The following is a 113225-nucleotide window of genomic DNA, read 5'->3' as shown; positions in this document are numbered from 1 at the left end:
CAGCCTCGCTGAGCGCCCCGTGCGCACGCCTCGCAGCCCCTGTGGTCTCGGCGTGGGGTGTGGAAGGTGTGCGCGCCCAGCCTTGCCGTTCCGCTCCGCTGCGTCGGGCTCGCCATCGGCCGAGCCGCTGCGCTGAGCCTTTCGGCACACACCCTTCGCACTCCGCGCAGGCGCTACGCCTCTGTGCGGAGTGTGCGGGCTATGTGTCGCTGATCTGCGGTGTCTGCACTACCGAGCCGTGGTTGCCGTGTTGAGCTCGGCCTAGCCTCGAACCGAGCTATTTCGCGCTGGTGTCGCGCGCCGCCTCGCTGGGCGTACCCCGGATGCGCAGGCCGTTCACAATCCTCACAGACGATCTAGTCTCTGTGAGGCGTATGGAAGGTCTGCGCACTCGACCTTGCTGCGCCGCTCAGCGCTGGTGCGCTCGCCATTCGGGCCGAGCCGCTGTGCTGGGCCTCATCCTGGTGGCGCGGAGCGTCCGCACGCCTCGTAGGTGTTGCGCGGAGAGTGCGGGCCAGGTGGCGCCCGGGGTGCGGAACAGTGTTGGGGCGCAGATGGTTTCATGTCGGCATGACGACGATTGGATTGATCGGTAGCGGGCATGTCGGCGGCACTGTCGCGCGATTGGCGGTGGACGCTGGGCTGGACGTGGTGCTGAGCAACTCGCGGGGGCCGGAGACGCTGGCGGACCTGGTGGCCGAACTCGGGCCGCGGGCGCGGGCGGCCACCGCGGCGGATGCGGCCGCGGCGGGCGACATCGTGATGGTCACGATGCCGTTGAAGAACTACCGGGAGGTGCCGGTGGAGCCGTTGGCGGGCAAGGTCGTGATCGACACCAACAACTACGCCCCGGCCCGCGACGGCAATATCCCCGAACTCGATGCGGGCGAGGCGACCTCGAGCGAACTCCTGCAAAAGCATCTGCCGACGTCCAAGGTGGTCAAGGCGTTCAACAACATCTTGTTCGCGCACCTGGGCGCGCTGGCCCGCCCGGCCGGTTCCGGCGACCGCTCCGCCCTGCCGATCGCGGGCGACGACGCCGAGGCGAAAGCCGCTGTCGCGCAACTGCTCGACGCGCTCGGCTACGACACCGTCGACCCCGGTCCGTTGCGTGAAAGCTGGCGCTCGGAAGTGAACACCCCGGTGTACGGCACCCCTTACGCTGCGGGCACCCCTTTCTGGGAACACGACCCCGCGCCCGCCCCGGTAGAGACGATCCGCACGGCCCTCGCTGCCGCCCAGCGCTGACAGAGTCGTCGTTCCAACCGTGTGTCGGCTCGTGCCAATTGCGCGCAGAGCCGCCTGGCTGAGTGCGCCTTTCGATACGCAGCCCTTTCACACGCCTCGCAGACGCTGTGGCCTCTGCGAGGCGAACAGAAGGTTTGCGAAGCTTCCGCTTGCCGCGCAGAACGAAATCGCTGATGGCGCCGTGACGCTCGGCAGATCCGGGCGGTGGCGGGCTCAGGTGATGATGAGAAGTTCGGTGGGGGAGGCGATTTCGGTGCGCAGTCCGGCCTTCTCCGCGACCCGGGCCACGGCGCGGATGTCGGCCGGTTCGGCGCGGGTGAGGACGAGCGCGCGGGCCAGCAGGCCCTTGTGGTGCTTGTTGAAATGACTCACCACGGTGCGGGTGCCGTCGGGGTGCTCGGTGAGCACGTTGGCGGTGATGGCGCCGGGGACGCGGCCGAGTTGCTGGTAGGTGCCCGAGCGCAGATCGACGACGAGGTCGCCCGCGGCCTCGGCCAGCAGGGCCTCGGGCAGGACGTCGCGCCAGACCGCCGAGAGGGTGGGCAGACCCGGCAGCTTGGAGCCGCCGGAGAGCCGGTAGGCGGGGATCGGGTCGCCCGCGCGCACCGCGCCGAACAGCGCGGAGCCGATGCCGAGCCGCGCGTACGCCTTGGCGCGCTGCGCCTTGGTGAACGACTTCGCGTCGAGCGCGTCGTAGAGGACGCCGGTGTAGCGCTCCAGCGCGGGGCGGGTCGGGGCCGTGCGCAGCGCCGCGTTCCTGGCGATCTCGGCGTCGGCGCCCTTGCCGAGCCCGAGCGCCGCGCGGGAGGCGTCCGCATCGGCGGCCAGCCGCCCCAGTTCGGTCGCCAGCTTGTGCCGCACCGGCGTGAGCTGCGGCATCGCGAGTGCGTCCAGGTCGAGGGGCAGACCAGCGCCGCCGTCGGACTTGGTTTCGGAGGGAGGGAGCAGCACCAGCACGAAGCGATACCGTACCGGCGCGAGCCGGTCAGGGCCGGAGGCGGTAGCGCAGCGTGACCATGTAGGCCCCCGGCTCGTGCAGAGTTGGGCACCGCGCGAGCCGGTCAGGGCCGGAGGCGGTAGCGCAGCGTGACCATGTAGGCCCCCGGCTCGTGCAGAGTTGGGCACCGCGCGAGCCGGTCAGGGCCGGAGGCGGTGGCGTGGAGTGATCTTGGCCCTGCTCCGCCGCAGGCCGAAATGGATAACGCGTTGCGGACGCCTCGTGGCCGGCGACTACGCTGTGCACCCGTGATCACCCGCCTCTCCCACCTCTTCCTGCGTACCCTGCGCGACGACCCCGCCGACGCCGAGGTGCCCAGTCACAAACTGCTCGTGCGCGCCGGATACGTCCGCCGCGTCGCCCCCGGCGTGTACTCGTGGCTGCCGCTGGGTCTGAAGGTGCTGCGCAAGATCGAGGACGTCGTCCGGGAAGAGATGAACGCCATCGGCGCGCAGGAGATCTCGCTACCCGCGCTGCTGCCGCGCGACCCGTACGAGACCACCAACCGGTGGACCGAATACGGCGACGGCCTGTTCCGGCTGCAGGACCGCAAGGGCGCTGACTACCTGCTCGGCCCCACCCACGAGGAGTTGTTCGCGCTCACCGTGAAGGGCGAGTACAACTCGTACAAGGATCTGCCGGTCACGCTGTACCAGATCCAGACCAAGTACCGCGACGAGGAGCGGCCGCGCGCAGGCATCCTGCGCGGGCGCGAGTTCGTCATGAAGGACTCCTACTCCTTCGACCTCGACGAGGACGGCCTGAAGAACAGCTACAGCGCCCATCGCGAGGCCTATCAGCGCATCTTCGACCGGCTCGGTGTGCAGTACGTGATCGTGGCGGCCACCTCGGGCGCGATGGGCGGCAGCGCCTCGGAGGAGTTCCTGGCCGACAGCCCGGTCGGTGAGGACACCTACGTGATCTGCCGCGAGTCCGGCTACGCGGCCAACGTGGAGGCCGTGGTCACGCCCGCTCCCGAAGCGCAGCCGATCGAGGGCAAGCCCGCGGCCGTCGTGCACGAGACGCCGGGCACCCCCACCATCGCCACGCTGGTGGACTGGGCCAACGCCGCGGGCATCGGCGAGCAGTACGGCAGGCCGGTCACCGCGGCCGACACCCTGAAGAACGTGATGGTCAAGCTGCGCCTCCCGGACGGCAAGACCGAGATCGTCGGCATCGGCATCCCCGGCGACCGCGAGGTCGACGACAAGCGCCTCGGCGCGTCGGTCGAGCCCGCCGAGGTCGAGTTGATCACCGAGGCCGACTTCGCCGCCAACCCGTTCCTGGTGAAGGGCTACATCGGGCCGAAGGCGTTGCAGGAGAACGGCATCCGCTACCTGGTCGACCCCAGGGTGGTCGCGGGTACCTCGTGGATCACCGGCGCGGACAGCGAGGGCAAGCACGTGGTCGGCCTGATGGCGGGCCGCGACTTCACCCCGGACGGCACCGTCGAGGCCGCTGAAGTCCGCGACGGCGACCCCTCGCCCGACGGGCGCGGCACGCTGGTGTCGGCGCGTGGCATCGAGATCGGGCACATCTTCCAGCTCGGCTACAAGTACACCGACGCCTTCGAGGTCGATGTGCTCGGCGAGAACGGCAAGCCGGTGCGGTTGATCATGGGCTCCTACGGCGTCGGCGTGTCCCGCATGGTCGCGGTGGTCGCCGAACAGCAGCACGACGAGAAGGGCCTGCGCTGGCCCGCGGAGATCGCGCCGTTCGACGTGCACGTGGTCATCGCCAACAAGGACGAGGCGGCCCGCGCGGGCGCCGAGGACGTGGTGTCCGGTCTGCACACCCAGGGGCTGGACGTGCTCTTCGACGATCGCACCGCTTCGCCGGGCGTGAAGTTCAAGGACGCCGAACTCCTCGGCATGCCTTGGGTTCTCGTCATCGGGCGCGGCTGGGCCGAGGGCAAGGTGGAGTTGCGTAACCGCTTCACCGGCGAGGCCGAGGAGATTCCGGCCGCCTCCGCCGTCGAAACGGTGGTCGCGAAGATTCGCGGCTGATCCGCTCCGAGATTCTCGTTCGCCGCCCCGGTCCCGCACAGGGACCGGGGCGGCGGCCGTTTTCGACCGAGACCGTCGAGGGCGCACGGCGACGCGCGCTCCAACGCTTGGCGCATGTCGAGTGGGCGTCCGCGCGCTGCTCTCGTCGACTCGGTATCCGGGCTCCGATGCCTTGCGCGTGAGAAGGTGGGGCAGTCACTTTCTCCTTACGCTTCCGTAGGCTGAATTTGCTGATCGCAGAACCGGCAGACCCGCCACACGCTGCTGTTACCCGCTGGTAAGTTAACCGCCATGACAAGCACCGAGGCGTTGTTGTTCAACCCGGCCACCTACGATCCGCAGCACTTCGACGCGGAGACCCGGCGGTTGCTGAAGGCCACCATCGAGTGGTTCGAGAGCCGCGGCAAGCGGCAACTGCTAGCCGACGACCAGAGCGCCGTGTTCACCGCCGACTTCCTCGAGTTCGTCGCGAAGGAGAAGCTCTTCGCGACGTTCCTGACCCCCGCGGCCTACGCCGACGGCGATTCGAACCGCCGCTGGGACGCCGCGCGCAACGCCGCGCTCTCGGAGATCTTCGGCTTCTACGGCCTGGCCTACTGGTACGCCGAGCAGGTGACCATCCTCGGCCTCGGGCCGATCTGGCAGAGCGACAACGAGGCGGCCAAGCGCCGCGCGGCCGCCGACCTAGCCGACGGGCAGGTGATGGCCTTCGGTCTGTCCGAGCAGTCGCACGGCGCCGACATCTACAACACCGACATGGTGCTCACGCCGACCGAGCCGGGCAGCGCCGACGCCGAGGCCGGAATCCTGTTCCGCGCCAACGGCGTCAAGTACTACATCGGCAACGGCAACGTGGCCAGCATGGTCTCGGTGTTCTCCCGCCGCGGCGACATCGAGGGTGCGGACGGCTACATCTGGTTCGCCGCGGACAGCCGCCACGAGAACTATCACCTCATCGACAACGTCGTGGCCGAGCAGATGTACGTGAGCACGTTCCGGCTGGAGAACTACCCGGTGCGCGCCGAGGACATCCTGCACACCGGGCCCGAGGCGTTCTCCGCGGCGCTGAACACCGTCAACGTCGGCAAGTTCAACCTCTGCCACGGCGGCATCGGCATGGTGGAGCACTCCTTCTACGAGGCCATCACGCACGCCAACAACCGCGTCCTCTACGGCAAGCACGTCACCGACTTCCCGCATGTGCGCGGCAATTTCGTGGACGCCTACTCCCGCATCGTCGCGATGAAGCTGTTCAGCGACCGGGCCGTCGACTACTTCCGCACCGCGAGCCTGGACGACCGGCGCTACCTGCTGTTCAACCCGATGACCAAGTCGAAGGTCACCTCCGAGGGCGAGGTGGTCATGACCCTGCTGCTGGATGTGCTCGCGGCCAAGGGATTCGAGAAGAACACCTACTTCAACGAGGTGCAGCGCCTGATCAACACCCTGCCCCGGCTCGAGGGCACGGTGCACGTGAACGTCGGCCAGATCCTCAAGTTCCTGCCCAACTACCTGTTCAACGCCAAGGACTACCCCGAGGTCGGCACCCGCCTGGACGCGGCCGACGACGAGTTCTTCTGGCGGCAGGGCCCGGCCCGCGGCGCGGGCCGGGTGCAGTTCGCGGACTGGAACCCGGTGTACGAGAAGCACTCCGACGTCGCGAACGTGGCGCGCTTCTACGAGCAGGCCAAGGCGCTGCGTGAGCTGCTCGCCACCGCGGCTCCCGACGAGGCACAGCAGCAGGACCTGGACTTCATGCTCACCATCGGCCACCTCTTCTCGCTGGTGGTGTACGGCCAGCTGATCCTGGAGCAGGCCGCGATCACGGGTCTGGACCGCGACGTGCTCGACCAGATCTTCGACTTCCAGATCCGCGACTTCAACACGCACGCCACCACGCTGTACGGCAAGGCGTCGGCTACCTCGGCGCAGCGTGAGTGGGCCGTGGCTGCGCTGCGCACCCCGAGCGTGGACCGGGAACGCTTCGACCGGGTGTGGGCGCAGGTGGCGTCCTACGACGGCGCGTACGAGATGCGTCCCTGAGTGAGCCGGGTACGGCCGAGTTCGTCTCGGCCGTACCCGATTTCGGCCGCGTCGCACCGGTCCGGATCTGTCCGCCCGAGGCGCTCGGCGCGGATGTGTGCGGCGCGAGGCTCGACGGTGCACGAGGCTTGCCGGGATTGCGTTGCGGCGGGTGACTTACCGAGCGTGGCGCTACTCGCCGGGGTCGGCGTTCGGCGTGGAACCTGTCGAGAGCGCCGCTCGGCTCATGGCTTGCCGGGGAAAGCGGCGGTCGGCGGGGTCGCGCCGAGGATCGCCTGCCAGGCGGCCGCGCGCAGCGCGCATTCGGTCAGCCCGTCGATTCCGGTCCGGCGCGCCTCCCCGGATTCGCCGTGCTCGACCACCGCGCGCCAGGCGACGGCGGTGTCGTTCTCGACGGTGACGGCCAGCCGGGCGGCGGCCACGGGATCGTCCACCGGGAACGGGATGGTGTACGCGGGTTCGGGCGGCGGCGCGGTCGTCCCCGCCGCACGGAGCGCGTCGACGGTGGTGTCGCGGCGGGCTCGGTGCGCGGCGGTGTTCTCGGCGATGAGGCGGTCGCGGTCGGGCGAGGCGAAGGCCGCGATCACACCGTAGGCATAGACCGCGGCGTATTCGGCGGCGAGCGCGCCGAGCAGGGCCTGGCGTTCGGCGTCGGTCATGCCAGCAGCACCCCCGCGTGGACGGCGCAGGCCGCGCTGATCGAGGCGAGCAGACCCGCGCGGTAGGCGGACTGCGTCACGGCGAGATCGGCCGCGGACTTGCGCGAGCGGGCGAGCTGCTCGCGCAACTGGTCGACGCTCGGCGGCGAGATCGGTGGCACGGCCGTACCTGTCGCCTCGGGGCCGGTCGTGCTCGCGGCGAACGGTGCGGCCAGGTCTTTGGTCTTGCGGGCCGGGGTGGTCCCGTCGCCGTAGACGCCGACCACGCGGGCGATTTCCGCGCGCAACGCGTCCGCGTGCGCGGTGCGTTCGATCGCGATCGTGCTCAACGCGGTCTGCCGCTGCGGGGCGAGCGCGATCGCCGCGGTGGCCGCGGCGGCGTCGGTGCGGGCCATGACCTCTTGTGCGGCAAGCGGATCGGGCTCGTGTACGGGCTCGTCCGCGCAGCCCGCGGCGGCGCCGAGCGCGAGTGCGCCGACCGTGCCGCCGCCCGCGAGCCGCAACGCGGTGCGGCGGTCGACCAGCGGGACACGGTGCGCGACGGTGTCCTGGGAGGTGTGCCGGTCGACCCGGCTGCCGAAGGTGCGCCCGGCTCGTGGCGGGGCGGGGAGGCGGAGGGGCACGGCACTATCGTGCCAGACCGGTCCGACCGCTCCGACCATCCCGAGGGCGGCCCGCGCGACCCGCTGCGCGCGCCGGGGACCCGGGACGCTTGCCGCGGGCCGATGGTCCTTTACACTCTCGTGGCGCGTTACGCTAGACCTTCGGTACAGAAAATTCCGACCGCGTCACAACTGAACCAGGAGCCGCCCCACATGCCGATGCCGACCGAGGAAAGGGTGAGCCAGCTCGTTGCTGGACTCGTCGAACGCCGGGGATTCGACCTCGAGGGCGTCGATATCTCGACGGCAGCCGGGCACGCGGACGCGCAAGCCAAAGTCAAGGTCACCGTCGACAGCGACGGTACCGCCGACCTCGACACCATCGCCACCCTCAGTTCGGACCTCTCGCTGCTGCTCGACGACGCGGGCGATTTCGGTGAGACGCCCTACCTGCTCGAAGTGTCGACGCCCGGCATCGACCGCCCCCTCACCGCCGACCGGCACTGGCGCCGCGCGCAGGGCCGCAAGGTGCGCGTCACGCTGAGACCGGGGGCCGAGCCACCGGAACCGGGCGGCTCGGCGCGGTTCGAGGCGCGGGTGGGCGCGCTGGGGCAGGATTCGGTGGCGCTGGTGTTCGGCGGCAAGCGCAATCCGCACCGGGTGCACGTGCCGCTGGCCGATATCGCCGACGCCGTCGTCCAGGTCGAGTTCTCCCCGCCCGGCGCGCGGGAGCTGGAGCTGGCGGGCGGAGTGGCGCCAGGTCGGCCGAGGCCAGGGCACGACGACGATGCCCTCGCGGTCGACGATGCCGCAGATGTCCGAGGAAACACCGAAGCATTACCTGTAACAGCGTCCGATTCGACCGAAGGGATCGTGGAATGAACATCGAAATCGAAGCCCTGCGCGCGATCGTGGCCGACAAGGGGATCTCGATCGAGACGGTGATCTCCGCGATCGAGTCGGCGCTGCTGACCGCGTATCGGCACACCGAGGGCCACCAGCCCAACGCGCGTATCGACATCAACCAGAAGACCGGCGTGGTGCGGGTGATGGCCCGCGAACTCGACGCCGACGGCAACGTGATCTCCGAATGGGACGACACCCCAGAGGGTTTCGGCCGGATCGCGGCGACCACCGCGCGCCAGGTGGTGCTGCAGCGGTTGCGCGACGCGGAGAACGAGAAGTCCTTCGGCGAGTTCTCCACCCACGAGGGCGACATCGTCGGCGGCGTGGTGCAGCGCGACGCGCGCGCCAACGCCCGCGGCACGGTGGTGGTCCGCATCGGCAGCGAACTGCACGGCACCGAGGGCCTGATCCCGCCCGCCGAGCAGGTGCCCGGCGAGACCTACGAACACGGCGACCGCATCAAGTGCTACGTGGTCGGTGTCTCCCGCGGCCCGCGCGGACCGCAGATCACCTTGTCGCGCACCCACCCGAACCTGGTGCGCCGATTGTTCGCGCTGGAGGTCCCCGAGATCGCCGACGGCTCGGTCGAGATCGTCGCGGTGGCTCGCGAGGCCGGGCACCGCTCCAAGATCGCGGTGCGCTCCACCGTGCCCGGCGTCAACGCCAAGGGCGCGTGTATCGGCCCGATGGGTCAGCGTGTGCGCAATGTGATGAGCGAACTGGCGGGCGAGAAGATCGACATCATCGATTACGCCGAGGATCCGGCCGCCTTCGTCGGCAACGCGCTGTCGCCGTCGAAAGTGGTTTCCGTCACTATCGTGGACGCCGACGCGCGCGCGGCCCGGGTCGTCGTGCCCGATTTCCAGCTCTCGCTCGCGATCGGCAAGGAGGGGCAGAATGCCCGCCTGGCCGCGCGTCTGACCGGGTGGCGCATCGATATCCGCAGCGACGCGGCCCCCGACGTGGGCGGTGGCGTGCGGACGGAGGCGCATCGCAGTTGAGCGGAGCTCACACCGCGAACAGGGAATCCCGCCCCGGGGATGACATGTTGGTAACTTCCGCGGGGGAGGGGTTCGGCGTTCGGGGCCGGGCAGCGGTACAGTGGTCCAAGGTTCAGCACGAGCCTTCGGCACCTTCGCCCGAACGCACCACCGAGCAACACCCCGCGCCCGCGCGGCGATCGGTTCCGGTGCGTACGTGTATCGGATGCCGGAAGCGCGAGTTGGCCGTCGATCTGTTGCGGATCGTGGCACAAGATCGGGACGCCGGAGACGGATCCCGTATCGTCGTGATCGTTCCCGATCCGCGGCGCAGACTTCCCGGGAGGGGTGCCTGGTTGCACCCCCTTTCGTCTTGTCTGAGCACTGCAGAACGGCGCCGAGCATTCGGCAGAGCACTACGAGTGTCCGGACATCTGGATATCTCAGCCCTGGAGCATTACCTCGAGAACAGGCACGAGCACTCATGAGCACACCGTGAAGTACCAACGATGAACGTCCATCGGAGATAACCCGAGGTCGTGCGGGCCGCCGTCCCCTGAAACGGTGGCACTGCTCGACCTCTCAGTGAGGAGAGCAGTGGCAGGCAAGGCCCGCGTGCACGAGTTGGCAAAAGAACTCGGTGTCACGAGTAAAGAACTACTCGCAACGCTCAAGGAGCAGGGCGAGTTCGTGAAGTCGGCGTCCTCGACGGTGGAAGCGCCCGTCGCGCGTCGGCTGCGAGAGTCGTTGGCGGCGAAGTCCGCGCCGGCGGCAGACTCCAAGTCCGGGGCTCGCCCCGGGCCCGCTTCGTCGGCTCGACCGGCCGCGAAGCCCGCCGCGGGCGGTCCGCGCCCCGGCCCACGTACCCCGGCTCCGGCGCAGGCCGCCGCGTCGTCCCCGGCCGCTTCCCCGGCCGCCGCGGCGCCCAGCCCGGCCACCGCCCGTCCCGGTGACGGTGTGCGCCCCGGTCCGGCCGTGAAGCCCGGCCCCGCGACGCCCGCGCAGGAATCGGCGCCCGCCGCCAAGGCCGCGCCCGCGCCCGCGCCGTCCGGTCCGCGCCCCACTCCAGGTGGTCCGCGTCCCGGCCAGCAGCAGCGCCCCGGCGCGTCCGCGCAGGGTGGTCCGCGTCCCGGTGGTCCGAAGCCCGGTCCGAAGACCCCGCGTGTCGGTAACAACCCCTACTCGTCGACGCCCGCGCCCGAGCGCGCCCCGCGTCCGGCCCCCGGTCACGGTCCGCGTCCCGGCCCGACCCCGGGTGGTCCGCGTCCCGGCCCGCAGGGTGGCCCGCGTCCGGGTCCGGCCCAGGGTGGCCCGCGTCCCGGTCCGGCTCAGGGTGGTCCGCGTCCTGGTCCCGGTCAGGGTGGTCCGCGTCCGGCAGCCGCTCAGGGTGGCGGCCCCCGTCCGGGTGGTCCGCGTCCGAGCCCCGGCTCGATGCCGCCGCGTCCGAATCCCGGTGCCATGCCGCAGCGTTCGGCGCGTCCGGGTCCGGGCGGCGCCGGTGCCGGTCGTCCCGGTCGTCCGGGTGGCGGCGCCGGTGGCGCCGGTCGTCCGGGCGGCGGTGGCGGCGGCTACCGCGGCGGCGGTGGCGGCGGTACCGGTGCACCCGGTGCGGGCGCAGGCGCTCCCGCGGCCGGTGGTTTCCGTGGTCGCCCCGGTGGTGGCGGCGGCGGTCGTCCCGGCGGTCCCGGTGGCCGTGGCGGTGCGGCAGGCGCGTTCGGTCGTCCCGGTGGCGCGCCGCGTCGTGGCCGTAAGTCGAAGCGGGCGAAGCGCGCCGAGTACGAGAGCATGCAGGCGCCCGCCGTCGGCGGCGTGCGGCTGCCGCGCGGCAACGGCGAGATCATCCGGCTCGCCCGCGGCGCGTCGCTGTCGGACTTCGCGGAGAAGATCGACGCGAACCCGGCCGCCTTGGTCCAGGCGCTGTTCAACCTCGGCGAGATGGTCACCGCGACCCAGTCGGTGAACGACGAGACCCTCGAGCTGCTCGGCAGCGAGATGAACTACGTCGTGCACGTGGTCAGCCCCGAGGACGAGGACCGCGAGCTGCTGGAGAGCTTCGACCTCACCTACGGCGAGGACGAGGGCGACGAGACGGACCTGCAGGTCCGCCCGCCGGTGGTGACCGTCATGGGTCACGTCGACCACGGTAAGACCCGACTGCTGGACACGATCCGCAAGGCCAACGTCCGTGAGGGCGAAGCGGGCGGTATCACCCAGCACATCGGCGCCTACCAGGTGATGACCCACCTCGGCGACGACGACCGCCTGATCACCTTCATCGACACCCCGGGTCACGAGGCGTTCACCGCCATGCGTGCCCGCGGTGCGAAGGCCACCGACATCGCGATCCTGGTGGTCGCCGCCGACGACGGCGTCATGCCGCAGACGGTGGAGGCGATCAACCACGCGCAGGCGGCCGACGTGCCGATCGTCGTGGCGGTCAACAAGATCGACAAGGAAGGCGCGAACCCGGAGAAGATCCGGCAGCAGCTGACCGAGTACAACCTGGTGGCCGAGGAGTACGGCGGCGACACGATGTTCGTCGACATCTCCGCCAAGCAGGGCACCAACATCGAGGCACTGCTCGAGGCGGTCCTGCTCACCGCGGACGCCGCCCTCGACCTGCGCGCCAACCCGGACATGGACGCCCAGGGTGTCGCCATCGAGGCGCACCTCGACCGCGGCCGCGGCCCGGTGGCGACCGTGCTGATCCAGCGCGGCACGCTGCGCGTCGGCGACTCGATCGTGGCGGGCGACGCCTACGGTCGCGTGCGCCGGATGGTCGACGAGCACGGCGACGACGTCGATGCGGCGCTGCCGTCGCGGCCCGTCCAGGTCGTCGGCTTCACGTCGGTGCCGGGCGCGGGTGACAACCTGCTCGTCGTCGACGAGGACCGCATCGCTCGCCAGATCGCCGACCGTCGCAATGCGCGCAAGCGCAACGCGCTGGCCGCGCGCAGCCGCAAGCGCATCAGCCTGGAAGATCTGGATGCCGCGCTGAAGGAGACTTCGGAGCTGAACCTGATCCTCAAGGGCGACAACTCCGGTACCGTCGAGGCCCTCGAAGAGGCCCTCATGGGTATCGAGGTCGGCGACGAGGTGCGCCTGCGGGTCATCGACCGCGGTGTCGGTGGCGTCACCGAGACCAACGTCAACCTGGCCTCGGCGTCGAACGCGATCATCATCGGGTTCAACGTGCGCGCCGAGGGCAAGGCGACCGAGCTGGCCAACCGCGAAGGCGTGGACATCCGGTACTACTCGGTGATCTACCAGGCCATCGACGAGATCGAGAAGGCCCTCAAGGGCATGCTCAAGCCGATCTACGAAGAGGTCGAGCTGGGTCGCGCCGAGATCAGGGCCATCTTCCGCTCGTCGAAGGTCGGCAACATCGCGGGCTGCATGGTCACCTCCGGGTCGGTCAAGCGTAATGCCAAGGCGCGTCTGCTCCGCGACAACGTGGTGATCGCCGAGACCGTGACGATCTCCTCGCTGAAGCGCGAGAAGGACGACGCGACCGAGGTCCGCGAGGGCTTCGAATGCGGTATGACGCTGACCTACTCCGATATCAAGGAGGGCGACGTCATCGAGGCGTACGAGCTGCGCGAGAAGCCGCGCGACTGATCGGTCCGAACTAGCGAACACCGCACCTGTGTCCGAGGCCCCGCCCGTACGGCGGGGCGCCGGGCGCGAGGTGCGGTGTTCGGTTCGGCCTTCGACACTGGAAGGTGTGTGGGTGTACCTAGGTGCACTGGAATTCGACATCCTGCTCGGCGACGTGCATTCGTTGAAGGAGAAGCGGTCGGTCATCCGGCCGGTAATCGCCGAGCTGCAACGCTTCGGTGTGAGCGCGGCCGAGGGCGGGGAACACGATCGGTACCGGCGCTCGTTGCTGGGGGTGGCCATGGTCAGCGCCGGCATGGATCACCTGACCGAAGTGCTCGACAAATGTGAAAGGCACGTCGCGGCGCGTCCGGAGCTACAGTTGCTGGCAGTACGCCGCCGGATCTTCGGGCCCGAGGACTAGGGCCGCGACGCCAACCGAATACTGACAACAGTGAGGAGGAAACGGCCATGGTGGATCAAGCCAGGGCACGCCGACTCGCGAAGCGGATTTCCTCGATCGTGGCGACCGCGATCGAATACGAGGTGAAGGATCCGCGGCTGCGTTTCGTGACGATCACCGACGCGAAGGTCACCGGTGATCTGCGCGAGGCCACGGTGTACTACACGGTGATGGGTGAAACCCTCGACGCCGAGCCGGATTACGCGTCCGCGGCCTCCGGTCTGCAGAAGGCCACGGGGGTGCTGCGTTCCAAGGTGGGGGCGGGGACAGGGGTGAAGTTCACGCCGACGCTGGCCTTCGTACTGGACAAGGTGCCCGACGCCGCGCGTGAGATGGAGGAGTTGCTCGCCCGCGCCAGGGCCGCCGACGACGCGGTGGCCAAGACGGCCGCCAACGCCACCCACGCGGGCGACTCAGACCCGTACAAGGTCGAGCGCGACAGCGCCGAGTGACGCGCGGGCGCGGATGACGACGAGCGGTAACGCGGCCGAGCTCGACGCGGCCGTCGCGGCACTGACGGCCGCCGGATCGGTCACCATCCTGTGTCACGTGCAACCCGACGCCGACACCATCGGCAGCGGCCTGGCACTGGCACTCGTGCTGCATCGGCGCGGCATCCCGGTGTGGGTTTCGTTCGCCGAGCCGGCCGAACTGCCTGCCTCCATGCGCTCGCTACCCGGGATCGAGCATCTGGTCGCGCCCGCGGAGGTGCCGCGCGAGGTGGACCTGCTCGTAGCGGTGGACTGCGGCAGCGCGGGTCGGCTCGGCGCGCTGGCCGACCGATTGTCCGGCGCCGCGACGACTCTGGTGGTCGACCATCACCGCTCGAACACCAGCTTCGGCGCGATCAACGTGGTCGACCCCGGCGCCGAGTCCACGACCAGCCTGATCGCCCGGCTGCTCGACGCCTGGGGCGTTCCGATCGATCCCGAGGTGGCGCACTGCCTGTACGCGGGCCTGGTCACCGACACCGGCTCGTTCCGCTGGGTGCAGCCGGGCACCCATCGACTGGCCGAACGGCTGCTGGCCACCGGGATCGACGGTGCGGAGATCGCGCGCACGTTGCTGGACACGCATCCGTTCGACTGGCTGCCGATGCTCTCGCGGGTCCTCGGCACCGCCCGGTTGGAGCCGGGGGCGCGCGGCGGCACCGGATTGGCGTATGTGTTCGTGCGCCGCGACGACGCGACGGGGGTGCGCTCGGAGGAGGTCGAGAGCGTCATCGATATCGTCCGCACCACGGCGGAGGCCGGGGTGGCTGCGGTGTTCAAGGAGTCGCGCACCGTCGACGGCCGCTGGACGGTGTCGCTGCGGTCGCGGGACTCCGGGCCCGGCGCGCGGGACGGCGTCGACGTCGCCGAGGTGGCGACCGCGCTCGGCGGTGGTGGCCATCGTTACGCGGCCGGGTACACCACCGACGGACGCCCGGAGGATGTGGTGCGGGCGCTGCTCGCCGCGCTGGGATAGCGGATGAGCAGACAGGATGTCGGCGACGCCGAGGAAGTCCGCGCGGATCCGGTCGGTAGCGGCGCCGATCCCGCTGAGGCCGGGCCGCGGCGCATACTCGGGCTCGCGCTGCCCACGCTGGGCGTCCTGGTCGCCGAACCGCTCTATCTGCTGTTCGATCTGGCGGTGGTCGGCAGGCTCGGCGCGCTGGCGCTGGCCGGACTTGCCGTCGGGGGATTGATTCTCGCGCAGGTGAGCACCCAGCTGACCTTTCTGTCCTACGGGACGACCGCTCGGGCGGCGCGCAGGCACGGCGCCGGTGACGAGCGTGGTGCGGTGGCCGAGGGCGTGCAGGCCACCTGGCTGGCGGTCCTGGTCGGTCTGCTGATCCTGATCACGGTGCAGGCGTTCGCCGTTCCGCTGACCGAGGCGATCGCGGGCGGCGGGGACATCGCCGCCGAGGCGCTGCCGTGGGTGCGGATCGCGCTGTTCGGCGTGCCGCTCATTCTGATCGCTATGGCGGGCAACGGGTGGTTGCGCGGTGTCCAGGAGACCCGCCGTCCGCTGCTGTATGTGGTTGCCGGTCTTGCGCTTTCTGCCGTCCTGTGTCCGATGCTCGTGCACGGACTGCTAGGCGCGCCGCCGCTGGGGCTGCCCGGCTCGGCGGTGGCGAACCTCGCCGGGCAGGCGGTGACGGCCGTGCTGTTTCTCGGCGCCCTGATGCGGGAACGGGTTTCGCTGGTTCCGCACTGGTCGGTGATGCGCGCCCAGTTGGTGCTCGGCCGCGACCTGATCCTGCGCAGCCTGGCTTTTCAAGCTTGCTTCGTATCGGCGGCGGCCGTGGCTTCGCGGTTCGGGGCGGCCTCCGTCGCGGCGCACCAGCTGGTCCTTCAGCTGTGGAATTTCCTTGCGCTGACCCTGGACTCGCTGGCCATCGCCGCGCAGACGCTGGTGGGTGCGGCGCTCGGCAGCGGCAACGCCGTGGGGGCGCGGCGGCTCGCGTGGCGCGTCACGCGGTGGTCGGAGGTCTTCGCGCTCGCGCTGTCCGCTGCGTTCGCGGCCGGGTACGCGGTCGTCCCGACGCTGTTCACCGACGACCCGGCCGTGCTTGATCGCACCCACGTGGCGTGGTGGTACTTCGTGGGGATCATTCCGGTCGCCGGTGTGGTCTTCGCGCTCGACGGCGTGCTGCTCGGCGCCGGTGACGCGGCGTTCCTGCGGACCGCTACGCTCGGCGCCGCGCTGGCCGGGTTCCTGCCCGCCATCTGGCTCTCGCTCGTCTTCGACTGGGGGCTCGCGGGCATCTGGTCCGGCTTGGTCGCGTTCATGGTGCTGCGCTTGGCGGCGGTCGTCTGGCGGACACTGTCGGGCCGCTGGGCGCAGGTGGGCGCGGAGATCCCGCGGGGGCGTGCCTGATCGACCGGGTGCGATAGTTCGATAACGATATTCATTCCTGGCAAGATGTGGGAATGCTCGAGCAGCTGACAGCGCGCCGCGCGCGAACCCGGGTGTCGTCGACCTACGTTCTCGCCGGATTGCTGGTGGCGGGCATCGCCTGGCAGGCGCAGCTGGCCTCGGCGATCGACGCGCGAGTGCGGCTACAGACCGCGCTGACGATGTTCGTCGGAGTTTTCGTGCAGGCCATCCCTTTTCTCGTGCTCGGGGTAGTTGTCAGCGGCGCGATCGCCGCGTTCGTCTCGCCCGCGCTGCTGCGGAAGGTCTTGCCCCGCAACGAGATCGCGGCGATCGGAGTCGGCGGGCTGGCGGGGGTCGCGCTGCCAGGGTGCGAATGCGGCGTGGTACCGGTGGCGCGCAGGCTGATCGATCAGGGCGCGCCGAGTTCGGCGGCGCTGGCCTTCCTGCTGTCGGCGCCCGCGATCAACCCGGTGGTGCTGGTCGCCACCGCGGTCGCGTTTCCCGGCGAGCCCGGGATGGTGGCGGCGCGGTTCGCGGGCTCATTGGCAACCGCGCTCGTGATGGGAATGCTGTGGTCGCGTTTCGGCAGCCCCGCCTGGATGCTGCCGCGCGGCGGGCCCGGCCACTGCGTAACCGGCCGCAGTCGGGCCGAGGTCTTCGCCGAGGCAGCCCGGCACGACCTGTTGCAAGCCGGCGCGTTCCTGGTGCTCGGCGCGGCCACCGCGGCGGCGTTGCACGTGCTCGTCCCGCCGCGATGGTTCGAGCAGCTGGCCACCCAGATGCTGCTGGCCGTCCTGGTGCTCGCGGTGCTGGCGGTGGTGCTCGCGCTGTGCTCGGAGGCCGACGCGTTCGTCGCGGCGAGTATGTCGACGCTGCCGCTGCTGCCGCGGCTGGTGTTCCTCGTTGTCGGGCCTGCCGTGGACGTCAAGCTGTTCGCGATGCAGGCCGGCGCGTTCGGGCGGCGGTTCGCGATGTGGTTCGCGCCGTCGACTTTCGTCGTCGCGATCGTCTGCGCGACGGTGGCGGGCTATGTCTTCCTCGGGGGTACGCGATGAGGCGGGAAACGCAGAATCTGCTCGTGCTGCTGATCGGAATCGCGGTGCTGCGCATCACTTTCGACGGCACTTACCTGCGCTACGTCAAACCGGGGCTCTTTCCGTTCCTGCTGGTCAGCGGGATCGGCATCGTCGCGCTCGGCACCGCGGCCATCATCGGCGACCTGTATCGCGGGTCGTCGCGCGGCAGCAACCATCGCCACGAGCACGAGCACGAGCACGGGCGTGTCCAGTGGTTGCTGCTCGCGCCGGTCGCCGTGCTCCTGCTGGTGGCGCCGCCCGCGCTCGGCGCGGGAGCCGCGGTGACCAGTTCGGCGATCCGCCCGCCGGATCCCGTTGTGGCGCAACCCGAGCTGATCGACTACCCGCCGCTGCCCGACGAGCCCGCTCCCATCGTCTCGATCAGCGAGGTGGTGAACCGCGCGACACTCGACGCCACGCGGTCGCTGGACGGCCGCGAGATCACCGTCAGCGGTTTCGTGCTGCGCCGCATGCGCGGCTACAGGATCGACCTGGCCCGCGTGGTCATCACCTGCTGTGTCGCGGACGCCCGCTACATCCGGTTGCACCTGACCGGTATCGAGGAGTCACTCGACGAGGACACCTGGCTGGAGGTGCGCGGCGTCGTCGAACAAGACAGCGCGCGCCGCGATCGCGACGGGACGCCGACGCTCGTGGTGCACGAATTCCGGCGGGTCGAACGACCCGATCACTCCTATGAGCGCGGTCGCTGACGCGGACTCAGGCCAAATTCACCGCGGCGTTCTCGGTCGCGCGGAAGCGGCGGACGACGACGCCCGCGGGACGCACCGACCGGCCCGCGACGGTGAGGCCGGGCTGTACCAGCGCCTCGACGGTGCGGTCGGCATCCGGGTCGGCGGTCGCGGTGACGTCGGCGGCCTCCATGGTGAGCGAGTCGAAAGGGTCGTCGGGTCGCGGCGTGACCAGCGCCGCGCCCCGGCCGGTGAGCAGCCGCTCGACGCGCGCGACGATGGCCTCGAACGCCGCTCGCTCCCTCGGGGTCTCGGCGGTGGCGGCGCAGGCGGCGGTGTCGCCGTGCAGCGCGAACAGCTCGACCACCAGCGGCAGATCGGCGCCCGCGCGGTCCTGGCGGGCGCGGGCCTTGGCCTCGTCGGCGAGGCGCTCGATGGTGGCGGCCTGGCGGGCGACGACCCGGGACAGGTCGTCGACGCGTTCGACGAGTTGGGCGAGCGATTCCGCGACTGGTTCCGTCATGATCGCACCATAGCCGGGGCGCGCGGCTATTGGATTGGGCGTCAGCCGGATTCGCCGAACGGTCGCTGCGCCGCTGTCGGACCCGGCTGATACCATCGCCTGCCATGGGGGTCTACGGCATCGACCTGGGCACAACGAACTCGGCGATCGCGCGGATCGACGCCGACGGTCGGCCCGAAGTAATGATCGGCATGAACGGGGAACCGACGGTTCCCTCCGTCGTGCTGTTCGCATCCGCCTTCGATCATCTGGTGGGCGAGGGCGCCCGGCGGCAGGCCCGGCTGGATCCCGAGCACGTGTGCTCGCTGGTGAAGCGCCGGATGGGCGACTCGGAGTGGCGTTTCGCGGCGCACGGCGAGACCTGGTCGGCGCCCGCCGTGTCGGCGCTGATCCTCAAGAGTCTCGCCGCCGACGCGGAATTCGGCGGCGGCGAACCGGTGCGGCGCGCCGTGATCACGGTGCCCGCGTACTTCGGCGACGAGGAGCGCCGCGCCACGATCCAGGCGGGCGCCTACGCGGGCTTCGACGTCGCCGGCGTGCTGTCCGAGCCGATCGCGGCGGCGTTCTCCTACGGGTTCGGCAGGCTCGACGGCGGCGTGGACATCGGCACATCCGGTGCGCGCGAGACCGTTCTCGTCTACGACCTCGGCGGCGGCACCTTCGACGCCACCGTCATCGAGCTGGCCGACCGGCGTATCTCCGTGCTCGCCGTGGAAGGCGACCATCAGCTGGGCGGCGCGGACTGGGACGAGCGGATCGCCCTGTACCTGTCCCAGCGGTTCTGCGCGGCCAACCCCGATGCCGAAGACCCGCTGGACGATTCGGCCGGTTCGCAGATGCTGGTGCTGGCCGCCGAGCGGGCCAAACGCGAACTCAGTGAACTGGAGAGCACCGAGGTGGTGGTCGCGCACGACGGAGCGCGCGCCGTCGTCACGCTGACCAGGGACGAACTCGAGTCGATGACGGCCTCGCTGATGCGCCGCACCCTCGATCTCACCAGGGACTGCCTCGCCGCGGCGGGCAAGCGCGGCGTGACGTCGATCGACCGGCTGCTGCTGGTGGGCGGCTCCTCCCGGATGCCGATGGTCGCACGCGAATTGACCAAGGAACTCGGCCTGATCGGCGAGCTGCGCGACCCTGACCTGTCGGTGGCGCGCGGTGCGGCGCTCTACGGCGAGAAGCTCGAGATGGAACGGTTGATCGTCGCCGACCTGGTCACCCGCGGCAGGCTGCGGGACGGCTCCGGACTGAACGAGGCGGCGTCCGCGGATCTGGACCAGTCGATCGCCCGGGTCGCGGAGTCGTTCGGCCAGCCGGTGAGCTTGGTGCGGCGGATGCTGGAGATCCAGGTCGACACCGTCGTATCGCGCGGATTCGGTGTGCTGGCGCTGGATTCGCACTACGGGCTGGCGGCCGCCTGGCTGGTGCACCGCAACCAGACGCTGCCGGTGCGGGTGCGCCGTTCGTTCGGCACCGTGCGCGAGGACCAGGACCAGATCGAGCTGACCATCGTGGAACAGCAGGGGCAGGCCGCCTCGGTGCGTCCCGAGGACACGAAAGTACTTGTGGAGGGCCGGATTCGCGGCATTCCCCCGGGCTATCCCGCGGGCAGCGAGGTGCGCGTCACCTTCGAGATGGGTTTCGACGGCGTGCTGCACGTGACCGCGCACCACGTCGACGCCGACATGCCGCTGACGTTGTCGGCGCAGACCGGAGCCACCCTGTCCCAGTCCGACGTCGCGCGGGAACTCGACCAGGTGCAGCGCTCCCGGCGCCGCGACAGCTGAGCCGCCGTGCACGCATTCGACCCCAACGACTACCGCAAGCGGGTGCTCGCCGCGGTCGAGCGCCGCGGCGGCATCGAGCATTCCGACCCGTTCGAGCTCTACGACATTCCGCTCGACGAAGCCGAGACCCTCGGCGACGCCGAGGTGTCCGCCCGGGTGGCCGAGGTGTGGGGCTTCTGGCAGCGCCAGCGTGACCATCCGAAGTACCGCGTGTTGGTCGGGCTGCTGGTGGAAAGCCACGACCGGCTGTCCTTCCTGCTGCTCGACGCGTCCGCGCGACGGGCCGAGGCGATCCGAATCCGGCAGGAGCGCGAACAGCGCGACGCGGAACGGTACGAGATGCTCGACGTCGCGATCTCCCGGCTGGTGCAGCGCCACGGCGGGGTGCCCGCCGCGAAAGTGCCGGGGCTGGAGGAGATCGGATCGATGGGCGGGCTCACCGCCGCCGAGGTCGCCACCCGCCTGCGCCGCCATCGGATCATCCAGAACGAGCAGCCGCCCGCCGCGCCCCAGGCCACCGGCGCACTCTCCGACCAGCGACGCACTCAGATCCGCGGGCTGCTCGCCGAATGGGCGCGGCTGGTGGACGGTCCGCCCGCGCCGACACTGCTCGGGCTGCTCGGGCTGGATCCGAGCCGCGCCACCCACACCGGCGAGATCCGGCTGCGCGCCGACGCGTTGCGCGCGCGGTCGCGCGAGCTGCCGCCGGGGCGGATGCGGGTGGTGCTCGACGAACTGCTGGTGCACGTGCAGGATCTGCTGGAGCCGGGCGGGCCGGTGGTGGCCGAGTACGTCGCCTCGATCGTCGAGGACGTCACCGCGGAACTGCGGCCCAAGGTGCGTGCGGCTGTGCTCATCGAGGACGAGCTGGTGGGGGAGGACTACGAGTTCCTGCTCGACGAGGCGATCGCCCTCGGTATGGACCCGCGCGACGCGAGTCGATTGCTCGAAGATCTCGCCGCCGAATTGGGTTCGCGCGCTGTGGGATCCGCGCGGCCCGCACCGCCGGCGCACACCCCCGCCCCGTCGACTCCGAGCCCGGCGCCGGCGCGACGGCTGTGGGAGGAGTCGCTGAAGGCCGCGCGGGCGGCGCTGCGCAACGGGCACCCGCAAGAGGCCGCGCGGTACATCGCCGAGGCCAGGGGACTGGACCCGCACAACGAGGGCACGACGCCCATCCGCTCGGTGTCCGACGACGTGGAACGGGTGCTCGCCGAGGCGGCGCGGCACTGGCGCGTCGCCCTCGCGGCGCGCGCGGCCACCCGCTATGTCGAGGCGCTCGAACATCTCCGCGAGCTGCGTCGCGTCGCCGCCGACGTGCCGCCGCCCACCGGGTCCACCACGGGCCTCGACGAACTGCTCGCCGAAGCCGAACGGGCCGTCGCCGAGGCCGACCGTTTGGTCGCCGCCGCGGCGGCGGGCCCGCCCGCCGAACGTTCGCGCACACTGCGCGCCGCCCAAGCCGCGTGCCTCGATCACCCCGGGGCGAGCGAGGCGCTGGCCGCCACCCCTCTCCCCGCCCCCGGGCGAGTGACGGCTACCCGCATGACGAACGGCTCGGTGCGAGTGACGTGGTCGCCCGCATCGGCCGACGATGTCGATTACCGCATCACCCGTCTCCAGCCGGACGGCTCGTGGCGTGTGGTCGGCCGCACCCGCGGCACCGAACTCGAAGACGGCGGAGCGCCGACCGGTGAAACCCCGGTCTACGCCGTCGCCGCCGCCACCTCCGGTCGCTACTCCGACACCGTGCGCTCCGACGCCCCTCCCGAACCCCGCGCCGACCGCACTGCTCAAACCGCGGCAAACTCTTCCGGTTCGGCACGGCCCGGCGCCGTCGGCTCGGGAGGTTCGACGAGCGAGCCCGGTGCGAGCTTCGACCCCGGCGGGGTTGGCGGTCCGACCGACCCCGCTACGAGAACCGAGCCCGGTCCGGTCGGCTCTGGTGCTTCGACCAGCGAGCCCGGTGGGAGCTCCGGCTTCGGCGCTGTCGGCGGTTCGACCGTCGAGCCCGCTGTGAATACCGAGCCCGGTCTTGTCGGTGGCTCCGGTGGTTCGACGCTCGAGCCGGGCGCAAGCGCCGAGCCCGGCGTGGTCGGTCAGCACAACTCGGCTACCCCGCCCACGCAGACGACGCAGCCGCACCCTGTCGTTGCGCAGGACCCTGGCGTGGTCGTACAGCCAAACTCAGCCGTCCCGCCCGTGCAGGGGACGCAGCCGGACCCCGTCGTTGCGCAGGGCCCCGGTGCGTTCACCGAGCCGGGCAGCGTCGCCCGGCCTGATCCGGCTGCTGTCCGGCCGGAGCGGGCCACGCCGCAAGCTGCCTCCCCGGTCGTACCGTACAACTCGGCCGTCCCGCCCGTGCAGGGGACGCAGCCGCACCCCGTCATTCCGCAGGGACCCGGCTCGGTCGCCGAGGCAGGCGGCGTCGCCCGGCCTGATCCGGCTGCTGCCCGGCCGGGGTGGGCCGCGCCGCAAGCTGCCTCCCCGGTCGCACAGGACGATCCGATGCCCAGCGGCATCCCCGTCGTCACCGGCCTAGCCGAACGCGCGGGTCTGCTGACCTTCGTATGGCCGACGGGAATCACCGAGGTGATGGTCGTAGCGTGCACCGATCGCCCACCGGCTACCCCGGACGAGCCGGAGGCGCGCGCGTGGAAGGTCACCAACACGCGGTACGAGATCGACGGTGGCGTCCGGGTACCGCCGGATCTCCCGCGCCCGTGCCACATCGGCGTGGCGTCGTGCCGCCGTGAACCCAACGGCACGCTCACCGTGGCCGCCGGTTTCGCGCCGAATGCCCGGATCCACTGGACGCACGCCTGACGCGACGTCGCCCGCCGGAATGCCGCGCCCGCCCGGCGTGTTCGGATCGGGGACGAATGGTGTCGATGGAGGCAGGCGGCCGGTGGTCGCCTCGGATGTGACAAGGTGGGTCTGGTGATACCCAAGTTGATGGCGGTGAGCGACGTACACGTCGGGCATCAGGGGAACCGGCCGATCGTGGAGCAGATCCAGCCGGACTCGCCGGAGGACTGGCTGATCGTGGCCGGCGACGTGGGCGAGAAGACCGAGGACATCCGGTGGGCGCTGGAACTGCTGCGCAGCCGGTTCGCGAAGGTGATCTGGGTGCCCGGCAATCACGAGCTGTGGACCACGGCGAAGGATCCCGTGCAGATGCACGGCGTCGCGCGCTACGACTATCTGGTGTCGATCTGCCGCGACCTGGACGTCGTCACGCCCGAGGATCCCTTCCCAGTGTGGCGCGGCCCGGGCAGCGAGGCGCACGGCGGCGCGGTGACGCTGGCCCCGATGTTCCTGCTCTACGACTACTCGTTCCTCCCGGAGGGCGCCACCACCAAGGCCGAGGGCCTGGCCATCGCGCGTGAGCGCAACGTGGTCGCCACCGATGAGTTCTTGCTCTCCTCGGAGCCGTATCTGACCAGAGACGCCTGGTGTCACGCCCGGGTACAGGTCACCAAGCGCAAGCTGGACGCGCTCCCGCCGGAGACGCCGCTGGTGTTGATCAACCACTTCCCGCTGGTGCGCCAGCCCACCGATGTGCTGTTCTACCCCGAGTTCGCGCTGTGGTGCGGCACCGATCTGACCGCCGACTGGCACACCAGCTACAACGTGGTGTGCTCGGTGTACGGGCACTTGCACATTCCGCGCACCTCCTACTACGACGGCGTGCGCTTCGAGGAGGTCTCGCTCGGCTATCCGCGCGAATGGCAGCGCCGCGGTCTGCCGGACAAGCTGCTGCGCCAGATCCTGCCCGCCCCGGAGTACCCGCCGGGCACGCTGAACAAGTGGGGCGGCCACTTCAAGGTCACCCCCGAGATGGAGGCGGCTGCGGCCGAGATGCGCAGCCGCGCCCAGCGCAGGCGCGGCGTCTGAACCGGCCACCGGCAGGCGCTCGGGGACGGAGTCCGTCGCCGACCTCGCGCATGGCTGGAGCCGATGCGGCGGTACGCCTCGACTAGGCTCGGAGCCGATGATCGAGAACATTCTGCCCAGTGATGTCGCCTCGGCCGAGCTGTTGGCGTACCCGGAGGATCTGAAGCCGCATCCGGCCGAAGAGCATCTCATCGCGAAGTCGGTGGAGAAGCGGCGGCGCGACTTCATCGGCGCCCGCCACTGCGCCCGGCTGGCCCTGGAGCAGCTCGGCGAGCCGCCGGTCGCGATCGGCAAGGGGGAGCGGGGAGCTCCGGTGTTCCCGCGCGGCATCGTGGGCAGCCTCACCCACTGCGACGGCTACCGCGCCGCGGCGCTGGCGCACAAGATGCGCTTCCGCTCGATCGGCATCGACGCCGAGCCGCACGGCGCGCTGCCGGACGGCGTGCTCGATTCGGTGAGCCTGCCCGCCGAACGGGACTGGTTGCACGACACCGATTCTCGACTACACCTGGATCGGCTGTTGTTCTGCGCCAAGGAAGCCACCTACAAGGCGTGGTTCCCGCTGACCACCCGCTGGCTCGGTTTCGAGGAGGCGCACATCACCTTCACCGTCGAGGAGAACGCCGACGGCACGGGCTCGGGCACCTTCCGCAGCCAGCTGCTGGTGCCGGGCCAGACCAACGACGGTGGGCTGCCGCTGACCTCGTTCGACGGACGCTGGCTGATCGCCGACGGGCTGATCCTGACCGCGATCGCGCACGCCTGATGACCGGACCGACCACCCAGGCGCAGCGCCCCGACGTGCTCGGCGGCCTGCTGATCGTCGACAAGGACGGCGGCTGGACCAGCCACGACGTGGTGGCCAAGTGCCGGAAGTTGTTGCGCACCAAGAAGGTCGGGCACGCGGGCACGCTCGACCCGATGGCGACCGGCGTGCTGGTGCTCGGCGTCGAACGGGCCACCAAGCTGCTCGGCCTGCTGACGCTGACCACGAAGGCGTACACCGCCACCATCCGGCTCGGCCAGTCCACCACCACCGACGACGCCGAGGGCGAGACCCTGGTGACCGCCTCCGCGCTGCACCTCGCCGACGCCGACATCGCCGCGCGGATCGCGGCCCTGACCGGCGACATCGACCAGGTGCCCGCCACCGTGAGCGCCATCAAGGTGAACGGCGAACGCGCCTACGCCCGCCACCGCGCGGGTGAGGACGTGCGGCTGGCCGCCCGGCCGGTCACCGTGTCCCGCTTCGACGTGCTGGCCCGGCGCGATGTTCCGGACGGTGAGTTCGTCGATCTCGATGTCGTGGTCGAATGCTCGTCCGGCACCTACGTGCGCGCGCTGGCCCGCGATCTGGGCGCCGCGCTGGAGGTCGGCGGCCACCTGACGGCGCTGCGCCGCACCAGGGTCGGCCCCTTCACGCTCGAACACGCCAGGACGCTGGACGAGCTCGCCGAGGACCCGACCTTGAACCTCGGCATCGACGAGGCGGTCCGAATCGCGTTCCCGCACCGCACGATCGACGACCGCGAAGCCGAATCCCTGCGCGACGGACGGTGGTTGGATCCGATCGGCATCGCGGGCGTGCACGCCGCGCTCACCGCCGATGGTACGGCCATCGCGTTGCTCGAGGAGAAGGGCAAGCGCTCCTCGCCGGTCTTCGTGATCCGCCCGCGCGGCCTGGTCGACTGACAGCGGGCGCGCCGGATCGCTTCGGTGACGCTACGCCCGAACGCGTATCGGCCCAGCGCTATTCGCCGCGCTGCCCGAGGATGGGCTCGAGCGCGCCGAGTAGCGCGCCGACGCTGATGTCGCGCACGTCGTTCCGGCTCATCGCGCGGTGCTCCAGCCAGTCGACGGTGAGGACGCGGACGAACGTCAACCAGCTCATCAGCACCGACGAGGCCGCGGCCCGTTCTGCCTCGCTCAGCCCCATCACGTTCAGCAGACGGCCGCGCAGTTCGTCCAATTCCCCGGAGATGATCGACTGGATGGTCGGGTCCCCGGCCAGCATCCGGTTCGCGGCGATGACAGTGCGTGCGTTGGCCTCGAAGTAGTCGAGGTGGGCGTCCAGCCCGGCCGCCAGCTGGTCGCGCAGCGGGGTCTCGGCGTCCAGTTCGGTCGCCACCAGCAGTCGATCCGCGGCCTGCTGGTAGACGGCCGCGAACAGGTCGCGCTTGCTGGGGAAGTGGCGGTACAGCAGGGCGCGGGACACGCCCGCCGCGGCGGCCACGTCCTCCATGAGCACGGTGTCGTAGGCGCGTGCGGCGAACAGCTCGGCGCCCGCCGCCACCAGTAGGCGGCGGCGTTCGTCGGGGGAGAGGCGGCGGCGGGTACTCATCACCGACGATATTAGTTGACGTGTGTCTACTAGCGGTCGTAGCATCCCTATTAGTAGACATATGTCTACTAAGGTGGCCGTGGATCGTGAAGCTTGATGCGCGGCAGAGGGATACCGTCCTGCTGAGGGAGAACGACCATGGCGAAACTGCTGAAGGTCCTGGCGCTGGTGATGGGCGTCGCCTGCGTGGCGATCGGCGTGTTCCACATCGCGCTCGGCATCGACTCGGTGCCGGGCATGGGCTCGTCCGGTGTCACGGCCGACAGTCAGAGCCGCTTCTTCGGGGCCGTCTTCGTCGGCTACGGCGTGGCGTGGATCTGGACCGCGCGCCGCACGCCCATTCCGGCGGTGGCCGTGCGCTGGCTGGCGGGGATCTTCCTGCTCGGCGCGTTCGGCCGGGTGCTGTCGCTCGCGGTGTACGGGTGGCCGCACTGGTTCCAGATCGTGCTCACCGTCATCGAATTCGTTCTCCCGCCGGTGTATTTCTGGTTGGCCGACGCCGACGAGAAGCGGGCGGCGGCCGTGGCTGTCCGATGACTCGGCCGAGCGTGCCCACGCCGATCTCGCGCACGTCGGTCCGGCGGAGCGACACCCGTCGCGATGGACCCCGGACGCCGGCAACGGAATCGGAGGCGAACCGTACAGTGGTCGTGGGTTCGTCGTCCGAAACCGTCGGCGGCCGTGGGAAGGCAGTGGGCATGAGTGAACATCCGGTCGATACGTTCGAGCTGTGGGACCGGGACGACGACGGGCTCGTCTCCGTGCAGGACATCACCGACGGCATCCGCGCGCTCGGGCTGGAGGTCGACGCCGATGCCGTAGAGCGGCTGGTCGCCGCGGCCGACACCGATGGCGACTTCCTGGTCTCCAAGGCCGAATTCGACGCGGCCTTGGTGACCGGACGCCTGGAGGTGACCGACGCCGACGCCGCCTTCCGCGTCTTCGATACCAACGGCGACGGGCGCATCTCGGTCGAGGAACTCGAATCCCTCATCCGGCACGTCGGCGCGGGCCGTATCGACGTCCCCGCCGCCGACCTGCTCGCCGCCGCCGACCGGGACGCCGACGGCTATCTCTCACCGGCCGAATTCCGCTCTCTGCTGGACGAACTCGCGCGCTGATCCGGGGCAGAGTCGGTCCCGGAACCGGATGAGCACGAGTCGTTGTCCATTCGTCACGCGCCGAACAGTCCTCGGACCAGTCCGGCCGCCTCGGCTGCCAGTCCGGGCGGGTTGGTGGCGATGAACATGGAGTCGGCCGCGAGATTGCCGAGCACATGCCAGCTCGGATCGGGCGTACCGCCGACCATCGCACGCCGAGTGCCCGGTTCGGCGCGCAGGCCACCCGCCGGATGCGGTTCGGCGGCGCCCGCCGCGAGCAGAGCGCCCACCAGCGGCTGGGTTTCCGAGGGCGTCGTGTAGGCGGGCGGGTTGACCGCGTTGAAGACGGTGTCCGCGGACCAGTTTCGCGCGTCGTACACGGTGAACCCGCCGCCGGACCGCGCCTCGATCTTGGTGACGCCCGCGCGCAACCGCAGCTGGCCGGAATCGAGCAGCCGCAGCACGATGCGCGCGTTGTGCGGGACCATCGGCGAGCTCAGGCTGTTGATGGTGCGGAAGTGTCCGGTGCGCAACATCTCTCGGTCCCGCTCGGCCAACAGCGGCCACGCGGTCGGGCCGACGACGCGGATGACCATGGCCAGCAGGCGCCGCCCGTGGTGCGGTGCGTCGACCGCGTCGAGCTGGCGGCGCAGGCGAATCACCGGATCCTCGGAGCCGGTGATCTCGGCGGCCAAGGTGTCGAAATCCTGTCCCAGTGCCGCGAGTTCGGTGCGCATGAGCGAAACCAAGTGGGAGAAGGGGAGTTCGCCGTGCTCTGCAGCCAGTTCCCGCACCGCCCCTGGCGTCAAGTGCACGGGGTCGAGGCGGACCGGACGCTGCTGGACGAAGGGGAGTTGCCCGCTGCGTGAGAGCAGCGTGATCGGCCCGGTGTGCCCGTTCGCCGCCAGGGTGACGGCGATGTCCACCGCGGTCAGACCGCTGCCGATGACGGCGAGATGGTGGTCCGCGGGGAGTCCGGCCACGGTGCGGGCGAGGGGATAGGGCTCGTTGACGTAGCCGGGTGTGCCGGTGAGCCCGTAGTGGTCACGCGGGCCGCCGCTGCCGACCGCGAGGACGGCCCGGTCCACCGGGACGTGATGGCCACTCGCGGTGTGCAGGACCGCCCGCTCGTCGCGGGAGAATCCGGTGACGGCCGAACGCACCACGCGGACAGGGCAGCCCGCGAGACCCAGTCGTGCGATCGCGTCGCGCGCGGTGTCTTCCAGGTACTCGCCGTAGACCGCGCGCGGGACGAGCGGTTGGCCCAGCCCTTCGTCGAGGTAGTCGGCCACCTCGCGATTCGCAAGCCAGCGCTGGTAGTGCCCGGGGTCGCCCGCGCGCACCGACATGATGGGCGGCGGCGCGTTCACCCGCACCGCGTCGAGGTCGGGCTGGTACGGGCGGCCCCGCCAGAGCGCGGGCGCGCCGTCGAACACGGTGACGCCGCTCGGCTTGTCGTCCGCGAGGGCCAGCGCGTCGAGCAGCGCGACGGCGGCCGCGCCCGCTCCGATGATTCCGATGTGCATGGGGCTCCTTCGGTTTCGTGTGTGCGGCACCCAGCGTCCCGGGGTTCGGCGGCGCGGAACATCCCGCGATCGAGGGGGTTCGCCACCGGCGACGCGCGATCGACGGGTCGAGTGTTCGCGGCCGAGGTCTCCGTGGGCCGGAATTTCACCGCGCGGCGGGCGCTTACCCCTCATATGTGGGATGGCGAGCGCGCGACAGGCGGCCGAGGATGACACGCATGACCGCAACGACCGCGTTAGACGCACTGCTCGCGAGCATCGCCGCCGCGCCCGACGCGCACGCGCTGTTCGCCGACGCGTCGGCCCGCCTGCGGCGCATCGCGCCGTTCGACGCCGCCGTGTGGGTGGCCACCGATCCGGTCAACGGGCTCACCACGGCGCCGGTGCGGGTGGAGAACCTGCACGAGGGCGGCTGCGGAACCTACTGGGAGTCGGAGCTTTTCGCCGAACACGTCAATCTGTTCCGCGATCTGGCGCTGGCGAAGGTCCCGGTGGCCGGGCTGCGGGAGGTGACAGGAGACCGGCCGACGCTGAGTCCGCTGTACCGCAGCTTCATGCGTCCGCGCGGGTTCGACGACGAGTTGCGCGCGGTGTTCCGGGTGGACGGGCAGCCGTGGGGACAGCTGAGCCTGTTCCGCGAGCGGGGCAGGCCGCCGTTCCGCGCCGAAGACATCGCCCTGGTCCAAGTTCTCTGCACGCCGATGGCGCAGCGATTGCGCGCCTTCGCGCTGCCCAGCGCGACACCGCCGTCCGCTCTCGCCGCCGCGCCCGGTCTGCTGCTGTTCGGCGCGGGCGGCGAACTGCTGTCCCTCAACGACGAGGCCCGCGAGCTGCTGGCCGAGATGCCGCCCGGCCCTGCCACGCAGACCCCGCTCGGCATCGATCTGCCGCTGCCGGTCTGGATCCTCAGCACCGCAGGCCGCGCCCGGCTCACCGGAGTCGCGTCGCGGATCCGGGTGCGCACCACCGCGGGGCGCTGGCTGGTGTGCCACGCGACCTGCCTGCGCGACGCCGAAGGGCGTTCGGGCACAACGGCTCTGGTGATCGAGCAGGCCAAGCCCGCCGAGGTGGCCGAGTTGATCGTCGCCGCCTACGAACTCACCTCTAGGGAACTCGAGGTGACCGAACTCGTCGCCCGCGGCCTGCCCACCGCCGATATCGCCGCGCGGCTGTTCCTCTCCCCGCACACGGTGCGCGACCATCTGAAGTCGGTCTTCGACAAGGTCGGCGTCACCAGCCGCGGCGAACTGGTCGCCAAACTCTTCACCGAGCATCGCGAACCCCTGACGGCCGCCGCCACGGTCCGCGTTCTCGATGCCGCGAGCTAGACCGACACAGCGGCGGCTACCAGACGATCACCCGCGCTCTGCGCCGCAGGGCGCGGCTGGCCGCCGAACACGACGCGCCGCGCGGGCCAGGCCGACCGGTGCGCGATGACGCCACGCCCGCGACCGATTGCGGTGTCGGGCGATTCGACCACGGCGCGATCGGTCGCGCGCGACGCGCCGCCCGAACCTCGGCGACGACGGCGTGGTTTCGCCGCCGCGTTCGTGCCCACGGAGGCTCGGCGCGGACCTCGTACGGCACGGTCCGGTCACAGGCGCGACGCACCGTCATAACACCCCGTACAGTCCTGTTGACCTGCGTTAACGCGCTTCCCGCTCGGTCGATACGTCGGTAAGAGTGGCTCGATCCGGAGGCTAGGGCGATGCGGGCGGTGGGAATCGTCGGGGTGGTGTGCGCGGTGTTCGCGCTCGTGGCGGGATGCGGCCGAGACGCCGACGTGGCGGATCGTCCGGCGGCGAGCGCCACGGTGAGCGTGAGCGCGACCACCGCGGGCCGTACACCCCAGATCGCCGAGGCGCCCGCCGCCCCCAACTCCCCGCAACCGCGCCCTGCGCCGCCGTCGCCCGCTCCCGCACCGCGACCGCCCGCTTCGCCCGTACACGGCACCGCCGTCATCGAGACCGTGACGCTCGGCGGCGTCGCGGTACCAGACGTCCCGGTCAGCGTGCGCCAGATGCGGCCGTGCGATACCGCGCAGCGCGATATTCCGTTGGGCGCCACCGAGATCGCGCACTGGGACGCGGTGACCGGTGACGACGGGCGGGCCGTCTTCGTGGTGCCGGTCGGTTGCTTCCGATTCCGGATGGACCCGCCGCCCGGCACCGACCCGGTGCCCGAGGGAATGCACACGCTGTTCGTCACCGAATCCGGTCAGGTCGTGACCGGCACGCTGCGCTTCAACGATCCGGCGCCCGCGGCCTGCGCCGCCGCGACCATCGTCGACGAGCTGGACGACGCGGGCGACCTCGCGGCCCACGCGGCGACGGTCGGCGAATGCGACGGAGCCTGGGCGGTCATCGCCTGGGACATCCCCGGCGACAGCCGGCGCATCGTCCACCGCGGTCCCGGCGGCTGGCACACCTACGTCGCCTTCCCGCACGACACCTGCTGGTCCACCGCCGCAGCCGACGGCGTCCCGAGTCGCCTCGAACCGTACTTCCACTCCTGCTGACGCACGCGGCAGGTGTAGCCCCTGCGAGGCGTCGAAATGGCTTGCGAGGCAGTAGGTCAGGCCGTGAGCCAGATGGCTTCGGCGGCGGGGCGGCCGAGATCGGTGGTGGCGGTGGCATCGCCGATGCGGATGGCGATGGTGCCCGCGAAGTCGCGGCGTTCGACGACGGCGATGGTGGTGTCCAGCGCGATGCCGACGGAGTCGAAGTAGCGCAGCATGTCCGGGTCGGAATCGGAGATGCGGGCGACGCGGCCGGACTGGCCCGCCTGGAAATCGCTGAGCTGGCGCGCGGGCGGCGTCGGCACCGCGCCGTCCACCGACGGGATGGGGTCGCCGTGCGGATCGCGGTCCGGGTAGCCGAGTTTGGCGTCGATGCGGGCCATGAGCAGTTCGGAGACCGCGTGCTCGAGCACCTCGGCCTCGTCGTGCACCTCGTCCCAGCCGTAACCGAGTTCGTTGACCAGGAAGGTCTCGATCAGCCGGTGCCTGCGCACCATCGCGACCGCGGCACGGCGGCCGTGCTCGGTGAGCGTGATCGAGCCGTACCTGGCGTGCTCGACCAGGCCCTGGTCGGCGAGCTTGCGCACGGCTTCGGAGACGGTGGAGGCCGAGACGCCGATGCGTTCGGCCAGCAGCTTGGTCGACACCTTCTCCTGCGACCACTCCTGGGCGGTCCAGATGACCTTCAGGTAGTCCTGGGCGACCGAGGTCAGCTCCGGCGCCAGGGTCGCGGTGCTGCCGCTCGGCTCGCCCGGCGCGGTGCTGTCGGTCAGCTCGCGGCGGGTGGCGATGTCTCGTTTACCAGGCACATACCCGAGCTTATGCACTTCGGTCCCGATTCACACAGTCGGACACCGGGATGCGTCGAACTCGTTCACCGCTCGTGTTCTCGCCGGTCGTGGCCCGGTCGCCCGCGGGCAATGTCCCGGACGGAACCGCAGGTCGGCGTGTGCCTGGACGAGCGCGGTCGTTCCGGCGCGGCGACCGCGAAAGCTGACGGCCCGCTCCGGACCGGGTCGGTTGTGTCCGCGATTTGCTCGGAGGAAGCTGAGAGAGTCGGGGCCGTCGGAAGCTGGTTCGGTGGGCCCACGTGCGATCCCCTCTCGTCACGAGCGTGGCGGCACTCGCCGCCGTGCTGAGCACGGGTGTGGTGCTCGCCGTGGACTGGAGCGATGCGGCCGTGCGCGATCCGGCGCGCACCCTGTTGCTCGGGCCGCGCGAGGCCTTCGCGGCGGCGCAGCATCCGGCGTGGCCCGCGTTCACGTCCGCCGAACTCGTGCTCTACCTCCTGGCCGGTGCGGCGTTCGTGGTGCCGGGACTGTGGATCTGGACCAGCGGCCGCTACGACCTGGCCGGTCCGCTGCTGGCCGTGGCGGGTCTGACGTGGCTGGCGGCGGGCGTGCGCCGCTCCAGCGACCCGCTGCTGTTCACCGCGGGCGCCCACCTATACCGACGAGGGCGTCGTCGTGGCCGCCACCATCCGGCGCGACTGCCCGGGGACGGCCGTGCTGCTGCTCTCGCAGTACATCGAGACCGACAGCGTGCTGGACCTCCTCCGCGACGGCGCGGACCACCTCGGCTATCTGCTGAAGGACCGGGTTTCCGACATCGACGACTTCGTGGCCGCGCTGCGCCGGGTCGCCTGCGGCGGATCGGCGATCGATCCCGACCTCGTCACCCGCCTCGTCGGCAGGCCGCATCGTGGCCACCGCCCGCTCGACGAACTCTCGCCGCGCGAACGAGAAGTCCTGCGGCTCATGGCCGAAGGACGCTCGAACCGGGCGATCGGCGCCGCGATGTTCCTGGGGGAGCGCACGGTCGAGGCGCACGTGCGCAGCATCTTCGTCAAGCTCGGCCTCCAGTCCGAACCCGACGACCACCGCCGCGTCCTCGCGGTGCTGACGTATCTGCGCGCCGAGTCCTGATCAGCGCACCCGCCCGGCGTCCAGTCGGGCCGTTGCCGTCCAGGAAGTGGACGACCTCTCACAGATGCCCGTCCGGGTCGGCGAAATAACCGGCGTAGATGCCCCATGCCGGGCCAGGAAGTCTTGAAGGAATCGGACATGTCCGCGTGACGGTGCGGCAGACGTTCTGTGACATCTGGTACGCCCGAATACTGTTCGCACCTCGACTTGCGTAGGCTGCGAACGTGCAGAGATGGCGATCCCTCGACGAGGTGCCCGCGGACTGGGGACGGTGCGTGCTCACGATCGGCGTGTTCGACGGAGTGCACCGCGGCCACGCGCAATTGATCAGCCGGGCCGTGAAGTCCGCGGCCGCGCGCGGCGTCCCCTCGGTGTTGATGACCTTCGACCCGCACCCCATGGAGGTGGTGCGGCCCGGATCGCACCCCGCGCAGCTGACCACGCTGACGCGGCGGGCGGAACTGGTCGAGGAACTGGGCGTCGACGTGTTCTGCGTGATGCCGTTCACCCACGAATTCATGAAGCTCACCCCCGGCCGCTACGTGCACGACCTGCTGGTCGAGCGGCTGCACGTGACCGAGGTCGTGGTCGGCGACAACTTCACCTTCGGCAAGAAGGCGGCGGGCACCGTCGAGACCATGCGCGAACTGGGCGAGCGCTTCGGCTTCGAGGTCGACGGCGTGACGCTGCTCGCTGAGCACGCGGTGACCTTCTCCTCCACCTACATCAGGGCCTGCGTGGACGCGGGCGACATGGCCGCGGCCGCCGAGGCGCTCGGCCGCCCGCATCGCGTCGAGGGCGTGGTCGTGCACGGCGACGGACGCGGCCGCGAACTCGGCTTCCCCACCGCCAACGTAGCGCCGCCCATGCACGCGGCGATCCCGGCCGACGGTGTGTACGCGGGCTGGTTCACGGTGCTCGGGCCCGGCCCCACGATCGGCACCGTCACGCCGGGCGAGCGGGCGATGGCCGCCATCTCGGTCGGCACCAACCCCACGTTCTCCGGCCGCGCCCGCACCGTCGAGGCGTACGTCATCGACGGTGACGCCGACCTCTACGGCCAGCACGTCGCGGTGGACTTCGTCGAGCATCTGCGCGGCATGCGCAAGTTCGACACCATGCACGACCTCATCGAGGCCATGGGCCGCGACGTCGAGAATTCGCGCAAGGTGCTCGCCGCCGCCGACGCGGGAGCTCGGTCGAGCACCGAGTCCTGAGCTCAGTCCTGATCCTCGCTCGGCACCGTCCAGCGGTAGATCTGACCGTCGCGCAGCTCGTAGGAGACGGGCGGCGCGCTGGTCGGGTTCGCGGCGATGTGGGCGAGCACCTTGGTGCGCCCGCGAATCGTGTCCGCGCCGTCGGTCCACCGCAGATACGGGTGCAGCAGCGGACGCAGGGACGCGTAGTCCCCGCGGGCCAAGGTGTCCAGCACGTCGCGTACGGCGGGATCCATGGCTCGATTGCAGCACGCCGATCCGGTGGCCGCACCGCGATTGGGTTCGCGCGATGCGCTCCGGTAAGGTGGATCCTCGGGTTTGCTGCGGTCCGCGGTGGCGCCCGACCCGGGAAACCGGAACCTTCGAACGCGGAACTGAGAAATAGGAGTGGATGCCTCGTGGCGCTGACCACCGAGCAGAAGTCGGCGATTCTCGCCGAGTACGGCCTGCACGAGAAGGACACCGGTTCGCCGGAAGCGCAGATCGCGCTGCTGTCCAAGCGGATCGCCGACATCACCGAGCACCTGAAGAAGCACAAGCACGACCACCACACCCGCCACGGCCTGATGGCGCTGATCGGTCGTCGCAAGCGCCTCTCGAAGTACCTGCAGGACAACGACATCGCGCGTTACCGCTCGCTGATCGAGCGCCTGGGCCTGCGCAGGTGATCTCCCGCCGCGCCGTCGGCGCGGCGAGTTCCGCGGCTTCCCGGCCCGGGATCCGACGATCTCGGGCCGGGGCCGCGAACGGTGATCGACGGCCTCGCACGAGGCGGTGAATCCGTCCGAACGGACGTGCGACACGCTGCCTGCCAGAGGCGGTCGTCATATCGCCAACGGCGAGACGTACAATCTCCCCGTTGGCTATTTGTGTATGAGGGGTGGACCGCATCCCGTCGTACGACAACATGGACAGCCGTATGCACCCGCCGCGTGGCGTCGGTCTTCGGTAGTGGCCTCCCGGCGCAGCGCCGGCGGGCTTCGATCGATGACCGCCTCCGCGTCGCCGTATCCAAGGGGATTTCGGCCGGGTGTGCGCGTCGCAGCCAGGAGGGTTGCCGCGCGTCCGTCTCCGGGTACGGCTGACGACAGCCGGATCGCGCCCACTGCGCGCTCGAGCCGGCGAGACGAGAGGTTGAGAGAAGAGAATGTCCGAAACAACTGAACGCAAGTCCTCGGCCGTAGAGGTCGAGCCGGGTGTGTTCGAGTCCGTCGCGCTGATCGACAACGGCTCCTTCGGCACCCGCACCGTACGTTTCGAAACCGGTCGGCTGGCCCGCCAGGCCGCCGGTTCGGTCGTCGCCTACCTGGACGACGAGACCATGCTGCTGTCGGCGACCACCGCGAGCAAGGCGCCGAAGGATCAGTTCGACTTCTTCCCGCTGACGGTCGACGTCGAAGAGCGCATGTACGCCGCGGGCCGCATTCCCGGCTCGTTCTTCCGCCGCGAGGGCCGCCCGTCCACCGACGCGATCCTGACCTGCCGCCTGATCGACCGTCCGCTGCGTCCGTCCTTCGTCGACGGCCTGCGCAACGAGATCCAGGTCGTGGTCACGGTCATGAGCCTGGACCCGAAGGATCTGTACGACGTCGTGGCGATCAACGCCGCGTCCGCGTCCACCCAGATCGCGGGCCTGCCGTTCTCCGGCCCGGTCGGCGGCGTGCGCGTCGCGCTGATCGAGGGCCAGTGGGTCGCGTTCCCGACCGTGGAGCAGCTCGAGAGCGCCGTGTTCGACATGGTGGTCGCGGGTCGCGTGGTCGAGTCCGGCGACGTCGCGATCATGATGGTCGAGGCCGAGGCCACCGACAAGGTCATTGCCCTGATCGAGGGCGGCGCGCAGGCGCCGACCGAGGCCGTGGTGGCCGAGGGCCTGGAGGCCGCCAAGCCGTTCATCGCCCGCCTGTGCCGCGCGCAGGCCGACCTCGCCGAGCTGTCCGCCAAGCCGACCGGCGAGTTCCCGCTGTTCCCGCCCTACGAGGCCGACGTGTTCGAGGCCGTGGAGGGCACCGCCAAGCGTGAGCTGAACGAGGCCCTGAGCATCGCCGACAAGCAGGAGCGCGAGGCGAAGATCGACGAGATCAAGCTCGACGTGCTCTCCCGCCTCGGCGACGACTTCGCGGGCCGCGAGAAGGAGCTGGGCGCCGCCTTCCGCTCGGTCACCAAGAAGCTGGTGCGTCAGCGCATCCTGACCGACGGCTTCCGCATCGACGGCCGCGGCCTGGCCGACATCCGCGCGCTGTCCGCCGAGGTCGCCGTGGTGCCGCGGGCGCATGGTTCGGCGCTGTTCGAGCGCGGCGAGACCCAGATCCTGGGCGTCACCACGCTGGACATGGTGAAGATGGCGCAGCAGGTCGACTCGCTCGGCCCGGAGACCTCCAAGCGCTACATGCACCACTACAACTTCCCGCCGTTCTCCACCGGTGAGACCGGTCGCGTCGGTTCGCCGAAGCGTCGCGAGATCGGCCACGGCGCGCTGGCCGAGCGGGCGCTGATCCCCGTGCTGCCCAGCCAGGAAGAGTTCCCGTACGCGATCCGTCAGGTCTCGGAGGCGTTGGGCTCCAACGGTTCCACCTCGATGGGCTCGGTGTGCGCCTCCACCCTGGCGCTGCTGAACGCCGGTGTGCCGCTGAAGGCCCCGGTCGCCGGTATCGCGATGGGTCTGGTCTCCGACACCGTCAAGAACGACAAGGGCGAAGACGAGGTCCGCTACGTCGCGCTGACCGACATCCTCGGCGCCGAGGATGCCTTCGGCGACATGGACTTCAAGGTCGCGGGCACCCGCGAGTTCGTCACCGCGCTGCAGCTCGACACCAAGCTGGACGGCATCCCCTCGCAGGTGCTGGCCGGCGCGCTGAGCCAGGCGCACGACGCCCGCACCACCATCCTGGACGTGATGGCCGAGGCCATCACCACCCCGGACGAGATGAGCCCGTACGCGCCGCGCGTCACCGCGATCAAGATCCCGGTCGACAAGATCGGCGAGGTGATCGGCCCCAAGGGCAAGGTCATCAACCAGATCACCGAGGACACCGGCGCCAACATCTCCATCGAGGACGACGGCACCGTGTTCGTCGGCGCGACCGACGGCCCGTCGGCGCAGGCCGCGATCGACGCGATCAACGCCATCGCCAACCCGCAGCTGCCGAAGGTCGGCGAGCGCTTCCTGGGCACGGTCGTCAAGACCACTGCCTTCGGCGCGTTCGTCTCGTTGCTGCCGGGTCGCGACGGTCTGGTGCACATCTCCAAGCTGGGCAACGGCAAGCGGGTCGCCAAGGTCGAGGACGTGGTGAACGTCGGCGACAAGCTGCGCGTGGAGATCGCCGACATCGACAACCGCGGCAAGATCTCGCTGATCCCGGTCGACGAGAGCGCCGAGGAGCCCGGCGACTCGGATGCCGTCGACGCCGGAACCGAGTAGTACTTGTCGGTGTGACGAAGAAGAAGACGGCAACCCCCCTGCTCCCGACCGGGCAGGGGGGTTCGTCACTACAGCGGCGGGTGGACGAGGCACGGATGGCGGATACCGGGGTGCGGCGCACCGTGCTACCCGGGGGGCTGCGGGTGGTCACCGAGCACGTGCCGGGCGTGCGCTCGGCTTCGATCGGCGTCTGGGTCGGCGTCGGCTCGCGCGACGAAGGGCGCACGGTGGCGGGCGCCGCGCACTTCCTGGAACACCTGCTGTTCAAGGCGACTCCGACCAGGAGCGCGCTGGACATCGCGCAGGCCATGGACGCCGTCGGCGGTGAACTGAACGCTTTCACCGCCAAGGAGCAGACCTGCTACTACGCGCACGTGCTCGACGAGGATCTGCCGCTGGCGGTCGATCTCGTCTCCGACGTCGTGCTCAACGGCCTGTGCCGCGCGGTGGACGTGGACGTCGAGCGTCAGGTGGTGCTCGAGGAGATCGCGATGCGCGACGACGACCCGGAGGATCTGGTCGGCGACGCGTTCCTCACCGCGCTCTTCGGCGACCACCCGATCGGACGACCGGTGATCGGTTCGGTGGAGTCCATCGAGGCCATGCAGACGGGTCAGCTGCGGAGCTTTCACGTGCGCAGGTACCGTCCGGACCGGATGGTCGTCGCGGTCGCGGGCAATGTCGAGCACGACCACACGGTGGAACTGGTGCACCGCGCGTTCGAAAGCCGCCTCGACCTGGCAGCCGAACCGGCGCCGCGCCGGGAGGGACGGTTCCGTCCGCACGGTGTCCCGGAATTGGAGTGGAACTACCGCGACAGCGAACAGGCCCACCTCGCCTTCGGCGTCCGCGCGTTCGGCCGCCACGAGGGCGATCGCCGGTGGCCGCTGTCGGTGCTCAACACCGTCGTCGGCGGTGGGCTGAGTTCTCGTCTGTTCCAACGGATCCGGGAGGAACGCGGCCTGGCGTACTCGGTGTACTCCAGCGTGGACACCTTCGCCGACACCGGCGCGTTCTCGGTGTACATCGGCTGCCAGCCCGAAAACCTCGGCAAGGTGGCCTCTTTGGCGCGCGGCGTACTGGAGGAGGTCGCCGAGCACGGCATCAGTGATGCCGAATGCGCTCGCGCGAAGGGCTCGCTGCGCGGCGGATTGGTGCTCGGCCTGGAGGATTCGGCTTCCCGGATGAACCGGATCGGTCGCAGCGAACTGAGCTACGGCAACCACCGCAGCGTCTCGGAGACGCTCGCGCGGATCGACGCGGTCACCACCGAGGAAGTCACCGCCATCGCTCGCACGCTGCTCGCCCGGCCGTTCGGTGCGGCGGTCGCCGGACCGTATCGCCGATCCCGCGATCTGCCCGTTGCGGTGCGCCGTCTCGTCGATCACTGAGCCGCGCGTACGTAAGTCGTTGTGCGGCTGAGTAGCGGTACTGGGATCGAGCGGGCCTGAGTGGCTGAGGAATTGGGGCGGCGAATCCTCGGTGGCGGGTCGACCGACCGAAGCTGCTGCGGCTGAGGTGGTCGACGCCGCGGAGGCCGTCGAGCCCCTGAACGATACGACGCCCGCGCGCCCCTCGGTCGACGTTTCGGCAGTGGTCCTCGGAATGTGGTGGGGCATTGCCGAGTTGGCGGCGAAGCGCTGCTGAGCGCGACGCTGCCCTGTCCGGTTGTCGATGTGCGTTCATCGAGGCCGACCGGGTAGCGTGCGGGCGACCGATCTGGCGAGGGGGAGTCGATGAGCACGGTATGGGAGGCGGTGGGGCGGGCGCGCGCCGCGCGGGATCTGGATCGGCTGCCCGAGGCGCGGCGCATTCTCGGCGAGGCGCTGTCGGCGGAGCCGTTCGATCCACTGTTGCTCACCGAACTGGCCGATATCGATTACCGGCTGGACGACCACGCCGCGGCGCTGCGCGGCGCGCGGGCCGCGATCGCCGCCGACCCGAACCGGGTCGACGCCTACCTGACTGCCGCCCTCGTCCTGCATCTGGAGGACGAACGAGACGAGGCGCTGCGGCTCGCCCGCGCCGCGCTGCGGATCGCGCCGTACAGCGTCAGCGCGCTGCTCACCCTCGCCCAGATCATCGCGGGCGGTCCGAAGACGGACGAGCTGCGCGCCGAGGCCCGCGCCGCGCTGCGAACCGCGTGCGAATACGCGCCGCACGACGCGGACGTCCTCGCCCACGCGGCCGAAAGTTACCGGAAGCTGGCCGATTCGGCCGAGGCGCGCCGCCATGTGGAGCGCGGGCTCGCCGAGAATCCGCTGCACGTCGAACTGCTGGAGATGCGCGCCCGGCTGGAGTTCGAAGATTTCTCCACCCGAGACAAGGCGGTGGCGACGCTGCGCGGACTGCTCGGCGCGAGCCCGGACCACGCGCCCGCACGGCGGCTCCTCGCCGAGATCATGTGGCGGGCGCTGTTGCGTCTGGCGGCATGGGTGTGGTTCTTCGCGGTCGCGGTCGTCGCGCTGTCGATGTGGGTCGGTCCCGGTGTGCTGCGGGTCGTGACCCCGGTGCTGTTCCTCGTCGTGTTCGCCGCGTGGATTCGAGTGTTCCGCTCCCTGCGCGGGCAGTTGCCGCCGCGCTATCTGCGCAAGCGGCTGCTGCGCCGCCCCGAAGCGCTGTTCGGACTGTGCGTGCTGGTGTTCGCGAGCCTGATCGCCGACCTCGGCGCGGTGGTTTTGCGCAGTTCGCTGGTCGGCGTCGGCTACGCGCTGCTGATCGTCGGGGTGTTCGGTGCGTGCCTGGCGCACCTGCTGCTCTTCGCGGCGTGGCTGCGCCGCTTCGGTGACGAGACCGACCGTGACGCCGCCGAGAGCTACGCGCTGCTGAGCGTCACCGCGGTGGTGTGCTTCGGACTCGTGGTGCTCGGCGTGCTCGGCGCACTGCGGTCGTGGTCGCGGGCGCCGGAAGCCTTTCCGGTGCTCGCCGCGGTGCTCGGCGTCGTCGTGGTGACGTTGCTGCTCGAACTGTTGCTCGTCTTCGCGGTGGGGCCGAGGTACTGGCGGCGGCCGGTCGCCTATTGCGCCGTGCTGCTGACGTTGCTCGCTCTGGCGGTGCTCGGAACCCGGTGGAGCTTTCTGCGGATGGCGGCCGAGACGTTCACCGGGCCGTCCTGATCACCGGGTGATGTCGACCGTCGCGTCCTCGTGCGCCCGGTTGGCGGCATCGACGACCACGTCGAGCAGTCCGGGGAGCGCGGCGTCGAGGTCTTGGGCGCGCAGCCGCTGACAGGTCTGTCCCTCGATGACGAGGCGCTCGATCACGCCCGCCTCGCGCAGGATCTTGAAGTGGTGGGTCGCGGTGGACTTGTTGATCACGTCGTAGAGCGCGCCGCAGCGCACGGCGGTCCCCGCGTTGCGGAGGCGGCGCACCATCTCCAGGCGCACCGGATCCTGAAGCGCGCCCAGCACCGCGGGCAAGGGTGCGATGGGCGGAGCGGCTTCGTTCGCGTCGGTCATGATCTACCTCACTAGGGGGTTTGATGATCATCGAACCGGTTGTATGGTCGATGGAGTTCGATCAATATCAAACTTACCTGATCGGGGTATCGATGGCAGCGACAACGGCAGTGGCCGCCGACGAAAGGACCACGCAACGCTGGGCCTACGCGCTGGTGCTGGTCGCCAGCGGCGTGGCGCTCGGCGTGTCGGGCGTGCCCGCGCCGCTGTACGGCATCTATGAAACGCAGTGGCACCTCTCGCCGCTCACCACCACCATCGTCTTCGCGGTGTACGCCATCGCTGCGCTGGGTGCGGTCCTGGTGTCCGGCCGCATCTCGGATGTGGTCGGCCGAAAGCCCGTGCTGCTCGGCGCATTCGCCACCATGATCGCGGGGTTGGTGGTGTTCGTGCTGGCCGACTCGGTCCCGATGCTGTTGCTGGCCAGGGCATTGCACGGCATGGCCGTCGGCTCCACCGTGGTGGCGGGCGCCGCCGCGCTGCTCGACCTGCGTCCGCACCGCGGCGCGCGCTCCGGACAGCTGAGCGGCGTCGCCTTCAATGTCGGTATGGCCGTGGCGATTCTGGGTTCGGCGCTGCTCGCGCAGTACGCGCCGCACCCCCTGCGCACGCCCTACGTCGTCATCACGGTGGTCTGCTTGGCGATCGCCGCGGGCGTGCTCGCCCTGCAGGAACCGCACAGCGCCCGGCAGGCGGGACGGATCCGCATCGCCAAACCGGCCGTGCCGCAGGAGATCCGAGCGGACTTCTGGTTCTCGGCGATCGGCGTGATGGCCGCCTGGTCGGTGCTCGGCGTGCTGCTCTCGCTGTATCCGTCGCTGGCCGCACAGCAGACCGGCATCCACAACCTGGTCTTCGGCGGTGCGGTCGTCGCCTCGACCGCCCTGTCCGGCGCCACCGCGCAGCTGTTCGCGACCGGCATCCCCGCGCGCAGGGCCGCCGTCCTCGGCGACACCGGCATGGCGCTGGCGCTGCTGCTCACGGTGCCCGCGCTGGCCACGCACAGCTGGATCGCGGTGCTCGGCGCCGGCGTCGCCCTCGGCGCCACCTTCGGCCTCGGCTTCGGCGGATCGCTACGCCACCTGTCGAATGTCGTCCCGCAGCACAAGCGCGGCGAGACGATGTCGGCGTACTACCTGCTCGCGTACTCGGCGATGGCGTTGCCGACGATCCTGGCGGGCTGGGCGGCTACGACCTGGGGGTTGGACACGGTGTTCCCGTGGTTCGTCGGGGTGGTGGCGGTGGCTTGCCTGGTGGCGGCTGGGTTGGGGGTTCGGGGGAGTCAGGCGGAAGCAGTCGAGGCGGTGGGTGTTTCGGATTAGGACCGAGGCTCCGAATCACTCCTCCACGGCGGTCTCGTGCACGGTCAACCAGCGATACCCGGAACTCGAATCCTCCAACACGGCTGACACCCGGCGCGAAGACGAGCCCTCATCGGAAAGGTGGCGCTCCAGAAATCGCACCACCACGAGCTCACCCTCGTGGTACAGCTCCGTCAGCTCGGCCACCTCGATCCGCAAGCCCGGCTCCGTATTTCGCGCTTCCCGCAACCCGGTCAGCAACTCGTCGCGGCCGAGCACCGTACCGCACATGGCTACCATCGAGAACCACTCGTGCTGCGCTTCGGCGAACCGCTCGAAGACCTCGAGCGGTGCGGCCGATCCCAGCCAAGCAGCGAGGTCGGCGTGCAGCGATTCGACCACACTCACGATGTCCTTCTCCTGTCCGGTCATCTCCGAATCATACGAATGAATTGCCTCGCAGCGTTTTCGCGCACCTCGCGGGCAACTACGAATGCCGCGCGGTGTAGCGAAGCTCTGCGAGGACGGAATCGGCCCCGGTAGTGGGGGCGCGGTGATCGGGTTACCATGCAGCTCATGCGATGGTGGGGGAAGTTGGGACGCCGGATGCACCGTGCGGCGTTGTTGCTCGCGGTGTTCGGTGCGGTGCTCGGTGGACTGGCCGTCGCGGGGTTGACCTGGTGGTTGTTGTGGTGGGGGCTCGGTGCGAAGGCCGAGACGCCGAATCAGGTGGAGCTCACCAAGATTGCGTTGTCGGTGTCGGCGGGCGTCGGTGGCGCGGTGGCATTGGTCGTGGCATACCGGCGGCAGCGCGACCTGGAGCGCGGCAGGTTCGCCGAGCTGTTCGGGGCGGCGGCGCGGCAACTCGGCGACGAGGATCCGGCCGTTCGGCTGGCCGGTGTCTACGCGATGGCCGGTGTGGCGGACGAGTTCTCGGCTCCGGTGCGGCGTCAGCAGTGCATCGATGTGCTGTGCGGATACCTGCGCCTGCCCTACGAACCGGACGACGGCGCCAACCACCTGATCTCGCGCGCCGAGACCGCCCAGGAATCGGGCCGCGAAATCGAGCGCGTCTATCGGATACGGCACAACGATCGCGAGGTGCGCGCCACCATCGTGCGCGTGATCGCCGAACACCTACGGCCGTACACCGAAGCGTCCTGGTCGCGTTGCGATTTCGATTTCACCGGCGCGGTGCTGGAGAACGCGGACTTCGAGGCGACCGAATTCGGCGGGCGCTGGACCACTTTCGCCAGAGCCAGGTTCGTCGGCGACCGTTTCGCCGACTTCAACCGGACCCGGTTCACCGGGCACCACGTGACCTTCCGCGACGCCGCCTTCGCCGTTCCGATCGTGAACTTCGAGAACACCGAATTCCGCACCGAGCGAACCACCTTCGACGGCGTGACCTTCGAGAGTCAGCGAACCTGCTTCGACGACGCGACCTTCGCGGGCGCGCGCACCGGGTTCGTCGGCGCGCGATTCCTCGGCGCGCGAACATCGTGGCGGGCGGCCGTGTTCCGGGCCGAACTGACCTCCTTCGCGCAGGCGACCCTGGACGGCGAGCACGTCTGCTTCGAGCGGGCCGTCTTCTCCGGTCAACGTGTCGCGTTCACCGCGGCGCAACTCTATGCCACGGCCGTCACCTTCGAGGAAGCCGAACTCGGCGCCGCCCAGCGCCTGCGCCGCCGCAGTACCCGCGAAATCGATTTCGTCGGAGCGGAATTCCACGGCGCGGTGAGCTTCGCCCGCAGCACCATCGCCGGACGCACCGCCGACTTCCGCACCGGCGATTTCTTCGGCGACATCTCCTTCGTCGCCACCCGATTCATCGCAGGGGAAACGCATTTCGACCGCCCCAAGGCATGGGTCGGCGTACGTTTCGACTGGGACGACAACCCCACCAGCAAACCCGCTTCGGTACAACCGAATCCGTGGCCGCCCGTCCCGGAGACCGCGCCCACGCCGAGCGCCTAGCACCGCAGGCCGGGGCGCGGTAGCCGAGCCCGCGCTGGAGCTTCGAGCACAAGCGGGCGGCACCCGAAGTGGATGCCGCCCGCTCGCGCACTACTCGTGGCTCCGCCTTCACCCGGCCCTGCACCGGCTTCCGGCGGACGGCCCACTACTCCCGCCAACCCCCGTACGGAACGGTGATCAATTCCATGAAGTGGCCGTTCGGGTCCAGGAAGTACACGCCGCGCCCGCCGTCGTTGTGGTTGATCTCGCCGGGCGCCTGCTGGCGCGGATCGGCCCAGTGGTCCAGCCCGTAGCGCTGGATCTTGGCGTAGGCCGCGTCGAACTCGGCCTCGGAGACGAGGAAGGCGTAGTGCTGGGGTTGGATCTCGGTGACGTCGTCGGGCACGGCCGCGAAGTCGAAATCGACGCCGTTGCTCATCGGAAGCTCGATGAACGGTCCCCATTCCTTGCCGACTTGGAGGCCGAGGATATCGGCCCAGAATTCCGCGGAAACTCGGTTGTCGCGGCAGCCGACGATGGTGTGGTTGAACTGAATGGACAGGATATTCTCCTCGAATCGTGACGGTCCCGACCCTGGGCTCGGTACAAGGCGGCCTACAGGAGCACCGTCACGCCGAACGACAATAGCGGCGGATCCCCGGCCGCGCCACCCTCCGCTTCTCCGGAGGTCGTCGCGTCGCCCGAGTTTCGGCGGTGTCGGCGCCACTCCGCGCGGCGCGCGGTAGCGTCGCAACCATGAAGATTCGTGGAGCGGTCCTGGAGCGGATCGCGGCGCCGGCACCGTTCGCCGAGTCGGCGCCGATCAACGTCTGTGAGCTGGAGCTCGGCGAACCGGGACCGGGTGAACTGCTGGTGCGGATCGAGGCCGCCGGGCTGTGCCACTCCGACCTCTCGGTCGTGGACGGCAACCGGGTGCGCCCGGTGCCGATGCTGCTCGGGCACGAGGCGGCGGGCCGCGTCGTGGCGGTCGGTGCGGGCGGCAGCGATATCGCCCTCGGGCAGCGCGTGGTGATGACCTTCCTGCCCCGCTGCGGCGAGTGCGCGGGCTGCGCCAGCGAGGGCCGCACACCGTGCGTGCCGGGCAGCGCGGCCAACAACGCGGGAGAACTGCTCAACGGCGGACGCCGGCTGCGCCGCGACGACGCGGAGGTGCACCACCACCTTGGCGTCTCGGCGTTCGCGACGCACGCGGTGGTGGACCGCCGCTCGGTCGTCCCGGTCGACGACGACGTGCCGCCGGAGGTCGCGGCGGTGCTCGGCTGCGCGGTGCTCACCGGCGGTGGCGCGCTGCTGAATTCGGCGCGACCCGGGCCCGCGGATCGGATCATGGTGGTCGGCCTCGGCGGTGTCGGCATGGCTGCCGTGCTGGTGGCCGTCTCACTGGGCGCTCCCGAGGTGATCGCCGTCGACACTGTCCCCGAAAAGCTCGCTATGGCAAAGGAGCTCGGCGCTACGGCGACATACACCCCGGCCGAGATCGCCGAACAGGGCGTGCAAGCCGAGGTGGTCGTCGAGGCGGCGGGCAACGTGCGCGCGTTCGAGACCGCGGTCGCGGCGACCGCGCCGGGCGGCACCACGGTCACCGTCGGTCTGCCCGCCCCCGACGCCCGCGTGAGCATCTCGCCGCTGGGCTTGGTGGCGCAGGGACGCTCCATCGTGGGCAGCTACCTGGGTTCGGCGGTGCCCTCACGCGACATCCCCGAGTACGTGCGGATGTGGCGGGAGGGGCGGCTTCCGGTGGAGCGGCTGGTGTCGGCGCACGTCGGCCTGGACGACATCAACCGCGCCATGGACGAGCTCGCGGCCGGGCACGCGTTGCGTCAGGTGATCGTCTTCGACTGACCGGTGATCGTCGTCACCGCTGCCGCGCCGTGCGCTCGTTGCTTACCTGGACGTGCGTATTCGACCGAAAAGTAGGTACTTGTCGGTCGTCGCGGCCCCGCGCAGACTCGCCTCCGCAAGCCCCGGACGGGGACGAAACGGCTTGGGAGGCAAGATGACCGACGGAGCGCGCGGGCCCGTGACCGTAGTGGGACTCGGTTCGATGGGCGGTGCCGTGGCCGCGGCGTTCGTCGCGGCCGGACATCCCACCACGGTGTGGAACCGCACCCCCGGCAAGGCCGCCGCGCTGGTGGCGCTCGGCGCGAGGCAGGCGACGACGATCGGCGACGCGGTCGCGGCGAGCCCGCTGATCGTGTCGGTGCTCACCGGATTCGAGGCCACGCTCGACGCGCTCGCCCCGGCGGGCGAGGCGCTGGCCGGACGCACCCTGATCACCCTCAACAGCGGTACACCGGCGGGCGCACGGCGCGTCGCCGCGTGGGCCGAGGCGCGCGGGGCGCGCTTCCTCGGCGGCGCGATCAAGAACGTGCCCGCGGCCGTCGGCGCCGCCGACACGCTGCTGTACTACGGCGGTGACCGCGCCGTGTACGACGAATACCTGCCCACGCTGGGTGTACTCGGCGGCGAGACAGTGCATTTGGGCGAAGAACCGGATCTCGGCGCGCTGTACGAGTCGGCCGTCGGCGCGACCCTGCTGCCCGCCCTGCTCGGCTTCTTCGAGGGCGCCGCGGTGCTCGCCGCGCGCGGTATCGAGGCCCACGCGATGGTGCCGTACTCGGCGAAGTGGCTGCGGATGATCGAGTCGCTGCTCCCGCTGCTGGCCGAGGAGATCGACACCGGCGACTACACGAAGCTCGGCTCCTCGGTGGGGCTCTTCCACGACGCCGTCGGCGACGACCTGGCGGTGGGCGCGGAATCGGGCGTCGACATGTCGTGGCACGCGCCCATGGCGGAGTTGCTGCGCCGTGCGGTCGCGCGCGGGTATCGCGAACACAGTGTGACGGCGCTGATCGAGGTGCTCAAGACTCCGGCGGCGTAGCGTCGGCCGCGTCCATCGCGTCCACGAAACGGCCTAGCAACCGGGCGAATTCGGCGCGTTCGCGCTCGGTCCAGTGCGCCATCGCCGCCGCCGTCGCCGCCGCGCGCCTGCGGTGGGCCGCGGCGAGGATCCTGCGGCCGAGCTCTGTCGGCCGCAGCACCGCCTTGCGTCCGTCGCGCTGGTCGGCGACACGTTCCAGCCATCCCTCCGAAACGGCATGGGCGACAAGGCGGCTCGCGCGCGGCTGGTCGACGCCCAGTGCCGGGGCAAGCGCTCCCACGGTGGCGTTCTCGATGCTCGATGCCGCATCGAGAACCCGGAAAACCGCTGCGGGAACCCGGCTCTCGCCCGCCAGCGCGCCGCGCGTCTGCCTGTGCCGGATGCGGACCATGGCCGCCGCGACCGCCTCGGTGTACGCGCTGTGCTCTTCCATCGCACCTATTTCCATGTAAGACTGCATATAAATGTCATAGTACATGTACTTGGAGGACTGATGGCCGAGCGCAGAATCGGATACCTGCTCAAGGAACTCGACCGGCTGATCGAGGCGCGATTCGACGACGATCTCGCGGCAGGCGGGCTGAGTCGTCGCCATTGGCAGCTGCTGCACACACTGTCCGAGGGGCCGCGCTCGGCCGACGAGCTGCGCGAAGCCTTGGCGCCATTCTGGAAAACCGAGGGGGAATGGCGCATCGAGATTCGCGACTTGTCCTCGGCCGAGCTGATCGACGGCGATGCGGGCGCACTCGCCCTGACCGCCGCGGGCCGGACGATCCACGACGAAACTTTCGTCCGTATCGGCGAACGCCGCCGCGCGATGGCGTCGGGGGTCGAACCCGACCAGTTCGCGACCACGTTGCGAGTCTTGGAACGGATGATCGGCAATCTCGCTGGCACTCGGAATGGGTGAAACCGCGGCGACGGCCGAGTCGCACGGGGTGGACATCGTCACCCGCAATGTTCGGCACTTCAGCTCTACCGGGGTGCGAGTCGTCTGTCCGTGGACATAGCCCTATCGAGTTATGCGCATCGATCGATGCATTGCGAGGCGGGTGGACGCCCGGGGAAGTCGCGCTCCCCCACCGCTCGATAGGCTTGCCCCAACACCAGCGGAACGAGGAGGTGCGGTGACCATTCGGGTCGGAGTGCTCGGAGCACGCGGGAAGGTCGGACAGGCGATCTGCGCGGCGGTACAGGCGGCGGACGACCTGGAGTTGGTCGCTGAGGTCGACAAGGGCGACGCGCTGGAGACGTTCGCGGCGAACGGCGTCCAGGTTGTGGTCGACTTCACCCACCCCGACGTGGTGATGGGGAACCTGAAGTTCCTGGTGGAGCACGGCATTCACGCGGTCGTCGGCACCACGGGCTTCGACGAGGCGCGGCTGAACGAGGTGCGCGGCTGGCTGGCCGACCGCCCCGAGACCGGCGTGCTGATCGCCCCGAACTTCGCCATCGGCGCGGTGCTGTCCATGCGCTTCGCCGAGCAGGCGGCGCGGTTCTTCGAATCCGTCGAGGTCATCGAGCTGCACCACCCGAACAAGGCCGACGCGCCCTCGGGCACCGCCTACCGCACCGCGGGCCTGATCGCCGAGGCCAGGGCGCGCGCGGGTGTGGGCCGCAGCCCCGACGCGACCACCACCGAACTGGAAGGCGCGCGCGGCGCCGACGTCGACGGCGTACGGGTGCACTCGGTGCGCCTGGCCGGGCTGGTCGCGCACCAGGAGGTGCTGTTCGGCACCCAGGGCGAGACCCTGACCATCCGGCACGACTCGATCGATCGCTCCTCGTTCGCGCCGGGCGTGCTACTCGGCGTCCGGGAGATCGCGGGTCGACCAGGCCTGACCGTCGGACTCGATCCGTTCCTCGATCTATGAGCGGGATGAGCGAGCGCGCCGTGCGGTCGACGGCCCCGTCGAAGGCGCACCCGTGAACGCCGAACCGGAGGCGAATGCCAGCCGCGGTGAGATCGTGCGCGTCGTCGGACTGATCGCCGCGCTGGTACTCGCGCTCGGTTTCTACTTCCTGCTGCTCGGCCGAATCGCGTTCGCCCTGATCGGCTCCGGCGAACCCGCTGGCGTCGCGATGGGTATCGGCGTGCTGCTGCTGCCGATCGTCGGCGTGTGGGTGGTGGTCGCCACCGTGCGCGCGGCACTCGCTCACCAGCACCTGTCTCGCCGCATCCACGAGGAGGGCCTGGAACTGGACACCTCCACGCTCGCGCGGCGACCGTCCGGCCGCATCGAACGCGCCGCGGCCGACGAACTGTTCGAGCAGGTGAAGCAGGAATGGGAGGCCGACCCGGACAACTGGCGGGTCTCCTATCGCCTGGCCCGCGCCTACGACTACGCGGGCGACCGCACCCGGGCGCGCGAAACCATGCGCCGCGCGGTGGCACTGGAGAAACTGGAACGCGAGCAGCGCGAAGGGTAGCGAACAGTGGCCCGACTGTTGATCATCCACCACACCCCGTCGCCGCACATGCAGGCGATGTTCGAGGCGGTGGTGTCCGGCGCGACCGATCCCGAGATCGAGGGCGTCGAGGTGGTGCGTCGTGCGGCGCTCGGGGTCACCGCGAGCGACGTGCTCGCCGCCGACGGATATCTGCTCGGCAGCCCGGCGAACCTCGGCTACATGTCGGGTGCGCTCAAGCACGCGTTCGACACGTTCTACTACCCGTGCCTGGACTCCACCAAGGGTCGCCCCTACGGCCTGTACCTGCACGGCAACGAAGGCACCGAAGGCGCCGAACGCGGTGTCGATCGCGTGACCACCGGGCTCGGCTGGGTGAAAGCGGTCGCGCCGGTGATCGTCATGGGCGCGCCGACCAAGGCGGACTTGGAACAATGCTGGGAGCTGGGCGCCACGGTCGCCGCACAGCTGATGGAATAGATCGGCCCCGATTTTTGGTGTCTGACCGGCTTGCCCACAGTGCCGTCATACTGCGAGGTGACGTTGAAGCGGGGGGCTGTGGACGAGTTGCTCGGGATGGGAGTGTCTAGGTGACGTGGGCCGACGGCGGCGGCGAGAGGGTAGTGCGAAGGATCGGGCTGGTCGAGGACCACGAATCGGTCGCGATAGGGCTCGCCGCGATGCTCGCGCCGGAACCGGATCTCGATCTGGTGTACACGGCGGGAACCGTGCCCGACCTGCTCACGGCGGCCGGGCCGGCGGCCGCGCTGGATCTGGTGGTGCTGGATCTGCGGCTGGCCGACGGCTCCGCACCCGAGGACAACGTGCGCGCGCTGCGTGAACGCGGCATCGAGGTGCTGGTGTTCACCGGAGCCGACAACGCGTTCTTGGTGCGGTCCGCGGCTCGCGCCGGCGTGCTCGGCGTGGTGCGCAAATCCGAGGACGTCCCGACCGTGGTGGCGGCCGTGCGCCGCGCCGCCTCGGGTGAGCAGGTGGTCACCACCGACTGGGCCGCCGCCATCGATGGCGACCCGCAACTGTCCGACGTGGGCCTCAGCCCCCGCCAGGAGGAAGTGCTCACCCTGTACGCCTCGGGCGAGAAGGCCTCCCGCGTGGCACGCTTGACCGGCCTCTCCGAGCAGACCGTCAACGACTACCTCGGCCGCATCCGCCAGAAGTACGCCGACGCGGGCCGTCCCGCCCCGACCAAGACCGACCTCTACAAGCGCGCCGTCGAGGACGGATGGCTTCCGGTTCCCGAGCGGCACCCGCGCGGATGATCCCGTCCAGCACGCTGGACACCGCATCGAGCGCGCTCGCGCCCGGACCCGACTCGACGTCGGCGAGCCGGTGGCGTCGCGTACGGGGAGTGGTGGGCGCCAACCATATCGACGAGGCCGCCTCGGACCGCATCCTGCGCAGGCTCGGGTTGACCTTCGCCATCGCCGGAATGATCGCCGCGGTGGTCGAGCTGCCGGAGATCGCCGATCAAAGCCGGTTCGCGCCGCTGGGCTGGACGGTGCTCGCGTTCGCGCTGGCCTTCGGGTGGTCCCCGGTGCTCGCCATCGTGTCGGTCCGCATGAGCAGGCGGGTCATCCAGTTCGTCGCGGGCGCCGCGGCGATCAGCTACATCGTCGCGATGGCGCTCATCCCGTTCGCGTATCACCAGCCCGTGACCGACGCCACCTCGGTGTGGCTGTACCGGGTGTTCGCGCTGGGCGTGCTGGCGGCGGCGCTGGCCTGGCGGCGGCCGATCGCGGTGTGCTACTTGGTCTTCGGCGGCGCGGTGGCGTCCGCTGCCAACATGTCCGTGGTGCCGCACGGCACGGGCTGGTCGCTGCTCAGCGATTTCGCGCGTGCCGTCGGGCTGTGCGCGCTGTTCCTCTGGTGTGCCGTCTACGCCAGGGCCGCCGCCGCCCGCGTCGACCGGGAATCGGCGATCGCGAGCAGCCGGGCCGCCGCCGCGGCGGGCGCGGCCGCCCGCGACCGGGAACGCGCCCGCTTCGCGGCGCTGATCCACGACGCGGTGCTCTCCACGTTGCTGGACGCCTCGCGCACCGGCACCGATTCCCCGGTGCTGCGCAAGCAGGCCGAACGCACCCTCGCCCAGCTCGACGAACTGCGCGGCAGCGAAGCCGAACCCGACCGGCTCAATGCCCAAGGGGCCGTCGGCTTCCTGCGCGCGTCGGTGCACGAGGTCAACCAGGGCATCGCGTTCAGCGCGCGCCGCTGGTCCGGAGTGGACGACCTGCGGCTGCCGGTGGACGCGGCGGGAACCATCGCCGCGGCGCTGGCGGAGGCGGTGCGCAACAGCCTGCGGCACGCCACGGTGCCGGGGCGCGCGGTGCAGCGCGCGGTCACCGTCACAGTGAGCGCGGGCGGTATCCGGGTGGTCTTCCGCGACGACGGTGCTGGCTTCGACCCGGCCAAGGTGCCGGTGGACCGGCTCGGCATCTCGGTCAGCATCCTCGGCCGCATGCGCAGGCTGCCGGGCGGCGCGGCGTTCGTCGAATCACAGCCGGGGGAAGGCACGTCGGTGACGCTGGTGTGGGGGAGCGATGGTTGACGCCGATTCCGATCTCGGGGTGCGCGATCTGCTCGGCCTGCGCGACGCGGCGGCCTGGCTGTTCCTGATCATCCTCGAGGTGACCATCGTCCTGTACATGGTCCGCAACTTCTCCGACGCGTCGCCGTTCGCGGCCATCACCGGGATCGTCCTGCTCGTGGTGGCCGGGGTCCTCGTGCTCGTCATCCCGGTGGACCCCTTGCCGTGGCCCGCAACGGTTTTCGTGGCCGCCTCCGGGCCCGCCGCGACCGCACTGAACACCTTGCACATCGATGAGGCCTGGTCGAAGCCGGTGTGGTCGGCGTTCGCCTCTTCGTATGTGCTCGCGGTGCTGGTGCTGCGCGGCAGGCTCGGAGCCGCCTGGCTCGGCGTCGCCGGCGTGGCCGCGGTGGTCGCGACCGTCAGCGCGACGGCCGGGCTGCGCGGCGGCGTCCTCGCGGGGACCGTGGTGCCGATCGCGACGGTCGCGAGCGTCTCGGTGTGCGCCGCGATCATGCGGCCCACCCAGCGCTCGCTGCGCCTGCTGCGCGAGGAAGCGACCATGCGCGCGGCGGCCGAGGCCACGATGGCCGCGGAGAACGGCGAACGCGATCGACAGCTGGCCCGGCTGGACAAGGTGGCGCGTCCGATTCTGGAGCGCATCGCCGACGGCGTCGAACTCACCGCCGCCGAGCGCGAACAGTGCAGGCTGCTGGAAGCCGAACTGCGCGACGGTCTGCGCGCGCCCCAGCTGGTCACCGACGAACTCAGCAGCGCCGCCCGCGGCGCGCGCTCGCGTGGTGTCGAGGTGGTGCTGCTGGACGACGGTGGTTTCGCCGGTGTGCCGCGCTGGGTGCGGCAGCGGGTGATCGACGCGGCGATCAGGGAATTGGACGCGGCGAACGCGGGCTCGATCACGGTCCGCGTGCTTCCGATGGGCCGCCGCATCCTCGCCACGGTGCTCGCGAACGCCCCCGCCAATGCGCGCCGCACCGAGATCGACGCGGCGGGCGAGGTCGCCGTCACGATTTGACCCCGGTCATTCGAGCAACGGGAAACGGCCCGAGGTCAGCAGCCCGGTGATGGCATCGATCTTCGCTTGCGGCGCGGCGTAATCCGGGTGTGCGCTCAGCACGGCGGCGGCGTCGCGGAGGCGATGGATCTGGGCGGCGGCTTCGGCGACGCCGCGCCCGCCCGCGCTGACCCGGTGACCGGCGAAGGCCGGGTTGCCGATGTCGACGCGGCCGAGGGCCATGGCCTTGTCGACGCGACGTGGGCAGCGGCACAACGCCTTCGGCTCGACCACCCCGCAGGTCGACCGCAGGAATGCGGCGAGACGCTGTTTGACGCGTTCGAGCCGCTTCTGGCAGGCCGCCGGTGTGGTGCCGAGGATCCAGGCGGCCTCGGCGGCGGTCAGTTCGAAGATCTCGCCGAGCACGAAGACGACGCGTTCGTCGCGGCCGAGGCATTGCAGCATCGCCTGCGTGCAGCTCAGCCGCACTTCCTCGGCCAACAGGGCGGCCTCGGGGCCCGCGTAGTCGACGGCGGCGAGTCCGTCGGCGAGGTCGTCGCGGAGATCGTCCAGGCCGATCTGATCGCGTTCCTGCGGTGACCGCCTGCGCAGGTTCAGCAGGTAGTTGACGCCGACGCGGTAGGCCCAGGTCAGCAGTTTCGCCTCGCCCCGCCAGGTGGACAGCCGGGTGACGACGCGCAGCAGGATCTCCTGCACGGCGTCCTCGGCATCGGGCGGCCGGCCGACCATGCGCAGCGCCAGCCGGTACAGCGGATCCTGCAGGCGGCCGATCACCTCCCGCAGCGCCGCCTGGTCACCGTCGACGGCGCGCGCGACGAGCCGCAGCTCTTCCTGATCCGGGCCCGTCACCTGATGGCCGGGGAGCTGGTCGGCTTCGACGGTCCGTGCCTCGAGCGGCCCCGACGGAGCGCTTCCGGCCGGGCTGTCGACGGGCTCGTGCGTGCCCCGTTCCCGCCGACGAGCGCTCGGTGGCGTGGCCGCCGCCCTTTCGGAAGCGTCGCGCATCGTTATCGATCCTCTCTGTTTCACACCGCGGTCGGCTGCGCGGTCAGCGCGTGCCTGCGCAGCCAGTTCGCGACCGCCCGCCCGATGGCGTCGGGCTGGTCCTCCGGGCTGTGGTGGGCGCCCGGTCCGACCGACTCGACCTCGACGGCGGCGAAAGTCCGTGCCGCCCAGTCGATCACCTCCGGAGAACCGAGGCCGACCCCCGGCTCGACACGCATCAGCAGCTTGGGCACCTCCGGGCTCTCCGCCATCCAGCGTCCGTAGTCGCGGACCCGCTGGGCGACGTCGGCGGGCTCGCCGTCGAGGGGGAACTCCCTGGCCCACGCCAGCATCGGCTTGCGCGTGTCCGGGGTGGGGTAGGGCGCGCGGTAGGCGTCGAGATCGGCCTCGGTGAGTCCGGCGATGAGCTTGGGCAGGTTGTATTCGATGAACAGATTCTGTTCCAGCACGGCCTTTTCGCCCTCCGGCGAGCGGAAGGTGCGGAACATCTCGGCCGATCCCTGCGGCAGTTCGTCCCAGCGCGTCGGGCGCAGGAACGTCTCGATCAGCGCGATGCCGCCGACCCGGCCCGGGTGGCGGGCCGCGTAGTCCATCGCGAGCGTGCCGCCCCAGTCGTGGCCGACGACGACGAACCTATCGAGGCCGAGGGCGTCGAACCACGCGTCGAGGTACCGGGCGTGATCGTCGAGCCGGTAGGCGATGTCCGGCTTGCCCGAGGCGCCCATGCCGATGAGATCCGGTGCCAAGCACCGGGTCTGGTCGGCGACATGCGGAATCACGTTGCGCCACAGGTAGGACGACGTCGGGTTGCCGTGCAGGAAGACGACGGGGGTCTCACCCGACCCGGTGTCGTGGTAGTGGAGGTAGGAGTCGAGAACGTCGATGGTGGCCATGGGGGCGTCCTTTCCGGTGTTGTGCCCTGTCACTCCGGTTCGACACCGGATTTCGACGCCGTCCGACAACTCCGGTCTGTGATGTGCGCCACTGGACGCGGGGCGCTCAGGCCAGCAGCGGAAACTGCCCCGACCGTAACAGCGTCGCGATGGCGTCCATCCGTTCGCTGGGCGCGGCGTAATCCGGATGCCCGCGCAGCACCGCCGCGACGTCGTGCAGCCGGATCATCTGTTCCTCGGCCTCGAGCACCGTCCGGCCGCCGGGGCTCACCGGATGGGTGGCGTACCGCGGCGCGGCCGGGTCGACGCGGCCGAGTGCGACCGCCTTCTCGACCCGCCGCGAGCAGCGGCACGCCGCACGCGGGTCGGCCACACCGCACGCGGAGCTCAGGAACGCGCCGAGACGTTTCTTGGCGCGCTCCAATCGTTTTCGGTAGGCGGCCGGGGTGATGTCGAGAATCCACGCCGCGTCCGCCGAACCGAGTTCGAAGACCTGGCCGAGCACGAACGCGACACGCTCCTCGCGGGCCAGGCATTGCAGCATGCCCTGGCTGCAGTTGAGCCGGACCTCGCTGGACAGCAAGGCGGCCCTGGGCCCGCGGTAGTCCTCGGCGGCCAAGCCGTCGGTGAGTCCGGCGCCGAACTCCTCCAGGCTGAGCTCGTGTTGTTCCTGCGGCGACCGGGTGCGCAGGTTGATCAAGTAGTTGACGCCGATGCGGTACGCCCAGGTGAGCAGCTTCGCCTCGCCGCGGAAGGTGGCGAGACGGGTGACCGCGCGGATCAGGATCTCCTGGGTGGCGTCCTCCGCCTCGGCGGGTCGCCCCACCATCCGCAGGGCCAGCCGATACAGCGGATCCTGCAACATGCGAACGATGTCGGCGACCGCGTCCCGATCGCCGTCCACCGCGCGGGCGACCAACGCCGCCTCCGCGCGGCGGACGTCCGTCGCCGCCTCGTGGTCCGGATCGCCCGCCGTGGTGTCTGCACTGCTCATTCGGGCAATCTTCGCCAGCGCGCGGCGGTGTCGCAAACGCGACGGTTCGGCGCGGGGCGACCGGGCCGACGGCCCGGCTCGGTCGCCCCGAACGACGCCACGGACGACAGGGATTCAGGCCCGCGCGACGGCCGGAATCAGCGCGCGCCTGCGCAGCCATTCCGACACCGCCGCGCCGATCTCGTCCGGCCGATCCTCCGGCGCGTGGTGCCCGGCGGGCGGGATCGACACCAGCTCGGTGTCGGCGAAAGTGGTTGCGGCCCAGCGCGCCGTCTCGGGCGAGCCGAGGCCGACGCCGTTCTCCAGCGCCATGATCAGCGTCGGGATACCCGGCGTCTCGGCCAGGTATCGGCCGTAGTTGTGCATGGTGGCGACCACGTCGGCGGGCTCGCCGCCCAGCGGGATCTCCCTCGGCCACGCCAGCAGCGGCTTGCGCGTGGCGGGCGTGGGGTAGGGCGCGCGATAGACGTCGTGGTCCTGCTGCGACAGGTTCGCGACGCCGTTCGGCAGATTGAACTCGATGAACATGTTCTCCTCCAACACCATTCGTTCGCCCTCGGCGCTGCGGAACTTGCGGAACAGCTCGGCGCCGAGCGGCGGCATCTCCTCCCATTCCAGCGGCCGCAAGAAGGTCTCGATCAGCGCGATGCCGCGCACCCGGCCCGGGTGCCGGGCGGCCCAGTCCATGCCGAGCGCGCCGCCCCAGTCGTGGCCGACCAGGACCACCTCGTCCAGGCCGAGCGCGTCGAACCAGGCGTCCAGGTAGCGGGCGTGGTCGACGAAGCGGTAGTCGATGTCGGGCTTGCCCGACGCTCCCATGCCGATGAGATCGGGGGCCAGCGCCCTGGCCTGATCGGCGACGTGCGGAATCACGTTGCGCCACAGGTACGACGAGGTCGGGTTGCCGTGCAGGAACACCACGGGCACGGAACCCGCGCCGGTACCGGTGTCGGTGTAGGAGATGAACGAATCGAGAACGTCGACGGTGGGCACGATGTTGCTCCCTCGGAATCGTGGGTGTGACGCGGTGCGCCACTCCCTTCGCTGCTGACACCTGTTTCGACACACCGCTCGGCCCCGCTGTGACCGGACGATGTGTGACGCTCGACACAGTGCGTCGCGGGGTCCGGACCTGCGGACGAGCCCGGCGCGGGAACATGCCGTCCGATTCGTGTCGGACCCCCGTGGCATTGTTCGGGTATGCGGAAGATGAGTGCGGCGGCCGCGCGGCGGACGGCCCTGGCCGCGCAGGGGTTCGGCAGGCGGCGCCCGGCGACTGTCACCCGGCGCACGGTGGCCGACATGCTCGCCAGAACACAACTGCTGCAACTCGATTCGGTGTCGGCGGTGGTGCGCGCGCACTACGCCCCGGTGTTCAGCAGGATCGGCGGCTACGATCGCGCGCTGCTCGACGAGTTCGCCTGGAGTCACAGCCCGAAGCGTCCGCGGCGGCTGGTCGAATACTGGGCGCACGAGGCCGCGCTCATCCCGGTAGAGGACTGGCCGCTGATGCGCTGGCGGATGGTGCAGTACCAGCACGGCCGCTGGTCGGGGATGCGTAAGGTGCTGGAACGGAATCCGACGCTGGGCAAGGACATCCTGGACGTGATCCGCGACGTGGGCGCCGCGACCGCCGGTGAGGTGGAACGGCATCTCGAGCTGGACAAGCCGCGGCCCAAGGGTTCCTGGTGGAACCTCAGCGACACCAAGATGATCTGCGAACAGCTCTTCGCCGCGGGCGAGCTCTCCGTCGACAAGCGCGTCGGCTTCACCCGGCACTACGACCTCGCCGAGCGGGTGATCCCGCCGGAAGTGTTGGCGCGCAACGTCTCCGAAGCGGACGCCGTGGTGGAACTGGTCCGCCACGCAGCCACCGCGCTCGGCATCGGCACCGAGACCGACCTGCGCGATTACTACCGGCTGCACCGTGCCCAGACCGAGCCCGCGATCGCGGCGCTGGTGGACGCGGGCGAACTCGAAGAGATCGAGGTCGCCGGGTGGGGCAAACCCGCCTACCTGTGGTCCGAGGCGGCCACGCCGCGGCGCGTCGAGGGCGTCGCGCTGCTGTGCCCGTTCGATCCGCTGGTCTTCTTCCGGCCGCGCACCGAGCGGATCTTCGACTTCCACTACCGCATCGAGATCTACACCCCCGAGCACAAGCGGGTGCACGGCTACTACGTCTTCCCCTTCCTGAAGGACGGGGAGCTGGTGGGCCGCGTCGACCTGCGCGCCGAACGCGCGCACGGGCGGCTGCTGGTGCCCGGCGCGTTCGCCGAACCGGGCCGCTGCGACGCGGAGACCGCGGCGGCGCTGCGCACGGCCCTGCGTGAGATGGCGGACTGGCTCGAACTCGACGATGTCGTGATCGGTGAACGCGGCGATCTGGCGGCGCTGCTGTAGTCGCCCGGATGTAGCAGGCCGGATCGGGTGCGGCGGCCGGTGTCAGATGTCGCGCTTGGGTCCGTGGCCCCGCATCTGGTCGCGCAGCGCACCGGACACCGCGTTGGACAACCACGAGTTCAGCGAGACCCCGTTGGCCGCGGCCGCCTCCTCGGCCTTCGCCTTCATCTGCTCGACGAGGCGCAGCGTGACCCGGCTGATGTCGCCGGTCATGTCCTCGATGGTCGGGTGCTCCTCGCCGGCGTTCCTGCGCACGTCCACCGTGGCGTCGGTGCCGTCCACCGAGACGCGCACGGTGCGGTCGGCCAGTTCCGCGCTGACCTCGGCGGCCAGCTCGGAGAGGGCCGCGAGCAGCACGAGCCGGGCCGAGGATTCGGTCGCCGCGGCCAAGGCGGCGGCGGTGGCCTGGGTCTTCTCGTCGCCGAGCGCTGCTGCCGCCACGAGGTTCTCGCGCAGCTGAGCGGTGTACTTGTTCAAATCCATGACACCATTATGACGTCGTTTTTGGCGTCATTCAAGGAAAAGATTGATGTCTTCGCGGCGTCGGTGGGAGGTGAATCACCCGGCCGGGCAGCCGGATCGCCGGTCAGGGTGTCGAGGGTGCTCCGGGGACCGGGTAGCCTTTCTGACCATGACGAACGGTGAATCGACGCCAACGGAGTTGCGCGCGTCCGGCACGGTAGGTGTCGCGATGGTGACCCCCTTCAGTGCCGACGGCAAGCTGGATGTCGATGCCGGGGTCGCGCTGGCGGCCCGTCTCGTCGACCGCGGCGTCGATCTGCTCGCGATCTCCGGTACCACCGGTGAGTCGCCGACCACCACCGAGTCGGAGAAGTTCGACCTGCTGCACGCCGTCGTCGACGCCGTGGGCGATCGCGCCACCGTGATCGCGGGTGCGGGCACCTACGACACCGCCCACTCCATCGAACTCGCGCGCAACGCGCAGCGGGCGGGCGCGCACGGTCTGCTCGTGGTGACGCCCTACTACTCGCGCCCGTCGCAGGAGGGCCTGATCGCGCACTTCACCGCGGTCGCCGATGCCACCGATCTGCCGGTCACCCTCTACGACATTCCGCCGCGCTCCATCATCCCGATCGGCCCCGACACGATTCGCAAGCTCGCCGAGCATCCGCGCATCGTCGCGGTCAAGGACGCCAAAGGCGACCTGAACGCGGGCGCCGACCTCATCGCCAGCACCGGGCTGGCCTGGTACTCCGGTGACGACAGCCTGAACCTGCCCTGGTTGTCCATCGGCGCCGTCGGATTCATCAGCGTCATCGGCCATCTCGTGCCCGAGCGCCTGCGCGAGCTGGTCGACGCCTATCAGGCGGGAGACGTGGCGCGAGCCCGTGACATCAACGCTCGACTCGTCCCGTTGAACCACGCGATGGCGCGCCTGGGCGGCGTCGCGATGACCAAGGGTGGGCTGCGCCTGCTCGGCGTCGACGTCGGCGAGCCGCGGTTGCCGCAGCTGATGCCGAGCGCCGACGCGCTGAACCGGCTCGCCGAGGACCTGCAGGCTGCGGGGGTCCTGGGATGAGCGACCGCAGTGATCTAGCCGTAGGCGCATCCGTCATCCGACAGGAGGTGTCGAAATGACCACTCCGCGCCGCCCCCGCCGCTCCGCGTCCCGTCCCGCGGGCGCTCCCGAACCCGCTCCCGTCGAACGGGAACGCACCGAAAAGCCCGCCGCCGAACCGGTCGCGGCGCAGCCCGAGGTCGCCGCGCAGCCCGAGGTCGCGGCTCGGCCCGAAAAGGTCCAGCAGCCCGAGGTCGCCGAGTCCCCCCGCGCGGAGTCCGCACGAAAGTCGGACCGCACCAAGAAGGCTCAGGCTCAGCAGCCCGAACCCGCGCGGCAGAACGGTCAGGGCCGCCGCTCCGGCCGCGGTCGGCAAGGTCGCGGTCGCGGCGAACAGCCGCCCGCCAAGCCGCCCGTGGTGGCGGCGCAGGACCGGCTCGGCGCCCCGCCGAAGCTGCCCAAGAACGGTCTGCGCGTCTTCGCGCTGGGCGGCATCGGCGAAATCGGCCGCAACATGACCGTTTTCGAATACGACGGCAAGCTGCTCATCGTCGACTGCGGCGTGCTCTTCCCCGAGGATCAGCAGCCCGGCGTCGACCTGATCCTGCCCGACTTCCGGCCCATCGAGGACCGGATGGACGACGTCGTCGCGATCGTGCTCACCCACGGTCACGAGGACCACATCGGCGCGGTGCCGTTCCTGCTGCGCATGCGCGGTGACATCCCGGTCATCGGCGCCAAGTTCACCCTCGCGCTGGTCGCCGCGAAGTGCCGCGAGCACCGGCTGCACCCCAAGCTCATGGAGGTCGTCGAGGGCGAGACCACCATCCACGGTCCGTTCGAGTGCGAGTACTTCGCGGTCAACCACTCGATCCCGGACGCGATCGCGGTCGCCATCCGCACCCCGGCGGGCGTCGCGCTGCACACCGGCGACATCAAGCTGGACCAGCTGCCGCTGGACGGACGGCTCACCGACCTGGCCGGTTTCTCCCGGCTCGGCGACGAGGGCGTCGATCTGTTCCTGGTGGACTCCACCAACGCCGAGGTTCCCGGGTTCGTCACGCCGGAACGCGAGATCGGCGGCGTGCTGGACAACGTGATCGGCAAGGCGCGCAACCGGGTCATCGTGGCGTCCTTCGCCAGCCACGTGCACCGCATCCAGCAGGTCGTCGACGTGGCCCAGAAGTACGGCCGCCGTATCTGTTTCGTCGGTCGCTCGATGGTCCGTAACATGCAGATCGCCCAGGATCTGGGCTATCTGACGGTGCCCGACGGCGTCGTTGTCGACCTCGATGTCGCCGCGACCCTGCCCGGCGACCGCCTGGTGCTGATCTCGACCGGTTCGCAGGGCGAGCCGCTCTCGGCGCTGTCCCGGATGGCGCGCGGCGATCACCGGCAGATCCACATCCGCGCCGACGATCTGGTGGTGCTGGCCTCCTCGCTGATCCCCGGCAACGAGAACTCGGTGTTCGCCGTGGTCAACGGGCTGGCCAGGCTGGGCGCGACGGTCATCACCCAGCAGAACGCCAAGGTGCACGTCTCCGGCCACGCCTCCGCGGGCGAGCTGCTGTACCTGTACAACGCGGTGCGACCCACCAATGCCATGCCGGTGCACGGCGAATGGCGGCACCTGCGGGCCAACGCCGCGCTCGCGGTGGCCACCGGCGTCCCCGAGGACCGGGTGGTGCTCGCCGAGGACGGCGTGGTGGTCGACCTGGTGGACGGTATCGCGTCCATCGTCGGCCGGGTGCCGGTCGGCCACGTCTACGTGGACGGCCTGTCCGTCGGCGATGTCGGCGAGTCCACGCTGTCGGACCGCCTGGTGCTCGGCGAGGGCGGGTTCATCTCCATCACCGTCGCCATCGATGAGACCACCGGCAAGGCCGTGAGCACACCGGAGCTGAGCGGGCGCGGCTTCTCCGACGACCCGACCGCGCTGGCCGATGCCGCCGAACTCGTCGAGGCCGAGCTGCTGCGGTTGGCGGGCGAGGGCGTCACCGACATCCACCGCATCGCCCAGGGCGTGCGCCGGGTGGTCGGACGCTGGGTCGCCGAGACCTACCGCCGCCGTCCGATGATCGTGCCGACTGTCATCGGCGTCTGATCCGAAACGCGAAAAGCGCCGGAAGGCATTGCCTTCCGGCGCTTTTCGCTTTTCTGCTACTGAGCCTGGCAGGCCGCCGAGTCCAGCTTCGCCGAGCGCACGATGTTGCAGGTGAACTGGTGGGAGACCTTCCAGTCGCTGCCTTCGGCGACGAACTCGACGAACGCGTTCTCCACCGGCTGCCCGTCGATGGTGACCTTCGCGTCGGCCTTCAGCTTGCCGTCCTTCGGCTCCTGCACATTGGTGATCTGGACGGTCACCTTGTTGCGCTTGGCCGCGTCGACCAGCTTGTCGACCAGCTGCGGATCGCGCTCGGCGTCCTGGATCCAGCTGATCTTCTCCTCGGCGCTCACCGAGGGATCGAAGGCGCGGTTGATGCGCTCGTTGAGCAGCGAAGCGGCCGGCTTGGGCAGGTTCGGCGCCGTGGTGGTGGCGGGCGCCTTGCCGTCGACGGCCTTGTCCTCGTTCTTGCCTTCCTCGAACTTGCCTGCGGGCGAGGTGCTGGTGCCCGTGCTCGAGGAGTCACTGGTGGAGCTGCACGCGCCGAGCGCGAACGCCGAGGCGGTCAGCAGCACGGCGACCGCGGCCCGAATGGAGCGGTGTTTCACGATTTTCCCCTGGTGAAGTGGTGTCGCGGTCTCGGAGCGGACGACGCGACGGTGTCGGATTTACAGCGAGTAGCCCGAGGTGCAGCGCCAGTCGACGACCCAGCCGCCGGAGAGGCGGCTCAGCGCCGCGGCGCGGGCCTCGGAGTAGCTGGGCCGCGCCGACGCGCTCCAGCGCGTGTCGGAGCTTGCGAGCACGCCGCAGCCGTTGGTCCAGGAGACCAGGGTGGAGCAGCCGTAGCCGCAGACGTCGATCGCGGCGTCCTCGGCGGCGCTGTAGCTTCCGTAGTTGTTGGCGATGCCGTAGCTACCGTCGCTCGACACGGCGATCGCGCCGTAGTAGCCGTATCCGGCCTGCGCCGGTGCCGAGGTGGCCAGCATCGAACCGACCGTTGCCACGATGACCGCGGCAGCGGTGAAGAACTTCTTCAAGGTGAATCCCTTCGAACTGATAGGTCCACGACCCTATGGACCAGTGACAAGCTACCGAGCAACCATTCGGGAATCCAGTCCGGGCTTTCCTTTTCGGAATTGCGCGGGTCCGGACCACCGGCCGGTCATCATGGCGACCGCCCGGTATTCGATAGGGTTGGCACGTGAGCATGGCACAACGGGAACGTCAAGCGCTGGTGGCCGCGATGTCGTCGGCCGGTCCGGATGCGCCGACCCTCTGCGGCGCGTGGACCGTGCGAGATCTGGCGGCGCACTTGATCGTTCGGGAACGCCGCCCCGACGCCGCGCCGGGCATCCTGCTGAAACCGTTCGCCGGCTACCTCGAATCGGTGCAGGACCGCGTGGCGCGCAAGCCGTTTCCCGAACTGCTCGACCTGGTGCGGACCGGCCCGCCCTGGTGGTCGCCGCTGAAGCCGGTGGACGCGCTGGTCAACCTGAGCGAGATGTTCGTGCACCACGAGGATGTGCGCCGCGCCGGATCGGACTGGCAGCCGCGCGAACTCTCCGACGCCGACGAGTCCCAGCTGTGGAACCAGGTGCGACGGGTCGGCAAGATGGCCTACCGTGATTCGCCGGTGCCGGTGGTGCTGGCGACGCCCGACGGCCGCCGGGCGGAGGTGAAGTCGGCGCAGGGCGCCGCGGTGACGCTCACCGGTAAGCCTTCCGAACTCCTGCTGCACGCCTTCGGCCGCGACAAGGTCCGCATCGAGACCGCGGGCGACGAGGATGCCGTGCGCGCGGTGCTGGAACTCGACCGCTCCTTCTGAACCGACCCCTGTCCACCGCCCGAGCGGGGCCTTCGACTGTGATCCGCCGCGCTCGAGGCGGGCGATACGGGTGTTGCGGATGGTCTGTATGGGGCGTTTGCGGCTAGCCTGGGTCCATGGCAGGTAAGTCCCGCAGCACCACGACACCTCGTGCGCGGGCGGGATCGGCCCGGGGGAGGACCACCACGGCGCGATCTCGTTCCACCACACCCCGGGGTGGTTCCGCACCGCGCGGGCGCGCTACACCGGCCCGTAGACCCGTGCGCCGCACGTCCGACACCGCGCCGCTGGCCGTCATCAGCCGCGGCATCACCAGCGGCTGGAACATGCTGGCCCGTGGGCTCGGCGCCACCACCCGCACGCTCAGCCGGGCGGGCGAGATCGAACACGGTCACCGCCGCGACGGGGTCGCGCTCGCGCTGATCGCGCTGAGCGGCGTCATCGCGGCCGCGGTGTGGCTCTCGGCGGGTGGCCCGATCGGGCACTGGGTGGAAGAAGCGATCCGGGCGGTGTCCGGGTCCGCCTCGGCCGCACTGCCCTTCGTCGCGACCGGCATCGCGATCACCCTCATGCGCACCGAGCCGCACCCCGAGATCCGGCCGCGATTGGTGCTGGGCGGATTGCTGGTCGGTCTGCCGCTGCTGGGCATCTGGCATCTCGCCGCGGGCGCGCCCACCGACGCGCACGGCCGCTCGCGCGCCGCCGGTTTCGTCGGTTACGTGATCGGCGGGCCGCTGGCGAGCGGGCTCACCGCCTGGCTGGCCGTGCCGATCCTTTTGCTCGCCATCGTCTTCGGCGTGCTGCTGCTGACCGGGACCACAGTCAGGGAGGTCCCGCAGCGGCTGCGCGAATACTTCGGCACCGCGGCGGGCGGCGACGAGTACGGCGATCTCGAGCCGGAACGCGACTACGACCCCGCCAACTACGACGCCGACGGTTTCCCCGTGCACCGCACCGCCTCCCGGCGCCGCGGCCGCACCCCGGCCGAGAACTATCCGCCCGACGAGTTCGCCGGATCCGACGCGGTCACCGAATCGCTGGGCGAGCCGCCGCTGCGCGACGCCAAGCCCATCGCCGCGGAACCGCCGCCGGAACCGCCCAAGCCCAAGAAACGCCCGGCGCCGAAGGCACAGGATCAAACCCCGCCGCCGCCGAAGGAACCCGAGTTCGTCGCCGACCGGGTGATCGAGGGCGATTACTCGCTGCCGCCGCTGACGCTGCTCACCGACGGTGAACCGCCCAAGAAGCGCAGCGCCGCCAACGAATCGATGATCGAGGCGATCACCGAGGTGCTCGTGCAGTTCAAGATCGACGCGGCGGTCACCGGATTCGTGCGCGGCCCGACGGTCACCCGGTACGAGGTGGAACTCGGTCCGGGCGTGAAGGTCGAGAAGATCACCGCGCTGGCGCGCAACATCGCCTACGCCGTCGCCACCGAGAACGTCCGGCTGCTCGCCCCGATCCCGGGCAAGTCCGCCGTCGGCATCGAGGTGCCCAACGCCGACCGTGAACTGGTGCGGCTGGCCGACGTGCTGAAAGCGCCGTCCACCCGAAACGACCACCACCCGTTGGTGATCGGTCTCGGCAAGAACATCGAGGGTGAATTCGTCTCCGCGAACTTGGCGAAGATGCCTCATCTGCTCGTTGCGGGTTCCACCGGATCGGGTAAGTCCAGCTTCGTCAACTCGATGCTGGTCTCGCTGCTGCAACGCGCCACGCCGGAGGAGGTCAGGATGATCCTGATCGACCCCAAGATGGTCGAACTCACCCCGTACGAGGGCATTCCGCACCTGATCACGCCCATCATCACCCAGCCGAAGAAGGCCGCCGCCGCGCTGGCCTGGCTGGTGGAGGAGATGGAGCAGCGCTACCAGGACATGCAGGCCAACAAGGTGCGCCACATCGACGACTTCAACAAGAAGGTGAAGTCCGGTGCGATCACCGCGCCGCTGGGCAGCGAGCGGGTCTACCGGCCCTACCCCTACATCCTCGCCATCGTCGACGAGCTCGCCGACCTGATGATGACGGCGCCGCGCGACGTGGAGGACGCGATCGTCCGCATCACCCAGAAGGCCCGCGCCGCGGGCATCCACCTGGTGCTGGCGACACAGCGTCCGTCGGTGGACGTGGTCACCGGTCTGATCAAGACCAACGTGCCGTCCCGCCTGGCGTTCGCGACCTCTTCGCTCACCGACTCCCGGGTCATCCTCGACCAGCCGGGCGCCGAGAAGCTGATAGGCATGGGCGACGGCCTGTTCCTGCCCATGGGCGCGGGCAAGCCCACCCGCTTGCAGGGCGCGTTCATCAGCGACGAGGAAATCCACGCCGTCGTCGACTTCGCCAAGAACCAGGCCGAACCCGAGTACCAGGAGGGCATCACCGCGGCCAAGGCCGGGGAGAAGAAAGACGTCGACCCCGATATCGGCGACGACCTCGACGTGCTACTCCAGGCCATCGAGCTGGTCGTCACGTCCCAGTTCGGCTCCACCTCCATGCTGCAACGCAAGCTGCGCGTCGGTTTCGCCAAGGCGGGCCGCCTGATGGACCTCATGGAGACTCGCGGCGTCGTCGGTCCCAGCGAAGGGTCCAAGGCCCGTGACGTGCTCGTCAAGCCCGACGAGCTGGAGGGGCTGCTGTGGTCTGTCCGCGGCGGCGGACCGGAGCCGGACGACGCCGACGAGTAGACGTACCTCCGCCCCGGTCGTGCGCGATCCGGAGACGGACTCCAAGCCGGCCGCGTCTACCGGTCACCACAGGTGTGTGTAGTGGACGATCGCGTCGGCGATCAGGGCCGCGCCCAAGAGCCCGAAGATGATTCGCACCGAGAGCGGACCGTATTCGGTCAGGACGCGGACGATCGTTCGATACACGCGGCGGGCTCGCGCGGTGCCGCGGACGGACAGGGCGAGAATCAGCAGCGGCGGCAGCAGCGCGACCGCGCAGTAGGCGATGATGATCAGCGGCCACAGCGTCGGTAGCGGGTCGTGCGCCGACAGCATGGCCAGACCCGCGAGATACGGCACCGCCGTCGGCGCCTGCGCGAAGCCGATCGCGACGCCGACCAGCGCCAGCACCCAGGGCCGTCGCCGAGCTTTGGTCGCCCACGCGGGCGGGTCACGGCGCGCGCCGGAAGGCAGCACGGAGAACAGCAGCAGCACCAGGCCCACCGCCAGTTCGCCCCAGTAGCGGATGGTCGGCGTCAGCTCGAAGCCGATCAGCGAGGTGAGCCAGTTGATGCCGAGCACGGCGCAGATCCCGAACGTGGTGGTCATCGCGAACACGCCCGCGACGAAACTCAGACCGCCGGGCAATGGTGACCGCCGCGCGAGCTTGCTGTCGTACACGATCGCCACCGTGACGCCGACGAGCAGCAGATCGAGCGAATCGAGAAAGGCGAAGCCGGTCAGCGCCAAGAGCAGAGTCACCATGACCACACCGAACATACGCGAGGTCCGTGCGGCCCCGGTCGGCCAGCATGCTGCGGATACAGTCTCGAGTGGTGGCCGTCACTCCTTGCGGGCTTGCAGGGTGTAGCTGAGCGGGACGCGCTCGGGATGCTCGATCAGCCGCCACTCGTCGTGCTCGTCGCAGGTCATCCTGCCCGGCAGGGCATTCCACGGGACGCTGCGGTGTTCGGTCAGCCCGGTGAGGGTGAGGCCGGTGGCCAGCAGCGCCGACACGATCTCGCCGAGGCCGTGGTTCCACTCGTGGGTGATGGTCGGGTCGAGACGGCCGTCGATCTCGACATAGGTGGACTCGTTGGAGAACACCATCGGCTCGGGCGTTTCGAAATACGAGTAGCCGAGGGTCAATCGGTCGGTGACCTCTTCGTCGAGCGCCCACAGCATCGGGTGGGCTTCGCGCAGGAACAGCCGCCCGCCGGGGCGCAGCAGCTCGGCCACGGTCCGTGCCCAGTGGTCGACGCTCGGCAGCCAGCACAGCGCGCCGATTCCGGTGAACACCAGGTCGAACCGTTCCGCGCCGAGCGCCGAGACCGCGTCGTACACATCGGCTTCGACGAAATCCACCTCGGCGTCCGCCTGACGTGCCAGCGATCGAGCCTGCGCCAGCGACGCGGGACTGAAGTCGAGGCCGGTCATGCGAGCGCCGAGGCGGGCCAGCGAGATCGTGTCGGTGCCGATGTGACACTGCAAGTGCACGCCGCGCAGACCACGCAGGTCGCCGAGCAGCGGCAGATCGAAACGCACTGTCGCGCTCAGGAAGTCCGGTTCGGCGAGGAACCGCGCCACCCGATAGCCCGGCGACGCGGCATGCATGGGCGCACGCTGGTCCCAGTTGGCCCTGTTCAGGGTGCGGTAGTCCTCGGTCACAGTCATCGACTGTGACACGCCTGAGCACCTGCCGCACGCGAATATTCGGGCCCCGAACCGGCCCGCGAGATTGCGGCGCATCCGCCATGCTCGACGTCGCACGTCATCGGCGCGCTTGGGAGGACTCGAACCTCCGACCTCCCGCTTCGTAGACGGGCGCTCTTTCCCACTGAGCTACAAACGCTCGTCCGCGCTTGCGCGCGAACTCGTTCCCTCGGCGAGATTCGAACTCGCAACTCCCGGCTCCTAATGCCGGCGCCTCTGCCAGTTGGGCTACGAGGGACTACGGTCTGGCGGCCGAAAGTTCTCGGCAGCAGGAGGATTCGCGCCTCCGTGGTGTGCGCGCCCGGGTGACGACCGGTCCCTTCGTCCGCTCGGGCATGCTGCCGGACCGCTGTTTCGTTGTACGGCGCGGACGGAGGGAGTCGAACCCCCGACCTTCGGTTTTGGAGACCGGTGCTCTACCAGTTGAGCTACGTCCGCAGACGGAAAGGGGTCATTCCTGGCAGTTGCCGCGGAATGACCCCGTGCGAGAGGTTCTCGAACGTCGAGAACTCAGGGACCGCTCCGGACGCGCGTCCAGCGGTGATCGAGTAGGTGAGTGGAGCGCGGGGCGTTCGGGCGCGCGGCGGCGTCGAGCGACCACTGTCGCTGCTGCCGGATCCGCGCGGTCATCGCCGAGGCCTTTCGGTTCGTGGGTGGGGAAGTGGTTCCCCCGGTGCTCTTTCGAGAGCGGTATTCGTCTTCTTCGAAGCTAACACCCGAATCCGCCCGGGGACACCGGTTTTCCGTACCCGGTCGGTATGTCCGATTTTCTGCCATGCCGCAATGTGCTCGCAATCACCTAGACATGGCCTTTCATGCGTCCGACGTGTGTTCTTGTGCCCGACAGGCGGCTCTCCGGAGTGTGACAGGATGGTCGGCAACCAACCCGCTAGCCGACAAGAACGGACAAATCGGGCATGATGGCCGTCATGACTACCGCCTCCGATCGGGCCGCAGCATGCAGGTGACCGCACTCGAATGGGGGATCACCATCGCGGTGATCCTCGGCTTGTTCGTCTTCGACTTCTTCGCCCACGTGCGCACCCCGCACGAACCGACCTTCCGCGAATCGGCCTTCTGGTCGGCGGTCTACATCAGCATCGCCTTGGCCTTCGGCGGGTTCGTCGCCTGGCGGTGGGGCTCGACCTTCGGCGGGGAGTACTACGCCGGTTTCGTCACCGAGAAGGCGCTCTCGGTGGACAACCTGTTCGTCTTCCTGATCATCATGACCACCTTCGCCGTGCCACGGATCTACCAGCAGAAGGTGCTGCTCATCGGCATCGTGCTCGCGCTGGCCATGCGTGGTGCGTTCATCGCGGTCGGCGCCGCCGCGATCAGTGCGTTCAGCTGGGTGTTCTACCTGTTCGGCGCTTTCCTGATCTACACCGCCGTCAAGCTGCTGCGCGAGAGCGGGCACGAGGTGGAGGCCGAGGAGAAGCGCGACAGCCGCATCGTCGCGCTGGCCAAGCGGGTGCTGCCGACCACCGACGAGTACGACGGCGACAAGCTCGTCACCCGGGTCGGCGGCCGCTGGGTGGTGACCCCGCTGCTGCTCGCGTTGCTCGCCATCGGCTTCGCGGACCTGCTGTTCGCGCTGGATTCCATCCCCGCGATCTACGGCCTCACCGAGGAGCCGTACCTGGTGTTCACCGCCAACGCGTTCGCGCTCATGGGCCTGCGCCAGCTGTACTTCCTGATCGGCGGCCTGCTGGACCGGCTGGTGTACCTGTCCTACGGCCTGGCCGCGATCCTGGCGTTCATCGGCGTCAAGCTGGTGCTGCACGCGCTGCACGAGAACACGCTGCCGTTCGTCAACGGCGGCGAGCACGTCAGCGTGCCGGAGATCTCGACCCCGGTCTCGCTGGGCGTCATCATCGGCGTGCTGGTCGTTGCCACCGTCGCCAGCCTGATCAAGACCCGAGGCACGGCGCCCCAGGACGCCCGATAGGCGTACCGCCGAGCCCCGCGTGCCGGGACATGTGACGAAGAGCCCCGCACCCCGGACAGGGTGCGGGGCTCGCTTCGTTCGATCAGGCGGAGAAAGCCCCCATGACGGGCTGCCACTCCACCGCGCGCACCGCCTCGATGAGACCTTCCCTGGCGAAGGGATCCTGCGCGAGCAGGTCCTTCAGTGCCGCCGTGTCCTCGGCACGGAAGATCAGCAACGCGCCCGACCCGTCCGGGTACGGTCCGCTCGACAGCAGCGTGCCCGCGTCGACCAGCCCGGACAACCAGCCGCGGAGCTCGGGCCGGTGGGTGTCGCGACCGGGAACGGTGGCCTCGGAGTAGGTGTAGTGGACGGCGAAGATCGGCACGGTGTATCGCTTTCTGGTCGGCGCTTCAGAGGGTCAGCAGCATGCGGGTGTTGCCGAGTGTGTTCGGCTTCACATAACTCAGATCGAGGAACTCGGCGACGCCGGTGTCGTAGGACCGGCACATCTCGGCGTACACCTCGGCCGTGACCGGGGTGCCGTCGATCTCCACGAAGCCGTGCCCGCTGAAGAACTCCACCTCGAAGGTCAGCACGAACAGCCTGCGCAGCTCCAGTTCCCTGGCCACCGCGATGAGCCGCTGCACGATGAGCTTGCCGACGCCGGTGCCCTTGGCGTCGGGGTGCACCGCGACGGTGCGCACCTCGCCGAGATCGGCCCACAGCACGTGCAGCGCGCCGCAGCCGACCACCCGGCCACCGACCTCGGCCACCCAGAACTCCTGCACCGACTCGTACAGGGTGACCAGGTTCTTCTCCAGCAGAATGCGGCCGGCGTAGACATCGATGAGGCGTTTGATCTCGGGGACGTCCGAGGTTCGAGCGCGTCGCACAACCGGTCCGGAGCCGGGCGCGGCAGAGGCCGCGCTGGGATGCGCGTCGCTGGTCGAACCACCTAGTGGTCCCCGAGAGGTCATGGGGTGCACAGTAGTCGGCGCGCTTACCGATAGTCTGAACATGTGCCGCACATCCTGTCGTTCCGCTCACCGCATCGCGCCGGGGTAGCGCAACCGGATGGAGACGTGGCCGTCTTCGGATCGCGCACCCTCGAGGCGAGGGCATGAGCGTGCAGCCCGAAGAGATCGATCGTCGCTGGCCCGACGCGGCCGTGCTGCGTCCCGGAGCGGAACCCTCCGGCGCCGGTTTCGCGGCCGCCCCGGCCGCCACCGCGGTGCCGCTGATGAACATCGCGAACGTGCTGACCATGGCGCGCATCGCCATCGTTCCGCTGTTCGTCGTCGCGCTGTTCGCGGGCGGCGGGCACCAGACCGGATGGCGGATCGCCGCCGCCGCGCTGTTCGCGCTGGCCGCGATCACCGACCGTTTCGACGGGCAGCTGGCCCGCAAGTACGGCTTGGTCACCGATTTCGGCAAACTGGCCGACCCGATCGCCGACAAGGCGCTGATCGGCGCGGCCCTCATCGGACTGTCCGTGCTCGGCGACCTGGCCTGGTGGATCACCCTGGTGATCTGCGGGCGTGAACTGGGCGTCACGGTGCTGCGGCTGCTGGTGATGCGGCGCGGGGTGATCCCCGCGGGGCGCGGCGGCAAGCTGAAGACGCTGGTGCAGTCGCTGGCCATCGGGGTGCTGCTGCTGCCGCTGTCCGGCGGCTTCGAGGTCGCGGGCATGGCGCTGATGTACCTGGCCGTGGTGCTGACGGTCGTCACCGGTCTCGACTACGTCGGGCAGGCCGCGCGGGTGTGGTTCGCGGGCGGCTCCGGCCGGGCTCGCGGGCATGACTGATCCGCTGACCGCGTCCGTTCCCGCCGACGAGCTGGTGCGCGCCCTGGTGGCCGCCCGCCAGACCGTGGCCACGGCCGAATCGCTCACCGCCGGGCTGGTGGCCGCGACCATCGCCGGTGTGCCTGGCGCGAGCGTGGTGCTGCGCGGCGGACTGGTGGTGTACGCCACCGACCTCAAGAGCAGCCTGGCCGGGGTCAGCGCGGACCTGCTCGCCGCCGAGGGACCGGTGGCGGCGAGCACCGCCGAGCAGCTCGCCGTCGGCGCCCGCACCCGCTGCGTCGCCGACTGGGGTATCGGCCTGACCGGTGTCGCCGGCCCCGACAGCCAGGACGGGCACCCGGTCGGCACCGTCTTCCTCGGGCTGTCCAGTCCGTGGCACACCGAGGTGATGCGGTTGCAACTGTCCGGCGACCGGTGGACCATCAGACTCACCGCAACCGAGAACGCGGTGCGGGAGCTGCTTCGGTGCGTTCAGGGCGGCTGAGCGCGGCGCGCGAGGAATCGCTCGACGAGTTCGCCCGCCGGGAACCAATGGGCCGCCCCGGGACGTTGTGCCAGAAAGAACGGTGCGCGCCAGGCGACTGCGCGAAGCTGCGCCCGGTGTTCGGAGCGAAGGAGATCGAGATGACGCTGCTGCGAGAGGCGATCGGGGACAGTCTGCGGCGTGCACGTCTCGCCCAGCACCGGACCCTGCGGGAAGTGTCCACCTCGGCGCGCGTGAGCCTGGGGTATCTCTCGGAGGTCGAGCGGGGCCGCAAGGAGGCGTCGAGCGAGCTGCTCGCCGCGATATGCGCCGCACTGGATGTGCCGTTGTCGCGGGTGTTATGGGATGTGAGCACGATCATGGCGGGCGTCGACGGTGTTCCGGCAGGCGAGGCCGCCCAGCCCGCCGCGGCATCCGCCGACGAGGCCGAGCAGACGGCCGCCGTTGCGGAATCCGCCGAGGTCGCCCCGGCACAGGAGCCCGCCATGGCTCCGGCGTCCGCGTCCATGTCGGCTGCCCGTCCGCACATCGCCGAGGACACCCGAATCGTCATTCGGGCGCCGAAGGCCGACATGCTCGTCCTGGTGAAGAGCAACTGACAACAGAACACCGGACGCCCAGCCGCGGGCAACGCTGCGGGCCGACGCCGAAAACGGATAGATTCTGTAGTAGGCGTCGGTTGGGCCGGGATGCCCCGGTCCAGGTGCCGCATGGTGGAGGATAGGCACAAGCGGGTGCGCGAGGGTCGTGTACCCGGGCCGCGTCAAGCGGTACATCAGATGGAGGCGGGATCAATCGATGGCTAATCCGTTCGTCAAGGCCTGGAAATACATGATGGCCCTCTTCGATTCCAAGATCGAGGAGCACGCGGATCCGAAGGTGCAGATTCAGCAGGCTATCGAGGAAGCTCAGCGCCAGCACCAGGCTCTGTCGCAGCAGGCCGCTTCGGTCATCGGCAACCAGCGTCAGCTGGAGATGAAGCTGAACCGCCAGCTCGACGAGGTCGAGAAGCTCAACGCCAACGCGCGCCAGGCCGTTCTGCTCGCCGACCAGGCCACCGCCGCGGGCGACACCGAGAAGGCGATCCAGTACACCAACGCCGCCGAGGCGTTCGCCGCCCAGCTGGTCACCGCCGAGCAGTCCGTCGAGGACCTGAAGGTGCTGCACGACCAGTCGCTGCAGGCCGCCGCGCAGGCCAAGAAGGCGGTCGAGCAGAACGCGATGCTGTTGCAGCAGAAGGTCGCCGAGCGCACCAAGCTGCTCAGCCAGCTGGAGCAGGCCAAGATGCAGGAGCAGGTCTCCGCGTCGCTGCAGCAGATGGACTCGACGCTGTCGGCGCCGGGCACCACCCCAAGCCTCGACGCGGTGCGCGAGAAGATCGAGCGCCGCTACGCCAACGCGCTCGGCGCCGCGGAGCTCGCGCAGAACTCGGTGCAGGGCCGCATGCTCGAGGTGCAGCAGGCCAGCATCCAGATGGCGGGCCACAGCAAGCTCGAGCAGATCCGCGCCTCGATGCGCGGCGAGGCGCTGCCCGCGGGCGGCGGCCAGTCCGCCATCAATCCCGCTCAGACGCAGGCGAATCCGGCGCAGCCGCAGATGAACAAGGGCCAGGCCGCCCAGCAGTAGCGGCTCGATGCAGGCAAGGACCGGTGCGGTGAAGGACGCGGGCACGCGCGAGACCGTGCAACGCCGAGGGGTGTCCTCGTCACGCCCCGCGGCCGCGACGCGCGCACAGCGCCGTCCCGCCCGGGTCCCGACTGCGATCCGGCTCGAACGGTGTGAGGAAAGCGCATGAGCGAACGGAGTGAGCGAATCGTGTGCCAGTGCGCTTCGCGCATGCCGGAGCCGAGCGTCAGCGAGGTGCAGGCATGAGCGAACGGAGTGAGCGAATCGTGTGCCAGCGCGCTTCGCGCATGCCGGAGCCGAGCGTCAGCGAGGTGCAGGCATGAGCGATCGACTGCCGGACACGCTGCGCGACATGAGCGAACACGCGCTGGTCTCGGTGCGCCGCTGGGCCGACCCGCGCGAGCGGGAACTCCGTAAGCGTCGCCGCGCCCGGCGGCGCAGCTATCAGCTCGGCACCGTCTCCGGGCTGACCACCGCGGGCGCGGTCGGTCTGGTCGTCGTCTCGGCGCCCGCCTGGGCGGTGGTCGTGCTCGGCGGCGGCGCGATCGCGTTCGTCACCGGGACCGCGCTCAGCGCGCGGCGCTATCTGCGGCTGCGTCGATCCCCGTTGCCGCAGGCCGCTTTCCTGCCGCGCAAACAGCCGCCCGCGCGCTCGGCCGCCCGCGCCCCGATCGCCCGCCTGGTACAGGCCGAACGGGCGATGCACGGGCTCGCCGCGCAGATCGCCGCCTCGCGCCGGCTGCCCGACGAGGAATTCACCGAAATGGTCGAGACGGCCGCCTCCGGAGCCGCCGCGCTGCACGCTCTCGCCGCCGACATCGTTCAGATGGAGAGCGCCGCCGCCGTGGTCGGCCGGACCAATCCGGAGGCCACTGCCTCTCTCACCGGCGACGTGCGATTCGCGTTGACCAGGCTGGAATCCGGTATCGCCGAATACGAGCTGGTCGTCGCGGCCGCGAGCCGCGTCCTCGCGGTGCCCGAAACCACTGTCGTGGCACATCGATTCGACGGCATCGTCGCGGAATTGCGGCACGCGGCGGATCGCCTGGACGGCTGGGCGCAGGCGCTGACCGAGGTCGCAGACCGTCCCGCCATCGCGGTCTCCCCGCCACCGCCCGGTCTGCCGCGGTAACCTCCGGGCGCACCCCCCGAACCGATCGGGGTGAACCCTGATTTGCACCCGGATATCGCTGCTGACCTGGTGATTTATCGCCCCGGGGCTGTCAGCATGGAGGTATCGGATCGCCGGACGGCGGTTCGGGAGAGACCTCCGGGAGGCTGGAAATGCTGTGGAAGATCATCGGTGTCGTCGCGGTCGTCTGGATCGCGCTCGCCATCATCGGTGCGCTGATCAAGGGGCTGTTCCCGATTCTGGTGATCAGCGCGGTGGTGTTCGGCCTGTACCTGCTGTACAAGGCGGTGTCGGGCTCGGACAACTCGACGGTCAGCAAGCTGTAGTGCGAAAAGCCAACGGGCCGTGCGTCATCCGGGAGGATGGCGCACGGCCCGTTGCCGGTTCTGGGGTCAGAGCTGCCCGCTGTTGTCGATCACGACCTTGCGGCCGGGAGTGCCGGAGGGCGAGCCGACCTGCTCGATCGCGTGCACCACGTCCAGGCCCTCGACCACGGAGCCGAACACCACGTGCTTACCGTCCAGCCACGGGGTGTCCTTCATGGTGATGAAGAACTGCGAGCCGTTGGTGCCCGGCCCGCGGTTGGCCATGCTGACCGTGCCGGGAGTGGCGTGGGTCAGCTGGAAGTTCTCGTCGGCGAACGTCGGGCCGTAGATGCTCTTGCCGCCGGTGCCGTCGCCGTTGGTGAAATCGCCGCCCTGTGCCATGAACCCGGGGATCACGCGGTGGAACGTCGACCCCTTGTAGCCGAAGCCCTGCTCGCCGGTGGCCAGTGCCCGGAAGTTCTCGGCGGTCTCGGGCACCACGTCGGAGCGCAGCTCGATGACGATGCGGCCGGTGGGGATGCCCTCCACGGACACGTCGAAGAACACCCTGGGTAGCGGGTCGGCTTTGGCGGGGGCCGCGGTCAGCGGGCCGGGGCTGAAGAGTGCGATGAGCGCAAGACCGAGGACGGCGGCGGCGCGTGTGAGCTTCGTCATGGCCACACTGTCTACCGCAGCACCGATCGGGCTGGCTACCCGGACCCGGTTCCCGGCCGTTTTCGGGCTCGGCTGCGCGTTTGCGCCCGTGCGGATCTCGGGTGTTTCAATGGGTGCCATGGAGCAGGTTCCCGAGGACTGGCAGCGCGGCTTGGTGATCGTGGCGCACCCCGACGACATCGAATACGGCGCCGCGGCGGCCGTCGCGCGGTGGACGGGACAGGGCAAGGACATTCGCTACGTGCTCGTCACCAGCGGCGAAGCGGGTATCGCCGGAATGCCGCCTGCCGAAGCCGGACCGCTGCGCCAGGCCGAGGAGATCGCCTCGGCGAAGGTGGTCGGCGTCGACCAGGTGGAATTCCTCGGTTATCCGGACGGCCGGGTGCAGGAGAGCCTCGAGCTGCGCCGCGATCTCGCCGCCGCGATCCGCAGGCACCGCCCGGAGATGCTGGTGCTGTTCAACTTCGGCGACACCTGGGCGCCCGGCTACGCCAACAGCGCCGATCACCGCGCCGTCGGCCGGGCGGGGCTGGATGCCGTCTCCGACGCGGGCAACGAATGGATCTTCCCGGAACTGGCCGATCTGCCGCCGTGGTCGCCGCGCTGGGCCGCGGTCGTCGGGCCGGTCGCGACGCACGCCGTCGATGTCACCGCCACCGTCGAGCAGGCGGCCGCCTCCCTGTCCGAACACCGCCGCTACCTGGAGGTGCTCAGCCCCGAGCCGCTCGCCCACCAGGTGAAAGCCATCGTCGACATGGCCACCGGTCCCAAGGAAGGGTTCCCCGCCGAGCGCGCGGTGGGATTCGAGCTGTACTACTTCGGCTGAGCGAATCCGGCTACCGCATCCGTGGTCGCGTACGTCCGGTCCCGGCACGAACCGTCGAAATGGTCTGGACCAGAATGACTTCGGCATCGGTCGGGCGGATGGCGCGCCGATGGCGGCGCGGTGAACCCTCGCCCTGCTCGCCAACTCGGGGCGGGCGCCGTCGGTTCGGAAGGCCAGTGTGGCAGGCTGGGCTGATGCGTGTTGCCGTCGTTGCCGGTCCCGATCCGGGACATGCCTTTCCGGCGTTGGCGCTGTGCGACCGGTTCCTGGCCGCGGGCGACGAGCCGGTGCTGTTCACCGGGCCCCGCTGGTTCGACTCCGCGAAGAACGCGGGCATCCCGGTGCGCAGGCTCAAGGGTCTCGCGCCGCGCGCCGTCGACGACGACGGAGACGCGGGCCGGCGCATCCACGAGCGCGCCGCACACATCTCGACCGAGATCCTGCCCGACCTGAGCGCGATGCTGCCGGAGCTGGTGGTCTCCGACGTGCTCACCGCGGGCGGCGGCATGGCCGCCGAACGGCTCGGCGTGCCGTGGGTCGAGCTCTCGCCGCATCCGCTGTATCTGCCGTCGAAAGGTTTGCCGCCGATCGGCAGTGGGCTCGCGGTGGGGGAGGGCCTGCGCGGCGAGCTGCGCGACCGGATGCTGCGCGCGATGACGTCGCGGGCGATCCGCAACGGCCTGCGCCAGCGGGAGAAGGCCCGCGCGAGCGTGGGACTGCCCGCCGCCGATCCCGGCCCCGCCGCCCGCCTGCTGGCCACCCTGCCCGCACTGGAGGTGCCGCGCCCCGACTGGCCGGACAACGCCCACGTCGTCGGCCCGTTGCTGTGGGAGCCCACGGACGACATCCTCGCGCCGCCGCCGGGCGACGGTCCGCTGGTCATGGTCGCGCCGTCCACCGCGCACACGGGCGTGACGGGCATGGTCGAGACCGTGCTCGAGGCGCTCGACGGCGCCGGTGTCCGGATCGCCGTCTCCATGATCGACACCCCGCCGGCCGGGCTGCCGTCCTGGGCCACCGCGGGACTCGGCCGCCAGGACGAGCTGCTCGGCCACGCGGCCGTCGTGGTCGGCGGCGGCGGCCACGGCTTGCTCGCCAAGTCGCTGCTCGCCGGTGTCCCCGTCGTCACCGTGCCGGGCGGTGGCGACCAGTGGGAACTGGCCAATCGCGCGGCACGCCAAGGCAGTTCGATCGTGGTGCGTCCGCTGACCGTCGAATCCGTGCGCGCCGCGGTGCTCGCCGTGCTCGATCACCCGCGCTACACGGCCGCCGCCGAGGAAGCGGCCATGAGCATCGCGGAGGTCACCGACCCGGTGGAGCTGTGTCATCGGGTGCGCGAGGGCGTGCTCGCCCCTTGAGGCGCCTCTCCGCCTCCGCTGCGCCCACTGGATCCGCGCCGGCGGGGACCGGAGTATCTTGAATACGGTGCGGTTGACTGAGTTCCAGGAGCTGTTGCATACCGAATTCGGCGTGGCGCGCGGTGACGCGCTGCTGACCGACCACGTGATCCCCTCCCTGGGCGGCCGGACCGGCGCCGCCGCCATCGAGGCCGGGATCGATCCACGGGATGTGTGGCGCGCGCTGTGCGCCGACTTCGACATACCGAAGGTGCGGTGGTGACCGCCCCCGACCCGGTGGCCGAGCGGCGGCCGTACCGATTCGACGAGCGACTGCGCATGGTCCCCGTCGACCCGGAAGGACTCGCCGCCCGCGTGGCGCAGGCGCATCCGGACGATTTCGCGAGCTTCCGGCAGACCGGTCTCGAACTGATGCTGCTCGGCCGCCACGACGAGGCGCTCGACCACCTGGATCGGGCACTCGAGCTGGCCCGCGCCCCGCGTCAGCAACTCTCGGTCTGGATCAACCTGGCCGACGTGTACCGGTATCGCGGTGACGCGCCGACCGCCGAAATCCTCTACCGGCGAGCCGTCGAGGACGCCCGCGGCACCGACGCCGAGGCACTGTCGTTCGCCGCCCAGCACTTGGGCAAGGCACTGGCCGAACAAGGCCGCCTCGACGAGGCCCGCGAACTGCTGACCGAGGCGCTGCGACTACGGGTCGCCGAGGGCGACATCGAGCTGATCGAATCGACCCGCACCGCGCTGGACGGCCTCGCGGAGCTGCCGATCCCGCTGCCGCCCGCCGTGCTGGCGGTGGTCGGCGCGAACCCGGAGTTCTCGGACGAGCACGAGGGTCTCAGCGGCGGCGTCGCCCTGGTGAACGGCGCCTACTGGGTCAAGCGGGGCCCGCGCGCGACCGCCGAGCACGATCGCCTGAACTGGTTGCGCGCCAGGGGAATCCAGGTGCCGGAGGTGGCCGCCTTCGCCGAGGACGTCCTCGTGCTCGGCGACGCGGGCGCGCCGAGCCTGGCCGCGCGCGAAGGCTCCGACCGCGCCGCGGCGTCGCCGTCGATCGGCACGGTGATGGGCGAGCTGCTGCGGCGGCTGCACGCGCTGCCCATCGCGGAATGCCCGTTCGACGGCAGGCTCGACACCGCGCTGGCGCTGGCGCGCAGGCACGTGCTCGAAGGGCTGGTCGATCCGGACGATTTCGACGACGACAACGCCCACCTCGATCCCGGACAGGTCCTGGATCGGTTGGTCGCCGAGCGTCCGGAGACCGAGGACCTGGTGGTGGCGCACGGCGATTTCACGCCGCCGAACGTGCTGGAGAACGGCACCCTGCTGGACGTCGGCGGCCTCGGCGTCGCGGATCGCTACCGCGACCTCGCCCTGGCCGAACGCGACCTGCGCGAGGATTTCGGCGACGGCGAGGTGCGCGCCTTCTTCGCCGCCTACGGGCTCGACGCGCCGGACAAGCGGCGGCTGGACTACTACCGGCTGCTCGACGAACTCTTCTGAGCCGGGGTCCTTCGGCGCACGGGTCTCGGACCGCTCAGGTCTTCTTGCTGTAGTGCCTGGCCGCCTTGGTGCGGTTGCCGCAGGTGGCCATGGAATGCCAGCGGCGGGTGCCGTTCTTGGACGTGTCGTAGAAGAACAGCACGCACTGCGGGTGCGCGCACTGGCGAATCCGGTCCGGCGCCTTGGCGATCAGTTGCAGCAGGTTCTCCGCCGCCAGCCAGCCGGGCAGCCAGGCCGGGTCGGTCACGTCGGGCAGGTCGTCCGGGCCGTCGTCGGTGAGGCGGCGCTTGATCCTGCCGTGCTCGAGCACGTCGTTGAGCGCCCCGTGCGCACCGTGCTGGATGGCGTCGTGGATCGCGCTGCGCGCGGTCAGCACCGCGGCCAGTGTCCGCTCGTCGGCGGGTGCTCGATCGGCCAGGTTCGCGGCGGTCAGCCAGACGCGCAGGCCCGCCACGTCGGTGAGCAGATCCTGCGGTCCGTTCTGGATCCACCGCGTGTTCAGCAGGTCGAGCGCCAGCGGTTCGCCGACGTGAGGGCGTGGATCGAGCATGCCTGAGGGTATCGAGCCGTCTCGGGGTGTCATGAGGATCACCACCTTTCTAACCAATCAATTCAAGATCATTGGGTTGACGTCATCGGATCGCGCCGACTACGTTCTAACTGCTGAAACGGTTGACAGTGGTTGTGGATTCCAGGGGAACCGCCGAAGCCCGCCGGAACTGTCTCCGCTCGAAAGGATGAACCCATGCGACCTCCACTTCCGCCGTTCGACCGCGCCTCCGCCGAGGCCAAAGTGCGTGCCGCCGAGCACGCCTGGAACACCCGTGACCCCGAACGCGTCGCGGCCGCCTACACCGAGGATTCCGTGTGGCGTAACCGCGACGAGTTCTTCACCGGGCGTGCGGCCATCGTCGACTTCCTGACCAGGAAGTGGGCCAAGGAGAACGGGTACGCGCTGCGCAAGGACCTGTGGGCGTTCGACGGCAACCGCATCGCCGTGCGGTTCCAGTACGAATGGCACGACGAATCCGGCCGGTGGTGGCGCAGCTACGGCAACGAACAGTGGGAGTTCGCGCCGGACGGGCGAATGTCGCGGCGCGAGGCCAGCATCAACGACGTCCCCATCGCCGAATCGGAACGCCGCATCTTCGGTCCGCGCGGCCCGGAGGAGGACGACGCGGTACTGCCGCAGCGCTAGCGCGAATCGCGGGCGGCCGGTGCTCGCCGGCGGATAGCGCGGAAATTGCCGGTCGCGGAAGAAGCGGCGCGTGTCGCGGGGCGCGTCGCTTGACTCGAACACTTGTTCGTCTAGTCTTGTCGTCAGAACTTGTCGGTGCCGCCCTCTACTGTGGGCGCCAACCACAGATCGAGAGACTCACCCGTCGAAAAGGGGACCAAGGACATGGCACCACAGGCGTACGACCGCGACAAGGCGCTCGAGCTCGCCCTCGCCCAGGTGGAGAAGAGCTTCGGCAAGGGCGCGGTGATGCGGCTCGGCGAGGAGGCGCGTCAGCCCATCTCGGTGATTCCGACCGGATCCATCGCGCTGGACGTCGCCCTCGGCATCGGCGGTCTGCCGCGGGGCCGCGTCGTCGAGATCTACGGCCCGGAGTCCTCGGGTAAGACCACCGTCGCGCTGCACGCGGTAGCCAACGCGCAGGCGGCGGGTGGCGTCGCCGCGTTCATCGACGCCGAGCACGCCCTCGACCCGGACTACGCTCGCAAGCTCGGCGTCGACACCGACGCGCTGCTCGTCTCCCAGCCCGACACCGGTGAGCAGGCGCTGGAGATCGCCGACATGCTGGTGCGCTCCGGCGCCATCGACATCATCGTCATCGACTCCGTCGCCGCGCTGGTGCCGCGCGCCGAGATCGAGGGCGAGATGGGCGACAGCCACGTCGGTCTGCAGGCTCGCCTGATGAGCCAGGCGCTGCGCAAGATGACCAGCGCGCTGAACAATTCCGGCACCACCGCCATCTTCATCAACCAGCTGCGCGAGAAGATCGGCGTCATGTTCGGCTCCCCCGAGACCACCACCGGTGGTAAGGCGCTGAAGTTCTACGCCTCGGTGCGCCTGGATGTGCGCCGCATCGAGACCCTCAAGGACGGCAGCGACGCGGTCGGCAACCGCACCCGGGTGAAGGTCGTCAAGAACAAGGTCTCGCCGCCGTTCAAGCAGGCCGAGTTCGACATCCTGTACGGGCACGGTATCTCCAAGGAGGGCTCGCTCATCGACATGGGTGTCGAGCACGGCTTCATCCGCAAGTCGGGCTCCTGGTACACCTACGAGGGCGACCAGCTGGGCCAGGGCAAGGAGAACGCCCGCAAGTTCCTGCTGGAGAACACCGACGTGCGCGACGAGATCGAGAAGAAGATCAAGGAGAAGCTCGGTATCGGCGCCGACGTCACCGCGGATGCCGCGGGCGAGGTGCCCGCCGATTTCTGAGTCCACCTCCGGTCGGCCGGGCGAAGGCATGAGCGCGTCGATTCGGCGCCGTACCGATCGAGCCGCCGATCGGCCCGATCCGGTGCACGACATGCGGCGCCGGCTGCACGAACTCCTGTCCGCCGACGGGCGATCCGTGGAACGCCACGGACCTCGCCCCGGCGTACGGGAGCCGGGACCGGTCCGGTCGGCCGATGGTGGTTCGGCCGACGCGGACATCCTGGGAACCCGGTCGAGCGCGCCCGATCCGCAGCGGGCGGGCTCGACCGGGTCCTCCCACTCGTCCCGGCGCGGACGGCGGAACGATTCCCGCCGTAACGACTCCCGGACGGTCGAGACCGGTCGAAACACCGGCCGACGGGTGGATCCGGTGGCGGCCGGATCCGCAGGGGATGCGCTGGAGGCGGAGGCGGGCGCGAGCCGGTCGACGTCGGAACGCACCCCCGAAGGCGGGACGGTCGAGCAGGCGAAGGAGGCGTGTCTTCGTCTGCTCGCCGTCCGCGCCCGCAGCCGCGCCGAACTGGCGCAACGATTGGCCGCCAAGGGTTTCACCGCCGAGATCGCCGAGCGCGCGCTCGACCGCCTCGCCGAGGTCGGTCTCGTCGACGACGCGGCCTTCGCCGAACAGTGGGTCCACTCCCGGCACGCCTTCTCCGGCAAGGGCAAACAGGCACTCGCCCAGGAGCTGCGCCGCAAGGGCGTCGCGCCTTCCGACGCCGCGCCCGCCCTGGAGGCGATCAGCTCCGACGACGAAGAGTCCCGCGCCGCTGAATTGGTGCGCCGCAAACTTCGCACCCTGCCTCGGGATCTGGACCGCGACAAGGCCATTCGCCGCCTCGTCGGCATGCTCGCCCGCCGTGGCTACCGCCAATCCACGGCCTTCACCGTGGTGAAAGCCGAACTCGCCCATGCCGACTGGAGCGCGGAGCCGCTCGACGAGGCGGGCGATCCGCCGGACTGATCCGGCGTCCGCGCGTGAGCGCCGGTGTGGCAGGCTGGCGGGGCCATCACGGCCCCGCCGCGGTACCGCCCAGGGCCGTCCCCCGAGGTTTGCCGAATCGTTACTCGGGTCCGGTCGATTTATCCGATACCGGTCGGTCGTTCGTCGGCGCGCCGGCGCACGCGGGGCCATGATGGGGGTATGGAGTCCACGGAGAGTGGGGTCGTACCGCGCGGCGAACCGCGCGCCGTGGCTCCGACGCCGAAGGGGCCGGCGCTCAGGGGTTTCGTCTCGCTGCCGTGCGCATTCCGGGGCGGACCGTGCCCCGTGACGAGGGAGGAGAACGAGTATGGCCATCGATATTCGTAAGGTGACAGTCCTGGGGACCGGGGTGCTCGGTTCGCAGATCGCTTACCAGACCGCGTTCCGCGGCTTCGACGTCACGGCCTACGACATCAACGAACCCGCGCTCGAGGCCGCGCGGGAGCGGTTCGCCAAACTCGCCGCGGTCTATGTGGCCGAGGTGCCGGGCGCCGCGGGCGGCAAGGCGGAGCAGACCGCGTCGGGCATCGCGCTCACCACCGAGCTCGCCGAAGCGGTGAAGGACGCCGATCTGGTGATCGAGGCGGTGCCCGAGGTGCTGACCCTCAAGCAGGAGATCTACGGCCACCTCGGCGAGGTCGCCCCCGAGCGGACCATCTTCGCGACGAACTCCTCGACCCTGCTGCCGAGCGACATCAAGGACTCCACCGGCCGCCCGGACAAGTTCCTGGCGCTGCACTTCGCGAACCAGGTGTGGAAGTTCAACACCGCCGAGATCATGGGCACGACCGACACCGACCCCGCGGTGTTCCGCGCCCTCGTCGATTTCGCCGAGGCGATCGGCATGGTCCCGATCGAAGTGCACAAGGAGAAGGCGGGTTACGTGCTCAACTCGCTGCTCGTGCCGTTCCTGAACTCGGCCATGGCGCTCGGCGCGGGCGGCTACGCCGACCCGGAGGCCGTCGACAAGACGTGGCGGATCGCCACCGGCGCGCCGATGGGCCCGTTCCAGATCCTCGACGTCATCGGCCTCACGACCCCCTACAACATCCTGGCGCACGGCGACGCGGACGCCCAGCGCCTGGCGGCCTGGCTCAAGGACAACTACATCGACAAGGGCAAACTCGGCATCGCGACCGGCGAGGGTTTCTACCGGTACTCCGCATAGGGCCACTTCGGGAGCCGAGCGTCGATCCCGGAAAACGAACGGGAGAGAAACGGTGGCCCACCGAGGCCGGTGCGCTCCCGCTTCTCTCCCGAATTTGCTTGTCCGCTAACGCCTTACGCGTGCAGGTCTACGGCTTCTTCACCACGTCGACGCCGGGAGCGGCATCCGTGATGATCGAATCCGCGGCGAGGACGGTCCCGCCCTTGGTGCGCTTGCGCGCCCGCAACCTCCGCTCCAGCCTGGTCGCCACCATCGTCAGCGTGCTGTTCAGCGCGATCATGATGATCGCCACGACGATCAGCGAGGGCAGCGTGTTCTGCTCCGACGCGCCGAGCTGCTGGCCCGAGCGAACGATCTCGACGTAGGTGATCTGGTAGCCCAGCGCCGTATCCTTCAGCGCGACAACCATTTGCGAGACCAGCGCGGGCAGCATCGCGGTGATGGCCTGTGGCAGCAGGATCAGTCGCATCAGCTGGTTCTTGCGCATCCCGAGCGCGACGGCGGCCTCGGTCTGGCCCTTGGGCAGCGAACGAATGCCCGCGCGCACGATCTCCGCGATCACCGAGCCGTTGTAGATCGTCAGCGCCGTCACCACCGCGGCCAGCGCGAGGTCGTCGGACTTGAACAGGTCGTATTCGCTGTAGAGGGCGAACAGGAAGATCATCAGGATCAACACCGGGATGGCCCTGGCGAATTCGACGATCGCGCCGGCGACCAGCCGCACCGGACGATGGTCGGACAGTCGCAGGATGCCGAAGATCATGCCGATCGCCATCGCGAAGACGATCGAGATGACCGCCGCGACGACGGTGCCACGCAGACCGGGCAACAGGTAGGTCGACCAGACGTCGCTGTCCAGGAACGGCTCCCACTTTTCCGCAGCGAACTGACCCTGTCGGTAGAACGCGAGGAAGAGCAGGAACCCGGCCACCAGGACGAGGACGAGCACCACCAACGAATAGATGATGTTACGCAGCCGTGCCTTCGGTCCCGGCGCGTCGAAGAGGACGGAAGCGCTGGCACTCATGCCTGCACCTCGCTGACGCTCGGCTCCGGCATGTGCACGGCACGCTGGCACATGATTCGCTCACTCCGTTCGCTCATCGGGCGACCTCGTATCGCTTGGCGAGCCAGCCGAACAGCAGGCCCGTTGGCAGGGTGATGATGACGAACCCGAGCGCGAAGATCGCGCCGATGGCGAGCAGCGCGGCCTCGGTCTCGATCATCTCCGCCATCAGGTTGGCGGCCTCGGCGACACCGATCGCCGCGGCGATGGTGGAGTTCTTGGTCAACGCGATGAGCACGCTGCCCAGCGGCGCGATCACGGACCGGAAGGCCTGCGGAAGCACTAGGAGCCGCAGGTTCTGGGTGAAGCCGAAGCCGAGCGAGCGGCCCGCCTCGGACTGGCCGAGCGGCACCGTGTTGATGCCCGCGCGCAGCGACTCGCAGACGAACGAGGCGGTGTACACGCTCAGGCCGATGATGGCCCAGCGGTAGTTGTTGTCGGTGATCGAATCGCCCGCGATCTTCCAGCCCAGCGTCGAGTACAGGCCCAGCGAGCAGAAGATAATGATCAGCGTGAGCGGGGTGTTGCGAAAGATCGTGACATAGGCGGTGCCCAGCCAGCGGGCGACCGGTATGGGGGACACGCGCATCGCGGCGACGATCGTGCCGAGTATCAGCGCCCCGACCGCGGAGAACGCGGTCAATTTGATCGTGACCCAGAAGGCTTCCAGGATCTTGGTGTCGTATTCCGAGATCAGATCGAACACGGCGGGCGCGTCCCTCCCATCGGTGTGGCGTGGTTCATCGGGGGTGAGCCGAGCGGGTGGCCCGGAGGATCACCCCGGACCACCCGCGTCACGAATCTCAGTAGCGGTTCACCTGCGGAGCGGGCGAGGGGGTGAAGCCGGCGCCGCCGACGGTCTGCTCGATCGCCTTGGCCCACGAGCCGTCGGCGATCATCGCCTCGATCGCGTCATTGATCTTGTCCCGGGTCTCCTGATCACCCTTCTTCAGGCCGATGCCGTAGTTCTCGGTGGTGAAGGGCTTGCCGACCACCTTCAGCTGGCCGGGCGACTGCGCGGCGAAACCGGCCAGGATGATGTCGTCGGTGGTCACCGCGTCGACCGAGCCGTTGCGCAGCGCCTCGACGCACAGCGAGTAGGTGTCGAACTCCTGCAGCTGAACGTCCTTGGCGTACTTCTCCTTGACGTTCTGCGCGGGCGTGGAGCCCTTCACCGAGCAGAGTTTCTTGTTGCCGGTGAGGGATTCGACGCCGGTGATGTCGGTGTTGTCGGCCTTCACCAGCAGTGACTGGCCCGCCACGTAGTACGGGCCCGCGAAATCGACCTTCTCCTTGCGCTTGTCGTTGATCGAGTAGGTGGCGACGATGAAATCGACCTGACCGTTCTCGATCAGCGTCTCGCGCTGCGGCGTCGGCGATTCCTTGAAGGTGATGGAATCCGGCTGCACGCCGAGCTTTCCTGCCACGTACTTGGCGACCTCGACGTCGAAGCCGGTGTAGGAGCCGTCCTTGGTGCGCAGACCCAGACCCGGCTGGTCGAACTTGATACCGATGGTCAGTTTGCCTTCCTTGGCGTGGTCGAGGGCGCTGCCCTCGTCACCGCCGCCGCAGGCGGTGGCGGCCAAAGCCAGGGCGATCGCCCCGACCCCGAGTCGAAGTGCACGATTGATCCTCATCGAGTTCCTAACTCCTTGTGTGACTGTCGATGCCGTCGTCTGTGCCGGGTGGGTCAGTGACTGAGAATCTTGCCCAGGAAGTCCTTGGCGCGCTCGGATTTCGGTGCGGTGAAGAAGGTTTCGGGCTCGGTGTCCTCGACCACCTGACCGTCGGCCATGAACAGCACCCGGTTGCCCGCGCGGCGCGCGAAGCCCATCTCGTGGGTGACCACCAGCATCGTCATGCCGTCCTTGGCCAGCGAGACCATCACCTCGAGCACCTCGTTGACCATCTCGGGGTCCAGCGCCGAGGTCGGCTCGTCGAACAGCATCACCTTCGGGTTCATCGCCAGCGCGCGGGCGATGGCCACGCGCTGCTGCTGGCCGCCGGACAGCTGAGCCGGGTACTTCTCGGCCTGGTTGGCGATGCCGACCCGCTCGAGCAGTTCCATGGCGCGGGTTCGCGCCGCGTCCTTCTTGACCTTGCGCACCTTGATCGGCGCGAGCATCACGTTCTCGACGATGGTCTTGTGCGCGAACAGGTTGAACGACTGGAACACCATGCCGACGTCGGCGCGCAGCGCGGCCAGCGCCTTGCCCTCCGCGGGCAGCGGCACGCCGTCGACGGCGATGTCGCCGGAGTCGATCGGCTCGAGCCGGTTGATGGTGCGGCACAGGGTCGATTTCCCGGAACCCGAGGGGCCGAGAACGATGACGACCTGTCCCTTGGGGACCTCGAGATTGATATCGCGCAAGACGTGCAGATCACCGAAGTGCTTGTCCACTTTGCGCATCGAGATCATCGGCGGCGCGCTGGTGGCGGGGCCCTTGTCCAAGCTCGTGGCGTCCCCGGTCGTGTCGGGCGCGGCGGCGGCGTCGGTCATGGTCCTTGACCTTAAGGGGAAAAACCGAATTTGCCCCGGTTTCGGCGACACACCGGTCCGCCACGCCGAAACGTCACAGCTCTGTAATGTCTCGGCCGTCTCCGGCACCGGACCGCGACGAGGCCCGGAGCCTGCGGCGATGCGCTCGAAACCCGCTCGACGGGCCCCCGTACCCTGGATGGGTGGATTCGATCGGACAGGTTGTGGCGGGAGTGCGCAGTTACGAGGTCCGCACCTTCGGGTGCCAGATGAACGTGCACGATTCCGAACGCTTGTCCGGCCTGTTGGAGGACGCGGGCTATGTGAAGGCCGCGCCGGGGGCGACGGCGGACCTCGTGGTCTTCAACACGTGCGCGGTGCGCGAGAACGCCGACAACAAGCTCTATGGCACCCTCGGCCACCTCGCCCCGATCAAGGCGGACAGGCCGGGCATGCAGATCGCGGTCGGCGGCTGCCTGGCGCAGAAGGACCGTGACACCGTCGTGCGCAAGGCGCCGTGGGTGGACGTGGTGTTCGGCACGCACAACATCGGCTCGCTGCCGGTGCTGCTGGAACGGGCGCGGCACAACGAAGAGGCCCAGGTCGAGATCCTGGAATCGCTGGAGGCTTTCCCGTCGACGCTGCCCGCCAAGCGTGAGTCCGCGTACGCGGGCTGGGTGTCGATCTCGGTGGGCTGCAACAACACCTGCACGTTCTGCATCGTGCCGTCGCTGCGCGGCAAGGAGGTGGACCGCCGTCCCGGCGACGTGCTCGCCGAGGTGCAGGCGCTGGTCGATCAGGGCGTGCTCGAGGTGACGCTGCTGGGTCAGAACGTGAACTCCTACGGCGTCAACTTCGTCGACCCGGACGAGCCGCGCGACCGCAGCGCGTTCGCGAGGCTGCTGCGCGCCTGCGGCGGCATCGCCGGTCTCGAGCGCGTCCGGTTCACCTCGCCGCACCCGGCCGAGTTCACCGACGACGTCATCGAGGCGATGGCCGAGACGCCGAACATCTGCCCGCAGCTGCACATGCCGTTGCAGTCCGGGTCGGACCGGGTGCTCAAGGCCATGCGACGCTCCTACCGCAAGGCGCGCTACCTGGGCATCATCGAGAAGGTCCGCGCGGCCATGCCGCACGCGGCCATCACCACCGACATCATCGTCGGCTTCCCCGGCGAGACCGAGGAGGACTTCCAGGAGACGCTGGACGTGGTGCGCCAGGCCCGCTTCACCAGCGCGTTCACCTTCCAGTACTCGAAGCGGCCCGGCACGCCCGCCGCCGACATGCCCGACCAGCTGCCCAAGCAGGTGGTCCAGGAACGCTACGACCGGCTGATCGCGCTGCAGGAGGAGGTCTCGCTGGAGGCCAACCGCGCGCTGATCGGCACCGAGGTGGAGCTGCTCGTCGCGGACGGCGCGGGCAAGAAGAACGCCGCGACCGCGCGGATGAGCGGGCGGGCCCGCGACGGCAGGCTGGTGCACTTCCGGCCCGGCGGCACCGCCGAGCCGGTGCGCCCCGGCGACGTGATCACCGTCGACATCACCGAGGCCGCGCCGCACCACCTGATCGCGGACGCCCCGATCAAGACCCACCGCAGGACCCGGGCGGGCGACGCGCACGAGCGCGGCGTCACGCCGAAGACCGCGCCCATCGGCGTCGGCCTCGGGTTGCCGCAGATCGGCGCGCCTGCCAAGGAGCCGGTCGCCTCCGGCTGCGCGACGGGCTGCGACGCATGAGCGAGCGTAGCGAGCGAATCATGTGCCAGCGCGCTCTGCGCATGCCGGAGCCGAGCGCCGGCGAGGCGCAGGCATGAGCGCGCGCCCCGCCGCGGGAGACGACGAGACCCCACGCCAGGGCCCCGACGATTCCGTGCGGGGCGCGGCCGACGCCGCTGGGAGCGGCGCGACGCCCGAAGCCGAGCCCGGTACTACCGCGCGTAGTGGGTCGGATGACGCGGCGGCCGACGGTGCTGGCACAGTGGACGCGGACAAGCCACACGCCGACCATGCAGAAGGAGACGACAGCGCCGTGAGCTCGGTCGAGAGCAAGGATTTCGAGCAGTTCCGTGCCGAGCTCGACGCTGTCGAGCGACGCCTGGCCGGGGAGATCGATCCCGGCGTGCGCGCCATGGTGGTGGCGGGCGCGGTGTTCGTGCTGCTGTTCTCGCTGGTGCTGTCGCACGCGGGCAGCGCGCGCGGCTTCGACGTGCTGCTCGACACCGACGTCACCGGGATCGAGCACATCGGGCTGCCCTCGCGCATTTTCGTCTGGTTCGTCGTGGTGTTCGGCATCGGCTTCTCGTTGCTGGCGTTGATGACCCGGCGCTGGGTGCTGGCCTGGATCGCGGTCGCGGGTTCGGCCATCGGCAGCGTGTTCGGCGTCTTCTCGATCTGGCACCGCCAGACCCCGGGCCTCGGCAACTACGTCGGCGCGGGCCCCGGCATCGGCCTGATCGTCGGCACGCTGGCCATCATGGTGCTGACCTTCCACTGGATCCGCGTGGTGTGGAGCCGCACGTCCGTGCACCTGGCCGCCGAGGAACAGCGCCGCAATGCCGCGGCGGCCGCCGAGGAACGCGACCGCCGCAGGCTGCTCGGCGACTCCTGAGCACTGCCGGGCCTCGCCTGTCACACGGGCGAGCCGTCACCTCGAGCGGGCTGCGTCAAGCAGCCCAGCCCAGCCCAGCTGAGCGAGCACGCGAGCGCTGCGTGAGCGACCGGCCTCGCGTCGCGCGACATGGATCCGGGCCAGCAGCGCGCCCAAGCCCGCGCCCGCGGCGTTCATCAGCACGTCGTCCACGGAGGACACGCGGCCGAGATCGAACACGTACTGCGCGATTTCCAGCGTCGCGGACACCGCCGCACCGAGCGAGGTCATCCGCGCGACGCCCGTGAACCAGGGCAGGCGCAGCGGAAGGAAGAAGCCGAGCGGCACGAACAGCAGTGTGTTCGCGCCGATTTGGACGACCGCGCTCGACGGCGAATCGCTCAGCGTCGCGACGAGATCCCGCAGCGGCACCAGGCTGACCGCGCCTTCGCCCGCCACCGGTGTCAGGATCATCCACACCCAGGGCAAGGTGCCCGCGACCAGGCCCACCTCAGCCGCTGTGTACCGCAGCGCGAGCTCCGGCGTCAGCCCGCGGCGCGTCCGCCATCGCGTCATCGAGACGATCGCCGCGACCAGCGCGGGTACCGCGCACGCCCACACGATCAGCACGTGGCCCCACGCGTCCCATACCTGTCGCACCGGGTCGACGCTACCGGCCCGGCCGAAAGACGTTGGCCGCCAACCGGAATCGCGCGCGGGTCAGCGGTTGCTGACGGCGCCCTCCGCGGCCTCGGCCCACTCGCGCCACTGCTTGGCCTGTTCGAGCGCCTTTTCGGCGTCGCGCTGCTTGCCCGCCGCCTGCGCCTTGGCCGCCTGCTCCTCGAACTGGGCGACCTTCTCGCGGAACTGAGCGGCGCGCGCCACGGCCTCGGGGTCGGTGCGCCGCCACTGGGCGTCCACCGCGTCGCGGACCCGCTTCTCGATGGACCGCAACTTGCCCTCGAGTTCCTGGATGCGTTCCCGTGGCACCTTGCCGATGGCGTCCCACTTGTCCTGTAGCTCGCGCAGCTGCGCCCTGGCGGCATCGAGTCCGGTCGCCGGGTCGATGTGCTCGTAGGCGTGCAGCAGCTCCTCCTTGGCGGACGCGTTCGACTCGAACTCGGCGTCGCGCTCGGAGACCGCGGCGTTGCGCGCCGCGAAGAACACGTCCTGGGCGCTCTTGAAGCGCCGCCACAACGCCTCGTCGGCCTCGCGGGGCGCGCGGCCCGCGGCCTTCCACTCGGCGAGCAGGTCGCGGAAGACGGCGGCGGTGCCGACCCAGTCGGTGGAGCCGGACAGTTCCTCGGCCTGCACGCACAGCTCTTCCTTGCGGCCCTTGGCGGCGGCCCGCTCGCGGTCGAGTTCGGCGAAGTGCGCGCCGCGGCGGCGGTTGAAGGATTCGCGGGCCTTGGAGTAGCGCTTCCACAGCGCGTCGTCGACCTTGCGATCCACGCCGCGGATGGACTTCCATTCGTCGAGGATCTCGCGCAGCCGGTCGCCCGCGGCCTTCCACTGGGTGGATTCGGCGGCGATCTGCTCGGCCTCGGCGCAGAGCGCTTCCTTGCGCTCGGTGTGCTCGTGGCGGGCGCGCTCCTTCTCCTCCTTGGCGTGCGCGGCCGCTTCCTCGGAGTGCTCGGTGATAGCTTGCAGCCGCTTGGCCAGCCCGTCGATGTCGCCGATGACGGCGGCGGTGGGCAGCGATTCGGCCAGCGCCAGCGCGGCGGCCTTGGTCTTGCGGGCGTCGGCGCCCGCGGCGAGCCGCGCCTCCAGCAGCGCGACCTCGGTGGCGAGGTCGTCGAAGCGGCGGCCGAAGTGCTCGAGGCCCTCGGCGGCGTCGCCGGCCTGCCAGGAGCCGACAATCCGTTCGCCCTCGGCCGTCTTCACCCAGGCGGTGCCGTCCTCGTCGACCCGGCCCCAGCGGCTGGGGTCGGTGACGGTGGGCACGACCACCGCGTGCGGGTGCTGCTGATCGGCTGGGCCCGGTGCGGGCTTGACCGCGTGGGGCTTGGGATGAGTTTTCTGGCCACCGGGCTTCGGGGCACCGGAGGGGCGCGGTGTCGTGCCGGGAGTGGCCTTCGCGGTTCCGTTGCTGTCGGTCATCATTCTCCGTCCCTGCCGCGCGTCACGGCTGCCTGGTTACGCCCTAGCTCATCCCATTGAACCCGGTCCGAGCCCTCGAGACCATTGATCCACGCTCTCTCCGAGATGAAACCCCGGGCGGACAACCCCTGGTGACCTGGGTTGTCGCATGTCGACACTATCAATCTCGGGGCGAATTGACGCTACAGACACTCGAAGCCGACCGGCGGGCGTCTCGGTACCGCCGTGCGCCGGGCCCGCGGGCCGAACAGATACGGTTTATCGCGTGTTCAGTATTGCGGCCCTGGTCCCGTCGCCGCCGATCCTGGTGCCCGAACTCGGCGGCGATGCGGCGCTCGGAGCCGGGGCGGATCCGGCCGACCCGCCCGCCGTGTTGCGCGCGGCCGCGTTGAACGCCGCCGGGGAGCTGGCGGCGGTGACGCAGCGGTGGACGGTGCTCGGCATCGGGACCGCAGACGGTGTGCTCGGTCCGGAATCGGCGGGAACTTTCCGCGGTTTCGGCGCGGACGTGCGGGTCGCGCTGGCCGACGCGCCCGGGTTCGCTCCGGATCCGCAGCTTCCGTTGCCCGCCTTGATCGCCGGATGGTTGCGGGGGCGCGTCGCGCCGGCTGCCCGCGCCACCGCGCGTCTGATCGCGCCCGACACCGCCCCCGCGCGGTGCCTGGAGCTCGGCGCGGAGCTACGTGCGGAGCTGGACGCCGACGACGAGCCGCGCGGCGTCCTCGTCGTCGCCGACGGCGCCGCCACCCTGACCGTCAAATCGCCCGGCTATCTCGACGAGCGCGCCGTTCCGCTGCAAGCCGAGCTCGACCGCGCGCTGAGCGCGGGCGACCGGTCGGCCCTGCGCGCGCTCGATCCCGGGCTGTGCGCCGAGCTGGCCGTATCGGGGCGGGCCGCCTACCAAGTCCTGGGCGGTCTGTTCGCCGCGGATCCGTCGGACCCATCCGTCGAAACCCACTACCGGGACGCGCCGTTCGGAGTTGGCTATCACGTGAGCGTCTGGCGACCGGAGAGGGAGGTGCGATGAGCGTGCCGATCGCGGTGGTCGGCCCCACCGCCACCGGCAAGTCCGATCTCGGACTCGATCTCGCGGCCCGCCTCGACGGGGAGATCGTGAACATCGACGCCATGCAGCTCTACCGCGGCATGGACATCGGCACCGCCAAGCTGCCCGTCGCGGAACGGCGCGGCATCCCGCACCACCAGCTCGACGTGCTCGCGGTGACCGAGACCGCGAGCGTGGCCACCTATCAGCGCGCGGCGACCGCCGACGTCGAGGACATCATGGCCCGCGGCCGCACGCCGGTCATCGTGGGCGGCTCGATGATGTACGTGCAGGCGCTGCTGGACGAGTGGGAGTTCCCGGCCACTGATCCGGCGGTGCGCGCCCGGTGGGAGCGGGTCTTGGCCGACGACGGCGTTGCCGCCGTGCACGCGGCGCTGCGCTCGGCGGATCCGGTCGCGGCCGCCACCATCCTGCCCACCGACGGCCGCCGCATGGTGCGAGCGCTGGAGGTCGTCGAGCTCACCGGGCAGCCGTTCGCGGCCTCGGCGCCGACCATCGGCGCACCGCGCTGGAACACCGTCATCCTGGGCGTCGACCGCGACACCGCCGAACTGGACGCGCGCATCGAGCGACGCACCGCGCTGATGTTCGAGACGGGACTGGTCGACGAGGTGCGCGGACTGATCGATCAGGGCCTGCGCGAGGGCGTCACCGCGCGCAGGGCCATCGGCTACGCGCAAGTCCTCGCCTACCTGGACAACGAATACGACCTGAACCACGCCGAGGAACGCACTTTCATCGGCACCCGCCGCTACGTGCGCAGGCAGCGCTCCTGGTTCCGCCGCGATCCCCGGGTGCGCTGGGTGGACGGCGCGGATCCTGACCTGCTCGGCGCGGCGCTGCGTGCGATCGAAACGCCGAGTGCGATCGAAACACCGAGTGCAATCGACACACCGCATGCGATCGGAACGCCGCGCGCGATCGAAACGCCGGGCGCGATCGACAGCACAGAACGGACCCCTCAGTGACCAGACGCGTCAGCACCCGCAACGCTTCCGTGCAGGTGTGGCAGGCATACCTGAACAATCGCACCAAGCGCCACCGCGACAGCCGGTTCCTGGTGCAGGGCGTGCGCCCAATCACCCAGGCGCTCGCCAACGGGTGGCCGCTGGAGACGCTGCTCTACCGGCTCGGCGCGCCGGACCTGTCCGGCTGGGCGAGGGAGGTGCTCGACACCACCGACGTGCCGCAGGTTGGCTTGGTCCCGGAGTTGATGGCGGAGCTGGGCGAAAAGGCAGGCGGGGTACCGGAATTGGTGGCCGTCGCGATGTCGCGTCAGCCCGAGCTGGAGACCTTCGAGCCCGGCGAACCCGGCGAGGACCCGCCGGTCGTCGTGGTGTTCGACCGGCCCAACTCGCCGGGCAATCTCGGCACCTTGATCCGGTCGGCGGACGCTTTCGGCGCGTGCGCGGTCATCGTCACCGGCCACGGCGCCGACCAGTACGACCCGCACTCGGTGCGTGCCTCCACGGGCTCGCTGTTCGCGGTCCCCGTCTACCGTGCCGCCGGGCCCGCCCAGGTGCTCGAACTGCGCGATCGCCAGATCGCGCGCGGCATTCCGACCCGGATCGTGGGCACCGACGAGCACGGGACGCACGCGGTGTTCGACCACGATTTCACCGAGGCCACCATCCTGGTCATCGGCAACGAGACCAGCGGGATGAGCGCCGCCTGGCAGGATGCGTGCGACGACCTGGTGTCCATCCCGATGGGCGGCACCGCGAGCTCGCTCGGCGCGCCCTCGGCCGCCGCGGTGGCACTGTACGAAATTTCCCGGCAGCGCCGGACGTTTGCCAGATGACGACCATGAGGAGAGCACACGCGTGACGGACATCGAATTCACGAAGGGGCACGGCACCCAGAACGACTTCGTGGTGCTGCCCGACGAGGATGTCCGGCTCGACCTGACCCCGGACCGCGTCGCCGCGCTCTGCGACCGGCAGCGCGGTCTCGGGGCCGACGGCGTGCTGCGGGTCGCGCGGGCCGGTGCGCTGCGGGACGCGGGCGTGCTCGCCGACCTGCCCGAGGGCGTCGGCGCGGACGACTGGTTCATGGACTACCGCAACGCCGACGGCTCCCTGGCCGAGATGTGCGGCAACGGCGTGCGGGTCTTCGCGCACTACCTGGCCGCGACCGGTCGCGAGCCGCGCGCGGAGTACGTAGTGGGCAGCAGGGCGGGCGCCCGGCCGGTCACCGTGCACGCGGGCGGCCCGGTCGAGGGCGAGGTGACCGTCACGATGGGCCGGGTGAAGGAACTCGGGGAATCCACGGCGACCATCGCGGGTTGGCCGTATCCGGGGATCGGCATCGATGTCGGCAATCCGCATCTGGCCTGCGTGGACGCCGGGCTGTCGGCGGAGGCGCTCGGCAAGCTCGATCTGACCGTCTCGCCCGGCTACGACCCCGACCTCTTCCCGCACGGGGTGAACGTCGAGATCCTGACCCCGCTGGACGCGGACCGCGCGGTCGACATGCGCGTCTACGAGCGCGGTGTGGGCGAAACCCGTTCGTGCGGAACGGGAACTGTGGCGGCGGCCGCGGCGGCGCTGGCCGCCGATGGCTTCCGCATCGCCGAGGACACCGGCCAGGTGACGGTCCGGGTGCCCGGCGGCGCGGTCACGGTGGGCCTCGAAAGCGGGTCGGCATGGCTGCGCGGGCCCTCTGTGCTGGTCGCCACCGGCACGCTCGCCGAAGATTGGTGGAACGGACGCTGAGCGCGCCCGGCGAATAACGGAATGCGCCCGGTGGTCGTACCGTGGCAGCATGGATGGTGTATGAGGAATTCAGAGACGTATGACATCAATCCGGCCGACGACGACTTCGTCGACTCGGCCGACGACACCGAGCGCTCCGGTGACGTGGTGGCCGAACGTGCCGCCCGGATGAAGCGCAACGGCTGGACCGAAGAGCCGACGGTCGGCGAGCTGCAGCTGGACGAACGCAGCTCGCTGCGCCGCGTCGCCGGTCTGTCCACCGAGCTCACCGACATCACCGAGGTCGAGTACCGGCAGCTGCGCCTGGAACGGGTCGTGCTGGTCGGCGTGTGGACCTCGGGCTCGGTGGCCCAGGCCGAGGCGAGCATGGCCGAGCTGGCCGCGCTCGCCGAGACCGCCGGTTCGGAGGTGCTCGAGGCGCTGATCCAGCGTCGCGACCGTCCGGACCCGGCCACCTACATCGGTTCCGGCAAGGCCGACGAGCTGCGCTCCGTGGTGCTGGAGACCGGCGCCGACACCGTCATCTGCGACGGTGAACTGACCCCGGCCCAGCTGACCGCGCTGGAGAAGGTGGTCAAGGTGAAGGTGATCGACCGGACCGCCCTGATCCTGGACATCTTCGCCCAGCACGCCACCTCCAGCGAGGGCAAGGCGCAGGTCGCCCTGGCCCAGATGGAGTACATGCTGCCCAGGCTGCGCGGCTGGGGTGAGTCGATGTCCCGGCAGGCCGGTGGTCGTGCGGGCAGCAACGGCGGCGTGGGTCTGCGCGGTCCCGGTGAGACCAAGATCGAAACCGACCGTCGCCGCATTCGCGAGCGCATGGCCAAGCTCCGGCGCGAGATCCGGGAGATGAAGACCGCCCGCGAGACCAAGCGGGCGCGGCGCTCGTCCTCGGGCATCCCGCAGGTCGCCATCGTCGGCTACACCAACGCGGGCAAGTCCAGCCTGATGAACGCGCTCACCGGCGCGGGTCTTCTGGTCCAGGACGCGCTGTTCGCGACCCTGGACCCGACCACCCGGCGCGCCGACCTCGACGACGGCCGCGAGGTCGTGTTCACCGACACCGTCGGGTTCGTGCGGCACCTGCCGACCCAGTTGGTCGAGGCGTTCCGCTCGACCCTGGAGGAGGTCACCGGCGCCGATCTGCTGCTGCACGTGGTGGACGGCTCCGACTCGCTGCCCGCGGAGCAGATCAAGGCCGTGCGCGAGGTGATCACCGACGTGATCAAGGAGCAGGGTTCGGCCGCCCCGCCGGAACTGCTGGTGCTGAACAAGATCGATGCCGTCGATCCGATGGAGCTGACCAAGCTGCGCGCCCTGCTTCCGGACGCCGAGTTCGTCTCGGCCCAGTCCGGCGAGGGCATCGACAGCCTGCTCGACCGGCTGGCCGAGGTGCTCGGCGGGCTGGACGTCGAGGTCGGCGTGCTGCTGCCGTACACCCGCGGCGATCTGCTGGCGCGCATTCACGCCGACGGCCGGATCCTGTCCTCCACCCACGAGGAGTCGGGCACCAGGGTCAGGGCGCGGGTACCGCACGCGTTGGCCGCGGCGCTCTCGGAATACGCCCACGCGGGCGGCGACGGCGCGGCGCCCATCGAAGGGTAGCCCGCGGTGCGCTCCGCCGAGGGACGGAAAATAGAACCGACCGTCACGTTCGGTCTCCGGCGGATGCCGGACGTGACGTGTCGGATCTCTGTACGGCGGTGTTCGATCTGCGCTCGGACTACGTTCGGCCACAAGGGGATTCGACGTCGAATTGCTGCGGGGCCGCCGATTCGGCGCAAGCCGGTGTTGTGACCGGCCACACAAATCGATCGCCCGTGTTGCAACGTGTTCCAAAGCCATCGGGTAGGGTGGGCCCGAAGCCGTATTCGATTGCGGCGCAGGGGACGTGAAATTCCGTACGACGATGTGCTGGGATCCGACATGCGATGGGGTAGCCACCTATGCCTGAATCCTCGCCTACCGCGGTGGTGTTGACCGACGGGGCGCCACTCGAGGTGCGTCTCGACGAGACCGACATCCGGCTGATCGAAGCCTTGCTCGCACCGCTGCGAGCCTGGACGAGTCCACGCTTCTACGGCCTGGACAACATTCCCGCCGACGGCCCGGTGCTGCTGGTCGGCAACCACAATCTGATGGGCGGCATCGACGCTCCGCTGCTCATGCCCGAGGTGCTGCGCCGCCGCGGCAGGCTGATCCGCGGCCTCGCCGAGAACGTGCTGATCGCGGTGCCGGGCCTGCGCCACTTCCTGCACTACTACGGCGCGGTCCGGGGCAACCGGCACAACTGCATGGCGCTGCTCGCGCGGGGCGAGGCGGTCATCGTCTTCCCCGGCGGCGGGCGCGAGGCGGTGCGCCGCAAGAACGAGAAGTACCTGCTCAAGTGGGAGGGGCGCAGCGGCTTCGCGCGGATGGCGATCGAGGCGGGCGCCCCGATCGTGCCGGTCGCGATGATCGGCGTGGACGACGCCTACGACATCGTCTTCGACGGCGACCACCCGGTGATGCGCCCGCTGCGCTGGACGGTCGAGGCGCTCGGTCTCAAGCGCGAGCTCACCCCGCCGCTGCTGCGCGGTCTGGGTCCGACGCCGATCCCCCGTCCCGAACGGTTCTACTTCTCCGCGGGCGCGCCGATCGATCCGGCGCCCTGGCGCGACGCCGACGATCTCGACGCCGCCGCCACCGATCTGCGTGATGTGGTGCGCAAGGGGCTCGAGGAGGAGCTGAAGTTCCTGTTCGCCGAGCGCGAGCGCGACGCGGGCCGCACCCTGGTCGGCCGGGTGCGCGGGTTGCTGCCTTTCTGAGCCAATACCAAGAATCAGCTTGGCAATCTCTCAGCTACGGGTACGTAGCGTGGGGAGATGAGCAGGAGAAGAATCAGATCGGCCGTCACGGCCGGCGCGGCCGTGCTCGTCTGCGGCGTCACCGCGACGGTCGCCGGAAACGCGGCGGCGACGACGAACGACTCGCTCGCCGCATCCGGAATGTCACTGCGCGCCAACGCCTCCCGCATCACCGGCAGCACCGTGCTCGACGGCCGCAGCCTGCGGCTCGAGGTGTACTCGGCCGCCATGGACCGGACGATCGAGATCGACGTCCAGCGTGCGGCCGACACCTCGGCGCCACGCCCGACGCTGTACCTGCTCGACGGCGCGGGCGGCGGTCAGGATACGGCCACCTGGCAGCAGCGGACCACCGCGCTGGAGTTCCTCGCCGACAAGAACGTCAACGTCGTCCAGCCGGTCGGTGGGGCGTGGACCTACTACACCGACTGGCGAGCGCCCGATCCCGTGCTCGGAGTCAACAAGTGGCAAACCTTCCTGACCGACGAGCTGCCGCCGTTGATCGATCGCGCGCTGGGCGCGAACGGTACGAATGCCATCGCGGGACTCTCGATGTCGGGAACCTCGGTGCTGCAACTGCCGATCGCCGCGCCGGGACGCTACCGCGCGGTCGCGGCCTACAGCGGCTGCGCTCAGATCAGCGACCCGGTCGGCTACAACTTCGTCAGAACGGTCGTGGCCACCGGCGGCGGTGACACGGCGAACATGCCCTGGGAGGACGCGCTCGTCGCGTCGTGGCCGGTGCTTGCCAAGGGCCTCGACCTTCCCGCCTGACCTCGTTTCAATAGCGAGAAGCTATTGAAACCTAGGTGCTCAGGTTTGTCGGGAATCGGCGCGAATATGTCGACGATGGCGCTACCCATGCCAGGTGAGCGCGCGAATTTCAGACGTGAAGTGAACTGTCATTCGTGCTCCGGGTAACGTATGCGGTAACGACGGGTCGGTGTGGACCGCCCGGTGTGGTCACTAGGAGGTTGGTGTGGAGCGCACACTGTTCGAGCCCGAACACGATCTGTTCCGGGAGTCGTTCCGCAAGTTTCTCGATCAGCACGTCGCGCCGAACCACGCGAAGTGGGAAGAGCAGGGCATCGTCGATCGCGCGGTCTGGCTGGAGGCGGGCAAGCAGGGCTTCCTCGGTATGGCCGTCCCGGAAGAGTACGGCGGCGGCGGGGTGAAGGACTTCCGCTACAACTCGGTCATCACCGAGGAGTGCGTGAAGGGCCAGTACTCCGGCCTCGGCTTCTCGCTGCACAACGACGTCGTCGCGCCGTACCTGCTGGAGCTGGCCAACGACGAGCAGAAGCAGCGGTGGCTGCCCGGGTTCTGTTCCGGCGAGATCATCACCGCCATCGCGATGACCGAGCCCGGCACCGGCTCGGACCTGCAGGGCATCAAGACCCGCGCGGTGCGCGACGGCGACGACTGGATCCTCAACGGCGCCAAGACCTTCATCACCAACGGCATCAACGCCGACATCGTCATCGTCGTCGCCCAGACCGACCCCGAGAAGGGTGCCATGGGCTTCAGCCTGCTGGTGGTCGAGCGCGGCATGGCGGGCTTCGAGCGCGGCCGCAACCTGGACAAGATCGGCCTCAAGGCCCAGGACACCGCCGAGCTCAGCTTCACCGACGTGCGGGTGCCCGGCAAGAACCTGCTCGGCACCGAGGGCATGGGCTTCATCCACCTGATGCACAACCTGCCCCAGGAGCGACTGTCCATCGCCGTCATGGCCGCCTCCGCCATGGAGGCCTCGCTGGAGATGACCTGCCAGTACGTGCGCGACCGGAAGGCGTTCGGCAAGCCGATCGGCGCGCTGCAGAACACCCGCTTCGTGCTCGCCGAACTGGCCACCAAGACCACGGCCGTGCGCATCATGGTCGACCGCTTCATCGACGACCTCAACGCGGGCAAGCTCTCCGCCGAGGATGCCGCCATGGCCAAGTGGTGGAGCACCGAGGAACAGCTCGACCTCATCAACCGCTGCCTGCAGTTGCACGGCGGCTACGGCTACATGAAGGAATACCCGATCGCCAAGGCCTACATGGATGCCCGCATCCAGACCATCTACGGCGGCACCACCGAAATCATGAAGGAGATCATCGGCCGCTCCCTGAACTTGGCCTGATCTCTGCCTTTCGCCTCCGGCCGCACGGAATACCGTGCGGCCGGACCCGTTTCCGGGGCGGACGTGTTCGGCGTGAAGGACGGGCGCACGGCACGGCACGGGGACATCGCGTCGATGTTGCTGGACCGGCTCGATGACGATCGGCTCGGGCTGCGCACGCGCGCCCGCGACTGGACATGGGACGCGGTGGTGCGGGAATCGGCCGCACGCGCGGCACTGGCTCGGGAGTTGCGGCGCGAGGGGCCTTTTCATATCGGCGTGCTGCTGGACAACGTCCCCGACTTCAGCTTCTGGCTGGGCGCTGCCGCGCTGGCGGGCGCCACCGTGGCAGGCATCAATCCGACCCGCGGCACCGCTCAGCTCGAAGACGACATCCGACCCGTGGACTGCCAGATCGTCGTCACCGATACGGCGGGGATGCGTCGCTTGCGCGATCTGGATGTGGGGCTGGAACACGATCGGTTCCTGGTCGTGGACGATCCCGCCTACGCGGAGCTGGTGGAGAAACACCGCACCTAGTAGCGGTGGTCGATCCCGAAACTCTGCGGGACTGCGAAACCGCCGGCTGAACGAACACGGCCGAGTGCTGAACGCGGACGAGGCCATCGGTGAAATCGTGGACAAGGCGGGAAGCCTGGTCTTCGAGGGCGCCGCCGGACGCTTTCCGGGGCGAGCGTTATCCGGCGGGAACGGGCGGGGGATCCGTGGTGCGGAGGAGGTTGGCGACGGAGGTGGGAGTCCAGTGCAGGTCGGCGCCGGGACGGGTGGCGAGGTAGGCGGCGGTGCGGGGGAGCGGCCAGCCGTGTGATTCGGTGATGCCCGCGGCGAGGTGGCGCAGGTAGGCGGGGGCGGGTGGGTTGCCGGGAAGGTCGGTGTGGCGCCAGGGGGCGGTGCAGGTGAGGATCGGGTGGCCGTCGAGAGTGCCCGCGCGGACCAGGGTTTCGTAGCGTCCGGGGCCGAGGGTGGTGCGACCGTCGGCGAGCACCTCGGTCAGGTCGAGATCCTCGCCCGGCGGGCGATACATCTCCTGGGCCACGATGTCGGAGAACTGCGCGGCCGTCAGCAGGTAGGCGCGGACGGCCGTCTCGCCCGCGGCGTCCGGCGCGTAGAAAGCCCGGCCGCCGGTCCAGGTGAGCGATTCGGTGGCGAAGTAGAGCAGGCCGGGCAGCACGAGCGGGCGGGACCGCCGCGGGCCGGAACGGTCGCGGCATCCGGGCAGTTCGATCGCGCCGCCTTCGGGCCTGCCGCCTTCGAGATAGCAGTGCAGGCGGCGGTGATGCATGTTCGAGCCGTAGGCGGCGTACCACACGAGGCACGTCACCCTGCCATTGTCCCTCGTTCCGACGGGCGCCTGCCCGACGACGGCGGGCGCTGAGAGTGGCTCTCGTCACCCGAATACTTCAGAGCCACCCGGTGAGCTGCTGCAAACCCAAGCACGACACGGCGAGTGCCAGCCCGAGCGCCCCGCCGAATATCAGCGGCCGCACGCCCGCGGTGCGCACCCGTTGCCACGAGAGCGACGTCCCGATCGCCGCCAGCACCGCCGCGATCAACCACGCGCTCACCGCGCCCAGCGGCCCCGACCACGATTCGGGCACCAACCCGAATCCGGCGATCACCGAGGCCGCTACGAAGAGCACCACGAACAGCGGCACCACTTGCCATGCCGCGCGGCGGTGGTCGGTCTCGGCCTCGGCTTGCCCGGCGCTGCGTCGCCCAGCGTCAGGTTGGCCGGCGTCGTGCTGCCTGGCGCCGCGTCGCCCACTGCCGGAATTCCCGGTGTCGCGCTGCCCCAGATGCAACCCCACGCACATCGGCACGATCAGCAGACTGCGCACCAGTTTTACGATCACCGCGAACTGCGCCGCCGCGGGCCCGAAGATAGCGCCCGCCGCCAGCACCGACGAGGTGTCGTTGATCGCGGTGCCCGCCCACAGCCCGAACGCCTCCTCGGACATGCCGAGCAGTCGGCCGAGCGGCGGAAAGGCCAGCACCGCAAGGACGTTGAAGACGAAGATGGTGCCGAGCGCGTAGGCGACCCGCTCCCGGTCCGGCTTGATCACCGCGGTCGCCGCCGCGATCGCCGACGCGCCGCAGATCGTCGTCCCCACCGCGACCAGCGTCGCCGACTCCCGATCCAGCGCCAGCATCCTGCCGACCACGACCGCGGCGACCGCGCCCGCCACGACGGTCCCGACCAGCACCACCGCCGTCTGCCGCCCCACGCTCAGCACCGCGCCGAACGGCAGCCCCAGGCCGAGCAGCACGATGGCGAGCCCGAGCACTCGCTGCCTGGTCACCGCGAGCCCCGGCCCGAACACGCCGTCCTCGTCCACCGACCGCCTGCGCGCGAGCCCGACCAGCGCCCCGGCAGCGAGCGCGAACACCGGCGCTCCGATCACGGGCGCGGCCCGGCCGATCAGCGTCGCGGCGGTGGCGAGCCCGGCGACCAGCGCCAGCCCGGGCAGAAGGCGAGGAAAGCAGCACACGCTTTCACCCTCGCGCCGCGCATGTCACCCAGGTAGAGAGCGCTTTCGGAGGACCTCATAAGATCTGCTTATGTCCGTCCACCACGCTCCGGGCCGCCGCCGGGCCCATAATCGGTGCCCATGACGCTGCCGCCGGGAACGCCCGATCTGGATGTTCTCGATCTGCTCGTCTCCGTCGCCGAACTCGGCAGCCTCGGCGCGGCCGCGCGCCGCCATGGCATCAGCCAGCCCGCCGCCAGCATGCGCATCAGCGCGCTGGAACGCAGGTTGCACCTGCGGCTGCTGGACCGTGGGCCGACCGGTTCGGCGCTGACCGAGGCGGGCCGCGCGGTGGTCGATCACGCGCGCCCGGTGCTCGAGGCCGCCCGCTCCTTCGGCGTGGCGGTTGCCGCCCTGCGCGCGGGCAGCGTCCCGCGATTGCGCGTGGCGGCCTCCAAAACCATTGCCGACCATCGGATTCCGCAGTGGTTGCAGGCACTGCGCGGCATCCACCCGGAGGTGACGGTCGCGCTGGAGGTGGCCAACAGCAGCCAGGTCATGGACCTGGTCCGTAGCGAGGCCGCCGATATCGGGTTCGTCGAGGGACCGCATCCGCCCGCGGATCTCGGCAGCCGGGTGCTCGGCACCGACGAACTCGTCGTCGTGGTCGCGCCCGCCCATCCGTGGGCGCGCCGCCGCAGGCCATTGTCGCTGCGGGAACTGACCGCCACGCCACTGCTCTGGCGAGAGCCGGGATCGGGGACCCGCGATGCGGTCTGGGAGGTGCTCGGCGTCCACGGCGAGCCCGCAAGACCTGCCTCGGAACTGGGCTCGGCGGCCACGATCCTCGCCGCCGCCCGCGCGGCGGTGGCGCCCGCGGTGGTCAGCAGACTGATCGCCGCGCCCGAACTCGAGCGCGGGACGCTCGTCCAGGTGCCGCTGACCGATGCCACCGCGCTGACCCGGCAGTTCCGCGCGGTCTGGCGGTCGCGTTTCCCGCCCGCCGGTCCGGCGAAGTTGCTGGCCGAGATCGCCGCGCGCAACGAATCGGACAGCTGAGTCAACTGGTGATACTCGGGAGGGCTCGGGTGTTTTCGCAGGTGGAAGACCTGCGCCGGGATCCGGAACTGGCGTAACCATCCGGTAATCGCCGGAAACGTCGCGCGTAACGATCCGTTTCCAGCATTTGCCGCATGACAGCCAGAACGTATCCCGGCACCGGACGTCGCTCGGCGCCCGCTCGGCGGGTGAGGGACATTCTGCGGGCGCGCATTCGCAGCGGTGTCTACGGCAACCGGCCGTTGCCTTCGGAGAGCCAACTCGCGGCCGACTTCGACACCAGCCGCAATATCGTGCGCGACGCGCTGGCCCTGCTGCGCGACGAGGGACTCGTCGACCGGGTTCCCGGCGCGGGCACGTTCGTGGTGGCCGACAAGGCCGTGCAGGGCCTGGACCGCCTGCGCGGCTTGGCCGAGACCTTCGAGACGGGCAGCGACCGCGTGGTCAACACGGTCCTGCTGGCCGAGCTCGTACCCGCCACCCCGATCGTCGCCGAGCGACTCGAGCTGGAACCCGGCACGCCGGTGGTGGCGCTCGAACGTGTCCGCCATCTCGACGGCGCGCCGCTGTCGTTGGATGCCAGCTACCTCACCGCCGACGTCGGCGCGCCACTGCTGGAGTGCGATCTCACCGGCTGCGACGTCTTCGGCCTGCTGGAGGCGGAACTCGGTCTGCCGCTCGGCTCGGCGGCGGTGTCCATCGAGGCCGTCGCGGCCGACCCGACGGTGGCCGGTCTGCTCGCGGTGCGGCCCGGCTCGCCGCTGCTGTTCCTGGAACGACTCACCTACACCGATTCCGGCCGGCCCATCGACCTCGAGTACGTGCGCTATCGCGGCGACCGGTTCTCGCTGTCCGGCCGGCTGCACCGCATCCCGGTCACACCGAATCGCGGTGCGGCCGAACCGAAGGAAAGGGGCTGATCCGGATGTCGATGGACATTCCACCTGTCGCGGGACGCCGAGAACTGAGCTGCGACGTGCTCGTCGTCGGCGGCGGCACCGCGGGCACCATGGCCGCGCTGACCGCGGCCAGGCACGGCGCCGACGTGCTGCTGCTGGAGAAGGCGCACGTGCGCCACTCCGGGGCGCTGGCGATGGGCATGGACGGCGTCAACAACGCCGTCGTGCCCGGCAAGGCGAGCCCGGAGGACTACGTCGCCGACATCACCGTCGCCAACGACGGCATCGTCAACCAGCGCACCGTCTATCAGACCGCCACCCGCGGCTTCGAGATGGTGCAGCGGCTGGAGGGCTACGGCGTCAAGTTCGAGAAGGACGAGCACGGCGAGTACGCGGTGCGCAAGGTGCACCGATCCGGCAGCTACGTGCTGCCGATGCCGGAGGGCCGCGACGTGAAGAAGGTGCTGTATCGCACCCTGCGCGCCCGCGACGTCCGCGCCAAGGTGACCATCAGCAACCGGGTGATGCCGGTACGGGTGCTCACGGTGGACGGCCGGGCCGTCGGCGCCGTCGGATTCGATACGCGGACAGGCGAATTCGTCACCATTTCGGCGGGCGCGGTGATCCTGGCGACCGGCGCGTGCGGTCGCCTCGGACTGCCCGCCAGCGGCTATCTGTACGGCACCTACGAGAACCCGACCAACGCGGGCGACGGCTACGCGATGGCCTATCATGCGGGCGCGGAGCTCTCCGGCATCGAGTGCTTCCAGATCAACCCGCTCATCAAGGATTACAACGGTCCCGCCTGCGCCTACGTCGCGAATCCGTTCGGCGGCTACCAGGTCAACGCCGAGGGCAACCGGTTCGTCGACTGCGACTACTGGTCCGGGCAGATGATGGCCGAGGTCAAGCGGGAACTCGACAGCGCGCGCGGCCCGATCTACCTCAAGCTGAGCCACTTGCCCGACGCGACGATCCAAGAGATCGAGGGCATTCTGCACACCACCGAGCGCCCGACCCGCGGGACCTTCCACGCGGGTCGCGGCACCGACTACCGCACCAGCGACATCGAGATGCACATCTCCGAGATCGGTTTGTGCAGCGGACATTCCGCGTCCGGCGTGTGGGTCGACGAGCACGCGGCCACCACCGTGCCGGGTCTGTACGCGGCGGGGGACATGGCCTTGGTGCCGCACAACTACATGATCGGCGCCTTCGTCTACGGTGACATCGCGGGGGAGAGCGCGAGCGAATACGCTCGCGGCGCGGCGCGACCCGGGCTGCCGGAGGATCAGATCGAGGCGGCGCACGCGCTGATCTACCGTCCGCTGGGCAATCCGGACGGTCCGCCGCAGCAGCAGGTCGAATACAAACTGCGCCGCTTCGTCAACGACTACCTGCAACCCCCGAAGACACAGAGCTACCTCACCCTCGGCCTGGCGGCGTTCGAGCGGATGCACGCCGACATCTCCCAGATGAGCGGGCACACCCCGCACGAGCTGATGCGGTGCGCCGAGGTGACATTCATCCGTGACTGCGCGGAGATGGCGGCGCGGGCGTCGTTGCGGCGCACCGAAAGTCGATGGGGGCTCTACCATCAGCGCTCCGACTGGCCCGCGCGCGACGACGCGGAATGGTTCTGCCACCTCAACCTCTATCGCGGCGAGTCCGGCGACATGCGGTTCCTGACCCGTCCGGTGGCGCCCTACATCGTTCCGGTGCCCGGCTTCACGCGGCCCGACGGCGTTCCCGACGTCGCGGCGCCGGAGCTGGTCGGCGCGTGGAGCGCCCGATGAGCGCCCGGCTGCTCGAGCTGATGGACCTCGCCGACGAGTGTCCGCAGCTGTCCGAGCTGAGGCCGTTCCTGACCGACGCCGATCCGGAGGTGCGCCGCACCGCGCTCTCGGTGCTCAGCGAGACCACCGAAGAGTGGGCGGAATCCTCGCCGCTGGTCGCGGCGGGCCTGTCCGATCCGGATGTGTCCGTGCGCCACGCCGCCATCGGTCTGCTCACCGAGTTGCTCGAAGTCCTGGTCGCGGGAACGGAATTCGACGCGGCCCTGCATGTCGCGGTGACGGCGCAGGAACCCGCGGTGCGCGCCGCCGCGATCGAGGCGCTGTGGCGGCACCGCCGCACCGACGCCGCGGAACTGTCCAGCTGGTTCGCCGACGCCAACGCCGAGGTGCGCCGCACCGTGGTGGCCGGTTTCACCTCGGTGGACGCGCTCGTCGAACTCGATGCCGCGGCCGCCGACCCGGCGCCGAACGTCCGCATCGCGGTCGCGAAAGGCGTTGCCGCGGTGGGCGATCCGCGCGGCGCGGCGACCCTGATCCGGCTGGCGGGCGACCAGGACCCGTTGGTTCGGGCCGCCGCGCTGACCGCGCTCGCCCGGACCGGCTGCGGCGACGACGCCGCGGCCGTCGCGGCGGCCGCCCTGGACGATCCCGCCTGGCAGGTGCGCCAAGGCGCGGCGATCGCACTGGCCGTCGCCGACCCCGATCTCGCCGCGCCGCGGCTGATCTCGGCCGTCACCGACGGCAATCTCGACGTCCGCAAAGCCGCCGTGCGCGGTCTGGCCGAGCGGATCGCCGAACGACCGGAGGTCACCGCCGCCCTCCGCACCGCACTCGAGGACCCGGACGCCGATGTCCGCGCCTTCGCACGCATCGGCATAGCCAACTCCGGAAAGGAACTCTGATGGCCCAGGTCAACACCCGTATCGACGTCCCAGTCACCGTCGACGAGGCCAAGTGCATCGACGGCTGCACACTCTGCGTCGACATGTGCCCGCTCGACTCGCTCGCGATCCACTCCGACACCGGCAAGGCGTACATGCACGTCGACGAGTGCTGGTACTGCGGACCGTGCGCCGCGCGCTGCCCGGTCGGGGCGGTCACCGTGAACATCCCCTATCTGCTGCGCTGAATCCGGGCGGAGGAACACACGATGAGGACACCATCCACCCGGCTCACGGCCCTGCTGCTCGGCGCCGTCACCGCGACCACACTGCTCACGGGCTGCGGCTCCGGCGGCGACGACAACACGATCACCGTCGACATCGGCTACCAATCCAAGACCATCAACACCGTCACGGCGGGCACGTTGCTGCGCGACCGCGGCGCCTTCGAGGCCAAGCTGGCCGAACTCGGCAAGGCCAAGGGCGTGCGCTACCGCGTGGAGTGGAAGGACTTCGCCTCCGGCCCGCCGCTGACCGCGCAGATGCTCGCCGGTCAGGTGGACATCGGCTCGATGGGCGATGCCCCGATCCTGGTGAACGGCTCCAAGACCCGCGACCATCCCGACGTCGCCTCGGAGCTGATCGCGGTCACCGGCTACAATCTGCGCGGTTCGCTGAATCAGGTGGTGGTTCCGGTGAATTCGCCAGCCGCCACGCTCGCCGACCTGCGCGGCAAAGTGGTCTCGACCAGCGTCGGCTCGGCCGCGCACGGCATGCTCGCCACCGGCCTGTCCGCCGCGGGGATGAGCCTCGACGACGTGAAACTGCTCGGCCAGGATCCGCCCGTCGGCGCCTCGGCGCTGCAAGGCGATCAGGTCGCCGCGCTGGCGCAGTTCGTGCCGTGGCCACAGAAGCTGGTGTTCGACGGCAAGGCCCGGCTGCTCTACGACGGCGGCAGCGCGAACATCCCGACGTTCCACGCCGTGGTGTCCACCAAGCGATTCGGCGTCGAGCACCCGGAGGTCGTCGAGGCGTTCCTGGCCGCGCAGCGTGAAACGACCGACTATCTCAATCGCAACCCGCTGGCCGCGGCGCAGCGCGTCGCCGAGATCACAGGCATACCGGCCGAGGTCGTCTACCTGTACAACGGGCCGCACGGTCTGGTCAGCTTCGACCCGACCATCAAGCAGCCGCTCGTCGACGGGCTGGGCAGGCTCCTGCCGTTCCTGAAAAGCCTTGGCGCGCTGGCCGATCTGAACTTGGACGAGTTCGTCGAGGACAAGTATCTGCGCGCGCTCTACGGCGCCGACTACGACGCCGAGCGCGCCGACATCGCCCCGCCCAGCCCGTTGACCGGCGTCGACCCGGTCTGCGGAGGGACGTTGGACGATCCGGCCACCGCCTCGGAGGTGTGGTTCGCCGGACAGGACAGCACCTCGGTCGCGAGGACGCCGAGCTGTCTGCTGCGCCAGATCGCCGAGCGCGGCGGCGAGGTCCGCGCCGCCTATGTGCCCGACGCCGCGACCGGCATCCGGATCTTCGCCGCCACCGCCACCTGGGTCAGCGATCCGGCGGGCGCGCCCGAGCAGCGGCTCCGGCCGTTCGCCGTCGCGGCCGATGCCGAGCGCTACGCGGGCGCCCATCCGGGCAGCACGGTCCTGGACTACCGCGCCGCACTCCAGGCGCGCTGATCCGCACCACTTTTCGAGATCGAGGAGGTCAACCATGACGGTATCCGCGGAGCCGATTTCCGCCGCACCCGCCGCGTCCACCGAAACCGTGACCACGACCCGCCCGCGCAGCGGGCAATCCCTCCGAAACCCCGTGCCGCCCAAGCTTCGTGCCGCACTGCTCACCGCGGTGCCGCTGGCCGCGCTCGTGCTGCTCTGGTACCTGCTGACCACCAACCAGGTGGTGTTCTGGCTGCGCTTCGACAAGGTCCCGACACCCGGCGCGGTGTTCGAGTCCTTCCGCGCGCAGCTGGGCACCGGGTCGTACTACAGCAACATCCTCGCCAGCACCCGGCGCATCCTGGTCGGCTTCGGCCTCGCCACCGTCGCGGGCGTGCTGATCGGCATGGCCATCGGCCGGTCGGCGCTGGTCAGCGCGCTGGTACGACCGGTCGTCGAGGTGTTCCGCCCGATTCCCGCGATCGCGCTGGTACCGCTCGCCATCCTGCTGTTCCCCACCGGCGAGCAGGGCATCGTGTTCATCACGTTCTTCGCCGCGTTCTTCCCGGTGACGGTCAGCACCATCCACGCCATGCACGCCCTGCCCAAGGTGTGGGAGGAAGCGGCCCGCACGCTCGGAGCACGCCGCGGGACCATCCTGTTCCAGATCGCGCTGCCCGGTGCGTTGCCCGGCATCTTCTCCGGGCTCTCGGTCGCCATGGGCGTCGCGTGGATCTGCGTCATCAGCGCCGAGATGATCTCCGGCCAGTTCGGCATCGGTTACTTCACCTGGCAGTCCTACGGTCTGCTCGACTATCCGAGCGTGGTGGTCGGCATGCTCTCCATCGGCGTGCTCGGCTGGGCCACCGCCTTCCTTGTCGAACTGGTCGGCCGCCGGGTCAACCGCTGGCTGCCGAGGGCCGTCCGATGAGCGCCGGAGCGGCCGTGCGCCTGACCGGTCTGCGCATCGCCTACGGCGAAAGCCTCGCCGCGGAAGTCGATCTCGCGGTCGATCCGGGAGAGATCGTGGTGTTGCTCGGGCCGTCGGGCTGCGGCAAGTCCACCATCCTGCGAGCCATGGCGGGACTGCTCCCGCCGATCGGCGGCACCGTCGCGGTGGACGGCGCCACCGTCGGTGCGGCGGCCGACCAGTGCGCCATGGTGTTCCAGGAGGATGCGTTGCTGCCCTGGCGCTCGGCACGCAAGAACGTCGAATTCGCGCTGAAATTGCGGGGCGTGCCGCGCGGGCGACGCCGTGCCGAAGCGCTCGACCTGTTGGACCAGGTCGGTCTCGCGGGTTACGGCGACCACCTGCCCGGCGCGCTGTCCGGCGGCATGCGTCAGCGGGTGCAGCTGGCCCGCACATTGGCCGCGCAGCCGCGGGTGCTGCTGATGGACGAGCCGTTCGGCGCACTGGACGCCCAGACGCGCGCGGACATGCAGCGGTTGCTGATCTCGGTGTGGCAGCGGCACAAGACCACCGTCCTGTTCGTCACCCACGATGTGGACGAGGCGCTGCTGCTCGCCGACCGCGTCGTCTTGCTGACGCCGCGGCCCGCCCGCATCCAGCGCGTCATCGAGATCGAACACCCGAGGGCGCCCGGCGCCCGGTTCGAACCCGAATTCGCCCGCAGGCGTTACGAAATCCTGGCCGCGCTCGGCGAGACCGCCGACGCGGCGATCGAAGTGAGGAGCGCGTCATGACCTTCGTGATCGGCGCCGCCTGTGTCGACGTCATGGACCGGGCGTGCGTGGAGGAATGCCCCGTGGATTGCATCTACACCGGAGGGCGGATGGCCTACATCCATCCCACCGAATGCGTGGATTGTGGTGCGTGCGAGCCGGTCTGCCCGGTCGAGGCAATCTATCTCGACGCCGACATCCCGGAGGGGCAACGGGCTTTCGTGGCCGAGAACGCCCGGTTCTTCGACCAGCCGCTGCCCGGCCACGACGCCGCGCTCGGCTCTCCCGGCAGCGCCGCGAAGATCGGGGAGCTCGGGGTCGACACGCCGTACGTGGCGGAGTATCGGTCGTGAGCGCGCCGCAACGTCCGCTCCGCATTGCGATCGTGGGCGCCGGACCGGCCGGGATCTACGCCGCCGACGCGTTGATGAAGTCCGATGCCGAC

The 113225-nt window shown here is 70.0% G+C and carries 108 protein-coding genes, 3 tRNA genes and 3 pseudogenes; 78 read left to right on the top strand and 36 right to left on the bottom strand.

Features of this window, described 5'->3' with window-relative positions; all coding sequences use genetic code 11:
* The first annotated feature begins 570 nt into the window (after positions 1-570).
* A complete protein-coding gene (locus ACRWNM_RS19060; RefSeq protein ID WP_431969303.1) occupies positions 571-1248 on the top strand; it encodes an NADPH-dependent F420 reductase in 678 nt (225 codons plus the stop codon).
* 213 nt (positions 1249-1461) lie between these two features.
* Here ACRWNM_RS19060 and yaaA read toward each other — a convergent pair whose 3' ends face one another.
* The gene (gene yaaA, locus ACRWNM_RS19055; protein WP_431969301.1) at positions 1462-2205 is read right to left on the bottom strand and encodes a peroxide stress protein YaaA; all 744 of its coding nucleotides are present in this window, start codon (positions 2203-2205) and stop codon (positions 1462-1464) included.
* A gap of 288 nt (positions 2206-2493) precedes the next feature.
* Between yaaA and ACRWNM_RS19050 the strand changes: the two genes are divergently transcribed.
* Together ACRWNM_RS19050 and ACRWNM_RS19045 are read left to right on the top strand one after the other, a co-directional pair.
* On the top strand, positions 2494-4251 hold the full coding sequence (locus tag ACRWNM_RS19050; RefSeq protein WP_431969299.1) for a proline--tRNA ligase: 1758 nt from the start codon (positions 2494-2496) through the stop codon (positions 4249-4251).
* A 291-nt stretch (positions 4252-4542) separates the two neighbouring features.
* Positions 4543-6294 carry an acyl-CoA dehydrogenase family protein gene (locus tag ACRWNM_RS19045; RefSeq protein ID WP_431969297.1) on the top strand — a complete coding sequence of 584 codons (1752 nt, stop codon included), beginning with the start codon at positions 4543-4545 and terminating at the stop codon, positions 6292-6294.
* A gap of 224 nt (positions 6295-6518) precedes the next feature.
* Here ACRWNM_RS19045 and ACRWNM_RS19040 read toward each other — a convergent pair whose 3' ends face one another.
* Together ACRWNM_RS19040 and ACRWNM_RS19035 are read right to left on the bottom strand one after the other, a co-directional pair.
* On the bottom strand, positions 6519-6953 hold the full coding sequence (locus tag ACRWNM_RS19040) for a ferritin-like domain-containing protein (protein WP_431969295.1): 435 nt from the start codon (positions 6951-6953) through the stop codon (positions 6519-6521).
* Positions 6950-7477, bottom strand: a complete 528-nt coding sequence (locus ACRWNM_RS19035) for a hypothetical protein (RefSeq protein WP_431969539.1) — start codon at positions 7475-7477, stop codon at positions 6950-6952. Before ACRWNM_RS19035 ends, ACRWNM_RS19040 begins: the two co-directional genes overlap by 4 nt.
* 291 nt (positions 7478-7768) lie before the next feature.
* Here ACRWNM_RS19035 and rimP point away from each other — a divergent pair, with 291 nt between their 5' ends.
* The 10 genes from rimP (at position 7769) to ACRWNM_RS18985 (ending at position 18152) form a co-directional block, all read left to right on the top strand.
* Entirely contained in the window at positions 7769-8437 is a 669-nt protein-coding gene (gene rimP / locus ACRWNM_RS19030; protein WP_431969293.1) for a ribosome maturation factor RimP, read from the top strand.
* The gene (gene nusA / locus ACRWNM_RS19025) at positions 8434-9462 is read left to right on the top strand and encodes a transcription termination factor NusA (protein WP_068069413.1); all 1029 of its coding nucleotides are present in this window, start codon (positions 8434-8436) and stop codon (positions 9460-9462) included. Before rimP ends, nusA begins: the two co-directional genes overlap by 4 nt.
* Positions 9463-9650: 188 nt before the next feature.
* The gene (locus ACRWNM_RS19020) at positions 9651-9929 is read left to right on the top strand and encodes a YlxR family protein (protein ID WP_431969291.1); all 279 of its coding nucleotides are present in this window, start codon (positions 9651-9653) and stop codon (positions 9927-9929) included.
* 109 nt (positions 9930-10038) lie between these two features.
* On the top strand, positions 10039-13059 hold the full coding sequence (gene infB, locus ACRWNM_RS19015; RefSeq protein WP_431969289.1) for a translation initiation factor IF-2: 3021 nt from the start codon (positions 10039-10041) through the stop codon (positions 13057-13059).
* A gap of 112 nt (positions 13060-13171) precedes the next feature.
* Positions 13172-13462, top strand: a complete 291-nt coding sequence (locus ACRWNM_RS19010; RefSeq protein WP_068062976.1) for a DUF503 domain-containing protein — start codon at positions 13172-13174, stop codon at positions 13460-13462.
* Between the two features lie 47 nt (positions 13463-13509).
* Positions 13510-13953 (top strand): 30S ribosome-binding factor RbfA, encoded by a 444-nt coding sequence (rbfA, locus tag ACRWNM_RS19005; RefSeq protein ID WP_431969286.1) that lies wholly within the window; start codon positions 13510-13512, stop codon positions 13951-13953.
* A gap of 13 nt (positions 13954-13966) precedes the next feature.
* Positions 13967-14968 carry a DHH family phosphoesterase gene (locus ACRWNM_RS19000; RefSeq protein ID WP_431969284.1) on the top strand — a complete coding sequence of 334 codons (1002 nt, stop codon included), beginning with the start codon at positions 13967-13969 and terminating at the stop codon, positions 14966-14968.
* Positions 14969-14971: 3 nt separating this feature from the next.
* A complete protein-coding gene (locus ACRWNM_RS18995) occupies positions 14972-16363 on the top strand; it encodes an MATE family efflux transporter (protein WP_431969282.1) in 1392 nt (463 codons plus the stop codon).
* A 53-nt stretch (positions 16364-16416) separates the two neighbouring features.
* Positions 16417-17418 (top strand): permease, encoded by a 1002-nt coding sequence (locus ACRWNM_RS18990; protein WP_431969280.1) that lies wholly within the window; start codon positions 16417-16419, stop codon positions 17416-17418.
* Complete coding sequence (locus ACRWNM_RS18985; RefSeq protein ID WP_431969278.1) at positions 17415-18152, top strand: TIGR03943 family putative permease subunit; 738 nt, start codon at positions 17415-17417, stop codon at positions 18150-18152. The genes ACRWNM_RS18990 and ACRWNM_RS18985 overlap by 4 nt, the downstream gene beginning before the upstream one ends.
* Before the next feature lie 7 nt (positions 18153-18159).
* On the opposite strand, the gene ACRWNM_RS18980 is transcribed toward ACRWNM_RS18985, so the two are convergent.
* Entirely contained in the window at positions 18160-18654 is a 495-nt protein-coding gene (locus ACRWNM_RS18980; protein ID WP_431969276.1) for a nucleotide exchange factor GrpE, read from the bottom strand.
* A gap of 104 nt (positions 18655-18758) precedes the next feature.
* Between ACRWNM_RS18980 and ACRWNM_RS18975 the strand changes: the two genes are divergently transcribed.
* The 5 genes from ACRWNM_RS18975 to truB all read left to right on the top strand — a co-directional run bounded on the left by ACRWNM_RS18975 (position 18759) and on the right by truB (position 26030).
* Positions 18759-20441, top strand: coding sequence for an Hsp70 family protein (locus ACRWNM_RS18975; protein ID WP_431969274.1), 1683 nt, complete (start codon positions 18759-18761; stop codon positions 20439-20441).
* Between the two features lie 6 nt (positions 20442-20447).
* On the top strand, positions 20448-23267 hold the full coding sequence (locus tag ACRWNM_RS18970) for a hypothetical protein (protein ID WP_431969272.1): 2820 nt from the start codon (positions 20448-20450) through the stop codon (positions 23265-23267).
* Positions 23268-23381: 114 nt separating this feature from the next.
* A complete protein-coding gene (locus ACRWNM_RS18965) occupies positions 23382-24338 on the top strand; it encodes a metallophosphoesterase family protein (protein WP_431969270.1) in 957 nt (318 codons plus the stop codon).
* A 97-nt stretch (positions 24339-24435) separates the two neighbouring features.
* The gene (npt, locus tag ACRWNM_RS18960; RefSeq protein WP_431969268.1) at positions 24436-25104 is read left to right on the top strand and encodes a 4'-phosphopantetheinyl transferase Npt; all 669 of its coding nucleotides are present in this window, start codon (positions 24436-24438) and stop codon (positions 25102-25104) included.
* The gene (gene truB / locus ACRWNM_RS18955) at positions 25104-26030 is read left to right on the top strand and encodes a tRNA pseudouridine(55) synthase TruB (protein WP_431969266.1); all 927 of its coding nucleotides are present in this window, start codon (positions 25104-25106) and stop codon (positions 26028-26030) included. The genes npt and truB overlap by 1 nt, the downstream gene beginning before the upstream one ends.
* A 58-nt stretch (positions 26031-26088) precedes the next feature.
* On the opposite strand, the gene ACRWNM_RS18950 is transcribed toward truB, so the two are convergent.
* Positions 26089-26679 carry a TetR/AcrR family transcriptional regulator gene (locus tag ACRWNM_RS18950; protein ID WP_431969264.1) on the bottom strand — a complete coding sequence of 197 codons (591 nt, stop codon included), beginning with the start codon at positions 26677-26679 and terminating at the stop codon, positions 26089-26091.
* 138 nt (positions 26680-26817) lie between these two features.
* Here ACRWNM_RS18950 and ACRWNM_RS18945 point away from each other — a divergent pair, with 138 nt between their 5' ends.
* Together ACRWNM_RS18945 and ACRWNM_RS18940 are read left to right on the top strand one after the other, a co-directional pair.
* The gene (locus ACRWNM_RS18945) at positions 26818-27216 is read left to right on the top strand and encodes a DUF4345 domain-containing protein (protein ID WP_431969262.1); all 399 of its coding nucleotides are present in this window, start codon (positions 26818-26820) and stop codon (positions 27214-27216) included.
* Positions 27217-27377: 161 nt separating this feature from the next.
* Complete coding sequence (locus tag ACRWNM_RS18940; protein WP_431969260.1) at positions 27378-27800, top strand: EF-hand domain-containing protein; 423 nt, start codon at positions 27378-27380, stop codon at positions 27798-27800.
* Positions 27801-27853: 53 nt separating this feature from the next.
* Here the strand turns inward: ACRWNM_RS18940 and ACRWNM_RS18935 are convergent, their stop codons facing one another.
* On the bottom strand, positions 27854-29305 hold the full coding sequence (locus tag ACRWNM_RS18935; protein ID WP_431969258.1) for an FAD/NAD(P)-binding protein: 1452 nt from the start codon (positions 29303-29305) through the stop codon (positions 27854-27856).
* Between the two features lie 218 nt (positions 29306-29523).
* Here ACRWNM_RS18935 and ACRWNM_RS18930 point away from each other — a divergent pair, with 218 nt between their 5' ends.
* Together ACRWNM_RS18930 and ACRWNM_RS18925 are read left to right on the top strand one after the other, a co-directional pair.
* Complete coding sequence (locus tag ACRWNM_RS18930; protein WP_431969256.1) at positions 29524-30633, top strand: LuxR C-terminal-related transcriptional regulator; 1110 nt, start codon at positions 29524-29526, stop codon at positions 30631-30633.
* 380 nt (positions 30634-31013) lie between these two features.
* Entirely contained in the window at positions 31014-31823 is an 810-nt protein-coding gene (locus ACRWNM_RS18925; protein WP_431969254.1) for a hypothetical protein, read from the top strand.
* 56 nt (positions 31824-31879) lie between these two features.
* On the opposite strand, the gene ACRWNM_RS18920 is transcribed toward ACRWNM_RS18925, so the two are convergent.
* Positions 31880-32548 (bottom strand): metal-dependent transcriptional regulator, encoded by a 669-nt coding sequence (locus ACRWNM_RS18920; RefSeq protein WP_431969538.1) that lies wholly within the window; start codon positions 32546-32548, stop codon positions 31880-31882.
* A gap of 741 nt (positions 32549-33289) precedes the next feature.
* Between ACRWNM_RS18920 and ACRWNM_RS18915 the strand changes: the two genes are divergently transcribed.
* Complete coding sequence (locus ACRWNM_RS18915) at positions 33290-33748, top strand: LuxR C-terminal-related transcriptional regulator (protein WP_431969252.1); 459 nt, start codon at positions 33290-33292, stop codon at positions 33746-33748.
* A 224-nt stretch (positions 33749-33972) separates the two neighbouring features.
* On the top strand, positions 33973-34965 hold the full coding sequence (locus ACRWNM_RS18910) for a bifunctional riboflavin kinase/FAD synthetase (protein WP_431969250.1): 993 nt from the start codon (positions 33973-33975) through the stop codon (positions 34963-34965).
* A gap of 2 nt (positions 34966-34967) precedes the next feature.
* Here the strand turns inward: ACRWNM_RS18910 and ACRWNM_RS18905 are convergent, their stop codons facing one another.
* Positions 34968-35201, bottom strand: a complete 234-nt coding sequence (locus ACRWNM_RS18905) for a nuclear transport factor 2 family protein (RefSeq protein WP_431969248.1) — start codon at positions 35199-35201, stop codon at positions 34968-34970.
* 162 nt (positions 35202-35363) lie between these two features.
* Here ACRWNM_RS18905 and rpsO point away from each other — a divergent pair, with 162 nt between their 5' ends.
* The 4 genes from rpsO to ACRWNM_RS18885 all read left to right on the top strand — a co-directional run bounded on the left by rpsO (position 35364) and on the right by ACRWNM_RS18885 (position 41499).
* Entirely contained in the window at positions 35364-35633 is a 270-nt protein-coding gene (rpsO, locus tag ACRWNM_RS18900) for a 30S ribosomal protein S15 (RefSeq protein WP_067847364.1), read from the top strand.
* A 479-nt stretch (positions 35634-36112) separates the two neighbouring features.
* Positions 36113-38383: a polyribonucleotide nucleotidyltransferase gene (locus tag ACRWNM_RS18895; protein WP_431969245.1), complete on the top strand. Its 2271-nt coding sequence runs from the start codon at positions 36113-36115 to the stop codon at positions 38381-38383.
* Between the two features lie 95 nt (positions 38384-38478).
* Entirely contained in the window at positions 38479-39774 is a 1296-nt protein-coding gene (locus ACRWNM_RS18890; protein ID WP_431969243.1) for a M16 family metallopeptidase, read from the top strand.
* Positions 39775-40119: 345 nt separating this feature from the next.
* Positions 40120-41499, top strand: a complete 1380-nt coding sequence (locus ACRWNM_RS18885) for a tetratricopeptide repeat protein (RefSeq protein ID WP_431969241.1) — start codon at positions 40120-40122, stop codon at positions 41497-41499.
* On the opposite strand, the gene ACRWNM_RS18880 is transcribed toward ACRWNM_RS18885, so the two are convergent.
* Complete coding sequence (locus ACRWNM_RS18880; RefSeq protein WP_431969239.1) at positions 41500-41841, bottom strand: ArsR/SmtB family transcription factor; 342 nt, start codon at positions 41839-41841, stop codon at positions 41500-41502.
* A gap of 50 nt (positions 41842-41891) precedes the next feature.
* Here ACRWNM_RS18880 and ACRWNM_RS18875 point away from each other — a divergent pair, with 50 nt between their 5' ends.
* On the top strand, positions 41892-43163 hold the full coding sequence (locus tag ACRWNM_RS18875; RefSeq protein WP_431969537.1) for an MFS transporter: 1272 nt from the start codon (positions 41892-41894) through the stop codon (positions 43161-43163).
* A 15-nt stretch (positions 43164-43178) separates the two neighbouring features.
* Here the strand turns inward: ACRWNM_RS18875 and ACRWNM_RS18870 are convergent, their stop codons facing one another.
* Positions 43179-43574, bottom strand: coding sequence for a hypothetical protein (locus ACRWNM_RS18870; RefSeq protein WP_431969237.1), 396 nt, complete (start codon positions 43572-43574; stop codon positions 43179-43181).
* Between the two features lie 144 nt (positions 43575-43718).
* Between ACRWNM_RS18870 and ACRWNM_RS18865 the strand changes: the two genes are divergently transcribed.
* A complete protein-coding gene (locus ACRWNM_RS18865; protein ID WP_431969235.1) occupies positions 43719-45119 on the top strand; it encodes a pentapeptide repeat-containing protein in 1401 nt (466 codons plus the stop codon).
* Positions 45120-45264: 145 nt separating this feature from the next.
* Here the strand turns inward: ACRWNM_RS18865 and ACRWNM_RS18860 are convergent, their stop codons facing one another.
* Positions 45265-45660 (bottom strand): VOC family protein, encoded by a 396-nt coding sequence (locus tag ACRWNM_RS18860; protein WP_431969536.1) that lies wholly within the window; start codon positions 45658-45660, stop codon positions 45265-45267.
* 194 nt (positions 45661-45854) lie between these two features.
* Here ACRWNM_RS18860 and ACRWNM_RS18855 point away from each other — a divergent pair, with 194 nt between their 5' ends.
* Both ACRWNM_RS18855 and ACRWNM_RS18850 read left to right on the top strand, forming a co-directional pair.
* Positions 45855-46961 (top strand): zinc-binding dehydrogenase, encoded by a 1107-nt coding sequence (locus ACRWNM_RS18855; RefSeq protein WP_431969233.1) that lies wholly within the window; start codon positions 45855-45857, stop codon positions 46959-46961.
* A gap of 154 nt (positions 46962-47115) precedes the next feature.
* Entirely contained in the window at positions 47116-48000 is an 885-nt protein-coding gene (locus tag ACRWNM_RS18850) for an NAD(P)-dependent oxidoreductase (RefSeq protein WP_431969231.1), read from the top strand.
* Here the strand turns inward: ACRWNM_RS18850 and ACRWNM_RS18845 are convergent.
* Positions 47981-48460 (bottom strand): MarR family winged helix-turn-helix transcriptional regulator, encoded by a 480-nt coding sequence (locus tag ACRWNM_RS18845; protein ID WP_431969229.1) that lies wholly within the window; start codon positions 48458-48460, stop codon positions 47981-47983. The genes ACRWNM_RS18850 and ACRWNM_RS18845 overlap by 20 nt on opposite strands.
* Positions 48461-48493: 33 nt before the next feature.
* Here ACRWNM_RS18845 and ACRWNM_RS18840 point away from each other — a divergent pair, with 33 nt between their 5' ends.
* From ACRWNM_RS18840 to ACRWNM_RS18810, 7 genes are all read left to right on the top strand, one after another.
* Complete coding sequence (locus tag ACRWNM_RS18840) at positions 48494-48910, top strand: MarR family winged helix-turn-helix transcriptional regulator (RefSeq protein WP_431969227.1); 417 nt, start codon at positions 48494-48496, stop codon at positions 48908-48910.
* A 217-nt stretch (positions 48911-49127) separates the two neighbouring features.
* Positions 49128-49874 (top strand): 4-hydroxy-tetrahydrodipicolinate reductase, encoded by a 747-nt coding sequence (gene dapB, locus ACRWNM_RS18835; protein WP_431969225.1) that lies wholly within the window; start codon positions 49128-49130, stop codon positions 49872-49874.
* A gap of 52 nt (positions 49875-49926) precedes the next feature.
* Positions 49927-50430, top strand: coding sequence for a hypothetical protein (locus ACRWNM_RS18830; RefSeq protein WP_431969223.1), 504 nt, complete (start codon positions 49927-49929; stop codon positions 50428-50430).
* A gap of 6 nt (positions 50431-50436) precedes the next feature.
* Positions 50437-50889, top strand: a complete 453-nt coding sequence (locus tag ACRWNM_RS18825; protein ID WP_431969221.1) for a flavodoxin family protein — start codon at positions 50437-50439, stop codon at positions 50887-50889.
* Positions 50890-50999: 110 nt separating this feature from the next.
* The gene (locus ACRWNM_RS18820) at positions 51000-51689 is read left to right on the top strand and encodes a DNA-binding response regulator (RefSeq protein ID WP_431969217.1); all 690 of its coding nucleotides are present in this window, start codon (positions 51000-51002) and stop codon (positions 51687-51689) included.
* The gene (locus ACRWNM_RS18815) at positions 51653-52975 is read left to right on the top strand and encodes a sensor histidine kinase (RefSeq protein WP_431969215.1); all 1323 of its coding nucleotides are present in this window, start codon (positions 51653-51655) and stop codon (positions 52973-52975) included. Before ACRWNM_RS18820 ends, ACRWNM_RS18815 begins: the two co-directional genes overlap by 37 nt.
* Positions 52968-53987, top strand: coding sequence for a hypothetical protein (locus ACRWNM_RS18810; RefSeq protein WP_431969213.1), 1020 nt, complete (start codon positions 52968-52970; stop codon positions 53985-53987). Before ACRWNM_RS18815 ends, ACRWNM_RS18810 begins: the two co-directional genes overlap by 8 nt.
* Before the next feature lie 6 nt (positions 53988-53993).
* Here ACRWNM_RS18810 and ACRWNM_RS18805 read toward each other — a convergent pair whose 3' ends face one another.
* The 4 genes from ACRWNM_RS18805 to ACRWNM_RS18790 form a co-directional block, all read right to left on the bottom strand.
* A complete protein-coding gene (locus ACRWNM_RS18805; RefSeq protein WP_431969211.1) occupies positions 53994-54992 on the bottom strand; it encodes an RNA polymerase sigma factor in 999 nt (332 codons plus the stop codon).
* Between the two features lie 20 nt (positions 54993-55012).
* Positions 55013-55885: a haloalkane dehalogenase gene (locus tag ACRWNM_RS18800; RefSeq protein ID WP_431969209.1), complete on the bottom strand. Its 873-nt coding sequence runs from the start codon at positions 55883-55885 to the stop codon at positions 55013-55015.
* Between the two features lie 106 nt (positions 55886-55991).
* Positions 55992-56879 carry an RNA polymerase sigma factor gene (locus tag ACRWNM_RS18795; RefSeq protein ID WP_431969207.1) on the bottom strand — a complete coding sequence of 296 codons (888 nt, stop codon included), beginning with the start codon at positions 56877-56879 and terminating at the stop codon, positions 55992-55994.
* 114 nt (positions 56880-56993) lie between these two features.
* The gene (locus ACRWNM_RS18790) at positions 56994-57872 is read right to left on the bottom strand and encodes a haloalkane dehalogenase (RefSeq protein WP_431969205.1); all 879 of its coding nucleotides are present in this window, start codon (positions 57870-57872) and stop codon (positions 56994-56996) included.
* Between the two features lie 207 nt (positions 57873-58079).
* On the opposite strand from ACRWNM_RS18790, the gene ACRWNM_RS18785 reads away from it, so the two are divergent.
* On the top strand, positions 58080-59279 hold the full coding sequence (locus ACRWNM_RS18785; RefSeq protein ID WP_431969203.1) for a winged helix-turn-helix domain-containing protein: 1200 nt from the start codon (positions 58080-58082) through the stop codon (positions 59277-59279).
* 42 nt (positions 59280-59321) lie between these two features.
* On the opposite strand, the gene ACRWNM_RS18780 is transcribed toward ACRWNM_RS18785, so the two are convergent.
* Positions 59322-59762: a toxin-antitoxin system HicB family antitoxin gene (locus ACRWNM_RS18780; protein ID WP_431969201.1), complete on the bottom strand. Its 441-nt coding sequence runs from the start codon at positions 59760-59762 to the stop codon at positions 59322-59324.
* Positions 59763-59910: 148 nt separating this feature from the next.
* Between ACRWNM_RS18780 and dapA the strand changes: the two genes are divergently transcribed.
* Positions 59911-60819, top strand: a complete 909-nt coding sequence (gene dapA / locus ACRWNM_RS18775; protein WP_431969199.1) for a 4-hydroxy-tetrahydrodipicolinate synthase — start codon at positions 59911-59913, stop codon at positions 60817-60819.
* Positions 60820-60874: 55 nt separating this feature from the next.
* Positions 60875-62902, top strand: coding sequence for an RNase J family beta-CASP ribonuclease (locus ACRWNM_RS18770; RefSeq protein WP_431969197.1), 2028 nt, complete (start codon positions 60875-60877; stop codon positions 62900-62902).
* Between the two features lie 56 nt (positions 62903-62958).
* Here the strand turns inward: ACRWNM_RS18770 and ACRWNM_RS18765 are convergent, their stop codons facing one another.
* Both ACRWNM_RS18765 and ACRWNM_RS18760 read right to left on the bottom strand, forming a co-directional pair.
* Entirely contained in the window at positions 62959-63510 is a 552-nt protein-coding gene (locus tag ACRWNM_RS18765; RefSeq protein WP_431969195.1) for a hypothetical protein, read from the bottom strand.
* A 60-nt stretch (positions 63511-63570) separates the two neighbouring features.
* A complete protein-coding gene (locus ACRWNM_RS18760; protein ID WP_084501663.1) occupies positions 63571-63939 on the bottom strand; it encodes a DUF4189 domain-containing protein in 369 nt (122 codons plus the stop codon).
* 164 nt (positions 63940-64103) lie between these two features.
* Here ACRWNM_RS18760 and ACRWNM_RS18755 point away from each other — a divergent pair, with 164 nt between their 5' ends.
* Both ACRWNM_RS18755 and ACRWNM_RS18750 read left to right on the top strand, forming a co-directional pair.
* Positions 64104-64727: a TIGR03085 family metal-binding protein gene (locus ACRWNM_RS18755; protein ID WP_431969193.1), complete on the top strand. Its 624-nt coding sequence runs from the start codon at positions 64104-64106 to the stop codon at positions 64725-64727.
* 116 nt (positions 64728-64843) lie between these two features.
* Positions 64844-67411: a DNA translocase FtsK gene (locus tag ACRWNM_RS18750; protein ID WP_431969191.1), complete on the top strand. Its 2568-nt coding sequence runs from the start codon at positions 64844-64846 to the stop codon at positions 67409-67411.
* Positions 67412-67474: 63 nt separating this feature from the next.
* On the opposite strand, the gene ACRWNM_RS18745 is transcribed toward ACRWNM_RS18750, so the two are convergent.
* The 5 genes from ACRWNM_RS18745 to ACRWNM_RS18725 all read right to left on the bottom strand — a co-directional run bounded on the left by ACRWNM_RS18745 (position 67475) and on the right by ACRWNM_RS18725 (position 69541).
* Positions 67475-68155, bottom strand: a complete 681-nt coding sequence (locus ACRWNM_RS18745; protein WP_431969189.1) for a GAP family protein — start codon at positions 68153-68155, stop codon at positions 67475-67477.
* Positions 68156-68233: 78 nt separating this feature from the next.
* Positions 68234-69058 (bottom strand): class I SAM-dependent methyltransferase, encoded by an 825-nt coding sequence (locus ACRWNM_RS18740; protein WP_431969535.1) that lies wholly within the window; start codon positions 69056-69058, stop codon positions 68234-68236.
* Between the two features lie 110 nt (positions 69059-69168).
* Positions 69169-69242 (bottom strand) — tRNA-Arg (locus tag ACRWNM_RS18735).
* Between the two features lie 25 nt (positions 69243-69267).
* Positions 69268-69341 (bottom strand) — tRNA-Leu (locus ACRWNM_RS18730).
* Between the two features lie 127 nt (positions 69342-69468).
* Positions 69469-69541, bottom strand: a tRNA-Trp gene (locus ACRWNM_RS18725).
* Positions 69542-70061: 520 nt separating this feature from the next.
* Here ACRWNM_RS18725 and ACRWNM_RS18720 point away from each other — a divergent pair.
* A complete protein-coding gene (locus tag ACRWNM_RS18720) occupies positions 70062-71051 on the top strand; it encodes a TerC family protein (protein ID WP_431969187.1) in 990 nt (329 codons plus the stop codon).
* Between the two features lie 82 nt (positions 71052-71133).
* On the opposite strand, the gene ACRWNM_RS18715 is transcribed toward ACRWNM_RS18720, so the two are convergent.
* Positions 71134-71418 carry a YciI family protein gene (locus ACRWNM_RS18715; RefSeq protein ID WP_431969185.1) on the bottom strand — a complete coding sequence of 95 codons (285 nt, stop codon included), beginning with the start codon at positions 71416-71418 and terminating at the stop codon, positions 71134-71136.
* Positions 71419-71443: 25 nt separating this feature from the next.
* Complete coding sequence (locus ACRWNM_RS18710) at positions 71444-72010, bottom strand: amino-acid N-acetyltransferase (protein ID WP_431969183.1); 567 nt, start codon at positions 72008-72010, stop codon at positions 71444-71446.
* 143 nt (positions 72011-72153) lie between these two features.
* On the opposite strand from ACRWNM_RS18710, the gene pgsA reads away from it, so the two are divergent.
* The 6 genes from pgsA to ACRWNM_RS18680 all read left to right on the top strand — a co-directional run bounded on the left by pgsA (position 72154) and on the right by ACRWNM_RS18680 (position 76405).
* Positions 72154-72837 (top strand): CDP-diacylglycerol--glycerol-3-phosphate 3-phosphatidyltransferase, encoded by a 684-nt coding sequence (gene pgsA, locus ACRWNM_RS18705; RefSeq protein ID WP_431969181.1) that lies wholly within the window; start codon positions 72154-72156, stop codon positions 72835-72837.
* On the top strand, positions 72830-73321 hold the full coding sequence (locus tag ACRWNM_RS18700) for a CinA family protein (RefSeq protein ID WP_431969179.1): 492 nt from the start codon (positions 72830-72832) through the stop codon (positions 73319-73321). Before pgsA ends, ACRWNM_RS18700 begins: the two co-directional genes overlap by 8 nt.
* A gap of 140 nt (positions 73322-73461) precedes the next feature.
* Positions 73462-73920 carry a helix-turn-helix domain-containing protein gene (locus tag ACRWNM_RS18695; protein WP_431969177.1) on the top strand — a complete coding sequence of 153 codons (459 nt, stop codon included), beginning with the start codon at positions 73462-73464 and terminating at the stop codon, positions 73918-73920.
* Between the two features lie 199 nt (positions 73921-74119).
* Positions 74120-74947 carry a PspA/IM30 family protein gene (locus ACRWNM_RS18690; RefSeq protein ID WP_431969175.1) on the top strand — a complete coding sequence of 276 codons (828 nt, stop codon included), beginning with the start codon at positions 74120-74122 and terminating at the stop codon, positions 74945-74947.
* A 319-nt stretch (positions 74948-75266) separates the two neighbouring features.
* Entirely contained in the window at positions 75267-76079 is an 813-nt protein-coding gene (gene pspM, locus ACRWNM_RS18685; protein ID WP_431969173.1) for a phage shock envelope stress response protein PspM, read from the top strand.
* 152 nt (positions 76080-76231) lie between these two features.
* Positions 76232-76405 carry a hypothetical protein gene (locus tag ACRWNM_RS18680; RefSeq protein WP_169810825.1) on the top strand — a complete coding sequence of 58 codons (174 nt, stop codon included), beginning with the start codon at positions 76232-76234 and terminating at the stop codon, positions 76403-76405.
* Positions 76406-76471: 66 nt separating this feature from the next.
* Here the strand turns inward: ACRWNM_RS18680 and ACRWNM_RS18675 are convergent, their stop codons facing one another.
* A complete protein-coding gene (locus ACRWNM_RS18675; RefSeq protein WP_431969171.1) occupies positions 76472-77059 on the bottom strand; it encodes a peptidylprolyl isomerase in 588 nt (195 codons plus the stop codon).
* 118 nt (positions 77060-77177) lie between these two features.
* On the opposite strand from ACRWNM_RS18675, the gene ACRWNM_RS18670 reads away from it, so the two are divergent.
* The 4 genes from ACRWNM_RS18670 to ACRWNM_RS18655 all read left to right on the top strand — a co-directional run bounded on the left by ACRWNM_RS18670 (position 77178) and on the right by ACRWNM_RS18655 (position 80746).
* A complete protein-coding gene (locus tag ACRWNM_RS18670; RefSeq protein WP_431969169.1) occupies positions 77178-77885 on the top strand; it encodes a PIG-L deacetylase family protein in 708 nt (235 codons plus the stop codon).
* A 194-nt stretch (positions 77886-78079) separates the two neighbouring features.
* On the top strand, positions 78080-79243 hold the full coding sequence (locus tag ACRWNM_RS18665; RefSeq protein ID WP_431969167.1) for a glycosyltransferase: 1164 nt from the start codon (positions 78080-78082) through the stop codon (positions 79241-79243).
* A gap of 67 nt (positions 79244-79310) precedes the next feature.
* Complete coding sequence (locus ACRWNM_RS18660; protein WP_431969165.1) at positions 79311-79505, top strand: DUF3046 domain-containing protein; 195 nt, start codon at positions 79311-79313, stop codon at positions 79503-79505.
* The gene (locus ACRWNM_RS18655) at positions 79502-80746 is read left to right on the top strand and encodes a phosphotransferase (RefSeq protein WP_431969163.1); all 1245 of its coding nucleotides are present in this window, start codon (positions 79502-79504) and stop codon (positions 80744-80746) included. Before ACRWNM_RS18660 ends, ACRWNM_RS18655 begins: the two co-directional genes overlap by 4 nt.
* 34 nt (positions 80747-80780) lie before the next feature.
* Here ACRWNM_RS18655 and ACRWNM_RS18650 read toward each other — a convergent pair whose 3' ends face one another.
* Positions 80781-81296, bottom strand: a complete 516-nt coding sequence (locus ACRWNM_RS18650) for a CGNR zinc finger domain-containing protein (protein ID WP_431969161.1) — start codon at positions 81294-81296, stop codon at positions 80781-80783.
* Between the two features lie 195 nt (positions 81297-81491).
* Here ACRWNM_RS18650 and ACRWNM_RS18645 point away from each other — a divergent pair, with 195 nt between their 5' ends.
* From ACRWNM_RS18645 to ACRWNM_RS18630, 4 genes are all read left to right on the top strand, one after another.
* Positions 81492-81944: a nuclear transport factor 2 family protein gene (locus tag ACRWNM_RS18645; RefSeq protein WP_431969159.1), complete on the top strand. Its 453-nt coding sequence runs from the start codon at positions 81492-81494 to the stop codon at positions 81942-81944.
* Between the two features lie 204 nt (positions 81945-82148).
* On the top strand, positions 82149-83192 hold the full coding sequence (recA, locus tag ACRWNM_RS18640; protein WP_067841747.1) for a recombinase RecA: 1044 nt from the start codon (positions 82149-82151) through the stop codon (positions 83190-83192).
* 397 nt (positions 83193-83589) lie between these two features.
* Positions 83590-84153, top strand: coding sequence for a recombination regulator RecX (gene recX / locus ACRWNM_RS18635; RefSeq protein WP_431969534.1), 564 nt, complete (start codon positions 83590-83592; stop codon positions 84151-84153).
* A 328-nt stretch (positions 84154-84481) separates the two neighbouring features.
* On the top strand, positions 84482-85342 hold the full coding sequence (locus tag ACRWNM_RS18630) for a 3-hydroxyacyl-CoA dehydrogenase (protein WP_431969157.1): 861 nt from the start codon (positions 84482-84484) through the stop codon (positions 85340-85342).
* 127 nt (positions 85343-85469) lie between these two features.
* Here ACRWNM_RS18630 and ACRWNM_RS18625 read toward each other — a convergent pair whose 3' ends face one another.
* The 4 genes from ACRWNM_RS18625 to ACRWNM_RS18610 all read right to left on the bottom strand — a co-directional run bounded on the left by ACRWNM_RS18625 (position 85470) and on the right by ACRWNM_RS18610 (position 88827).
* Positions 85470-86369, bottom strand: a complete 900-nt coding sequence (locus ACRWNM_RS18625; protein ID WP_431969155.1) for an amino acid ABC transporter permease — start codon at positions 86367-86369, stop codon at positions 85470-85472.
* Between the two features lie 73 nt (positions 86370-86442).
* A complete protein-coding gene (locus tag ACRWNM_RS18620) occupies positions 86443-87114 on the bottom strand; it encodes an amino acid ABC transporter permease (RefSeq protein WP_431969153.1) in 672 nt (223 codons plus the stop codon).
* 97 nt (positions 87115-87211) lie between these two features.
* Entirely contained in the window at positions 87212-88045 is an 834-nt protein-coding gene (locus ACRWNM_RS18615) for a glutamate ABC transporter substrate-binding protein (RefSeq protein WP_431969151.1), read from the bottom strand.
* A 53-nt stretch (positions 88046-88098) separates the two neighbouring features.
* A complete protein-coding gene (locus tag ACRWNM_RS18610; RefSeq protein WP_431969533.1) occupies positions 88099-88827 on the bottom strand; it encodes an amino acid ABC transporter ATP-binding protein in 729 nt (242 codons plus the stop codon).
* 263 nt (positions 88828-89090) lie between these two features.
* Between ACRWNM_RS18610 and miaB the strand changes: the two genes are divergently transcribed.
* Positions 89091-90623 carry a tRNA (N6-isopentenyl adenosine(37)-C2)-methylthiotransferase MiaB gene (gene miaB, locus ACRWNM_RS18605; RefSeq protein WP_431969149.1) on the top strand — a complete coding sequence of 511 codons (1533 nt, stop codon included), beginning with the start codon at positions 89091-89093 and terminating at the stop codon, positions 90621-90623.
* 292 nt (positions 90624-90915) lie between these two features.
* On the top strand, positions 90916-91494 hold the full coding sequence (locus tag ACRWNM_RS18600; RefSeq protein WP_431969532.1) for an Rv2732c family membrane protein: 579 nt from the start codon (positions 90916-90918) through the stop codon (positions 91492-91494).
* A gap of 36 nt (positions 91495-91530) precedes the next feature.
* Here ACRWNM_RS18600 and ACRWNM_RS18595 read toward each other — a convergent pair whose 3' ends face one another.
* Complete coding sequence (locus ACRWNM_RS18595) at positions 91531-92133, bottom strand: VanZ family protein (RefSeq protein ID WP_431969147.1); 603 nt, start codon at positions 92131-92133, stop codon at positions 91531-91533.
* Between the two features lie 60 nt (positions 92134-92193).
* Positions 92194-93573: a DUF349 domain-containing protein gene (locus ACRWNM_RS18590; RefSeq protein WP_431969145.1), complete on the bottom strand. Its 1380-nt coding sequence runs from the start codon at positions 93571-93573 to the stop codon at positions 92194-92196.
* 265 nt (positions 93574-93838) lie between these two features.
* Between ACRWNM_RS18590 and ACRWNM_RS18585 the strand changes: the two genes are divergently transcribed.
* The 9 genes and pseudogenes from ACRWNM_RS18585 to ACRWNM_RS18545 form a co-directional block, all read left to right on the top strand.
* On the top strand, positions 93839-94600 hold the full coding sequence (locus ACRWNM_RS18585; protein ID WP_431969143.1) for a hypothetical protein: 762 nt from the start codon (positions 93839-93841) through the stop codon (positions 94598-94600).
* Positions 94597-95607 carry a tRNA (adenosine(37)-N6)-dimethylallyltransferase MiaA gene (gene miaA / locus ACRWNM_RS18580; protein WP_431969141.1) on the top strand — a complete coding sequence of 337 codons (1011 nt, stop codon included), beginning with the start codon at positions 94597-94599 and terminating at the stop codon, positions 95605-95607. The genes ACRWNM_RS18585 and miaA overlap by 4 nt, the downstream gene beginning before the upstream one ends.
* Positions 95604-96440, top strand: a complete 837-nt coding sequence (locus tag ACRWNM_RS18575; RefSeq protein WP_431969139.1) for a TrmH family RNA methyltransferase — start codon at positions 95604-95606, stop codon at positions 96438-96440. Before miaA ends, ACRWNM_RS18575 begins: the two co-directional genes overlap by 4 nt.
* A gap of 31 nt (positions 96441-96471) precedes the next feature.
* Positions 96472-97353: a diaminopimelate epimerase gene (gene dapF, locus ACRWNM_RS18570; protein ID WP_431969531.1), complete on the top strand. Its 882-nt coding sequence runs from the start codon at positions 96472-96474 to the stop codon at positions 97351-97353.
* A 168-nt stretch (positions 97354-97521) separates the two neighbouring features.
* Positions 97522-98958: a GTPase HflX gene (gene hflX, locus ACRWNM_RS18565; RefSeq protein WP_431969530.1), complete on the top strand. Its 1437-nt coding sequence runs from the start codon at positions 97522-97524 to the stop codon at positions 98956-98958.
* A 341-nt stretch (positions 98959-99299) separates the two neighbouring features.
* Complete coding sequence (locus tag ACRWNM_RS18560; RefSeq protein ID WP_431969136.1) at positions 99300-100160, top strand: lysophospholipid acyltransferase family protein; 861 nt, start codon at positions 99300-99302, stop codon at positions 100158-100160.
* A 180-nt stretch (positions 100161-100340) separates the two neighbouring features.
* Positions 100341-100937: pseudogene (locus ACRWNM_RS18555) on the top strand (alpha/beta hydrolase); the annotation flags it as partial.
* 241 nt (positions 100938-101178) lie between these two features.
* Positions 101179-102324, top strand: coding sequence for an acyl-CoA dehydrogenase family protein (locus ACRWNM_RS18550; protein WP_431969134.1), 1146 nt, complete (start codon positions 101179-101181; stop codon positions 102322-102324).
* A gap of 114 nt (positions 102325-102438) precedes the next feature.
* A pseudogene (locus ACRWNM_RS18545) lies at positions 102439-102837 on the top strand (acyl-CoA synthetase); the annotation flags it as partial.
* 163 nt (positions 102838-103000) lie between these two features.
* On the opposite strand, the gene ACRWNM_RS18540 reads toward ACRWNM_RS18545, so the two are convergent.
* Both ACRWNM_RS18540 and ACRWNM_RS18535 read right to left on the bottom strand, forming a co-directional pair.
* Positions 103001-103645: a histone deacetylase gene (locus ACRWNM_RS18540; RefSeq protein WP_431969132.1), complete on the bottom strand. Its 645-nt coding sequence runs from the start codon at positions 103643-103645 to the stop codon at positions 103001-103003.
* A gap of 79 nt (positions 103646-103724) precedes the next feature.
* Positions 103725-104813, bottom strand: coding sequence for a YeiH family protein (locus ACRWNM_RS18535; RefSeq protein ID WP_431969130.1), 1089 nt, complete (start codon positions 104811-104813; stop codon positions 103725-103727).
* A gap of 120 nt (positions 104814-104933) precedes the next feature.
* On the opposite strand from ACRWNM_RS18535, the gene ACRWNM_RS18530 reads away from it, so the two are divergent.
* The 8 genes and pseudogenes from ACRWNM_RS18530 (at position 104934) to fdxA (ending at position 113133) form a co-directional block, all read left to right on the top strand.
* The gene (locus ACRWNM_RS18530) at positions 104934-105851 is read left to right on the top strand and encodes a LysR substrate-binding domain-containing protein (RefSeq protein WP_431969128.1); all 918 of its coding nucleotides are present in this window, start codon (positions 104934-104936) and stop codon (positions 105849-105851) included.
* A gap of 134 nt (positions 105852-105985) precedes the next feature.
* Entirely contained in the window at positions 105986-106771 is a 786-nt protein-coding gene (locus ACRWNM_RS18525; protein WP_431969126.1) for a GntR family transcriptional regulator, read from the top strand.
* A gap of 11 nt (positions 106772-106782) precedes the next feature.
* A pseudogene (locus ACRWNM_RS18520) lies at positions 106783-109448 on the top strand (fumarate reductase/succinate dehydrogenase flavoprotein subunit).
* The gene (locus ACRWNM_RS18515; protein WP_431969124.1) at positions 109448-109675 is read left to right on the top strand and encodes a 4Fe-4S dicluster domain-containing protein; all 228 of its coding nucleotides are present in this window, start codon (positions 109448-109450) and stop codon (positions 109673-109675) included. Before ACRWNM_RS18520 ends, ACRWNM_RS18515 begins: the two are co-directional and overlap by 1 nt.
* Before the next feature lie 21 nt (positions 109676-109696).
* Positions 109697-111118: an ABC transporter substrate-binding protein gene (locus ACRWNM_RS18510; protein ID WP_431969122.1), complete on the top strand. Its 1422-nt coding sequence runs from the start codon at positions 109697-109699 to the stop codon at positions 111116-111118.
* A 34-nt stretch (positions 111119-111152) separates the two neighbouring features.
* The gene (locus ACRWNM_RS18505) at positions 111153-112028 is read left to right on the top strand and encodes an ABC transporter permease (RefSeq protein WP_431969120.1); all 876 of its coding nucleotides are present in this window, start codon (positions 111153-111155) and stop codon (positions 112026-112028) included.
* On the top strand, positions 112025-112801 hold the full coding sequence (locus ACRWNM_RS18500; protein ID WP_431969118.1) for an ABC transporter ATP-binding protein: 777 nt from the start codon (positions 112025-112027) through the stop codon (positions 112799-112801). Before ACRWNM_RS18505 ends, ACRWNM_RS18500 begins: the two co-directional genes overlap by 4 nt.
* Positions 112798-113133 carry a ferredoxin gene (fdxA, locus tag ACRWNM_RS18495; RefSeq protein ID WP_431969116.1) on the top strand — a complete coding sequence of 112 codons (336 nt, stop codon included), beginning with the start codon at positions 112798-112800 and terminating at the stop codon, positions 113131-113133. The genes ACRWNM_RS18500 and fdxA overlap by 4 nt, the downstream gene beginning before the upstream one ends.
* Positions 113134-113225: the final 92 nt, after the last annotated feature.

Source organism: Nocardia sp. bgisy134, assembly GCF_965341865.1.
Classification (GTDB): domain Bacteria; phylum Actinomycetota; class Actinomycetes; order Mycobacteriales; family Mycobacteriaceae; genus Nocardia.
Note: the sequence above shows the minus strand (reverse complement) of the source record. Positions and strands in the feature narration are given on the sequence as shown.

Coding starts and splice junctions, on each gene's coding strand:
- ACRWNM_RS18675 (WP_431969171.1), bottom strand. CDS start 77,059: ATGACGAAGCTCACACGCGCCGCCGCCGTCCTCGGTCTTGCGCTCATC.
- ACRWNM_RS18985 (WP_431969278.1), top strand. CDS start 17,415: ATGAGGCGGGAAACGCAGAATCTGCTCGTGCTGCTGATCGGAATCGCG.
- ACRWNM_RS18870 (WP_431969237.1), bottom strand. CDS start 43,574: ATGACCGGACAGGAGAAGGACATCGTGAGTGTGGTCGAATCGCTGCAC.
- ACRWNM_RS18590 (WP_431969145.1), bottom strand. CDS start 93,573: ATGACCGACAGCAACGGAACCGCGAAGGCCACTCCCGGCACGACACCG.
- ACRWNM_RS19045 (WP_431969297.1), top strand. CDS start 4,543: ATGACAAGCACCGAGGCGTTGTTGTTCAACCCGGCCACCTACGATCCG.
- truB (WP_431969266.1), top strand. CDS start 25,104: ATGACCGGACCGACCACCCAGGCGCAGCGCCCCGACGTGCTCGGCGGC.
- ACRWNM_RS18560 (WP_431969136.1), top strand. CDS start 99,300: ATGCCTGAATCCTCGCCTACCGCGGTGGTGTTGACCGACGGGGCGCCA.
- ACRWNM_RS18945 (WP_431969262.1), top strand. CDS start 26,818: ATGGCGAAACTGCTGAAGGTCCTGGCGCTGGTGATGGGCGTCGCCTGC.
- ACRWNM_RS18855 (WP_431969233.1), top strand. CDS start 45,855: ATGAAGATTCGTGGAGCGGTCCTGGAGCGGATCGCGGCGCCGGCACCG.
- hflX (WP_431969530.1), top strand. CDS start 97,522: ATGAAGCGCAACGGCTGGACCGAAGAGCCGACGGTCGGCGAGCTGCAG.
- ACRWNM_RS18840 (WP_431969227.1), top strand. CDS start 48,494: ATGGCCGAGCGCAGAATCGGATACCTGCTCAAGGAACTCGACCGGCTG.
- ACRWNM_RS18975 (WP_431969274.1), top strand. CDS start 18,759: ATGGGGGTCTACGGCATCGACCTGGGCACAACGAACTCGGCGATCGCG.
- npt (WP_431969268.1), top strand. CDS start 24,436: ATGATCGAGAACATTCTGCCCAGTGATGTCGCCTCGGCCGAGCTGTTG.
- ACRWNM_RS18700 (WP_431969179.1), top strand. CDS start 72,830: ATGACTGATCCGCTGACCGCGTCCGTTCCCGCCGACGAGCTGGTGCGC.
- ACRWNM_RS18500 (WP_431969118.1), top strand. CDS start 112,025: ATGAGCGCCGGAGCGGCCGTGCGCCTGACCGGTCTGCGCATCGCCTAC.
- ACRWNM_RS18665 (WP_431969167.1), top strand. CDS start 78,080: ATGCGTGTTGCCGTCGTTGCCGGTCCCGATCCGGGACATGCCTTTCCG.
- fdxA (WP_431969116.1), top strand. CDS start 112,798: ATGACCTTCGTGATCGGCGCCGCCTGTGTCGACGTCATGGACCGGGCG.
- recA (WP_067841747.1), top strand. CDS start 82,149: ATGGCACCACAGGCGTACGACCGCGACAAGGCGCTCGAGCTCGCCCTC.
- dapA (WP_431969199.1), top strand. CDS start 59,911: ATGACGAACGGTGAATCGACGCCAACGGAGTTGCGCGCGTCCGGCACG.
- ACRWNM_RS19040 (WP_431969295.1), bottom strand. CDS start 6,953: ATGACCGACGCCGAACGCCAGGCCCTGCTCGGCGCGCTCGCCGCCGAA.
- ACRWNM_RS18710 (WP_431969183.1), bottom strand. CDS start 72,010: ATGACCTCTCGGGGACCACTAGGTGGTTCGACCAGCGACGCGCATCCC.
- pspM (WP_431969173.1), top strand. CDS start 75,267: ATGAGCGATCGACTGCCGGACACGCTGCGCGACATGAGCGAACACGCG.
- nusA (WP_068069413.1), top strand. CDS start 8,434: ATGAACATCGAAATCGAAGCCCTGCGCGCGATCGTGGCCGACAAGGGG.
- ACRWNM_RS18950 (WP_431969264.1), bottom strand. CDS start 26,679: ATGAGTACCCGCCGCCGCCTCTCCCCCGACGAACGCCGCCGCCTACTG.
- ACRWNM_RS18720 (WP_431969187.1), top strand. CDS start 70,062: ATGCAGGTGACCGCACTCGAATGGGGGATCACCATCGCGGTGATCCTC.
- ACRWNM_RS18770 (WP_431969197.1), top strand. CDS start 60,875: ATGACCACTCCGCGCCGCCCCCGCCGCTCCGCGTCCCGTCCCGCGGGC.
- ACRWNM_RS18885 (WP_431969241.1), top strand. CDS start 40,120: ATGAGCACGGTATGGGAGGCGGTGGGGCGGGCGCGCGCCGCGCGGGAT.
- ACRWNM_RS18785 (WP_431969203.1), top strand. CDS start 58,080: ATGCGGAAGATGAGTGCGGCGGCCGCGCGGCGGACGGCCCTGGCCGCG.
- ACRWNM_RS18865 (WP_431969235.1), top strand. CDS start 43,719: ATGCGATGGTGGGGGAAGTTGGGACGCCGGATGCACCGTGCGGCGTTG.
- ACRWNM_RS18680 (WP_169810825.1), top strand. CDS start 76,232: ATGCTGTGGAAGATCATCGGTGTCGTCGCGGTCGTCTGGATCGCGCTC.
- ACRWNM_RS18890 (WP_431969243.1), top strand. CDS start 38,479: ATGGCGGATACCGGGGTGCGGCGCACCGTGCTACCCGGGGGGCTGCGG.
- ACRWNM_RS18630 (WP_431969157.1), top strand. CDS start 84,482: ATGGCCATCGATATTCGTAAGGTGACAGTCCTGGGGACCGGGGTGCTC.
- ACRWNM_RS18805 (WP_431969211.1), bottom strand. CDS start 54,992: ATGCGCGACGCTTCCGAAAGGGCGGCGGCCACGCCACCGAGCGCTCGT.
- ACRWNM_RS18980 (WP_431969276.1), bottom strand. CDS start 18,654: ATGACGGAACCAGTCGCGGAATCGCTCGCCCAACTCGTCGAACGCGTC.
- ACRWNM_RS18995 (WP_431969282.1), top strand. CDS start 14,972: ATGAGCAGACAGGATGTCGGCGACGCCGAGGAAGTCCGCGCGGATCCG.
- ACRWNM_RS18510 (WP_431969122.1), top strand. CDS start 109,697: ATGAGGACACCATCCACCCGGCTCACGGCCCTGCTGCTCGGCGCCGTC.
- ACRWNM_RS18750 (WP_431969191.1), top strand. CDS start 64,844: ATGGCAGGTAAGTCCCGCAGCACCACGACACCTCGTGCGCGGGCGGGA.
- ACRWNM_RS18695 (WP_431969177.1), top strand. CDS start 73,462: ATGACGCTGCTGCGAGAGGCGATCGGGGACAGTCTGCGGCGTGCACGT.
- ACRWNM_RS18525 (WP_431969126.1), top strand. CDS start 105,986: ATGACAGCCAGAACGTATCCCGGCACCGGACGTCGCTCGGCGCCCGCT.
- ACRWNM_RS18505 (WP_431969120.1), top strand. CDS start 111,153: ATGACGGTATCCGCGGAGCCGATTTCCGCCGCACCCGCCGCGTCCACC.
- ACRWNM_RS18875 (WP_431969537.1), top strand. CDS start 41,892: ATGGAGTTCGATCAATATCAAACTTACCTGATCGGGGTATCGATGGCA.
- ACRWNM_RS18650 (WP_431969161.1), bottom strand. CDS start 81,296: ATGCTCGATCCACGCCCTCACGTCGGCGAACCGCTGGCGCTCGACCTG.
- ACRWNM_RS18780 (WP_431969201.1), bottom strand. CDS start 59,762: ATGGATTTGAACAAGTACACCGCTCAGCTGCGCGAGAACCTCGTGGCG.
- ACRWNM_RS18645 (WP_431969159.1), top strand. CDS start 81,492: ATGCGACCTCCACTTCCGCCGTTCGACCGCGCCTCCGCCGAGGCCAAA.
- ACRWNM_RS18800 (WP_431969209.1), bottom strand. CDS start 55,885: ATGGCCACCATCGACGTTCTCGACTCCTACCTCCACTACCACGACACC.
- ACRWNM_RS18935 (WP_431969258.1), bottom strand. CDS start 29,305: ATGCACATCGGAATCATCGGAGCGGGCGCGGCCGCCGTCGCGCTGCTC.
- ACRWNM_RS19000 (WP_431969284.1), top strand. CDS start 13,967: ATGACGACGAGCGGTAACGCGGCCGAGCTCGACGCGGCCGTCGCGGCA.
- ACRWNM_RS18905 (WP_431969248.1), bottom strand. CDS start 35,201: ATGGATCCCGCCGTACGCGACGTGCTGGACACCTTGGCCCGCGGGGAC.
- pgsA (WP_431969181.1), top strand. CDS start 72,154: ATGAGCGTGCAGCCCGAAGAGATCGATCGTCGCTGGCCCGACGCGGCC.
- ACRWNM_RS19060 (WP_431969303.1), top strand. CDS start 571: ATGACGACGATTGGATTGATCGGTAGCGGGCATGTCGGCGGCACTGTC.
- ACRWNM_RS18610 (WP_431969533.1), bottom strand. CDS start 88,827: ATGATCTCGATGCGCAAAGTGGACAAGCACTTCGGTGATCTGCACGTC.
- ACRWNM_RS18745 (WP_431969189.1), bottom strand. CDS start 68,155: ATGGTGACTCTGCTCTTGGCGCTGACCGGCTTCGCCTTTCTCGATTCG.
- ACRWNM_RS18795 (WP_431969207.1), bottom strand. CDS start 56,879: ATGAGCAGTGCAGACACCACGGCGGGCGATCCGGACCACGAGGCGGCG.
- ACRWNM_RS18925 (WP_431969254.1), top strand. CDS start 31,014: ATGCGGGCGGTGGGAATCGTCGGGGTGGTGTGCGCGGTGTTCGCGCTC.
- rbfA (WP_431969286.1), top strand. CDS start 13,510: ATGGTGGATCAAGCCAGGGCACGCCGACTCGCGAAGCGGATTTCCTCG.
- ACRWNM_RS18690 (WP_431969175.1), top strand. CDS start 74,120: ATGGCTAATCCGTTCGTCAAGGCCTGGAAATACATGATGGCCCTCTTC.
- miaA (WP_431969141.1), top strand. CDS start 94,597: ATGAGCGTGCCGATCGCGGTGGTCGGCCCCACCGCCACCGGCAAGTCC.
- ACRWNM_RS18990 (WP_431969280.1), top strand. CDS start 16,417: ATGCTCGAGCAGCTGACAGCGCGCCGCGCGCGAACCCGGGTGTCGTCG.
- ACRWNM_RS18815 (WP_431969215.1), top strand. CDS start 51,653: ATGGCTTCCGGTTCCCGAGCGGCACCCGCGCGGATGATCCCGTCCAGC.
- rimP (WP_431969293.1), top strand. CDS start 7,769: ATGCCGATGCCGACCGAGGAAAGGGTGAGCCAGCTCGTTGCTGGACTC.
- ACRWNM_RS18880 (WP_431969239.1), bottom strand. CDS start 41,841: ATGACCGACGCGAACGAAGCCGCTCCGCCCATCGCACCCTTGCCCGCG.
- ACRWNM_RS18930 (WP_431969256.1), top strand. CDS start 29,524: ATGACCGCAACGACCGCGTTAGACGCACTGCTCGCGAGCATCGCCGCC.
- ACRWNM_RS18845 (WP_431969229.1), bottom strand. CDS start 48,460: ATGCAGTCTTACATGGAAATAGGTGCGATGGAAGAGCACAGCGCGTAC.
- ACRWNM_RS18615 (WP_431969151.1), bottom strand. CDS start 88,045: ATGAGGATCAATCGTGCACTTCGACTCGGGGTCGGGGCGATCGCCCTG.
- ACRWNM_RS18670 (WP_431969169.1), top strand. CDS start 77,178: ATGGAGCAGGTTCCCGAGGACTGGCAGCGCGGCTTGGTGATCGTGGCG.
- ACRWNM_RS18625 (WP_431969155.1), bottom strand. CDS start 86,369: ATGAGTGCCAGCGCTTCCGTCCTCTTCGACGCGCCGGGACCGAAGGCA.
- ACRWNM_RS18850 (WP_431969231.1), top strand. CDS start 47,116: ATGACCGACGGAGCGCGCGGGCCCGTGACCGTAGTGGGACTCGGTTCG.
- ACRWNM_RS18940 (WP_431969260.1), top strand. CDS start 27,378: ATGAGTGAACATCCGGTCGATACGTTCGAGCTGTGGGACCGGGACGAC.
- ACRWNM_RS18810 (WP_431969213.1), top strand. CDS start 52,968: ATGGTTGACGCCGATTCCGATCTCGGGGTGCGCGATCTGCTCGGCCTG.
- ACRWNM_RS18515 (WP_431969124.1), top strand. CDS start 109,448: ATGGCCCAGGTCAACACCCGTATCGACGTCCCAGTCACCGTCGACGAG.
- ACRWNM_RS18530 (WP_431969128.1), top strand. CDS start 104,934: ATGACGCTGCCGCCGGGAACGCCCGATCTGGATGTTCTCGATCTGCTC.
- ACRWNM_RS18895 (WP_431969245.1), top strand. CDS start 36,113: ATGTCCGAAACAACTGAACGCAAGTCCTCGGCCGTAGAGGTCGAGCCG.